This is a genomic window from Nocardioides eburneiflavus, from assembly GCF_004785795.1.
GTDB lineage: Bacteria > Actinomycetota > Actinomycetes > Propionibacteriales > Nocardioidaceae > Nocardioides > Nocardioides eburneiflavus.
Window position 1 is genome coordinate 3,225,613 of the sequence record NZ_SRRO01000001.1, and the last position, 114,437, is coordinate 3,340,049.

Here is a 114,437-nt window from a genome sequence, read left to right on the forward strand (position 1 = left end):
TCTTCCCCAACCTGACCGCGCTGGACAACGTGATGGTCGGGCCGGTCCAGGTCAAGAAGGCCGCCCGAGCCCAGGCGCGTGAACACGCACGCGCGCTACTGGCGAAGGTGGGGCTCAGCCAATGCGAGAAGCAGTACCCGGCACAGCTATCAGGCGGTCAACAGCAACGCGTCGCGATCGCCCGGGCCCTGGCCATGGAACCAAGCATCCTGCTCTTCGACGAGCCGACCAGCGCCCTGGACCCGGAAAAGGTCGGCGAGGTCCTCGACGTCATGCGCGACCTGGCCGGCGCCGGAATGACCATGGTCGTGGTCACCCACGAGATGGGCTTCGCCCGAGAGGTCGCGAACAACCTGCTCTTCATGGACGACGGCATCGTCGTAGAACGCGGAGACGCACGCGCCGTACTGTCCGACCCCCGCGAACGCCGCACCCAAGAGTTCCTCGAACGAGTCCTCTGAAGGCGCGAGACGGGACTCGCGCCCGAGTCTGGGGTACGGACCCACTGACCCTTGGCCGACGGCGCCCATTCGTCTAAGCCGTCCACCTCCAACGCACACCCATGTGGGCGGGGCAGCGTCGCCCCGACCTCCGTCCTGGCCAGCTATGGCCAGCCCCTCCACGGCTGGAAGACGCTCCCGCCAGAGCAGATGCTGAGCTTCGCTCGGGCGAGGCGGCGGACCCCGCTAGCCTGCGAGCATGCTGGATGTTCATCGCCTCGTCCTCTTGCGCGAGGTGCGCCTTCGAGGCAGCATCTCGGCCGCGGCGCGAGCGCTGTCGTACACCCCCTCGGCGGTCTCCCAGCAACTCTCGCTGCTTGAGAAGGAAGCGGGGGTTCCGCTCCTGGAGAAGGTGGGCCGAGGCGTTCGGCTAACGCCTGGCGCTGAGGAACTGGTGCACCACGCCGAACAGATCCTGTCGATTCTCGAACGCGCCGAGGCCGACTTGGCCGCGAGCGATACCCAGGTCCGTGGAACTTTGAACCTGGCGGCGTTCACAACCATCAGCCGCAACACGGTCCCTCGAGTGATCGCTGCATTGGGGAGGCAACATCCCGCCCTGGACGTTCGGTTCCGACAGGTGGAGCCCGAAGAAGGATTGCTATTGCTGTCGTCCCGGCGCGTTGATGTTCTGGTAGTCGACAGTTACCCGGGAACATCGGCACCTGTGCAGGACGAGATACACGTGGACCTGTTGCTGAACGACCCCATCCGCGCGTACCTGCCGACCGGAGCGGATGACGGCACGCTGGAGGGGCTCCGCCGCTTACGGTGGGTCCTTGAGCCCAGCGGCTCGGAGGCCCACGCGTGGGTTCTTGGAGTGTGCCGACAGCACGGCTTCGAGCCGAATGTCGCCTATGAGTCCGCCGACCTGATGTTCCATTTGCGGATGGTAGAGGCGGGTTTGGCGGCGGCGTTCCTGCCCGATCTACTAGTGCGCGGGGAGAAAGCCTCGATGGAGCCGAGTGCTTTGCTCGACACACGCCAGCGCCGCCAGATCTCGTTGATCTGTCGCGCTGGAGCCGAACGACGGCCAGCGGTCGTCGCATGCCGAGACGCGTTCGCTGAACACTTGTAGGGGATATCCCCGGCGCGGGCCCAGAATTTGGGTCGCCGCCAGGTTCCATCGCCTGTGCGCCCTTCGGGCGGTGACGCTGTTGCGCCCTTCGGGCGGTGACGGCAGGGGTCGCGAAGACATTGTGTTAGCAGTTCTAACACGTTGGCTTCATTATCTTGCGCTTTTTTTGTCGCGTTGGGCGTCCTAGCGTCAGGTCCATGACGTGGAAGACGAAGAGCACCTCGGCCGTTGGCAGACCTCCGCTCGCTGCCCGGTCGGCCAACCTGGTTGGTTCGGTCATTGATTCCTCGACGTCGCTTCTGGCGCGTCAGACGCACGACATCGTGCGCTTCGCGATGGGCGCTCCCAGTGACGATCTGATGCCCATCGAGCTACTGGACCGGTATGCCGCACACGCCGTGGCAGGCAAGTACAGCTATGGCGCCTCGGAGGGCGAACCCGATCTGATCGACGAGATCCTCAAGCTCCAGGCGGAGCGCAGTTGGTCCAGCGCTGCTGACCGGATCACGATCACGACAGGGGGCATGCAGGGCCTCGACCTGGCATGCAAGCTGTTCGTCGATCAGGACGACCTCGTGATCGTTGAAGGCCCGACCTATACCAACGCCAACGCCACCGCGTTGTCCTACGGGGCTGACCTGCTCGAGGCAGGGGTCGACGAGGACGGTCTCGTCGTGGAGGCGTTGCCCGAGCTGGTCGCGCGAGCCGGGCGCACGCCGAAGGCGATCTATGTGATCCCCAACTTCCAGAACCCGTCTGGTGTCACGCTGTCGCTGCGCCGACGCGAGCTACTGCTGGAGCTTGCCGAGCAATGGGACGCGGTCATCATCGATGACGATCCCTACGGTCTGCTGCGGTTCGAGAACAGTCCGATCCCAACACTGAATGAGCTCGACCCGGGCAACCCCCGCATCTTCTCGGTGCGCACCTTCTCCAAGATCCTGGCGCCCGGACTCCGGGTGGGCTGGGTAGATGCCGACCCCAGCCTCCAGCCACTGCTCATCAACGCGAAGCAGGCCATGGACACGTGCACGAGTGTCCCGGCACAGCGCACGGTCACCGATTTCCTTGCCGGCGGGCATCTGCAACCACACCTGGACAGAGTTCTGAGCCTCTATCACGAGCGCAAGAACGCTATGCGTGCCGCGCTCCAGTGCCACTTCGGGGACGCCGTTCGAGCGACCGAACCGGATGGCGGATTCTTCCTCTGGGCGACATTCGCTGACCCAGAGGTGGATACCGAGGCCCTGTTCGAGACCGCCCTGGCCAAGGGTGTCGCCTACATTCCAGGACCGGCGTTCTCGACCAACGACCACTTCCACGACGCCCTGCGCCTGTGCTTTGCGACGTCCACGCCGGACCGCATCGACGAGGGCGTCGCGCGACTCAAGAGCGCTGTCGACACGTTCGGGGGCATCTCGTGAGCCGCCGCACCGCCATCGTCACTGGATCGACGTCCGGAATCGGTCACGATGTCGCTCGACGACTCCACGCCGATGGATTCAACGTCGTCATCACCGGCCGTGATCGGCAGCGCGGGGAGAAGGTCCGCGAAGAGCTCGGGCCGAACGCCGCATTCGTTGCCCAGGACCTAACCGCGCCCGGCGCGCCAGCAGAGCTCGCTGCCGCGGCGATCGACCAATACGGACGCCTCGACGTGGTGGTCAACAACGCCGCCCTGGACCACACTGGCGACCTGCTCGACGTGCCCGTGGCCGACGTTCGGCACCTCTTCGAGGTCAACGCGATCGCGGCGATCGCGGTCTTGCAGGAAGGCGCCAAGCGCATGGAGCGCGGCGGGGCCATCATCAACATCACGTCCCGACTGGCCTCGATCGGCGTTCCCACCATGGCGATCTACAGCGCCTCCAAGGGCGCCCTCAAGGCCTTGACCGCCGCCGCCGCAGTCGAGCTCGCGCCCCGCAACATTCGTGTCAACGCAGTCGCGCCCGGCATGACCCGGACGCCCCTCTTCGACACCTGGCTCAACGCGCAGGCCGACCCCGAGCAGACCCAACGTGGCGTCGTCGCGGACATCCCGCTCGGACGACTGGCTGACCCCCGCGACGTCGCAGCCGCCGTCGGGTTCCTCGCCTCCGAGGAGGCGTCGTACATCACCGGAGTCACCATTCCGGTCGACGGCGGCTATACGGCCCGCTAACCACCCCCACCTATGCCCAGAAGAAGAGACGCCACCATGTCCGCGACACGCACCATCCTTGACGGTCCCGCCCTGTGGTCGGCCCAGGCCCACATACCGTCGGTCCTGGGACGCCAGCTCGTGATCGAGCGTGGAGAAGGCTCCTACCTTCACACAACCGACGGGCGACGCCTCTTTGACGGCACCGCAGGCCTGTGGCACGCGAACATCGGGCACGCCCATCCTGCCTTGGCTGAGGCTGCGCACGTCCAGATGTTGAAGCTGGAGACCTACCACATCTTTGCGCGGTTCGTGAACGACCAGGCCCTGGGCCTCGCCGAACGGCTCGCCGGGCTGTCCCCCGTCGACGATCCGAAGGTGATTCTAAACTCCGGTGGGTCCGACGCGATCGATGTGGCGTGCAAGCTCGCCCGACGCCACTGGCAGCGTGAGGGCCTGCCCTCGAAGACCATGATCCTGAGCCGCGAACACGCGTACCACGGGCTCCACGCCTACGGCACCAGCATCGCGGGGCTCGACTTCAATCGGGAGGGATACGGCACGGAGTCGTTGGTGCCCGAGACTGCACGCGTCCCGGTCCACGACGCCGATGCGCTCGCCGGCACCATCGCAAGCATCGGTGCCGAGAATATCGCCGCGTTCGTGACCGAGCCGATCCAGGGCACGGGCGGCGTCAATCCACCAGGGCCCGGCTACCTCGAATCCGTTCAGCAGCTGTGTCGTCAGCACGACATCTTGCTCATCCTCGACGAGGTCATCACCGGTTTCGGACGCACCGGCACCATGTTTGCTGCCGAGCGATTCGGTCTCGAACCTGACCTCGTCACCTTCGCCAAGGGCGTCACCTCTGGGTACGCGCCGCTGGGCGGCGTCCTCGTCGCACCGAAGATCTGGCAGCCGTTCTACATCGACGACGTCGACACGCCGATCTTCCGCCACGGCGCGACGTACTCGGGTCATGCCACCGCCTGCGCGGTTGCCATGGCCAACCTCGACGTGCTGGAACAGGACAACCTGCTCCAGCGCGTCGCGGAGCTCGAGCTGCTCCTTGACGGCCTGCTCAAGCAGCTTCAGGCGCGCCGCCCTAGCGTCCGCGAGGTGCGGGTCGGCGGGTTGCTGGGCGGGGTCACCCTCACCGACGACATCCCCGCCGAGAGTGCCGCCGACGCGCTCATCGAGCTCGGCTTCATCTCGCGGCCGCTGCGCGGCAACACCCTGCAACTGAGCCCGCCCTTTATCACCACGGATGACGAGCTCATCCAGTTCCTCGACGCCATCGACCACGTCCTCTCCGCCAAGGAAGCCGAATGACCTCCGACGTTGCCCCACGCCCCGCCGCCGTACTGGCCGACGGCGCGAAGCCCGAGCGGGTCCGTGCCGCCGACGCCGTGCTGCGGAGCCTGTCCTTGCCGCCCGGCACGGACCGCTTCGACGTGCTCAACCCCGCAGATGATCGGGTCATCGCGACCCTGCCCGAGACTGGCCCGACCGCCGCGCTCGAAGCAGTCGCGCTGGCCGATGAAGCGGGGCGGGACTGGGCAGCCACGACACCTCGCGTACGGGCCGACATCTTGCGACGGTGGTACGACCTGCTCGTCGAGAACGCCGAAGACATCGCGCTGCTGATCACACGGGAGATGGGCAAGCCGCTGGCAGAGGCGCGCGCCGAGGTCGGCTACGGCAGCGACTTCGTGCGCTGGTACGCGGAGGAGGCGGTACGTCCTGGCGGGAACGTCCGAGATGTCCCTGCCGGCGGCGGAACCCTGTTCACCCGCCGTGCGCCGGTGGGACTCTCGGTTCTGATCACGCCGTGGAACTTCCCGCTCGCTATGGCCACCCGCAAAATCGCGCCGGCGTTGGCCGCCGGGTGCCCGGTGCTCATCAAGCCCGCGAGCCTCACGCCATTGACCACTTACCACTGCGTCGCTCTCGCCCACCAGGCAGGTCTGCCCGAGAACCTGATCCAAGTCATCAGCACCACCGACGCGTCGACGTTCAGCGAGACGGTCCTTCGGGATCCGCGAGTGCGCAAGGTGTCCTTCACCGGCTCGACCGGCGTCGGCAAGGTGCTGCTACGTCTGGCAGCCGACAACGTGCTGCGCTCCTCGATGGAGCTCGGCGGTAACGCGCCGCTGATCGTGTTCGACGACGCCGATCTCGAACGAGCCGTGGACGGCGCCTTCACCGCGAAGATGCGCAACGGCGGCCAGTCCTGCATCGCGGCCAACCGGATCTATGTCCAGGACGGCATCGCGGACGCGTTCGTCGAGGGGCTCACCGAGAGGATGTCGGCGGTCATCGCCGGCGACGGACTCGCCGACAACGTCACCGTGGGCCCCCTCATCGACCGCAGGGCCGTGGCACACATGCAGCGCCTCGTCGACGACGCGGTGTCGCGCGGTACGACCGTGCGTGCCGGCGGCCGGATGCTCGAGGGCCCGGGAAACTTCTTCGCCCCCACCGTGATCGACCATGTGCCCACCGGCGCCGACATCGCCACCACCGAGATCTTCGGTCCCATTGCCGCCATCCAGCGCTTCAGCACCGAGGCCGACGTCCTCCGACGCGCAAACGCAACCGAGTTCGGACTCGCCGGCTACGTGTTCACCGAGAACCTCGACCGCGCCCTCAACGTGGCAGACACCCTCGAGACCGGACTGGTCGGCATCAACCAAGGCGTTCCCTCCAACGCAGCCGCGCCCTTCGGCGGGGTCAAGCACTCCGGGCTCGGCCGCGAGGGCAGCGCCGAAGGACTTGAGGAGTACCAGGAGGTCCGCATGTACAACCTCGCCCGCCGCGCCACCGCCTGAGTACTCCAGCCGGACTGCACCCGTCCGAGCCCATCGCCCAACACATCAGCATCGAAGGAGAAAACCATGCGTATCTCGACCGTCAAGGAGATCAAGACGAGGGAGGCTCGCGTCGGCATCGTTCCGGCCGGCGTCGCGGTCCTCGTACAAGACGGCCACGACGTCTTCGTGGAGCGCGACGCCGGTGCGGTCGCTGGCTTCTCGGACGCGGACTATGAGGATGCCGGCGCCAAACTGGTCGATCAGGCCGAGGCCTGGGCGAACGCCGAACTGCTGGTCAAGGTCAAGGAGCCCATCGCCGAGGAGTACCAGTTCCTGCGCGAAGACCTGACGCTGTTCACCTACCTGCACCTCGCCGCAGACCGTCCGCTGACAGAGGCCCTGCTGAACGCAAGGACGCTGGGGATCGCGTACGAGACCGTGCAGGACAGCACCGGTCTGCCGCTGCTCACCCCGATGAGCGAGATTGCCGGCCGGCTCGCCGCACACGCGGCGGCTACCTACCTCACCGCGCCCGAAGGGGGCCCGGGTCGCCTGCTGGGCGGTTCGCCAGGCGTCGCCCCGTGTCGGGTGGTGGTCATCGGCGGCGGCGTCGTTGGCACTCAGGCCGCGCTTCTCGCGCTGGGTATGCAGGCGGAGGTCACCGTGCTCGACACGTCCGGGACCAGGATCCGAGAACTCGACAACCTGCTGAACGGGCGCGCCCGCGTCGTGATGAGCGACCCCGCCACGCTCGCCCACGAGCTCAGCACGGCCGACGTCGTCATCGGCGCCGTTCTGGTCCCCGGCAAGGCGGCACCCCAGGTGGTCTCCCGCGGTGATCTCGCTCTACTGCGTCAGGGTGCCCTGCTCATCGATGTCGCCATCGACCAGGGCGGGGCATTCGAGACATCACGGCCCACCACCTACGCCGACCCGATCTACGAGGTCGACGGTGTCCGGCACTACTGCGTCGCGAACATGCCCGGCGGCGTACCGCAGAGCTCGACTCGCGCGCTCACCAACGCGACGTTCCCACACCTGCGGCGGCTCGCGAGCCTCGGGCCGTATCGGACCATCGTCGAGGACCCGGTACTGGCGTCGGGGGTGAACACCTGCGGCGGGGCGATCATCCACGCTGGAGTTGCAGAAGCCCTGCCTGAACTTCCGCACGCTTCCCTCGGGTCGATGTTGAGCATCTGATCCAGCCCTGTCTGGGGCGTTTTGACCCCTCCGGTGCCGTGGCAGCGGTCTAGCCGATGTCAGGTGCACGACGTCCGAGCGGCGTGCGCTGTGTGCCGGGGACAACCTCTAATGAGAAGAGTAACGAGCATGTTTACGAGTTCGCGAAACGTTTTGACTGTGGCGGTTGTTGCCGCGGTGCTGATGCTGAGTGGGTGTGGGGGTGGTTCGAAGGCTCAGGGCCGCGAGGTCGGGGCCGGCGAGCACACCGATGACATCTCCAGCGGGGTGGAGGTCGATGCCGGCGCTGCGGCGCTGGTGCCTGCGGATGTGAAGGAGGAGGGTGTCCTCCTGGTCGCCATGGATCTGACGAGCCCCCCGTCGGAGTTCTTGGCCTCGGACAACAAGACGCCGATCGGGTTCAACCCGGACATGGCGCGGCTGATCGCGAAGAAGCTCGGCCTGGAGCTGAAGATGGAGAACGTCAAGTTCGACACGATCATCCCGGGCCTTGAGGGCGGTCGGTATGACCTGACGGTGTCCTCGATGGCGGTGACCGAGGACCGGATGAAGGTGCTCGACATGATCGACTACGTGAGCAATGGCTCGTCGATCGCAGTCGGGGATGGCAACCCGGACGGCCTGACTCCCGACACGTTGTGTGGGAGAAGCATCGGCGTGCAGTCGGGTTCGGTGCAGGAGATCGAGCGGCTTCCGTTGCTGTCCGCTGAGACGTGCGACGCGAAGGGGAAGCCGGCGATCAAGGGGGTCTCGTTGCCCAGCGTGCAGGATGCGCTGACCCAGGTCGCCTCGGGGCGGATCGACGGGGTCTTCTACGACACCACGTCCCTGAGCTGGGCGGACAAGCAGCAGCCGGGAACCTTCGAGGTACTCACCCCCCAGGTGAACTCGAACGACAACGCGGTGGCGCTCGGCAAGGGCTCCGCGCTCACGCCGGCTGTCCAGGCGGCGCTTCAGTCGATCATCGACAGCCCGATCTATGCGGATGCCCTCGAGCGTTGGGGATTCGACGGGCTCGGGATCGACGAGGCGACGATGTCCGTCGCCGAGGAGGAGTGATCTCCCGGGGGGACGGCACTCGGGTGGCCGCCTCCGTCCGGGACGCGGCCACCCTTAACGGAAAGGAACCGACCATGTTGGAGACATTGGGGGAGGACAAGCCCCGCCTTCGACTCAGGCGACCGGTGGATTATCTGTCGTGGGTGTTGACGGTCGGCCTCCTCGCGGGGCTGGCGTACACCCTGGTCACGAACGAGAATTATCGATGGCCGGTCGTGCTGGAGTACTTCACGGCCGCGTCGATCATCAGCGGGATCGGGATCACGCTGATCCTGACCATCACCAGCATGGTTCTTGGGATTCTCCTCGGCTTGGTGCTGGCGATCATGCGCGCGTCCTCCCAACCCCCGGTGTCTGCGTTGGCGCGGCTGTACATCACGTTCTTTCGAGGCACCCCGGTGCTGGTCCAGTTGATCTTCTGGTTCAACCTCGCCGCGCTGTATCCCCGCCTCTCGATCGGCGTGCCCGGTACCGACATCTCGATGCCGGTGAACGTCAACCAGCTGCTCAGCCCGATGACGGCGGCGATCATCGGCCTGACCCTGAACCAGGCGGCCTACATGGCCGAGATCATCCGCGGCGGCTTTGCCGCGGTGGGGCGCGGGCAGCTCGAGGCCGCCGAGTCCCTGGGCATGCACGGGTTCACGAAACTCCGGATCGTGGTGATCCCCCAGACGATGCCCTCGATCATCCCGCCTACCGGGAACCAGTTCATCGGCATGCTCAAGGAGACCTCGCTGGTCAGCGTCCTCGGGGTCGCCGACCTGTTGCAGAGTGCGCAGTCGATCTACGCCCGGACCTACGAGACCATCCCGCTGCTCATCGTGGCCAGCCTCTGGTACCTGATCATGACCATGACCCTGAGCGTCCCGCAGTCGATGATCGAGCGGCACTTCTCCCGGTCCACCCGTGTTCCCCGCTCGAGCCGCTCGGCCACTGGCACAGCCGCTCGCCCCGTTCTCGAGGTCGCACCGAAGGAGTCGTTGCTGTGAACGCCGAAGGAACCATCGTCGGTCGCAAGCTCTGCAAGAGCTTCGGCAGCAACCACGTGCTGCGTGGGATCGACTTCGAGGTCGAGGCGGGGGAGATCTCCTGCATCATCGGCCCGAGCGGCTCGGGCAAGTCGACGCTCTTGCGCTGCCTGAACGGGCTGGAGACCCTGGACCGCGGTGTGCTCAAGGTGAACGGGGAGCACTTCGGCTACGTCGAGCACCCGCATGCCTTCCACGCACTGAGCGCACGGCGCCTGGCCCGGCAGCGCACCCGGATCGGCATGGTCTTCCAGCAGTTCAACCTCTTCCCCAACCTGACCGCGCTGGACAACGTGATGGTCGGGCCGGTCCAGGTCAAGAAGGCCGCCCGAGCCCAGGCGCGTGAACACGCACGCGCGCTACTGGCGAAGGTGGGGCTCAGCCAATGCGAGAAGCAGTACCCGGCACAGCTATCAGGCGGTCAACAGCAACGCGTCGCGATCGCCCGGGCCCTGGCCATGGAACCAAGCATCCTGCTCTTCGACGAGCCGACCAGCGCCCTGGACCCGGAAAAGGTCGGCGAGGTCCTCGACGTCATGCGCGACCTGGCCGGCGCCGGAATGACCATGGTCGTGGTCACCCACGAGATGGGCTTCGCCCGAGAGGTCGCGAACAACCTGCTCTTCATGGACGACGGCATCGTCGTAGAACGCGGAGACGCACGCGCCGTACTGTCCGACCCCCGCGAACGCCGCACCCAAGAGTTCCTCGAACGAGTCCTCTGAAGCGTCAGGGTCAGCATCATTCCAAGCGAAGGGACCCATGACAGGCGATTGGAAAGGGGCTTTATGCGGAGTCTCCATGGCTGTCCGCCTCCTGCCACTTCGAGGCCTCGTAGCCGCCGGCAGAATCCCTCCCGCCCCGACCAACGGGCCGATGCAGGGTCGGATTGCTCCCATCAACGCTTCTTCTGCTGGCCCAGGATGTAGCAGGCGAGGACCTGCGGGTAGATGTCGGGCAGGCGTCGATGTCGCCGAGCTCGCACCGGGCCGGTGGGAGAACAGGACCGACTCGAGGAGCCCCACTCGTTATGCCGGTTCGGAATCGTTCTCGAGCTCTCTCGCCTTCGCCTGCAGCCATGCGGTCAGCTGGCGGACGCGGCCGTCCTGCTCGGGTGGTTGCCGGCTGAGGAGGTGGTAGCTGGTGCCGTCGGGGACGAACCCGAAGGGTGCGACGAGCTGCCCTCGCGCGAGGTCGTCGCACACGACGGCGAACGGCGCGATGGCGACTCCGACGCCGGCCGCAGCGGCCTGGACGGTTAGATAGAAGTGCTCCAGCGTCTGCTCGGAGGCCGGCTCTGCCTTCAAGCCGGTGATGCGTCGCCAGTCGTCCCATGCCTCTGGTCGGGTGGCGGTGTGCAGAAGGGCCACCTGCGAGACGCAGCCCGCTGCGGCGAGGGGCGGCGCGAGATCGGGCCGACAGACCGGTCCGATCCGCTCCTCGAACAAGCGAGTCCGGCTCGCCCCCTCGGCGAACAGGAAGTCGTCTCGGCGGATGGCGAGGTCGACGTCGTCCCGTTCGAAGGAGACCGGGCCACCGGCTGCGGACAGGTGGACGGCGGCGTCCGGCACCTCCGCGGCCAGCTCGGGGAGCCGGGGAATGAGCCACCGCATCAGGAGGGTGGGCTCACACGAGAGGGTGAGCGGTCCCGTGGGTGTGCGATGTGAGATCTGCTGGCCTGCCGCATCGATCTGATCGAGCGCGTCCCGGATGACGGCGGCCAGCTGACGAGCCTGGGGGGTCGGGCGCAAGGCGCGCGTCTGTCGCTCGAACAGTGACGTCCCGAGGGATCGTTCGAGGTTCTGGACCTGTCGGCTGACCGCGCCGTGCGTGACGTGCAGCTCTTGGGCCGCCGCGGTCATGCTCGCGTGCCGGACGGTCGCTTCGAAGGGGAGCAGCGCATTCAACGGAGGAAGGGCCGCCCATCTCATGCGTGAACTTTACTCACAGATCATGTGAGAAGGAATCGTTTGTCCTGCTTCTTTCCCATGACCCACTATTGATCTGGTCACAACGACGCACGGCGCACGGGAAGGTGGGGACATGACGTCAAGCAACGACGTGCTGTCGCGCATCGCCATCCTCGCCGATGACCTCACGAGCGCCGGGGACGGTGCCGCGCCGTTCCGCCAGGCAGGCCACGACGCCCGCATCTTCCTCACCCCCACCGCAGAGCCGTCGCGGCACGCCGTCGGCGTGAGCGCGTTCGACCTGGGGAGCCGTGTGCTGGACGAGGACGCCGCCATTGTACGCATCAAGCGGGCCGCCCGCCGGAACGCCAGCGCCGACGTGCTCCTCAAGACCGTGGACTCAACCCTGCGCGGTCACGTCGCGGCAGAGCTCCGGTCTGCATGGGCGGGATCGCGCAAGCGTGCCGCCATCCTCGCCCCCGCCTTCCCCGCTGAGGGCAGAGTGACGGTGGCCGGCGTCCAGTACGTACGGGGGGTACCCGTCCACGAGAGTGACTATGGCCGTGACCCGGCACATCCCGTGCGGTGCTCGGACCTCGCAACATTATTCCCGGACGCCGTTCTCTCGCAGCGGGATGAGGCAGCCGAGCTGCCCGAGCTGGTCGACAACGGCAACCTGATCGTCTACTCCGCCTCCGAAGATGGCGACCTCGACGTCCTGGTGGCCGCGGTACCGCGACTCGACGAGGTCTTGTGGGTGGGCTCCCCAGGGCTGGCGGCCGCCCTTGCCCGAAGGTGTGCACGTGCCTCGGGCAGCGCTGGACGACTGCCCGCTCGGGCCCGACGTCCCCTGATCGTGGTCGGCAGCACCAACCCGGCATCCCGACGGCAGCTGACCGAGCTGCTCGCCCGCGGCGACGTCCAGGGTGTCACCGTCGGCGTCGACCCGACGCCCGCCGTGGAGGCGCTGCGACGCGCGACGGCCCCCATCCTCGCCGTGCAGACACCGGGTGAACGCCACACTCCGCAGACCGCACACGCACTCGCCCGCTCTCAGGCGGCCGTCGTCCAGGCGCTGACCGAGGACCTCACGGTCGACGCTCTCGTGATCACCGGGGGAGAAACCGCCACCACCGTGCTCGAGCCCCTTGGCGCCACCGGCATCGACCTGCTCGACGAGCCCGAACCCGGCGTCGTCCGCGGATCCTTGACCGGCCCACTCCCCATTCCCGTGCTGATCAAGGCCGGCGGCTTCGGCGACGACGCCTTGCTCCTGCGCCTGTGCCACCTCGTCCGACACCAACCCGACCTAGGAGAAGATGCATGACACCGATCGCCATCACCATGGGTGACCCCTGCGGAATCGGCCCCGAGATCACGCTCAAGGCGTGTGCCGATCCCCAACGGACAGTGCCCGTCCTCGTCATCGGCGACGTGGAGGTCCTCGCCCGCGCCAACGAGATCGTTGGCACGAACCTGACCATCCGCCCTGTCGCATCGGTCGACCAGGCGGAGCTCGCACCCGGCACTGTGGACGTCCTTGCCGCGAGCAGCCTTCCGGCTGACCTGTCCTGGGGCGCCCTCGACGCCCGTGCCGGAGCGGCGTCCTTCGAGTACGTGCGCCGCGGCATCGAGCTGGCGATGGCCAACGAGATTCGCGCTCTCGTCACCGCGCCGATCAACAAGGAAGCACTCCGCATGGCCGGAGTCCCCTATCCCGGGCACACCGAGATCCTGGCCGACCTGTCCGGCACAACGCACTACGCGATGATGCTGGCCACCGACGAGCTCCGGACGGTCCTGGTCACCGTGCACGAGTCTCTCCGCACCGCAATCGACGCGATCACCACGGACCGCGTGCTCGACATCATCCGCCTCACCCACAGCACACTGCAGCGCAGCGGCTTGCCCATGCCCCGCATCGCCGTCGCCGGCCTCAACCCCCATGCAGGGGAGAACGGCCTGTTCGGCAGGGAGGACCTGGACATCATCGCCCCGGCCATCGCGGCAGCGCAGAGCGAAGGCATCGAGGCCAGCGGCCCCTGGCCCGCTGACACCATCTTCATGCGAGCCCGCACCGGCTCCTTCGACGTGGTGGTCGCGCAGTACCACGACCAGGGCCTCATCCCCATCAAGTACCTCGGGATCGAGCACGGCGTGAACATCACCATCGGCCTCCCCTTCGTCCGCACCAGCGTCGACCACGGCACCGCCTTCGACATCGCCGGTCTCGGCACGGCCGACCACACCAGCCTGCTCGCCGCCCTGACCCACGCCGACCGGTTGTCCTCAGGGGCACCGGCCCGCCGATGACCGCCGACCCTGATCAGCCCAAGACAGAAAGCCGAAGAACCACCATGGACTTCATCTTCATGCTCACCCGCGACGACCGCACCGTCACCGACTGCCTCGAGGTGCTCGACACCATCGAGGACCTCGGCATCACCCACATCGGGTTCAAGGACATCGGCGTCGACCCCAGCACCCTCGCCAAGCTCCACAGCCGCATCAAGGACATGGGCGCCACCACCTACCTCGAGGTCGTCAGCACCAATCGGGACCAGGCTCTTGCCTCGGTGCGGACGGCCACCGACCTCGGCGTCGACTGGCTGATGGGCGGCACCTGGATCGAGGAGACCCTCGACCTCCTGCGGGGGACGTCGATCGGCTACCTGCCCTTCCCGGGAGAACCAGTGGGGCACCCCACTCGCCTCGCCGGCGACCCCGACCGCATCGCCGATGACTGCCGACGAGCGGAGGCTGCTGGCTGCGCCGGCGTCGACCTGCTGGCATACCGCGCCACCGACGCCGACCCTCTCGACCTGGTCCGCGCCGCCCGCGCCGCCACGACCGGCCGGCTGGTCGTCGCCGGCTCCATCACCGGTATCGACCAGATCCAGGCACTCGCAGCGGCCGGGGTCGACGCCTTCACCATCGGATCCGCCGCCTTCGACGGGTCGCTGCAGCCGCACGCCGGCACCCTCCGGGCCCAGCTGGCCCCGGTGGTCGGCCTGTAGACAGCCAGCTGTTCTCGGCCTCTCCGAAAGGCATTGAGGGAAGCCTTGTCTGTGCATTTCGGACCCCCGTGAGGAAAGGCTCCGCTAAGCCACAGAAGTCACGTTTGGTGGCCTTAGTGGAGCCTTTCCTTCGTTGCGGGGGGTGCCCCGGGAAATTAGAATTCCGGCATGACTCAAACCACACTTTCCCTTTCTGGTCCTGCCGAGGTAGGACATGTCCACGCCGACGTTTCCGGTGGATGGCTGCGCGCATCTGTGTTCGGTGCGATGGACGGTCTGGTGACCAACATCGCGTTGGTTTCAGGCGTAGGTGCCGCCGGTGCCAACCCACGTTTCATCGTGCTCACCGGCATGGCGGGTCTCGTCGCAGGGGCGTTTTCAATGGCAATGGGTGAATACGCATCGGTAAAGACCCAAAATGAACAGGTCGATCGCGAATGGGCGCGCGAGGTCGATGAGATCCGCACTAATCCGGAAATGGAGGAGCTCGAGCTCGCGCACATGTTTGCCGACATGGGAATGGGCGAAAAGACCGCGCTCGCGGCGGCCCGTGAGATCCATGCGGACCCTGAGCGGGCGGCGCTCGTGCACGTCACCCACGAGCTCGGCCTGGACCCGGAGGACAAGCCGTCCCCCAAGGTCGCCGCGATCTCATCCTTCCTCACCTTCTCGCTGGGCGCCCTCGTGCCCCTGATCCCGTTCCTGCTCGGCTTCGCCTCGCTCGCAGCCGGCCTGATCGTGGGTGCGATCGGACTCTTCGTCGCCGGCGCGGTCGCGTCTCTCGCCACCAGCCAGCGCTGGTGGTGGAGCGCCACCCGTCAGCTCATGTTCGGTGTGCTGGCCGCCGGTGCAACGTACCTGGTGGGCCTCGCCATCGGCGTGAACGCGAGCTGACGACCACGGTCAATCACAGGACACGCAGAGGGGCCCCGCGGAGAGCCGCGGGGCCCCTCTCGGCTTGTGGTCGGCTGGGATCAGAGCCGGATCGGCTGGTCGGGTGCACCCAGCCCTGGTGGAGCGCCACCCGTCAACTGCTGTTCGGTGTGCTGGCCGCCGGTGCGACGTACTTGGTCGGGCTCGCCATCGGGGCGAACGTGAGCTGACGGCCCTCGGTCGATCACAGGACACGCAGAGGGGCCCCGCGGAGAGCCGCGGGCCCCTCTCGCCATGTGGTCGGCTGGGATCGGCTAGCCCGGTGGCAGGAAGGGCCGGACCAGCCGTGCGCGCCTGGCCGCCTTCCCGGTGCGTTACTCGCAGGCATCGGAGGCGTCGAGGGTCTTGGTGATGAGCCTGGAGGTGATGAATCGGATGGGCTCGGGTTCCCAGTTGCGGGTGGTGTCTCACCCAGGGAAGCGACGTCAGGTCAGTGCTGTCGTTCAGGATCAGGTCGCGCATGGTGCGGCCGGAGATGTTGGCTGCGGTGACGCCGTGACCTCCGAACGCACTCACGAATCCGAGCCCCGTGTTGCGGTCGAAAGTCGTCCTCATGCACCCAGTCGCGGGGGACGCCAGGGGTTGGTTTGTCGCCAGCCGGGTGTTTCGTCGGCCTCTCCGAAAAGCAGTGAGGGAAGCCTTGTCCCGCATTCTTTCACCCATTGCCATGGAAAACGCCCCCGCGACGAGACCCGCCATGCCGGTGAGCACGATGAAACGTGGGTTGGCAGCGGGTACGCATCGGTAAATACCCAAAATGAACAGGTCGAGAATGGGTGACTCCTTTTAGGAAAGGCTCTGATAGGTCCCCGATGCCAGCCTTGGCGGGGCTAGTGGAGCCTTTCCTTCGTTGCGCTGGACGGTCTGGTGACCAACATCGCGCTGGTTTCAGGCGTCGGTGCCGAAATTCCGGCATGACTCAAACCACACTTTCCCTTTCTGGTAATGCCGAGGTAGGAAATGTCCACGCCGACGTTTCCGGGGGCTGGGCGCGCGAGGTCGAGGAGATCCGCATTAACCCGGAAATGGAGGAGCTCGAGCTCGCGCACATGTTGCCGACATGGGAATGGGCGAAAAGACCGCGCTCGCGGCGGCCCGTGAGATCCATGCGGACCCTGAGCGGGCGGCGCTCGTGCACGTCACCCACGAGCTCGGCCTGGACCCGGAGGACAAGCCGTCCCCCAAGGTCGCCGCGATCTCATCCTTCCTCACCTTCTCGCTGGGCGCCCTCGTGCCCCTGATCCCGTTCCTGCTCGGCTTCGCCTCGCTCGCAGCCGGCCTGATCGTGGGTGCGATCGGACTCTTCGTCGCCGGCGCGGTCGCGTCTCTCGCCACCAGCCAGCGCTGGTGGTGGAGCGCCACGCGTCAGCTGCTGTTCGGTGTGCTGGCCGCCGGTGCAACGTACCTGGGGGGCCTCGCCATCGGCGTGAACGCGAGCTGACGACCACGGTCAACCACAGGACACGCAGAGGGGCCCCGCGGAGAGCCGCGGGGCCCCTCTCGGCTTGTGGGACTGCTAGCCCGGTGGCAGGAACGGCTTCACCAGCCGTGCCCGCTTGGCCGGCTTGCCGGTGCGCTCCTCGTAGGCATCGGAGGCCTCGAGAGTCTTGGTGATGAGCCTGGCGGCGACGAACCGAAGGGGCTCGGGCTCCCAGCTCCGGCTGCGGTAGCCAACCCAGGGAAGCGACGTCAGGTCCGTGCTCTGGCCCAGGATCAGGTCGCGCATCGTGCGGCCGGAGATGTTGGCGGCGACGACACCGTGACCGCCGAACGCACCCACGAATCCCAGCCCTGTCTTGCCGTCGAACGTCGTCCTCATGCACCAGTCGCGTGGCACGGCCAGGGACCCACCCCAGTGATGGGTGATGCGAGCCTGCGACGCGGCAGGAAACGCTTCGCGCAGGGTCTCGCACAGACGCTGGAAGACTCCGGCGTCCTGCTCGTTTTGGGGTGACAGGGGGTCGGTCAGTCGGTACGGCGCTCCGCGGCCGCCCAGGGCGATCCGGCCGTCGATCGTGCGCTGGGAGTAGTAGTAGAGATGCCTCATGTCCGCGACCCCGAGACCGTCTCGCCACCCGAGCTCATCCCAGGTCTCCTGTGAGAGGGGCTCGGTGGCGACCATCAGGGAGTAGAGGGGCAGGAAGCTGCGTCGGTGACCCCGCTCCCGGATCGTGTAGGACTCCGTGGCTCGCACCACGACATCGGCCGTGACCCGTCCGTTGCCGCACTGCACCACCTTCGGGCTCACGCGTTCTGCCCGGGTCTGCTCAAAGATCGTGACACCGAGCCGCTCGCAGGCGTCGGCGAGCCCGCGAGCAAGCCGCGCGGGGTCGACGCGAGCGACATGCGGGGTGAAGCATCCGGCGACAACACCGGCTGCCCCGGGGACGAGCTCGGCACACTCCTCGGCGGTCAGCAGCCTGATGTCCTCGGGACCGAGTCCGAAACCGTGCTTCGCCTCGACCCTGGCACGGACGCGCTGCGCCTGTGGATCGGTGGTCGCCAAGGTCAGCGCACCCCCCTTCTTGTAGCCGCAGTCGATCCGCTCCTCAGAGATCACCCGGCCGATCTCGTCGACCCCGTGGTGGGTCTCGCGCTCGGCTCGCAGGACGGCGTCCCACCCGCTACGTCGTGCGTAGCGCGCCCCGCTGCCCGCAATGCCCGCTGAGACGAAGCCGCCGTTGCGACCGGCCGCGCCGAATCCCGCGATTTCGGCCTCGATCACGGTGACCCGCAGGGAGGGGTCGGCGGCCTTGAGGTAGTAGGCCGTCCAAAGTCCGGCGAAGCCAGCACCGACGATAGCGACATCACAGGTGTGGTCGCCCGACAACTGCTCTCTCGGCGTGAGGTTCGGGACGACCCCCTCGAGCCACAGACTCCGCGACCACGGGGTTTCGGCTGCTGGTGGAAGCGCGTCGGCGAGTCCTACCGCGCTGGTCTTGGAGGGCTCGACGCGCCCCTGTGGCAGGGTGCCGAGCCATTGGGACTGGAACTTCATTTCGTACTCCTCAAATTTGCGTAGTGTGCGGCGGCTAAGCAGCCAGTGCGGAGGCATTGGGACAGCCGGAGGTCATTGGTCCGAGAAATGGCAGGTGGCGTAGTGGTCGTCGCCGGGCCAGGCGACCGGGGGCACGGTGGTGCGGCAGATGTCCTGGGCCAGTGGGCAGCGGGGGTGGAACCGGCAGCCGGATGGTGGGTCGATCGGGCTGGGTGGTTCGCCCTTGAGGCGGGTGATGATCGTGTCGGTGCCTTGCTGTTCCTCGGCCAGGGACGCGGCCAGCAAGACGCGCGTGTAGGGGTGGCGGGGGTTGGTGAACAGCTCCTCGCGGGGTGCTTCCTCGACGATCTGGCCCAGGTACATGACCGCGACCCGGTCGCACAGGTAGCGCACCACCCGGAGGTCGTGCGAGATCAGCACCAGGGTCAGGTCGAGCTGGTCCTTCAGCTCGACCAGCAGGTTGAGGATCTGGGCCCGGATCGAGGCGTCGAGCGCGGAGGTGGGCTCGTCACAGATGAGGAACTTGGGCTTCAGCAGCAGCGCCCGGGCGATGACGAGACGCTGCAGCTGGCCACCGGAGCACTCCCGGGCGTACCGGTCCAGGATGTCGTCTTCCAGGCCGACCCTCGCCAGCATCTCCGCGATCCGCGCGGTCCGTTCCGCCTGGTCCTTCATCCCGTGGTGCCGCAGCGGAGAGTGCAGGCTGGCGCCCAGGCGCATCTTCGGGTCGAACGCCCCGTAGGGGTCCTGGAACACGAACTGCATCGAACGTCGCAGTGCCTTGAGCTCCCGGCCCTTGATGCCGGAGATCTTCTGGCCGTCGAAGGTGATGTGTCCCGAGTCCGCGGTGACGGCTTGCAGGATGGTGCGGGCCAGGGTGGACTTGCCGCAGCCGGACTCCCCGACGAGTCCGAGGACCTCGCCCTTGCCGACCTCCAGGGACACCCCGTCCACGGAGTGCACCGTCTTGCCCCGGCCGGCGGGGAAGTGCTTGACCACCCCGTCCAGGGTCAACAGCGGCTCGTAGGGTCGGGGCCGCTGTCTCGGCTGCGAGACCTCGACGGCCTGGATCGACGCTGGGGTGATCATGATGCCTCCACGGTCTCGGGTGCCGCGTGGCAGCGGCTGTGGTGGTCGTGGTCGCCGCAGCTGTGCAGCGTCGGCTCCGCGCCACTGCACTGCTCGGAGATGCCCAGCTCGACTGCCTTCGAACAGCGGGGCAGGAACCGGCAGCCGTGCCCCATCGCCCGCGCCTGGGCGACGCTGCCCGGGATCGAGAACAGCTGGCCGCGCTCGGCCTGCAGCAGCGAGGCCTTGAGGAGAGCCTCGGTGTAGGGGTGCTGCGGGTTGGTGAAGATGTCCTTGGTCGTCCCGTTCTCCACGATCCGGCCGGCGTACATCACGGCGACGCGGTCCGCCATCGTGGACACGATGCCCAGGTCGTGGGTGATCAGCAGGATCGACAGGCCCAGCTCGTCGCGCTTGTGCTTCAACAGGTCCAGGATCTGGGCCTGCACCGTCACGTCCAGGGCGGTGGTCGGCTCGTCGGCGATCAACAGCTCCGGGTCCGCGGACAACGCGGCCGCGATCATCACCCGCTGCGCCATCCCCCCGGAGAGCTGGTAGGCGAACGACTTGGCCCGCCGGGCCGGCTCGGGGATCCCGACGTCCCGCAGCATCTCGACCACCCGCGTCTTGGCCTCGCGGCGGCTCACCTTGCGGTGTCGGCGCAGTGCCTCGGAGACCTGCCCACCCACGCGTGCGGTGGGGTCCAGCATGACCTTCGGCTGCTGAAACAGCATCGCGACCTTGTTGCCTCGGACCTCGTTGCGTCGCTTCGGCGCCATCGCCAGCACGTCCTCGCCGTCCAGCAGGGCGGTCCCGCCGCTCACCTCTGCCCCCGGTGGCAGCAGGCCCATCATCGTCAATGCGGTCAGGCTCTTGCCCGATCCCGACTCACCGACGAGTGCCACGATCTCCCCGCGCCCGACGGTCAGGTCCATGCCGTCGATGGCAGGACCCCCGCCGACCTCGGGGAAGTCGACGCGGAGATCACGGATCTCCAACAGGGGTTCAGCGGCGCGGGTCGGCATCCCGATGTCGACCGTCTGCACCATCTCACTCATGAAGTCTTCCCTTCAATGGTTCGCTCGATCGGGCTGGTCACGTGGAGCTGGGTGGTCACAGGGCTTCTCCCTCGTCGAGGGCCGACCCGGGGGCGGGCGTGGCCGCGGCGGACGTGCCGGTGGCAGTGGAGCGGGCGCGCCGCGTCTTCCTCTTGTCCAGGCCCTGTCCGATCAGGGTGACGCTCAGGGCCGAGATGAAGATCGCGAGGCCGGGGAGGATCCCGACCCAGGGGGCGCGTTCCATGTAGGGCTGGGCGTCCAGGAGCATGGCGCCCCAGTCGGAGTCGGGTGGCTGCACGCCGAGGCCGAGGTAGGACAGGGCGCCGACGGTGATCAGCTTGTGCCCGAACCGCAGGAAGCTCATCGCTGCGACCGGAGGCAAGGCGTTGAGGATCACGTGGCGGAACAGGATGAACCACTTGGGGGATCCGAGGATCTCTGCGGCCTCGACGTAGTCCTTGGCGTTGATCTCCAGTGCCAGGCCGCGCATCAGTCTGGCGAAGGGGGTCCACCCGGCGATGGTGAGTGCGGCGATCAGGGTGCCGTAGCCGGTCCCGAACAGGGCGATCAGGAACAGCGCGACCACGACGTCGGGGAAACAGACCAGCACGTCGACAGCGCGCATCACCAGCTCGTCCAGCCAGCCACCGCGGCGCGCAGCGAGGGCGCCGAGGATCACGCCGGAGACCGCGCAGATGACGAGCGTGATCGCGGCGATGGTGACCGAGAACCGGCCGCCCCACATCAACCGCGACAGCACGTCGCGGCCGAGGTGGTCGGTTCCCAGCCAGTGCTCGGCTGAGGGGCCGGCCAGCCGGTTGCTGATGTCCTGGATGGCTGGGTCGTGCGGAGCGATCCAGGGCGTGAGCACCAGGACCAGGAGGACCAGTGAGAGCAGTGAGACGCCGAAGGTGAAGGTCCAGTGCCTGCCGCCGAGGCCGCGCACGAGGGACCCGAAGATGTTCGGCCGGGGGGAGGGTGGGCCGACCCGCCGCCATGGCTCGCGGGTGGTGGGCGGGGGTGCTGTGAGACTAGGCATTGGTCACCTTGATCGCTGGGTTGAGGACGCTGTAGAGCAGGTCGGTCACCGTGTTGATCAGCACCGCAAGGGTGAGGATCAGCATCAGCCCGCCCTGGATGACCGGCACGTCGTTGTTGACCACCGCGGTGTAGAGCAGCCGGCCCATGCCGGGGATGTTGAAGATCACCTCGATCACGACGGCTCCGCCCAGCAGCCCGGCGAACCAGAACGAGAACAGCGTCATCACGGGCAGCATGCTGTTGCGCATCCCGTGCCGCAGGAGGGTCGCGGGGAAGGACAGCCCGCGGCTGCGAGCTGCCGTGATGTAGGGCGCGGCCAGCACCTCGCTCATCGCTGCCCGGGTCACCTGGGTGAAGTAGCCCAACGGCCGCAACGACAGCGCGATCGCCGGCATCACGATGAACGCCGGACCGGTCCATCCGCCCGAGGGCAGCCAGCCCAGGTGTCGGGCGAAGACCAGGACGAGCACCGGACCTACCCAGTACTCCGGTGCTGAGACCGCGCTCTGGGAGATGAAGGTGATGACGTTGTCGAGCCGCCCACCCCGCTTCGTGGCTGCGGCGATGCCCAATGGCAGCGCGAACACGAGCGCCAGCAGCAACGCCGCCAGGGCCAGGGTGATGGAGACCGACAGGGCCGGCGCGACCAGCTCACCTACCGGGGTCCGGCTCGTGTAGGAGAACCCGAAGTCGCCGGTCACTGCCTGCTTCAACCAGTCGAGGTACTGCACGAAGATGGGCCGATCCAGGCCGAGCTCCAGAGTCAGTGCCTTCACCTGTGTCGGGTCCAGACCGGGGTCGTTCACCCTGGCCTGCAGGATCTTTCGGGCGGGGTCGCCATCCCCGGCATAGGGGATCAGGAACGCCAGCACCGAGATCACCAGCAAGGTGATCGTCAGGACCAGCAACCTGCGCAGCAAGAACATCAACATCGAGGACACCTCCGGAGTCGCCGTGGTCGGCTGCATGAGCCATTGAGAACGAGGGCCGGCTCGGCGTGACCAGTCGAGCCGGCCCCCTGTGAGCTCGAGTCAGCCGAGCGAGAGCCCTGCAGTGAGCACGTACGCGTCGAGCGGGTGCGGCTGGAAGCCCTTGAGCCCGGCCTGGGTGCCCCAGACAGCCTTCTCGTGCTGGAGCCAGACGCTGGCCGCCTCGTCGTTCAGCTTGGCCGCGACTTCCCGGTAGGCCTCGGCGCGGGCGGCCTCGTCCTCGAGGGCGACAGCGTCCTTGATCATCCGGTCGGTCTCCGGGTCGCAGTACTGAGTCATGTTGTAGCTCCCCTTGCAGGTCCAGTCGGAGAGCAGGTAGCCACCGGGGTCGGCCAAGTCGGTCAGGAAGCCGCGGGACAGCAGCGTGGCGTCGTAGTCACCCTCGAGCCAGCCCGGCTCCAGAGAGGAGGCCTCGCCTGACTTGATCTCGACCTTGATCCCGAGCTCGGCAAGCTGGGCCTGGATGACGGTGGCGGCGTCGGGGAGCTCGGGCCGGTCGACGTACGCCTGGAGCTCGAACGTCAGAGACTCGGGGTCGACGCCCGCCTGGTCGAGCAGTGCGCGCGCCTCGTCCAGGTTGGCTGACGTCGCCTCGGCACCGTCAGGTGCCCAGTCGGTGTCCGGGCCGAAGGGGCCGACGGCAGGCGTGCCGGCGCCCTCGTAGACACCCTCGACGATCGGCTGTGTGTCCACCGCCTTCTGGATCGCCTGCCGCACCAGCGGGTCGTCGAACGGCGGGCGTGAGTTGTTGAGCAGCATCACGGTCGTGCGCGGGAGCCCGATCTGGTGAACCTCGAGGTTGGAGTCACCGTCCAGCGAGCCGAGGTTGGCCACGGGGAGGCTCTTGACGATCTGGACCTCGCCGGACTGGAGCTGGGTGGCCCGGGCGCCACCGTCGACCACGAAACGCACCTCGGCGGTGTCGAGGGCGACGTCGCCGCCCCAGTAGTTCTCGTTGGCCTTGAGTGCCAGCGACTGCTGCGGCACCTCCTCGGTCACCGTGAAGGGGCCGGTGCACGTGCCTTGGATGTCGATCTGGGCGCCCTCGAAGGCCTTCGGAGCCAGGATCCCGGTGTTCACACTGGCGACGCGGAGCGGGACCAGAGCGTCGGGGTTGGGTGTGGTGATCTGCACGGTCGACTCATCGGTCGCCGACACCTTCGCGATGACGTCGGGGTTGAACGAACGCGCGGGCGTCTTCACCTCGAGCAGGTGGTTCAGCGAGCCGGCGACGGCTTCGGCGTCCATCGGCGTGCCGTCCTGGAACGTGACACCCTCGCGGAGGGCGAACTCCCACGTCGTGGGCTCGACCTGGTTCCACTCGGTCGCCAGCATCGGCTCGGGCTCGCCGTCGTACCCGATGTTCACGAGCGTCTCCAAGCAGCCCGCCCGGCGCAGCCGGTGCGCGTCATCGGTCTCCGGCGCCCACGCTGCGGCGGGCGGGAGCTGCTCCGCGTAGACGAGGTGGCCTCCGCCTCCCGCGGCGGCGCCACTGCCGGTGCCGGTGTTCATGCCGCACGCGCTCAGCGACGTTGCGAGGAGGGCGACGCCGGTCGCCCACAAGGTTCGAGTCATTTCCTGGATTCCTTTGCACCAAGCCGGATTTCCGGCGACGAGGCGGGGGGTTGTCACGCGGTGGTCGGGGCCGGACTACGGCCACCAGGCCTTGCCGATCGACCGGCCTTCCGCGTTTGCGTCACGCTAGGGACGGGTCTTCAAGGGCGTCCAGACCTCCCGTGGCATCTCCAGACGATCTGGTTTCAGTGAAGCAGATCACGACCCGATAGCACAGGAATGTCCGGGCCCAAACGGCCAATCGTCTGACTGCGTCAGACTTGGCTAGGAAGGCCGAGCCCACAAGCCTGGTGCCTGATCGGCTCCGAGAGGGCCGGAGCTGCCCGGTGTGGCGCAGCCACTGTGGGACTACGGCGCCGTGTCAGACAGATACCGAGGTACTGGTCGTCTGATTGAGCAAAACGCTGGCGTTCATCACCTTCGTCATCAGATCGTCGCAATCCTGGCATTGATCATGGACGCACCCCGAAAAGTTCTCCTAGCCTCTCCGTGTCCGAGACGCCGGCCGCTGTTCGGGGGTCGTGCCCGCCTCACCATGTCCAAACCCCTTCGAGGAGACCTCACCAAATGGCTGAGATTCACACCCGCAGCAGCTCGGCGACGGAGCGGCTTCAGGCGCTCGGTATGGAGCTCCCCGCCGTGGGTGAGAACACGAAGTACGTGAACCATCGACGTGTCGACTCGAGCATCCACGTCGCGGGTCAGCTGCCCGACAAGGACGGCGAGCTCCTGGCCCAAGGGACGCTGGGTCACGACGTCGACATCGAGACCGCTCGTGAGCTGGCCCGCCACGCCGTCGTCAACTGCCTCGCCGTCGCCGCGGACGCGGTCGGCGGCCTGGACAAGGTGCGGATCGTGCAGATGCTGGTCTTCGTAGCCAGCACACCGGAGTTCGGTCAGCAGTCGACGGTGGCAGACGCGGCCAGCGACCTGCTCATCGACGTGCTCGGGGAGAACGGGCGGCACGCCCGCACGGCCATCGGTGTCGCGAGCCTGCCGCGCACCAGCCCGGTCGAGATCCAGATGGTCTGCAGCGCGGCCTAGGACCGGCCCACCAGCGCTCGTCCCGACTCGCTAGTCGCGAGGGAAACCCTTCCAACTCTTCTGAGGAGTGCACTGTGCACCGGCTTCAACGAGTACTGGACCGCCTGGTCGACCGGGTGGACACACCCTTTCCGATCGTGCTGGCGGACGTCATCCAGCGCAACATCGACCGGATGCAGGCCTTCGCGGCCGAGCGGGGTCTGGACGTGCGTCCGCACGTCAAGACCCACAAGTGCATCGAGATCGGCCGGCGCCAGCTCGAGGCGGGGGCGGTGGGGATCACCGCCGGCAACGTGGGTGAGGCCGAGGTGTTCGCCGGCGCGGGCTTCGACGACATCTTCCTGGCCTACCCGGTGTGGCCCTCGGGCACCAAGGGGGAGCGGATCCGCGAGCTGGCCCGGACCACGAGCCTGCGGGTCGGCGTGGACAACGCCGCGGCGATCGAGGCGCTGGCCGACGCGATGGGCGACGAGCCGGAGCGGCTCCAGGTCGTCATCGAGGTCGACTGCGGTGCCCGCCGCTCCGGAGCCCCGCCGGAGGCCGCCGGCGATCTCGCCCAGGCCGCCCGCAAGCGTGGACTGGTGCCGGCCGGGGTCTTCACCTATCCCGGGCACGGCAGTTCCGGTCCTGGTTCGCGGGAGCCGGCCGCGCAGGACCAGGAGGCCGCGCTCACCACCGCCGTACGCAGCCTGAAGAGCGTGGGGATCACCCCGGAGGTGGTCTCTGCCGGGTCGACCCCGACGGTGGCGTACGCGACGAGCAGCGTGATCACCGAGATCCGGCCCGGCGAGTACGTGTTCTGCGACCTGAACAACACCCGTCTCGGTGCGTGCGAGGAGGACCAGATCGCCCTGTTCGTGGCCGCGACGGTGGTCAGCGACTGGGTGCCGGACCAGGTCATCCTCGACGTCGGGACCAAGGCGATGGGCCGCGAGGGCACCCCGGAGAAGGGCTACGGCGGCGTCGCGGGGAGGAAGGCGGTGCTGGCGAAGCTCAACGAGTACCACGGGTTCCTCGCGGTGCCCGGCGGCGAGGAGCGGCCGAGCGTGGGCACCGTGGTCCCGGTGGTGCCCAACCACGTGTGCCCGGTGGTGGCCAGCTTCGAGGAGCTGCTGGTCACCGACTCCAAGGGCACGACGCTGGAGCGGTGGGAGGTCGCCGCCCGGGGACGCCTCAGCTGACCCTGCGACGACTGCCTGCATCCATTCCCCTTGAACCACCAACCCCAGGAGAAGACTGAATGAGACTCGAGAACCTCACCGCGCTGATCACCGGCGCCAGCAGCGGGATCGGCGAGGCGGTGAGCTCGCACTTCCGCCGCGAGGGCGCGCGGCTGCTGCTGACCGGTCGCCGCGAGCAGCTCGACACCGTCCAGCCCGAGGACGTGTACGTCCCCGGAGACCTCAACGACGAGGCGTTCGTCGCCTCCTTGGCCAAGCAGGCCAAGGAGTCCTTCGGCACCGTCGACGTGGTCGTGCTCAACCACGGACTGCAGGCCGGCGGCCCGCTGACCGAGATGTCCTACGAGGACGCGCGGGACGTGCTGCACAGCAACCTGCTCAGCTCGTTCCTGGTGATGAAGCACTTCGCCCCGCTGATGCCGGAGTCGGGAGGCTCCTTCGTGCTCGTCGGGTCCCGGCTCGGCATCGTCGGCAAGCCGGAGGAGGTGCTGTACTCCGCGGCCAAGGGCGGCCTGATCATGCTCGCCAAGGGCGCCGCGATCGAGTGGGCCCCGCGCAACATCCGGGTCAACGTGGCCGCACCCGGCCTGACCATGACCCCGGTCGTCGAGTCGAACATCCAGCGCCGGCCCGACCCGGAGGCCTACCGCCGACAGCGCGAGTCCCAGATCCCGCTACAGCGCCTCGCCACCCCCGAAGAGATCGCCGACGCCGTCCTCTTCCTCGCCTCCTCGGAGTCCTCCTACATCACCGGAGCCGTCCTCCCCATCGACGGCGGATACACCGCCTTCTAGAACCCGGTAGCAGCACGTGCCATGCGAAGTCAGCAACCAAGAACTCGGCGACCACATCGCCGCAATCGAGCAGGCAGTCGCCGAGGAGGCGCACCAATGAGCACCTTGACCAACAACCACACCCTCATTGCCGCGGATGCGGCCGCCGTCGCACTCGCGGACCGCGTCATTGCGGGCCTTGGCCTGCCGGGCGACGGCATCGAGGTCGAGGACCCCGCCACGAGCGAGCGCATCGCCTTCATCGAAGACATCCACGTCGACGGAGCCCTGCAGGCGGTCGCGACCGCCCATGAGGCAGGTCGTTCCTGGGCTCGCACGACCCCACGCCAGCGTGCTGACGTGCTGCACGCATGGCACGCGCTGCTCGTCGAGCACACCGAGGACCTGGCCCACCTCATCAGCCGCGAGATGGGCAAGCCCCTGGCGGAGGCGCGAGGTGAGGTCAAGTACGGAAGCGACTTCGTGCGCTGGTACGCCGAGGAGGCAGTGCGTCCCGCCGGCAACTTCCGCGAGGCACCCGACGGCGGCGCGAGCATCGTCACCCGCCGCGCCCCAGTCGGACTCGCGGTGCTCATCACGCCGTGGAACTTCCCGCTCGCGATGGCCACTCGCAAGATCGCGCCCGCGCTCGCCGCCGGCTGTCCGTCGGTCATCAAGCCCGCCAACCTGACCCCTCTCACCACGATCTTCGCAGTGGAGCTCGCGCGCCGCGCGGGCGTGCCTGCCGACCTCGTTCAGGTCGTGACCACCTCGAACGCCTCGCAGTTCAGCGAGGCCGTGCTGCGCGACGAGCGCGTGCGGAAGGTGTCGTTCACCGGCTCCACCGAGGTCGGGCGCACGCTGCTGCGGCTTGCTTCTGACACGGTGCTGCGCTCCTCGATGGAGCTCGGCGGCAACGCCCCGCTGATCGTCTTCGACGACGCGGACCTCGACCGGGCGATCGAGGGGACGATGGCGGCGAAGCTACGCAACGGCGGCCAGTCCTGCATCGGGGCCAACCGGATCTACGTCCAGAACGGCATCGCCGCCGCGTTCGCTGAGGGTCTGGCCGAACGCATCGGTGCTGTCGCGGTGGGGGCGGGTCTCGGATCGGGCACGGAGCTGGGTCCGCTCATCGACGACCGCGCCGTTCGGCAGATGCGCGCCTTCACCAACGATGCCGTCGCGCGGGGCGCCGAGCTGCTCACGGGTGGCACCGAGCTGGGGCCCGTGGGTCACTTCTTCGCTCCGACGGTGCTCGACCGGGTGCCACCGGACGCCGAGGTCGCGTGCACCGAGATCTTCGGACCGATCGCGGCCATCCAGCGCTTCGACTCCGAGGCCGAGGTGGTCGCACGCGCGAACGCGACCGAGTTCGGCCTCGCCGGATACGTGTTCAGCGAGAACATCGACCGGGCACTCAACGTCGCCGACCGCCTCGAGACGGGCCTGGTCGGCATCAACCAGGGAGTGCCCTCCAACGCGGCCGCTCCCTTCGGCGGCGTCAAGCAGTCGGGCCTGGGGCGCGAGGGCAGCAGCGAAGGGATGGAGGAGTACCAGTCGGTTCGCTTCTACAACATCGCCCGCCGCGAGACACACTGAGACGTGCGCGCGACCACGATCCACGCCCCGGGCGACATCCGCCTCAGCGACGTACCCGACCCGGCGTTGTCGGCCCCCACGGACGCCATCGTGAAAGTGGTCGCAGGCGCGATCTGTGGCTCGGACCTCTGGCCGTACCGCGGTGCGAAGGCAATCACCTCCGGAGCGACCGTCGGCCACGAGTGCGTCGGCGTGGTCGAGGAGATCGGGGGAGAGGTGCGGGACTTCCGCCCGGGCGACTTCGTCATCGTGCCGTTCGTCCACTGCGACAACACCTGCGCCCACTGCCGTGCCGGTGTCCAGTCCGCCTGCGTCAACGCCGGACACACGCGGAGCGGTCAGGGGGAGTACGCCGTCGTCACGCAGGCAGACGGCAGCCTGGTGAAGACCCGCGGCGTGCCGCACGCCGACCTGGTGCCGTCGCTCCTGACGCTCACGGACGTGATGGCCACGGGCTGGCATGCCGCTGTGTCCGCGGGCGTGCGTCCGGGCAGCACTGCCGTCGTCGTAGGCGACGGCGCAGTGGGGCTCTGCGCGGTGATCGCCGCGGCACGCATGGGCGCGGAGAAGGTCGTGGTGCTGTCACGCCACGAGCCACGCCAGCAGCTGGCCCGCGCGTTCGGCGCCACCCATGTGGTCGCCGACCGCGGCGACGCCGCGATCTCCGCTGTCGAGGAGATCACCGACGGGATCGGGGCAGACGCGGTGCTGGAATGCGTCGGCACCGCCGAAGCGTTGACCACGGCCCGCCGTGCAGCACGTCCGGGGGCCATCGTCGGGTACGTCGGTGCTGGCCACGGGGTCGAGATGCCGGTGCGTCCCATGTTCGAGAAGAACGTGGGGCTCGTCGGCGGGATGGCGCCGGTGCGCCGGTACCTTCCGGACCTCCTCGACCTGGTGCTCGAGGGGGCCATCGACCCGGGGCGGGTGTTCGACCTGACCCTCCCGCTCGACAAGGTGGCGGAGGGATACCGCGCGATGCACGAACGTCGCGCGATCAAGGTGCTGCTGCAACCCTGAGCCGAACGCGGGGCTTCCAGACGGACCGCTGGTCAACATGCACGGTGCGCACTTCTACCGGTGCCGGATGACTAGATGGCCGCCAAGATCGCCTACCGCAAGGGCATTCGGAGCTAGTTCTCCGGTCGGTCGGCCAAACGTCTGAGCGACCCTCGGTGGCGCGATCGTGCACCTCGGAGATCACTAGCTCGGCAACACGAGCGATCGTTCGGGCGTCTGGTTGAGCACCAGCAGCGTGCGGACGCTGCCGATCCCGGGAATCCGCCCCCGCAGCTCTTCGGTGACGAAGCGCTGCAAGTGCTCGACGTCGCGCAGTCTCACGAGCAAGAGGAGGTCGACCTCGCCCGCAAGGTCTGCGGCGTACTCGACCTCGTCCATTGCCTCGAGTATCGGCAGCATCGACGACCACGTCTTCCAGTTGTCCGGGGTGGACCGGATCAGGACCACGGCGCTGACGCCCAGCCCAACACGCTTCGGGTGGACGGTGACCGTCAGGGCAGTGATGATGCCCTCCTCGCGGAGGCGCGCCAGTCGTGCGTAGGCCGTGGCCCGCGAGACGCCGGCCGCATCGCTCAGGGTGCCGATCGGCGCACGGGCGTCCGCCTGCAAGGCACGCAGGAGGGCTAGGTCGATCTCGTCGACCGGACGAGGTGCTGGTTCGGAGTTCTGGTTCGACATCGGCGACCACCTGTGGGGGATTCATTGGGATTTGGTGCCCGAGCGGTCCTGAACATCGGTAAGTGCGACGTTCGAATTGACGAATCGCCCCTTCGCCGCGGCGGAGCCCCGTCGGACGATCTGGTGCTCTGTCAGTCCAATCTCGCTAGATCGTATCGATCAGTCGGCATGAGGCGCCCGCTGGACTCGTACTGGGGCCTGAGCCTAGACCTAGGTCGGCGCTGCTGCCTAGCCTGCGGCGACGTGGATCGCGCTTTTGAGGGAGTCGGCTGTGACTGCACGATCGACCGCCGTTTTGGTTCGAAGCAACGAGCGTGGTCAACGGTCTTGAGCAGGAGACCCCGATGAGCGCGGCCGCAACCGCCCTCGGAGCGCCGCTCTGGGGCACCGGACTGAACAGGTCGCTGTGCGTGCTCCAACAGGCCCAGCCGCGAGCCCTAGACGGTATGACGTGACCCCTTCGGCGTGATGGGGTTGCGGGCCGGGGCCTCACTCACAAGATTCGTGGGTTACCGAGCAGGGGCTGCCTGCTCGGCCTATCCGACAATTGTGGGAGGCCCCGGTGTTTACCGAGCGTACGAGTGTTGGGCTCGACGTGCACGCCCGATCTGTCGCAGCAGCGGCGATCGATGGCGTCACGGGCGAGCTGTTCCAGACGAAGCTGACCCCGTCCTATGAGCATGTCGAGTCGTGGCTGGTCGGCTTGCCGGGATCGGTGGCGGTGGCCTACGAGGCCGGGCCGACCGGTTTCGGGCTGTACCGGCACCTGACCGCTGCCGGTATCCGGTGCGAGGTCCTCGCGCCGTCGAAGCTGCAGAAACCGGCGGGTGATCGGGTCAAGACCGACGCCAAGGACGCCATCCATCTCGCCAAGCTCCTGCGCCTCGACGAGATCACGACGGTGTCGATCCCGACCCCGGACCAGGAAGCCGCTCGCAACCTGGTCCGGGCCCGGGAGGACTGCCGCGCCGATCTGATGCGGGCCCGGCACCGGCTCTCGAAACTGCTGCTGCGCCACGGCATCGTCTACTACGGCGGCCAGGCGTGGACCGGCAAGCACGACATCTGGCTGCGCCACGAGGCGCTTCCCCAGCTGACCGCGCCCGCGACCCGGCTGACCTTCGACAACGACTACGAGGCCGTGCTCGCAGTGAAGGCCCGACGGAACCGGCTCGACGCCGCGATCGAGGAGATGGCCGCCGACTCGGAGTTCACCCCCGTCGTGCGCCGGCTCGGCTGTCTGCGTGGGGTCAGCACCCTGACCGGGTTCGGGCTCGCGGTCGAGATTGGTGACTGGCACCGGTTCACCGGCAACTCCATCGGCACCTTCGTCGGTCTCACCCCCACCGAGCACTCCTCGGGGGAGTCGAAGAACCGCGGGTCGATCACCAAGACCGGCAACGGCCACGCGCGCCGGCTCCTGGTCGAGGCCGCCTGGCACCACCGCGCCCGCTACCTGGTCGGGAAAGCTCTGCGCGACCGCTGGGACCTGGCCCCAGCCCAGGCACGGGTCCGCGGCGATGAGGGCAACCGTCGTCTGCACCAGCGGTGGGTGAAGTTCATCGACCGCCGTAAGACCCACAACGTCGCCAACGTGGCCATCGCTCGCGAGCTGGCCGGCTGGTGCTGGTCCCTGGCCGTCATGGACTAACACCCCACGATCTGCTTCGTCGCCAACCACACCTGGTGGCAGCGCGTGGAGCGACCCGCGATTCACCTATGAGCAGTCCGGCGCACGCCGGGCGACGCTCGCCCCTAGACACGCGAAAACGCTCCAGCCGAAACCCCGTCTTGCGGTACCCAACCCGCGAATATCAGTCTGACCCGCGCGTCGCGAAGACACGCTCGCCAAGGCGAGGACGACGACGAAGCAAGAGGCGCCCGCCCCGCAACCAACGGGGACGGGCGCCTCGCCATGCCCCTTGACAGAAGGCACCTACATATCAGATGAACTGCGGGACATCAGCCGTCATACCCCTTGATCTGTCCGAAGTTTCCGCGTCTCACCACAACTTTGTCCAGCGCCAGTTCGAAACTCTGGACTCCTATTGGGCGTAGGCCTAACTTCGAAGTACCGGCGGGGGGTATGAAGAAGCAGGCGTGGAGAGTTCTCTTCTTCGCCACCCCGGTTCACAGGGACCAAGGAGCTCACATGGCACGAATTCGTTTGGCAGGCGGGATCGCACTGCTAGCAGTGACCGCCTCTGCATGCGGCCTCGGGAATGACGATCGTCCGTCTGGCGCCGGCGATGGGGGCGGCCACCTGGTCTATGCCGAGCATCTTCCGCCGGTGGCGGCGTGGGCTCTGGAGTCCAATGACGCGTTCACGCTAACCCGAGCCGGGTGCCTCGAGCCGCTCGTGCAGTCCGAGCTCGACGGGTCGCTCAGTGAGAAGCTGGCGACGTCGTGGGAGCAGGTTGAGCCCACGGCCTGGGAGTTCCAGCTGCGGGAGGATGTGCAGTTCCAGGACGGCACGCCCATGGACGCCGACGCGGTAGTCGGAGCACTCACCCACGTGCTGGAGGCGAAGACGCCGGCACGCTCCTTCAACGCCGAGGTCATCTCCGGTGTGGAGGCGGTGGACGAGAGCACGATCCGGATCGAGACCAAGCAGCCTGACGTTCTGCTTGCCTATCGGATGGCCAGCCCGAACACCGGCATCCTGGCCCCGAAGGCCTATGAGGGCGAGCAGATCGACATCGAGGGCACCTGCACGGGTCCCTTCGAAGTGGTCGAGGAGAACTCCCAGCAGTCGCTCACCCTGGAGCGCAATGAGACCTACTGGGGCGGAACCCCCGCGCTTGCCACCGCAGAGATCAGGTTCATCGTCGACGGTGAGGTCCGGGCGACGCAGCTGCAAGCCGGCGAGGTCGACATTGCGCCGTACCTGCCGGTGGCCCACCTGACACAGCTCGAGGGCAACGACGACCTTGCAGTGACTACGACGGAGCAGCCCCGGACCACGGCCATGATGCTGAACAACTCCCGGCCACCGTTCGATGACCCCTTGGTGCGTCAGGCGATCCAGAGGGCGATCGACACCCAAGCCATCGCCGACAGCATCTATGAAGGCGTGATGAGTCCAGCGATCGGACCGTTCGCGCCAGACCAGCCTTGGGCACCGCAAGACGTCTCTCCAGTGTCACCGGATCTGGACGAGGCCCGGCGTTTGCTCGATGAGGCGGGGGTCGATCCCAGCGCCCTGTCCTTTCAGCTGATGGCCTACGTCTCGCGCCCGGAGTTCCCCGATGTTGCCGCGGTCATCCAAGATCAGCTCGGACAGCTCGGCATCGAGGTGAAGATCCGGTCCGGTGATGCCGCCACGTTCGAACCCGAATGGCTTGCCGGGGACTACGACGCGGCGCTGCTCTCGCGTGGTTACCTACTCGATGTCGGTGATCCGGCGGGATATCTGGCCGCCGACTACACCTGCGCCGGGAGTTACAACGTCGCGCACTACTGCGACGAAGAGACCGACACTCAGGTCAACCAAGCCCTGCAGAACGAAAACCAGGGCGCGAGGTACGAGACCTACCGCAGCCTCGCTCAGAAGCTGCAGTCCGAGGCGGTCAACGTGTTCCTCGTGCACGAGTCCGGGGTGGTTGGCGCCACGACGAGCGTCGAGAACTTCGAGCAGCATCCCCTGAACTTCTACGTCTTCACCAAGGACCTCGATGTCAGTTGAAGGCGGAACTTGCGCTGAGCAATGACCGACGCGGTCGGGAAGCTAGAAGGATCCCCGGCCACGTCGGACCACCGTGGCGCCTCCTGTTCGTAGGCGGCTAGTACCCGTTCCCGGACCGGACCAAGTAGTCCGCCGAGCCCGAGCCACCCAATCTCGAGGAAGGCTCACATATGAGCACCGGACACAACGACAATCACATCCACGGGCACGGGCATGGACACGGACACGGGTTGAACGCGCTGGACGCCGTCAACGCCGGCGCACGCTACAGGCGGCCCCTGGCCTGGGCGTTCGCGATCACCGTCGCCTTCGTCGGGGTCGAGCTTGCCGTCGGCGTCCTGTCCGGCTCTCTGGCGCTGCTCTCTGACGCCGGGCACATGCTGTCGGACGCCGGAGGGTTGGGCATGTCTTGGGCCGCGATCACCCTGGCCACAGCGGGCACCGCTGCCGCCCACCGCACGTATGGCTGGTACAGGTTGGAGATCTTGGCCGCTCTGGCCAACACACTGCTGTTGTTCGCGGTCGCCGCCTACGTGGTCTACGAAGCGATCAGCCGGCTCGGTGGTGACCACGAGGTCGCCTCTACCCCGATGATCGCGGTCGCCATTCTGGGCCTGGTCATCAATCTGGTCGCGTTCAAGCTGCTGGCGGCCGGTGCCCAGGAAAGCCTCAACCTCCGGGGCGCCTACCTCGAGGTGATCGCAGACGCGGTCGGCTCCGTCGGCGTCCTGGTCGGCGCGGCCATCATGGCCGCCACCTCCTGGTACTGGATCGACTCTCTGATCGCGATCGGCATCGGGATCTTCATCCTGCCCCGTGCCTACAAGCTCGGCCGCGACGCGTTGCGGATCCTGGTCGAGTCCGCGCCCGCCCACGTAGACGTCGACCGCCTCGCCGCCGACCTGCACACCGTCCCCGACGTCGTCGAGGTTCACGATCTGCACGTGTGGACGATCACCTCAGGAATGGACGCTGTCAGCGTCCACCTCCAGGTGGATCCCCGTGCTGATACCCATGCCGTCCTGGACCGGGCCCGCGAGCTCCTGCGCGACCGCCACAAGATCAACCACGCCACGGTGCAGGTCGAACCAACCGACCATGCGGGATGCAACCTCGTCCAGTGGTGATGGGAGTCGCCGGCACGGTCGGCCCGGCGGCGTACGACGGCGGCGTACGACGGCAGCGAGCGACCCAAGCGACTCGCGTCCAGGGCGATTGGACGTCACCTCTCCGGGCAGCCGACCGGTGGCCCAAGCGCCACCGATACCCGCATCAATGCCCTCGACCCCCACCGCGCGGGCGATTCTCGCACTCCGTGCTGGGTCTCGCGCTTGGCGCGGGACGCTGTCCCAACCGCTGGCGCGGGTGTAGTCATGCGTCGCGAGCCTGCCGACCCCAAGTAACCGTGGCGACAGGCCGCGCCGCCCGCGACCGCTGCCTCGATCACGGTGACCCGGAGGGACGGGGCCGCCCTGACAGCTGCTCCCTCGGCGTCAGGCCCTGGACCACCCGTCGCCACAGTCTGCGCGGTCACGGGTTGTCGGCAGCTGGGGAGGGCGGCCGCACCATCTGACCCGATTCTTTGGGGCGCTCACTGCAAGGCACGACTGCACCACCCTGCTGGTGCAGGAAGGACGGCGCCTCCATGGTCAGATGGTCAGGGAGCGCTCACGGTGGAGCGCGAAGCGTCTCGTCTATCCGTTCAGCTGGCCGCTGAGGTGGTTGATGCACACGACCTTTGGCTGGGTCATCTCCTCGAAGGCGAAGCGCACGCCTTCGCGTCCCATGCTGCCGTACTTGAAACCGCCGAAGGGCATCGCGTCGAACCGGTAGTCCGACGAGTCATTGATCATCACGCCACCTGCCTCCAGCAGTCGAGCGGCGGCGAGTGCGCGATCCATACTCGCCGTGAAGATGCCGGCGTGCAGGCTGTAGTCGATGGCATTGGCCTGCTCGACAGCGTCCTCGAACGACTCGACGGGCTGCAGCACGACGACAGGGGCGAACGCCTCCTCCTGCCAGATCGAGCTGTTCGCCGGGACGCCCTCCAGGACGGCCGGGGTGTAGAGGGAGCCGTGGACGTCGTTGCCGCACAGCAGAGTCGCGCCCCGTTCCACGGCCGCATCCACCTTCGCCTTCGTGGCGAGGGCTGCCTCCCTAGTGATCATCGGGCCGACATCGGTGCCCTCTTCGAGGGGGTCGCCGACACGCAGCAGAGCCGTGCGACCGACGAAGGCGTCGCGGAAGCGCTCGTAGACCTGATGGGCGATCAAGATCCGCTGGGTGCCGATGCAGTTCTGGCCCGCAGCCCAGAACGCGCCCGAGACACAGGAGACCACTGCCTCGTCGAGATCGGCGTCGTCCATCACGATGACCGGGGCGTTGCCTCCGAGGTCCATGACGAGCTTCTTCAGGCCGGCGGTGCGAGAGATGGCCTCCCCGGTGGCGAATCCGCCGGTGAAGGACACCATGCGCACGTCAGGAGCGGAGACGATCGAGGCCGCGAGGTCGGCGTCGCCGTTGACGATGGTGACGACGTCCTCGGGGAGGCCGGCCTCGATCAGGGTGTCGACCAGCCGGAGTGCCGACAGCGGCGTCAGGGCGGAGGGTTTGAGGATGACCGCGTTGCCGCCTGCGATGGCCGGTCCGAGCTTGTGTGCGACGAGATTGAGCGGATCGTTGAACGGTGTGATCGCCGCGATGATGCCCAGCGGCTCGCGGGTGAACCAGCCCTGCCGGTTCTCTGAGCCCTCAAACGAGTCGAAGGGGACGACCTCGCCGGCATTGCGTCGGACCTCGGCCGCGGACAGAGAGAGAGTGTTGACAGCGCGGGCCACTTCCTTGCGAGCCTGGGTGATGGTCTTGCCGGCCTCACTCACGATCAGCTGCGCGAAGGACTCCGCGCGCTGCTCGACCAGGCGGGAGGCGAGATCGAGGATGGAGGCCCTGGATGCTCGAGACAGACGGGCCGCCGTACGACGGCCGCCCCTGGCCCGCTGCAGGATGCTGCCGATGGCGTCGACCCCCACGGTGGGTATCGAGGCGATGATCTCGCCGGTGTAGGGGTTGCGTACGGGCGCCGACTCTCTCTCGACCTCGGCGCCGGCTCGCAGGACGGTGTCAGTCACGGAAGGTCTCCTGAAGAACTCGCTGGGCGTTGGCGGCGCCGCCGTGGGTCTGGTGACCGTGGATGGCGATGATGTCTGAGAGCAGGGCATAGGCGGGTCTGTCGACGCCCAATCCCCGCCCAGGGGTGGATGGTGTCGGCGTGGACGCTGGAGCTGCCGTTCCTGGTCAACCACGGCGACGGTGAGGACAGGCACAGGCCACCGCGATGGCTGCACCTGTCAACGCGCTTCGTGTCATCGCGAAACTGCCCGGCGCCTCCGTAGCCGCCGGCTGTGATGAAAGCGGGGTGACGCGTTCGGTGTCGCCCGCGCCGGATGAGACGGAGCTCAGTCGAAGCCGTGGCAGGCAAACTTGCGAATGGTCTCGGTCACTTCCCACCGCCCCGTCCAGTCCTTAGGCTGCACGATCACGTCGCCGCCGGTGATCTCGAAGCGCCTGCCTGTCGCGTGACAGGTGATGTTCGCGCGCCCGCTCAGGATGTAGCACACCTCGGTGTCCTCGCGGGGGGTCACCTCCCAGCCACCGGGCTGGCACTCCCAGACGCTCGTCTTGACGACTGGATCGGTGTCGAACGAAAGCTTGAACGTCTGGGGGTCACCGGAGTCGTAGCCAGGACGGTGTCCGTTGGGCTTCAGTTCCCCGAGGGTCGTGGCTGCGGGCACGTGCACGAACGACAGCATTGGTGTTCTCCTTGGTAGGTCTTGCAATCTGCGGCAGAGGCTATGCGATCGGACGGTAGTTTTGTCTCTGCGCCGGACGCTTATGCGAGTTGCTGACCAAACGCGCGACGATCGGAGTTTTTAGGCGCATGGCTCCATACAGATGACGGGTCACGCTCGGCTGGGGTGTCGCTGACAATGCCGGAACTGACACTGGCCACCGGCCGGCGAGCGCTGTATGGCCATCAGCGTCGTGGTCGCCTCCCGGTCACGTCAGCCGCGAGGAGGCTGTCGGCGCCAGTCGGTGTAGGTCAACACCATCCGGCTGGATCGCCGCCGGCGCCATCGCGGCCTACCCCTGCGAGAAACGCCATCAGGATCAAACTCGACGACCTGAGGCCCCCGGAAGATCCCCGCAGCGCGGGTAAGGATCAGGCCGTTGTTGGTGACCGGCTGTCGTCGTGGCGAACCGGCCCGCCGGCCAGCACCTGTAGGAGAGCTGGTCGCCCGAGCCAGCCCTGACGAGAACCAAGGCTCCTCGACCATCCAGGCCAAGCTTGTCGAGCTCGGGGTCGATGGAGAACCAGCACTCCGCACCAGCACCTCGTCCGATCGACGAGATCGACCTTCCCCTCTGTGTGCCTTGCAGGTGGACGCGTCAGTCGGCGGTCAGGAGCTGCTGAGCGAGCAGGGCGACATGCAGTGAGACTCTGATGTCCGGGTCATCGAGCTTGGCCCCGAGCAGCCGTTCCACCTTGGCGAGTCGGTCGTAGAAGACCGGGCGAGACAAGTGCAGGCTGGCGGCGGCTTGGGATTTGCTGGCGGGATTCTCGACCAGGGCACGGACTGACCCGATGAGATCGGTCCCTGCCTCGGCGTCGTGACGGCGAAGCGCGCCCAACTCCCGATCGACGAACATCACGAGGCGTTCGTCGGTGCCGAGCAGGGTCAGCAGGCCACGCAGATGCACGTCCTCGAGCCGGTGGACGTCAGGACGCGCACCTGCGTGGGCTTCGTCGCGGACCGAGGCGACCACCTGGCTCGCCTCGCGCAGTGTGCGATCGACTTCCGGGATATCGTTCGCCGGCCGTCCGGCTCCGATGGTGACGCGACCCCGGCGGTGAACGCGCGCCGCCAGCTCGTCGACCACCTTGGTGGCGCGAGCTCTTGTCGGCAGCGACAGCAGCGCGCGAACTTCCTGGTCCACCTCGCACACCAGGGCCGCGGTGCGGAGGTCGTGTGCTGCGCGGACGGTAGCGGCGATGACCTCCTCGACCCGACTGGCCAGCGGTGTGCTCGTCTCGCCCGGCATCGGATGGACACGAATGGTGAGTCCGATGAGCTGCCGACCGGTCAGCGGGAGGCCCGCGATTTCGCACCGCCGCTGGACGTCTTTGTCGGTCGGGTCGTTGAGCAGGCCCAGGATCAGCTCGTGGTGCGTACGGCGAATAACGCTGTCGCGGTGCCGGTCGTGGAGGCGGTGCATGGCCAGCGCTGCCGCGGCTCGCTCGGCGACGGCTGCCAGGCGTTGCGAGGGTTCCGAAGGTGCCTGCATGACGAGTCGGCCCCAGTCCCTGCCGCGCTTGCCGAGGCGGGTGACGAGCCATCCCTGGCTGTGGTCCCACGTCGTGCGGCCCGCGTCCTTGACGCGTCGCGAGCGGATGCGCCAGTCGGCCAGGAAGGGATCGATGTCATCGGGGCCGGCGACGTAGTCGACCACGTGGTGGTCCTCGTTCTCGAGCACCACGGCGACGCCGGTGAGCCGCTGGGCGGCTTCGAGGACCTCACGCGGCCCGGCTTCTGCGATGCTGAGCTCGGTGAAGGTGTCGTGCACCCGTTGCGCCTTGCGCAGTTCCTCGAGCTGTTCGTCGACCACGCGCTCACCGACGGCCTGGGCGACGGCGGCGAAGCGCACCACGTGAGGAAGAGTGACCAGCGCAAGCCCGTGCTCGTCGCACGCCTCGACCAGGGCTTCCGGCAGCACAGTCCACCGGCGGCCGAGCTCGATGATGACGCCGGCGGCACCGCTGTCCGCCAGCGACGCGGCGAAGCTCCGCAGGCCCTCGTCGCTGTCGGGGAGGGCGATGCCGGTGCTGAGCACCAGGTCGCCCCCGCGAAGCAGTGGGGCGATGTCGGCCAGCTCGGTGGTGTGCACCCATCGCACCTCGACGCCCAGTCCCGAGTGGCCGGCCACGACCACGGGATCGCCGGCGCGCACGGGAGCCATGGTGAGGACGTCGGCCACGGTGACGACCGCCATGGGTGCCGCCTCCTCGCATATCCTGAGGGCGACGATCTGTCGCCTCATGATGCGGAATCCTACATATTGACCGCCCTTTTCGCGCCTCTTTGCAGGCGACGATGGGAGCCCGACTTTCAAGGAGACACATGAGCACTGCGATCACGCACTGGGCTGACGGATCGGCGTTCCCCGGCGAGTCCGACCTCTGGGCGGACGTCACGAACCCGGCGACCGGCCGGATCACTGGCCGGGTGGCGCTGGCGAGCCGGGCCGACGCGGATCGCGTCATCGCCTCGGCCAGGAAGGCGGCTCCTGCGTGGGGGCGCATGTCGCTGGCGCGGCGCACCCAGGTGCTGTTCGCGTTCCGGGAGCTGTTGAACGCTCGCAAGGACGAGCTCGCGGTCCTGATCACCGCCGAGCACGGCAAGGTGCATTCCGACGCGGTGGGGGAGATCTCGCGCGGCCAGGAGGTCGTCGAGTTCGCGTGCGGGATCGCGCATCTTCTCAAGGGCGGGCACTCCGAGGGGGCATCGACCGGGATCGACGTGCACTCCAAGCGCGATCCGCTGGGTGTGGTGGGCATCATCAGCCCGTTCAACTTCCCGGCGATGGTGCCGATGTGGTTCTTCCCGGTCGCGATCGCGGCCGGCAACGCGGTGGTGCTCAAGCCCAGTGAGAAGGACCCGTCCGCTGCACTGTGGATCGCGAGCCTGTGGAAGGAAGCGGGCCTGCCCGACGGCGTCTTCAACGTCCTGCAGGGTGACAAGGTCGCGGTGGACGCGCTCCTGGAGAGCCCGGACGTCGCCGCCATCAGCTTCGTCGGTTCCACGCCGATCGCCGAGTACGTCTACGAGTCCGCGAGCCGGCACGGCAAGCGCGTCCAGGCCCTCGGTGGCGCGAAGAACCACATGGTGGTCCTGCCCGATGCGGACCTCGACCTGGCCGCCGACGCCGCGGTCAACGCCGGCTACGGCAGCGCCGGCGAGCGGTGCATGGCGATCAGCGTGCTGGTCGCCGTCGAGCCGATCGCCGACGACCTCGTGGCCCGGATCGCCGAGCGGACCGCCACGCTCCGCATCGGTGACGGCAGCAAGGAGCGCGGCGACGCCTCCGACATGGGACCGCTGGTCACGCGCGCGCACCGCGACCGGGTCGCCGGGTTCATCGACTCCGGCGAGGCGGCCGGCGCGAAGCTCGTGGTGGACGGCCGCGACGTCGTCGCGGACGGTGACCAGGAGGGGTTCTGGCTCGGCCCCACGTTGTTCGACCACGTGGCCGCGGACATGGAGATCTACACCGAGGAGATCTTCGGGCCGGTCCTCAGCGTCGTCCGCGTGGCGACGTACGACGAGGCCGTCGCCCTGATCAACGCCAACGAGTACGGCAACGGCACGGCGATCTTCACCAACGACGGCGGCGCCGCCCGCCGCTTCGAGCAGGACGTCGAGGTCGGCATGATCGGCGTCAACGTGCCCGTGCCGGTCCCCGTCGCCTATTACTCCTTCGGCGGCTGGAAGCGCTCACTGTTCGGCGACACGCACGCCCACGGGATCGAGGGCGTCCACTTCTTCACCCGCGGCAAGGTCGTCACCACCCGCTGGATCAACCCGGCTGCTCGTCCCGCGGGCGGCCTGGAGCTCGGGTTCCCGCAGAATGATTGACGCATTGCCGCTCGAGGAGAGCGCGCCCGCGCCCGGGCGGAACGAGACGCTGGCTCGCGCGTACGCCGACCCCGACCGTGCCTACGAGCTGGACCGTCGCCACGTCTTCCACTCGTGGTCGGCCCAGGCGCAATTGGACCCGATGGTCGTGACCCGGGCCGAGGGCTCCCACGTCTGGGACCGTCACGGCAACAAGCTGCTGGACTTCACCTCCCAGCTGGTCTTCACCAACCTGGGGCACCAGCACCCGCGGATCGTCGAGGCGATCCGGCAACAGGCCGCGGACCTGTGCACCGTGGCCCCGGCGTACGTCAACGGGGCACGGTCGGAGGCGGCCCGGCTGATCGCCAAACACACGCCCGGTCACCTCGACCGCGTCTTGTTCACCAACGGCGGAGCCGACGCCAACGAGCACGCCATCCGGATGGCGCGTCTGCACACGGGCAAGCACAAGGTGCTCTCCACCTACCGCTCGTACCACGGTGGCACGCAGCTCGCGGTGAACGTGACGGGCGACCCGCGCCGGTGGGCCAGTGACAACGGGTCCACCGGGACGGTGCATTTCTTCGGGCCGTTCCTCTACCGCAGCGCCTTCCATGCCACGACCGAGGCCGAGGAGTGCGAGCGGGCGCTCGAGCACCTCGAACAGGTCATCGCCCTGGAAGGTGCCTCCACGATCGCGGCGATCATGCTGGAGTCGATCCCCGGCACCGCCGGCATCATGCTCCCGCCCGCTGGCTACCTCGAGGGTGTACGCGAGCTGTGCGACCGCAACGGCATCCTGCTGATCGCCGACGAAGTGATGGCCGGCTTCGGCCGCGCCGGTCGGTGGTTCGCGATCGAGCACGCCGCGGGTGTCGTGCCCGACCTGCTGACCTTCGCCAAGGGCGTCAACTCGGGCTACGTCCCGCTCGGCGGGGTCGCGATCAGCGACGAGGTCTACCGGACCTTCGCCGACAAGGCGTACCCCGGCGGCCTCACCTACTCCGGCCACCCCTTGGCATGCGCGGCCGTAGTTGCCACGATCGAGACCATGGAGGACGAGGGCATCGTCGAACGTGCCGCACGGCTGGGGGAGGACATCTTCGGGCCCGGCCTCCGGGACCTGGCACAGAGACACGAGGGCATCGGCGAAGTGCGCGGCACCGGCGCCTTCTGGGCCATCGAGCTGGTTCGCGATCGAGCGACCAGGGAGCCGCTGGCGCCGTACGGCCAGTCCAGTCCCGAGATGGGCGCGATCCTCGCCGCCTGCACACGACGCGGGCTGCTGCCGTTCGCCAACTTCAACCGCATCCACGTCGTCCCGCCGCTGACGATCTCCGACGACGAGGCCCGCACCGGCCTCGCGATCCTCGGAGACGCGCTCACCGAAGCAAGTCCCGCCGGAGGTCCCAGTGCCTGAACAGACCGTCACCTCGCCGAGCGCTGCTCTGGCGGACTCGGTCCTCATGCCGCTGCTGGTCCCGCGCGCGGCGCTGCAGGAGGCCGAGTCCGCGGCCGCCGTGGCCGCGTCACGGTTCATCATGGGCGATCCGCGGTGCGACTCGACAACGCTGGGCCCACTGGTGTCGGTGCGGCAGCGCGACCGTGTGCGCCAGCACATCGACCGGGCAGTGGCGGACGGCGCGCGCGTGGTGTGCGGAGGCTCCGAGCCCACGGGGCACTCGACGGGATACTTCGTTCGTCCCACTGTGCTGTCGGACGTGACCCCCGACCTGGCAATCGCACGAGAGGAAGTCTTCGGTCCGGTGCTGACAATCATCCCGTATGACTCGATCGACGAGGCCGTGACAATCGCCAACAGCACCGACTGCGGGCTCTCGGCCGCGGTGTGGGGCTCGGACGACACGACCCTGCGCGACGTGGCACGGCGGCTGCGGAGCGGCCAGGTGATCATCAACGGGGGTGCCTGGAACTTCGTAGCTCCCTTCGGGGGCTACAAGAAGTCCGGGCTGGGACGTGAGTCCGGCACCTGGGGCCTCGAGGAGTTCCTCGAAGTCAAGGCGCTGCGCTCTGACCGCGCGTCCAGCGCGCACGGTATGCCACGCACCCAGGGTGTCGGCCACGCGGACGACGAAGTGCGCGGCGGCGATGTGCTGCCCGTCGCGAGGACTCGCCTGAGATTTGAGCCGTGGCGCGCTATTGTCGCGAAAACGTCAGCGAAAGCCATCTCATCGGAGCACAAGGCGCCACGATGATCACGGACCGTGCGGCCGTGTTGTCCGCGTTTGCGCAGGTCAGAGCAGGTGTCGGCAAGTACGGTCACAAAGCTCGCCGGGGGACAGCACGCACGCCGGAGGCCAGGGGGTCGCTGGTTCAAATCTCCTTGGACCTTCCTCCTGACATCACCTGTCCGATCTCTTATCGGCGCCGCGGCGGACCTGTGGATGGCCCTGGAAACCGACTGCACGACCTCGTTGACCCGCGTGGCCAGCACTCTCGGGCAGGTGCACGCACACGACGAGGAGGTGCGCTTCGTGGCGCAGACTTGAGGGTGTCCAAAAACAGGCCAGAAACTATGTCAAGGCCTGTCAACCAGCGTCAGCACGAATGCACTAGACGCCAGCGTTTGCCCAGTTCAGGTGGCATTTGACGGCAGAGAGCGTCAACTGGCGTCAGACGCTCATTGCACTCGCGGCGGCATCGGAGGGTTGTTGGTTCGAGTCCAACCGGGGGAGCCAGAGGAGGGCCTCTGACCCGGGCGCACGCCCTGGTCAGAGGCCCTCAGCAGCGTGGTTCCCGTGCCGTTACCCACCGGACCACCGGCCGTCGCTGACGAGCCACCGGGCGTGCTTCGCGTAACCTCCAGGTTCTCCCCACGTTGGGCTCGGGTGAGCGGGTGACGCAGCCTGGCGCCACCGTGCGAGCGAAATCCAGTGGGGGCACTGCCATGGCGCGAATCCTTGTCGTCGATGACGAGCCGGACATCTGTGACGCGATGGTCGCCGTCCTGGAGCGGGCAGGGCACGACGTGAGTGTCGCGGGAGACGGGGCGACTGCTGCTGACCTGCACCATCAACACGAGTTCGACATGATCGTCTCCGACTTCCTCATGCCCGGACTCGACGGGATAGAGCTCGCCAGGGCCGTACGAGCAGACACGAGACCCGACATTCCGATCCTGCTCGTCACGGCGTCCGCCTCGCACGGTGACATCGCCGAGGCGCGCCAGGCAGGCGTGAGTGCGCACCTGGCGAAGCCATTCAAGCTGACGGACCTGCGCAACCACGTCGCCGCACTGCTGGCCGCGCCGTAGTCACTCGTCTCGGGGTCGGACACCCCCACGAGCGACCTCGTCGAGGAATTCGCGGATCGGCTGGCGCCAGCCGGGTACTGCGTGTCCAGGTCCCTGCGACGTCGCGACTTCACAGGGGCTCAGGTCCGGGTGGTCAAGAAGCGGCCACCCGGGCCGTCCCACCGCCGGGGGCTGCCTCCATGCGATCCGTGCGGGTCGCCCACTGGGAGGGAAGGCTGCCGGATGGATCGTCACGAGTTCGGTCGCCGGCTTGCCGATGCCGCGCACGAGATGTCGGACACGCGCCATCCGACCGATGCCCTCGAGCGCGTCGCGGCGATGGCCGTCGAGCTGATCGGTCCCTGCGACGTGGCCGGGGTCTGCGTGCTGCGGCCGGGTCGCGACGACACGTGCGCCCGCACGCACACATCGCTGCAGCTCATGGACGACCTGCACACGGCCTCGGTGAGGGCCCGGCCATGAGCGGGCGCCGGACCGTGGAGGTGGGCTCCGTCGCCGACCTCGCCCAGGACGCGCCGTGGCCGAGCTGGGGGCGCACGTGGCGGAGCAGACCGGGTCCGGTCCTACCTCGGGTTCCGGCTGTTCCTCGACGCCGACAGCCTCGGCATGCTCAACCTCTACGCCTACGAGCCTGATGCGTTCGACCACGGACCAGCTCGACGGCCTCGTCGTCGCCGCGCATGCGCCGGTGGCCATCAGCGCCGCCGTCGCGCAGCACGTCGTGGACACCGGCACCCTGCGGGGCGCGGACGACCGACCTCCCGCCGGACGCCCGGGTCCGGCCACGGCATCCCGGGTTGCCGGGGCGTAACGCTTTCGCGCCCGATGTGAACTGTGCGTTACGCCGACCGGTTCCGTCCGCGGCCTGCGACAGGCTGGGGCCATGAGCGTGGAGCACACCGAGGCCGTGGACGTGGGGGTCGACTTCGTCGTACGTCCGGACGGGACTGTCGCGGGTGACGACGGGGCATCGGGGGCGCTCGCCGCGGCCCTTCCCTACACCGGTCGCCTGGCACGGCGCATGGGCGAGCTCGTCGGCGCCGGCGACCTGCGTGCGCTGGAGGCGTACGGCGCGCACCGGCTCTCGGTGGGGGTGACCTGGACCCCGGCCGGCGAGGGCACCTACCGGGCGGCGCTCCGTCGCCTCGAGGCCCGCGTCGTGCCGACATACATGGTCGTCGGCGCCGTCGACACCTCCGCCGCCGTGGCGCACTGCGTCGACCGGATCATGACGATCGACGGAGTCCGCTGGACCTCCGTCGTCACCGCGGGCTCGCGCGTCATCGCGGCCGCTGGGGATCGCCGGGAGCTGCACCACCTCGCCGAGGTCGGCAACCGGATGCTCGCGATCCTGCGCTCGCTGGAGGACCAGCACGCCACCGGGTTCATGCGGCTGCACTTCGAGGGGGGTGCGGTCGTCGGCGCGTCGCTCGGGCGCCACGCGATCGTCACGTACGCCGGGGCGACCAACGACGACGAGCTGCTCGCGGTGATCGACGAGGTCCGTGCGATCCTCGCCGACCACGACCTGTCGACCGTGCCGACCGACTTCGACCCCGACGCCGTGGACCTCCACCCCACGGGCGAGGACCCGCAGGGCGACCCGGTGCAGGACATCGAGCCCGCACCGGGGGCGCCGCCTCCGCTGGTGGGAGCCCGCTTCGCGGGCGCAGGCAAGCGCGAGCCGAGGAAGCCCCGCCGCCGGTTCGGGCGCTAGCCAGTGGGGGTGGTGGCGGACGTCCGGCACAGGCTGGGCTGATCGACGTCCGAGCCCCCTCGACGCCTCGGCGACGATCCAGCCCTCGCGACCAGGACGAGGGGGACAGCGATCAGGACGACCCCGGCCACGTGCATCGTCGTCTCCACACCCACGACGGCGATCACGGCACCGCCGGTCAGCATGCCCAGCGACGATCCGCCGCTGCCGGCCACGTGCTGCGCGGCGAATGCAGTGCGGCGCTCCTCGCCGCTCGTGTGCTCTGTGATCAGCGCGTTCAGCGCGGCGAGCCCGAACGGGATCACGAAGCCCCCGACAGCCGAGGCGACGGCGAGGGCGAGCAGGGAGCCGTCGAGCCATGGCAGCGCTGCGAACAGCATGCCCAGCACGATCCACTGGCAGACCATCGTCGGCACCCGCGGCAGCCGCGTCACCACGAGTGGGGTCACCGCCGACCCGGCCAGCGAACCGAGGCCGTACCCGGCCATCCCGGCTGCGACCAACTGTCCCGGCCGACCGGTCTCGGCGCCGAGGATGGCCAGGCCCAGCGCAAACGCGAACCACCAGAACCAGCCCACGGCTGCCATCGCGATCCCGTCGCCGACGACGGGGTGCGCGCGCAGGACCTCCCGCACCCGGAGCGGAGCGCTGCCGTTCGTCTCGCGCCGCACGGCGTGACGGCCGACCCCGGAGACGAGGACCGCAGCGAGGAGCACGGCGATGCTGTCCGCCCACATGAGCGGGATCGCCCCGTGCTGGGTGACCACCCAGGCGGCGACCGGTGGACCCGCGACCATGCTGATCCGGTGGGCGAGGTCCTGCCAGGCCAGGGCGCGTACGGCGACGTCCGGTCCGATCCGGTCGCCGATGTCGGCGAGCAGGGCACGGGTGGCGGGACCGGCCACCGAGGTGGCGGCACCGGAGATCAGTCCGCCGAGGCACAGATGGACGACGGACAGGTTGCCGAGCGTCGCCGGGACGGCCACGGTGACGTAGCCGAGCACCTGGACCATGAGGACCGCCGCCAGGGCCCGCCCGGACGTGAGCCGGTGACGGAGCCGTGCCGACCACCAGGGAGAGGTGAGCAGCGCGATGCCCGAGGACCCGGCCACCAGGCCTGTGGCCCACACCGAGCCCGTCTGCTGGAGGGCGATCAGGGGCAGGGCGACCTCGGTCATCCGCAGGCCGAGCCAGCTGACGGAGGTCGCCAGCAGGATCCGCAGCGCGTCTCTCCGCAGCACGTCTCTCGTCATGCCACGAGGTTCGTCCACGCGAGCCCGCGGCGGTAGCGAGCAGCGACGGAGAGGAGCTCATAGACTGCGCCTATGGGCTCATACCCGGAGGTGGACGATCTCCGCCTGGTCGACGCCGTCGCCAGGCACGGCTCGCTGGGCGCCGCCGCACGGGAGCTGCTGATCACCCAGCCGTCGGCCAGCCAACGCCTGGCCGCCCTCGAGCGACGGTGCGGCGTGCGGTTGTTCGACCGCGACACCACCGGGGCGCGGGTCACGGCGGCCGGCCGGGAGATGGTCGCCGAGGCGGACCACATCCTCGGGCACCTCGGGAGGGTCTTCGAACGCAGCAGGGCGGCGGCGGAGTCGGAGACCCTGACCGTGGGCACCATCCCGAGTCTCGCCATGCTGGTGTTCCCTGCCCTGCACGTCGCCCTGCCCGGCCTGCGCATCAGCCAGCTCGTGGACCACGGGCCCCGACTCGTCGGCTATGTGGCCGAGGGATCGCTCGACGCGGCCTTCGTTGCGATCGCCGGGCAGATCGAGCTGCCGAAGGGCGTGACCGGTCAGGCGGTGGGCGTGGACCCGATCGGCGTCCTGGTGCCGTCGACCTGCGACCTCCGCTCGACCGACCGTCGGCAGCTCGCCGGCAGGACCGTCGTCACCTACACCACCGACTACTCGGGGGAGGACCTCGACGGGCGCGTCGCCGCCCTGGGAGCGACGCCCCACCGGGCCGCCACGGCCGAGACCGCGGTGCGCCTGGGGCGCCTCCTCGGCGCGCCCGTGGTCCTGCCGCGATCACTGTTGCGCACGTACCTGCTCGACAGCGACCGTGAGCTCGCGACCGCCCGGTTCGGAGGACCGCGCCTCTCCTTGGTGACCCGGGTCCCCAGGGCGTCGTACTGGGCCGACGCCGCGCCCCTCGTCGGGAGGGAGCTCGGGCTCCCGAAGGCTCCCTCGCGAGCCTGAGCCGCGGACAAAGACTCAGTTTCAAACTGAGACAAAAGGTGCTACGGTTCGTCGTGGGCCCCGCCCCCCCTGTTCTCCCGCCACGCACCGGAAAGGCACACCTCATGAGCACTCCCACGTTCCGTCCGAAGTACGTCTCGTTCGACTGCTACGGCACCCTGATCAGCTGGCCGATGACCCCGATCACCAAGGAGCTGGTCGGTGACCAGGTCCCGGCCGAGAAGTGGGACCAGTTCGTCGCCGAGTTCCGCGGCTACCGCTACGACGCGGTGCTCGACGCCTACCAGCCCTACGAGGAGGTGCTGCAGAGCTCGTTCGACCGGGTGTGCCGCAAGTGGGGGATCGGGTCCGACCCGAGTGCGGGCAAGCGGTTCGCGGACGGTGTGCGGAGCTGGGGTCCGCACCCGGACGTGGTGGAGCCGCTGAAGAGGATGGCCGAGCACTACAAGCTGGTGATCCTGTCCAACGCCGACGACTCCTTCCTCGCCGAGAGCGTCCCGCGGCTCGAGGCGCCCTTCCACGCGGTCCTGACCGCCGAGGAGGCCGGCTACTACAAGCCGCGCTACGCCGCGTTCGAGTACATGCTCGACCAGCTCGACGCCACGCCGGACGACTTCGTGCACGTCTCCTCGCACACCCGCTACGACCCGATGCCGATGCACGACATGGGCTTCCGCAACCTGGTGCTGCTCGACCGCGGCTACGACCCGGTCCCGCCCGGCTACGACCTGACCGTGGTGAAGTCCCTCGACGAGCTCAACACGATGCTCGGCATCTGAGGCCCCCACGTTCGTCCACCGACCATCATCAAGGACCCGACCATGTCGTCCACCCTCAGCAGAGCGATCAAGAGCTTTCCCAACCGGTTCGACCCCGACGTGCTGAGCACGCTGCCGGCGCACCTCCAGGAGACCATCCGGCGGCGCCACCAGGTGCTCGGCCCCGGCTACATGCTCATGTACCGGGAGCCGGTGGAGTTCGTGTCGGGTCAGGGCGCCCACTTGTTCGATCACGAGGGGAACGACTACCTCGATGTCTACAACAACGTGCCGTGCGTGGGGCATGCGCACCCGCGAGTGGTCGAGGTGGTGTCGCGCCAGCTGGCGGCGGTGAACACCAACACGCGTTACGTCCAGGAGGCGCTGGTCGACTACGCCGAGCGGCTCCTCGCCACGTTCCCGGCCGGTCTGTCGAGACTGAGCCTGGCGTGCAGCGGGTCGGAGGCCAACGACCTGGCCATGCGAGTGGCGAAGTACCACACCGGTGGCGAGGGGATCATCGTGACCCGATGGGCCTATCACGGCATCACCAGTGAGGTCTCGCGGTTCTCCCCGTCGTTGGGGAAGGGGTCGCCGCTGGGGCCGGGCGTGCGGCTCATCGATCCTCCTGACCCGCGGCTGGTGGCACCGGGGTCCACGCTGGCCGAGCACATGCGGGCCCAGGTGCGTGACGCGATCGAGGACCTGGAGCGCCACGGCTTCCGACTCGCGGCGCTGGTCACCGACTCCACCTACAGCAGCGACGGGATCTTCACCGACCCGGTCGGCTACATGCCGGGCGTGGTGGAGGAGGTGCACGCGGCGGGCGGCGTCTACATCGCCGACGAGGTGCAGTCGGGATTCGCCCGGTTGGGGGAGGAGATGTGGGGGTTCGCCCGTCACGGTGTGCTGCCGGACATCGTCACCATGGGCAAGCCGATGGGCAACGGGGTGCCGATCTCCGGCGTGGTGTTCCGCCCGGAGGTCTCGGACGATTTCGGACGGAACGTGCGCTACTTCAACACCTTCGCCGGGAGCTCCATCCCGGTGGCGGCCGGAGCCGCGGTGCTGGATGTCTTCGAGGAGGAGAACGTGCAGCAGCGCGTCCTCGAGAACGGCACGACGCTGCGTGCCGGGATCGAGGAGATCACCCGCGAGTCGCCCTACGTCGCCGAGGTACGCGGGCGTGGCCTGTACGTGGGTGTGGAGATCGTGGCCGACCGCGACACGCTCGCACCCGACCGCGGACTCGCCGAGGACGTGATCAGCGACATGCGGGATCGTCGGGTCCTCATCAGCGGCACGGCCAAGGCAGCGAACGTCCTGAAGATCCGTCCCCCGCTCGCCTTCACCTCCGCCGACGTCACCCGGTTCCTCGAGACCTTCGCCGAGGTCGCGAAGGAGCGTCTGTGAGCACACCGCCCCCGAGCGCGGTCGACCGGCTGTTCGCCGAGAGTGGCATGGGCTCCTCGCACGACCCGATCGAGGTGGGGCTGGTCGGCAGCCTCCTCGCAGAGCACTTCGACCTCGTCGGACGGCTCCACCCGGTGGCGACGGAGAAGGACGACACGTTCAGGCTCGAGGCCGAGTCGTCCGGCTACCTCGTCAAGGTCTCGCCACCCGACGAGGCACCGTCGGTGGTGGGGTTGCAGACGGAGGCGATGCGATTCCTCGAGGCAACGGCGCCGGAGCTGCCCGTGCAGCGGGTGAGGTTGACCGTCGACGGGCGCGACCACGTGGTCCTCGCGTCGAACGACGGCAGGACGCGGATCCTGCGGGTCTTCGACTTCGTCGAGGGATCGGTGTGGGCCCAGGCGCACCCGGACGACGAGCTGCTCGCCGTGGTGGGGGAGATGCTCGGCCGCGTCGACGTGGCGCTCGAGGCGTTCTGCCACCCGGCGGACCGGCGCGGGCTCGTGTGGGACCTCCGGCACTTCCACCACTTGACGGAGCTCGTCGAGCACACGCCGGATGCCGGGCACCGGCGTCTGGCCGAGAGGGTGTTCCAGCTCTTCGACGCCACTGTCGTCCCGAGCCTGGAAGACCTCGAGACGCAGGTGATCCACGGTGACTACAGCCCCTACAACGTGGTCGTCGACGGCCACCGGGAGGGTTACGTCTGCGGTGTCATCGACTTCGGTGACACCGTGCGCAGTGCGGTGATCTTCGACCCTGCGGTGGCGATGGCGAACCTGCTCGGCCGGACGGCCGACGACCCATGGCGCGAGGCCTGTGCCTTCGTCGCCGGCTACCAGCGCACGCGGCCGCTCCGGGACCGCGAGCTGCCGCTGCTGCCAGTGGCCGCTCTGGCCCGACTCACCCTGCGCGGGCTGATCACCCACTGGCGCGCCGAGCGCGTCCCGGAGCGGCGCGACTACCTCCTGGCCCACGCCAAGGACGACTGGACCAACGTCGAACGTTCCTTGGCCGTGCCGATGGAGGACGTCATCGGCAGGCTCCGGGTGGGTCGCACCGCTCCCCCGTCCGGGGCACCAGGATCGATAGGGTCGTGAGGTGAACGGCAACCCCACCTCACGCGACCACAACAAGGCGTCGGTCCTCGACGTGGTGCTGTCACGCGCACCGCTGACGCGCAACGAGCTCATCGCGACCACGGGACTGAGCAAGGCCACGGTGTCCCGAGCCGTGGAGGAGCTCCGTGCGGACGGCTTCGTCGTCGACGGCGCGCTCGACGAGGTCACGGGTCGTGGCCGCAGGTCCACCTACCTCGACGTGCCCAGCAGCACGGGACACGTCGTCGGCATCAGCTTCGGCATCCAGAGCACGGCCGTCCTGGTGGCCGACCTGAGAGGTCGCGAGGTGCACCACGTCCTCGTGCCCACCCCCCACCACCTGGACGTGGCGAAGGCCGCGGAGTGGCTGGTGGGCCTGATGAAGGAGGTGAGCGGGCCGGCGGGGGGGCCGTTGCGCCAGGTCGTCGTCGCCGTGCCCGGCCGGGTCCGGGGAGGCACGGAGATCTTCGGTTCGGCGGAGCCGGCGCAGGTCTTCGGGGGCTCCGGCCTCCAGCGAGCGCTTGCCGACCTGGTGGCCGCGCCCGTGCTGCTGGACAGCGACGCCAACGCGTCCCTGCTCGGGATCCTCACCGAGAACTCCACCCTCGGCAACGCCGTCCTCTTCAGCCTGAGCAGCATCTTGAGCTTCGCCAGCTGTACGGACCACGAGCTGGTCCGGGGACGTACCCCCGCATTCGGAGACATCGGCGTGCTCTCCTCCGGGGTCGGCGACCAGCCCCTCGACGGGCTGATGAGCACGAGCGGCCTCCTCCGGTTCGCTCGAGGGCGAGGACTCGACCTCGAGCGCATCGATGAGCTCTGGCAGCGGCAGCACGACGAGGGGTCCCGCGCCGCGGTCCTGGATGCGTTCACGACGGCACTGGTCACCGCCGTCAGTGCGGTCGTGGTGACGCTCGATCCGGAGTCCGTCTTCCTCGTGGGCCGGTTGACTCCGCTGGTGGACGAGGTCCTGCCCGAGGTACGACGGCGACTCACCATGAGCCTCCCGACGGTGCCAGAGGTCGAGGTGGCGACCCAGGAGCTGGGTCTGTCAGTGGCGCGAGGAGCGGTGTACGCGAGCCTCGGGATCGCTCGGGACCGGCTGCGGGAAGCCGTGCTCGAGGCACGTCGTCAGGGCCAGCAGACCGAGCGGTTCGCGCCGGCCTTCTGACGGTCGTGGTCAGCTCGGCGGCAGGAACGGCTGGACCAGCCGGGCGCGCTTGGCCGGCGTGCCGGTGCGTTCCTCGTAGGCGTCGGAGGCGTCGAGTGTCTTGGCGATGAGCCGGGACGCGATGAACCGGATGGGCTCGGGCTCCCAGTTGCGCGTGTGGTGTCCCACCCACGGCAGGGACGTGAGGTCCGTGCTCTCGCCCATGATCAGGTCGCGCATCGTGCGGCCCATGATGTTGGCGGCAGTGACGCCGTGACCACCGAAGGCACCGACGAACCCGAGCCCGCTGCTGCGGTCGAACGCGAGCCTGGTGCACCAGTCGCGAGGCACGGCCAGGGCACCACCCCAGTGGTGGGTGATGCTGGCCTGTGAGGCAGCGGGGAAGGCTTCGCGAAGGGTCTCGCAGAGCCGTTGGAAGACGCTGGCGTCCCGCTCGTTCTCGGGCGAGAGGGGGTTGGACAAGCGATAGGGCGCGCCTCGGCCGCCCAGCGCGATCCGGCCGTCGATCGTCCGCTGGGAGTAGTAGTAGAGGTGCCGCAGGTCCGAGATCCCCATGCCGTCCCGCCAGCCGAGCTCGTCCCAGGTCTCCTGGGGGAGGGGCTCGGTCGCGATCATGAGCGAGTAGAGCGGCAGGAAGCTGCGCCGCTGGGACCGCTCCTGGATCGTGTAGGCCTCCGTGGCACGGATCACGATGTCGGCCGAGATCCGGCCGCTCCGGCACTGCACCACGCGGGGGCCGAGCTGTTCTGCTGGTGTCTGCTCGTAGATCGTGACACCGAGCCGTTCGCAGGCCTCGGCGAGCCCGCGGGCCAGCCGAGCGGGATCGACGCGAGCGGAGTGCGGCGTGAAGGACCCGGCGAGGACGCCCCCGGCCCCGCGGACGAAGTCGGCGCACTCGTCGGCGGTCAGGAGTCGGTAGTCGTCGGTCCCGAGTCCGAATCGGTGCTTGGCCTCGGTCCGGGCGCGAAGGCGCTGCACCTGCGGCTCGGTCGTCGCGAGGTTCAGTGCGCCCTCCTTCTTGTAGCCGCAGTCGATCCCTTCGGCGGCAATGACGCGGCCGATCTCGTCGACACCGCGCTGGGTCTCCCGCTCGGCTCGCAGGACCTCGTCCCACCCGCTTGCGCGCGCGTAGCGCGCGCCGCTGCCGGCGATTCCGGCCGAAACGAACCCGCCGTTGCGACCGGCGGCGCCGAATCCCGCGATCTCGGCCTCGACCAGGGTGACCCGCAGGGAGGGGTCCGCTGCCTTGAGGTAGTAGGCGGTCCACAGCCCGGCGAAACCGGCACCGACGATCGCGACGTCACACGTGTGGTCGCCCGACAACGGCCGGCGGGGGTTCAGGTCTCCGACCACCCCGTCGAGCCAGAGGCTCCGCGACCACCGGTTCGCGGCCTCCGGGGGAAGAGCGTCGGGGCCTGCGGTCCGGTCCGTCGGGTGCTCATCTCTCAACACGGCTACACCTTTTCTCGTCCCAGGGAGGCGCGTGCCTCCGGTGAATAGGTTCTGACGGAATGTTGTTGACAGTCAACCACAGTACACGTATTGTCGACAATCGACCAGCGCGCACCGCCGCTGCGCGAGCCAAGCTCCCCAGGAGGACCCCGTGGTATTCGAGAAGCCGAAGTTCGTGACGTTCGACATGAACGGCACGCTCATCAAGTTCGCCATCAACGACGCGATGCGAGAGGTCCTCGGCGACCGGCTGCCGGCCGACGTCGCCGACGAGTACCTGCGGATCTGCAAGGCGTACCGGTTCGACGAGTGCATGGGCGACCACAAGCCGTTCCACCAGATCGTCGCGAGCTCCATGGAGCGCGCCTCGCGCTGGGTGGGCCTGGAGTACCGCCCGGAGGACGCGCGGGCGGTCTACGAGATCGTCCCGACCTGGGGCCCCTACCCGGGGGTGACCGAGGCGCTGAACCGGTTGGCGGAGGCGGTGCCGCTGGTGATCATCACCAACAGCGACACCGCGCACGCCGAGCAGCTCTCGAAGAACCTCGATGCACCGTTCGACGTCGTGATCAGCGCCGAGGAGATGGGCACCTACAAGCCACGCATGCGTGCGTTCGAGTACCTGTTCGACAAGCTCGACGTGACGCCAGGCGAGCTGGTGCACGTCTCGGCCAGCCCGATGTACGACCACCGCACGGCGGCGGCCATGGGCATCGAGGACAAGGTGTACGTCGATCGTGGCTTCGAGCACGACGAGCACTGGCTCGGCTACGAGCGCATCACCGACATCGCCGACCTCCCGGTCCTCTTCGGCCTGCCGCGTCCCTGACCGGGCAGCCGCCCACCGCGGTCCGGCGAACCGGGAGGAGCACTGGATGGACGTCACGTTCGCGTGGCAGGAGCAGCGGACGACGACGCCGGAGGGCGTCTACCGCGTGCTGCGTGCCGCCATCCTCGACGGCAGCGTTCCCCCCGGTGGGCAGCTGCGTGAGGCGCACATCGCTGCGGACCTCGGTATCAGCAGGTCCCCCCTGCGCGAGGCGCTGACCAGGCTCGAGGAGGAGGGCATGGTCGTGAAGATCCCCTTCCGCGGGGCGTTCGTGGCCGAGGTGAGTGCCGCCGAGGTCGCAGAGATCGCCTCGGTCCGCCTGCTCGTCGAGCCGTATGCCGCGGAGCTCTCGATGGAGGCGTTGCGCGGTGACGCGCGCCCGACCCTGGTCCGCACCCTCGAGGACCTCGGGCGCGCCACCGAGCAGAACGACATCCCGGCGAGCATCGACGCGCACCTGCGCCTCCACCGGCTCTTCTACGACCTCTCGGGCAACAGCATCCTGCAGGGCCTCTGGGGCGGGTGGGAGACCAAGCTGCGCCTCTACCTGGCGGCCGACCATCGCTCCTACGCCGACGTGCACGAGATCGCCCGCGAGCACGAGGCGATGGTCCGCTGCGTGCTGGAGGGAGACGTGGACGGGTTCCGGCGCGAGGTGGCCCGCCACTTCCCGTCCGCGCTCGCCGGGCGGAGCACGGGTCGGGGACGCGCGAACCCCGCGCCCCACGATGGCGTGTACGGCCAACGATCGACACTTCCGCTGGCCCCGGCGGCGGACAAGGAGACCTGACAGATGAGTGAGAACCACACCCGGACCGGTTCGGCCCTCGAGCGGATCCGCGCCGTCGGCATGGACCTGCCTCCGGTGGGGACGAGCACGAAGTACGTCAACCACCGAGCCGTCGGAGAGAGCATCCACGTCGCGGGGCAGCTGCCCTACAAGGACGGGGAGCTGCTGGGGCAGGGCGTCCTGGGTCGGAACGTCGACGTCGAGACCGGTCGCGAGCTGGCCCGCCACGCGGTGGTCAACTGCCTCGCCGAAGCCGCGGACGCAGTGGGCGGGCTGGACCGCGTCCGGGTCGTGCAGATGCTGGTCTTCGTGGCCAGCACGCCCGAGTTCGGCCAGCAGTCGACGGTGGCCGACGCGGCCAGTGAGCTGCTCGTCGAGGTGCTGGGCGAGGACGGCCGGCACGCGCGCACGGCCATCGGCGTGGCGAGCCTGCCGCGCAACAGCCCGGTCGAGATCCAGATGATCTGCACGACCGCGTAGGACCCACCGAATCCGTCGAACCACCCTTCGACCGAACCCTTCGACACCGAGGAGCGCACCGTGCACCGGTTCCACCACGTACTCGACCGCCTGGCCGGCCGGGTGGACACGCCCTTCCCGATCGTGCTGGCCGACGTGATGCAGGACAACATCGACCGGATGCAGGCCTTCGCCGCGGAACGCGGCCTGGACGTGCGTCCGCACGTGAAGACCCACAAGTGCATCGAGATCGGCCGGCGCCAGCTCGAGGCCGGGGCGGTGGGGATCACCGCCGGCAACGTCGGCGAGGCCGAGGTGTTCGCCGGCGCCGGGTTCGACGACATCTTCCTCGCCTACCCGGTGTGGCCCTCGGGCACCAAGGCCGGGCGGATCCGTGAGCTGGCGGGGACCACGAGCCTGCGGGTCGGCGTCGACAACGCCGCGGCCATCGATGCGCTGGCCGACGCGATGGGCGAGGAGCCCGACCGGCTCCAGGTCGTCATCGAGGTCGACTGCGGTGCCCGCCGCTCCGGCGCTCCGCCAGAGGCCGCCGGGGACCTCGCCCAGGTCGCCCGCAAGCGTGGGCTGGTGCCGGCCGGGGTCTTCACCTATCCCGGGCACGGCAGTGCCGGTCCGGAGTCGCGGGAGCCGGCCGCCCAGGACCAGGAGGCCGCGCTCGCCACTGCCGTACGCAGCATCGAGGCCGTGGGGATCACCCCGCAGGTGGTCTCCGCCGGCTCCACCCCGACCGTGGCGTACGCGACCGACAGCGTGATCACCGAGATCCGTCCGGGGGAGTACGTGTTCTGCGACCTCGACAACACCCGGCTGGGGGCGTGCGCAGAGGACCAGATCGCGCTCTTCGTGGCAGCGACCGTGGTCAGCGACTGGGTGCCGGACCAGGCCATCCTCGACGTCGGCACCAAGGCCATGGGTCGTGAGGGCACCCCGGAGAAGGGCTTCGGTGGCGTCGCCGGGAGCAAGGCGGTGCTGTCGAGGCTCAACGAGTACCACGGGTTCCTCGCCGTGCCAGGGGGGGAGGCGCGACCGAGCGTGGGCACCGTGGTCCCGGTGGTGCCCAACCACGTGTGTCCGGTGGTGGCCAGCTTCGAGGAGCTGCTGGTGACCGACTCCGAGGGCACGACGCTGGAGCGGTGGGAGGTCGCCGCCCGTGGACGCCTGAGCTGAGCGCCCGTACGACCACTGATCACGCATCCACCACGACCCGACGGAGAAACCCACGATGAGACTCGAGAACCACACCGCGCTGGTCACCGGCGCCAGCAGCGGGATCGGCGAGGCGGTGAGCTCGCACTTCCGCCGCGAGGGTGCGCGGCTGCTGCTGACCGGTCGCCGCGAGCGGCTCGGCACCGCGCAGCCCGAGGACGTGTACGTCCCCGGAGACCTCAATGACGAGGCGTTCGTCGCGTCCCTGGCCGAGGAGGCGAAGGAGGCGTTCGGCACCGTCGACGTGGCCGTGCTCAACCACGGACTGCAGGCCGGCGGCCCATTGACGGAGATGTCGTACGAGGACGCCAGGGACGTGCTGCACAGCAACCTGCTCAGCTCGTTCCTGGTGATGAAGCACTTCGCCCCGCTGATGCCGGCGAGCGGGGGGTCGTTCGTGCTCGTCGGGTCCCGGCTCGGCATCGTCGGCAAGCCGGAGGAGGTGCTCTACTCCGCGGCCAAGGGCGGCCTGATCATGCTCGCCAAGGGCGCCGCCATCGAGTGGGCCCCGCGCAACATCCGGGTCAACGTGGCCGCACCCGGCCTGACCGCGACCCCGGTCATCGAAGCCTCTTTCCAGCGCCGGGACGACCCCGAGGCCTACCGCCGCCAGCGCGAGTCCCAGATCCCGCTGCAGCGCCTGGCCACCCCCGAGGAGGTCGCAGACGCCGTGCTGTTCCTGGCCTCCCCGGAGTCCTCCTACATCACCGGGGCGGTCCTCCCCATCGACGGCGGGTACACCGCGTTCTAGGTCCGACCACGGCCGGTTGTCAACAATAGACAGGAGGGCGTATGGTCGCTGCATGCAGCGACCAGCCCTGGCCATGCGGTGAGCCACGTGATGACCGTCGCGGACCGATCGACCCCCGCGTCGGCACCGCGCGTCACCTGGGAGGCAGGCGAGGGCGGTCTCAGATGCTCGGTCGAGTGGCCCGGTGACCGGCCCCCGCTCTCGCGGGTGCTGCCCATCTTCGAGCAGCTCGGGCTCGTCCTGGTCGACCACGTGCCGGGCGAGGCGGGGGACAGCTTCGCGTTCTCGGAGGTCGAGGACCCGAACCTGCCGGAGATGCTGCCACTGCTCGCGGAGGCGTTCGGCGCCGCGTGGGAGGGGCTCGTCGACCGGGACGAGCTCTCCGCCCTGGTCGTGGAGACCCACCTGGCCCCCAGGCAGGTCCAGCTCGTGCGGGCGGCGTCGCAGTACCTTCGCCAGGCGGGCCTCGGGGCGAGCACCTCCTACGTCCGCGGAATCCTGTCGGCCCATCGCGACTTCGTCCGGCACTGGGTCGAGCTGTTCGAGCAGCGGTTCGACCCCGCGGCCGGCACATCGCCGGGGGAGGGGCTGGCCAACAAGCTCGCGACCTACGCCGATGCGGCGACCACCCGCGACGAGTTCCGGGTCCTGGACTGGTACGTCGGCCTGCTCGACGCGGTCACGCGGACCAACTACTTCCGCACGGACGCGTCGGGGAGTCCGTCGGCCACGATCGTGCTCAAGCTCGACCCGTCCCGCCTGCCGTTCCCCACTGACCCGGCTGTTCACGTCGAGACCTTCGTGCACCACCCGGACGTCGAGGGCCTGCACGTCCGCTACGGCGCGGTTGCCCGCGGTGGCCTGCGCTGGTCCGACCGCGTCGAGGACTACCGCGACGAGGTGCTCGCCCTGGCGAAGGCCCAGCAGGTCAAGAACTCCCTGATCGTGCCTGCCGGGGCCAAGGGAGCCTTCGTGGTGAGGAGCCCCCTCGCCGGTCTGGCACCCGACGAGGCGGCGGAGGAGGTCCGCCGCTGCTACCGGTTGTTCGTGCGTGGCCTGCTCGACGTGACCGACGACGTCGGTGACGGGGTCGCGCCGCCAGCGGGCGTGCTGGCCACGGACGCGCCCGACCCCTACCTGGTGGTGGCTGCGGACAAGGGCACCGCCGCCTTCTCGGACCTGGCCAACGAGGAGTCGACCGCGGCGGGCTTCTGGCTCGACGACGCCTTCGCCTCCGGCGGCTCCACGGGCTTCAACCACAAGGACCTCGGCGTCACCGCGCGCGGGGCTTGGGTGGCCGTGCGGCGACACTTCACCGAGCTGGGCGTGGATCCCGAGCGGGACGAGATCACCGTCGCCGGCATCGGCGACATGTCCGGGGACGTCTTCGGCAACGGGATGCTGCTCTCGAGGACCATCCGGCTGGTCGCCGCGTTCGACCATCGCCACATCTTCATCGACCCCTCCCCGGACCCGGAGGTGTCGTACGCCGAGCGAGCCCGGCTCGCCGCGCTGCCGCGCTCCTCGTGGGCCGACTACGACCGGACGCTGGTCTCTCCTGGCGGAGGTGTCTTCCCGCGGTCCGGCCGGGCGGTCACGTTGTCGGCACAGGCGCGCGCGGTGCTCGGCGTCGACGCCGAGGAGCTGTCCGCCGACGAGCTCGTGCAGGCAGTGCTGAGGGCTCCGGTCGACCTGCTCTGGAACGGTGGGATCGGCACCTATGTCCGGGCGTCGCACGAGACCGACGCCGACGCGGCCGACCGCGGCAACGACCGAGTCCGGGTCTCGGCCGACGGGCTCCGGTGCCGGGTGGTGGGGGAGGGGGGCAACCTCGGCCTGACCCAGGCCGCCCGCATCGAGCTCGCTCTCGCCGGGGGACGCGTGAACGCCGACTTCATCGACAACGTGGCCGGGGTCAACACCTCCGACCGCGAGGTCAACCTCAAGGTCCTCCTGCGCCAGGTCGAGCACGACGGTCTGATCGATCGCCCCGAACGCGACCGGATCCTCCTCGACGAGTGCGCCGAGGAGGTCGTGGCCGCCGTGCTGGCCGACAGTGAGCGCCAGACGTTGGCCCTCAGCGTCGCCGAGGCGTACGGCGCCACCGTGCTGGACCGGCACGACCAGGTGATCCGCAACCTGGAGCAGCACGGGCTGGTCCGGGGCCGCGAACAGCTTCCCGACCACGAGGAGATCGAGCGGCGTCGCGCAGCGGGGCGCGGCCTGACCCGACCGGAGATCGCCGTCGTTCTCGGCCACGCGAAGAACCTCGTCCACGAGCTGCTCCTCGACGGGGACGTCCCGGACGACCCGGGCGTGGCGGACGTGCTGACCGGCTACTTCCCCTCGTCGCTGCAGCGGACGTACGCCGACCAGGTGCTCGACCACCGCCTGGGGCGGGAGATCATCGCCACGCGTCTGGCCAACGACCTCATCGACCGCGTCGGCCCGGGATTCATCTACCGGATCGAGGATCGCACCGGCGCCAGCACCGACCACGCGATCCGGGCGGTGCTCGTCGTCAAGCGCCTCCTGGGCCTCGATGAGCTGTGGGACGGCCTCGCGCCGTACCCGGTGGCGCCCACGGTTCCCCTGCGCCAGGCGCTGGAGCGGGCCCTCGAGCACAACGTCGCCTGGTTGGCCCGTCGCACCAGCAGGCTGGGACCGATCGGGGACGAGGTGGCCTCGTACGACCACTCCGTCGCCCGGCTCCGCGAGGCCCTGACCGCCAACCCGACCGTGACCGACGATCCCTCGCTGGCAGGGAGCCTCGCCGCACTGGCGGGGCTCGGCGCCCCGGGGGAGCTGTTGACGGCGTGCCGCGCGGTGGCCCAGATGAACTCCGCGCTCGGCCTCGCGGCCGCGGCGGCCGACAGTGGCCACGACGTCATCGACCTCGGGGCGGTCTACGCCCGTGTCGGCGAGGCGCTGGGCATGTCCTGGCTCTACACGACCGTGACGATCACGTCGGCCGACCAGCACTGGGTCCAGCTGGCCAAGGCGGCGCTGCGCGACGAGCTGTCTGCGCTCACCGTCGCGATCGCCACCGACGTGGTCACCGAGGGCGGACTGGAGCGGTGGACCCGGCTCCATCGCGACGAGCTGACGCGCACCGCGGCCGCCTACGCCGGGCTGGCGGACAGCGCCGAGCCGGACGTGCCGATGCTCACCGTGGGCGTACAGATCCTGCGGGACCTGTGCCACTCCGCGGGACTGGCCGGTGAGCTCCGCAGGCGCCCCGGTCGGCCGGAGTCGACAGGGGTGGGCGGCAGCTGAGGCAAGCCTCACCTTGATTGTCAACAGTCAACAATCCTCCTATCATCGTCCCATGACGAAACCCACCCACACCCCCACTGGACCCGCCGAGGTGGGTCACACGCACGCCGACGTCTCCGGCGGCGCCCTGCGCGCGTCGGTCTTCGGCGCGATGGACGGCCTGGTGACCAACATCGCCCTCGTCGCGGGCGTCGGCGCCGCCGGTGCCCCTCCCCGCTACATCGTCGTGACCGGTCTGGCCGGCCTGGTCGCCGGTGCCTTCTCGATGGCGATGGGGGAGTACACCTCCGTCAAGACCCAGAACGAGCAGGTCGACCGGGAGTGGCACAAGGAAGCCGAGGAGATCCGGGAGAACGCCGTCGCCGAGGAGCGTGAGCTGGCCGCGATGTTCAGGACCATGGGCATGTCCAGGTCCACCGCGAGCGCAGCCGCGAGCGACGTCCACCGCGACCCCGAGCAGGCTGCGCTCGTGCACGTGACGCAGGAGCTCGGCTTGGACCCCCGCGAGAAGCCCTCGCCGTGGGTCGCGGCCGGCTCGTCGTTCGTGACGTTCTCGCTGGGCGCGATCGTGCCGCTGCTGTCCTTCCTGCTCGGCTTCACCTCGCTTGCACTCGGCCTCGCGATCGGCGGCCTCGGGCTGTTCATCGCGGGCGGGCTCGCCTCGCTCGCCACGACCGTCTCCTGGTGGTTCAGCGGCCTGCGCCAGCTCGCGTTCGGGGCCCTGGCGGCCAGCGCGACGTACGGCGTCGGGCTGGCGTTGGGAGTCGGGGTCGTGGGCTGAGACGCCCACGTCTATTGTTGACAATCTGTGGTCTACAGTCGTAATCTGGATCACACCCGAAGAGAGAGGCACGCCTTGATGAGCACGCCCACGTTCCGTCCGAAGTACGTCTCGTTCGACTGCTACGGCACCCTGATCAGCTGGCCGATGACCCCGATCACCAAGGAGCTGGTCGGTGACCAGGTCCCGGCCGAGAAGTGGGACCAGTTCGTCGCAGAGTTCCGCGGCTACCGCTACGACGCGGTGCTCGACGCCTACTACCCCTACGAGGAGGTGCTGCAGAACGCCTTCGACCGGGTGTGCCGCAAGTGGGGGATCCAGTCCGACCCCACAGCGGGCAAGCGCCTCGCGGACGGTGTGCGGGGCTTCGGCCCGCACCCGGACGTGGTGGAGCCGCTGAAGAGGATGGCCGAGCACTACAAGCTGGTCATCCTGTCCAACGCCGACGACTCCTTCCTCGCCGAGAGCGTCCCGCGGCTCGAGGCGCCGTTCCACGCGGTGTACACCGCCGAGCAGGCCGGCTACTACAAGCCGCGCTACGCCGCGTTCGAGTACATGCTCGACCAGCTCGACGCCCAGCCCGAGGACTTCGTGCACGTCTCCTCGCACACTCGCTACGACCCCCTGCCGATGCACGACATGGGCTTCCGCAACCTGGTGCTGCTCGACCGCGGCTACGACCCGGTCCCGCCCGGCTACGACCTCACCGTGGTGAAGTCGCTCGACGAGCTCAACACCCTGCTCGGCATCTGAGCCGAGTCCTCGGCCGCCGCGGCCAGGTGCACCCCGAAGCCCTGGCCGCGGCCGGCTGCTGCGCCCTGACCGGCTCGGTGGCCCTCACGGGCAGGCGAGTGCCGGTCCGGTCGATCGGCGCTGCCCGCAGCCCTGAGCACGCATCCGACCTGAACACCTGAACCCCCTCACCCCCAGACCCCCTCACCACCAGAACCCCAGGAGAGACCGAACATGCGCACCACCATGAGCAAGTGGAAGATCCTCACCGCTGCGAGCCTCGGGACCGTGGTCCTCGCCTCGACCTCTGCCTGCGGTGGTGGCGCGAGCTCCCAGGCGAGTGACGAGGCGTCCGGCGCCAAGGGCAGCTTCGAGGACGTCGCAGCTGAGGTGAAGCCCGACCCGGCCGCGGTCGACCTGCTGCCGGCGGACATCAAGGAGGCCGGCAAGATCACCATGGCGGCGGACCTGCACTACCCGCCGACCTCGTTCCTCGCCGAGGACAACAAGACCCCCATCGGCTACAACGTCGACATCGCCAAGCTCCTCGGGCAGAAGCTGGGCCTCGAGGTCGAGGTCAAGAACGTGACCTGGGACAACGTGATCCCGGGCATCGCGGCGGGTCGTTACGACTTCACTGCGACCAACATGACCCCCACGCCCGAGCGGCTCGAGGTCCTGGACATGATCACCTACTGGGCGGCCGGGTCGTCCCTGATCGTCCAGACGGGCAACCCGGAGGGCCTGAGCCTTGCCGACGACTCGATCTGCGGCAAGAAGATCGCGGTGATGGCCGGGAGCTCGCAGCAGCAGGACTACATCCCGCTGATCGACGAGGACTGCGAGGCCGCCGGGCAGCAGCCGGTCGACAGCGTCGTCCTGGGCAACGTCGAGGGTGCCCTCACCCAGCTCGTCGCCAAGCGGCTGGACGGTGTCTTCTCCGACACCTCGCAGCTCGCCTGGGCCGCCAAGCAGCAGCCCCAGTCCTTCGAGCTGCTCTCGCCCCAGTACCAGAAGGAGGAGGGCGACGACATCGTCGCTCTGGGCCTCGAGAAGGACTCCGAGCTCACGTCGGCCCTGCACGCCGCGATGCAGTCGCTGATGGACTCCGACGCCTACCAGGAGACCCTCGACCGCTGGGGCCTGGGTGCTGGTGCGATCACGACCTCGGAAGCCCTGGGGTGACCCATGACGTACACGACGGATCCGGTCCGCTCGGACCGAGACAAACAGAGCAACGGGGCCCTTGACGCCACTGTCAAGCCCCGGGTGCACCGCCGCGGTGTGCTGGAGTACGTCGCCTGGTTCCTGTGTGCCCTGGTGGCGTTCGGCGTGGTCCGCACGCTGCTGACGAACGAGAACTACCAGTGGGACGTCGTGGCGCAGTACGTCACCGCCGACACGGTCCTGCGCGGCCTGGTCATGACGGTCGTGCTCACGGTCGTCTGCATGACGTTGGGCGCGCTGCTCGGATTGGTCCTGGCCGTCATGCGCGTCTCGCCCCTCCGGCCGGTGCGCATCCTGGCCAGCGGCTACCTCACGTTCTTCCGCGGTACGCCGGTGCTCGTCCAGCTGATCTTCTGGTTCAACATCGCCGCCCTCTACCCGAACCTGGCGATCGGGATCCCGTTCACCGGCATCTCCCAGGACGTCGACGTCAACCGGCTGATCAGTGCAACGACGGCTGCGATCGTGGGCCTGTCCCTCAACCAGGCGGCCTACCAGGCGGAGATCTTCCGCGGCGGGTTCGCCTCGGTGGACAAGGGCCAGATCGAGGCGGCCGACTCGCTCGGGATGAGCCGGATGACCAAGCTGCGCCGGGTCATCGTCCCTCAGTCGATGCCGACCATCGTCCCGGCGACCGGCAACCAGTTCATCGGGATGTTCAAGGAGACGTCCCTCGTCAGCGTGCTCGGCGTCGGTGAGCTCCTGCAGAGCGTGCAGCTCATCTACGCCCGCACCTACCAGACGATCCCGCTCCTGATCGTGGCCTGCCTGTGGTACCTGCTCATGACCCTGCTGCTGAGCTACCCGCAGTCGCGGATCGAGAAGAGGTTCTCCCGGACCCGGGAGAGAGTCAGCAACGGGCCCGCTGCCGGGCCCCTCCAGACCGAGCTGATGGGAGAGGCCCGATGAGCGGCGACGGAACCGTGTACGCGCGCGGCCTGCGCAAGAGCTTCGGCGACAGGGTGGTGCTCGACAGCATCGACCTCGACGTGGCGTGCGGCGAGATCGTGTGCATCATCGGCCCGAGCGGGTCGGGCAAGTCCACCTTGCTGAGGTGCATCGACGGGCTGGAGGAGATCGACCGCGGTGTCCTTCGCGTCAACGGCGAGGACTTCGGGTTCAGGGAGACCGCCACGTCCTACCAGGCGCTGAAGCGCAAGGAGGTCGCTGCGCAACGGACGCGGATCGGCATGGTGTTCCAGTCGTTCAACCTGTTCCCCAACATGACCGCGCAGGAGAACGTGATGTCCGGCCCGGTCCTCGTCAAGGGCGCACCCAAGGCGGAGTCGAGGAAGCGCGCGGACGTGCTCCTCACGAGCGTCGGGCTCCACGGCCACGGCGACCACTACCCGTGGCAGCTCTCCGGCGGCCAGCAGCAGCGGGTCGCCATCGCACGCTCGCTTGCGATGGACCCCAAGGTGATGCTCTTCGACGAGCCCACCAGCGCCCTCGACCCCGAGCGCGTGGGTGAGGTCCTCGCCGTCATGAAGGACCTCGCCGAGCGGGGCATGACCATGCTCATCGCGACCCACGAGATGGGCTTCGCGCGTGAGGTGGGGGACACGGTGATGTTCATGGACGGCGGCTTCGTGGTCGAGAAGGGCGCGCCCGCCGATGTGCTCGGCAATCCCCAGGAGCCGCGCACGCGCAAGTTCCTGGAGACCGTGCTCTAGCCCGCCGCCGTGGACCTCACCCCGCCAGGGCGCGGCGTAGTGAGGTCTTCCACCGCCCGAGCGCGCCTCTGCAGCTGCTGACAATCCGTGTTCCGCCCACCCTCAGATCCGGGAGACCACCGCTCATGAAGTTCACGTCGTACTGGCTCGACACCGCGCCGGCCACCCCCGACCGTTCGCAGACGGAGGTCGGCGGCAAGGTCGACGTCGCCATCGTGGGCGCCGGCCTCACGGGCACCTCTGCCGCGCTTCACCTCGCACGGAAGGGCGCGCGGGTGGCCGTGCTCGAGAAGGAGACCGTGGGCTGGGGTGCCTCGGGCCGCAATGGAGGCATGGCCACGCCCGGGCTCTCGCTCGGGCTGCGCGACGCGATCGCACGCTACGGCTTCCCCATGGCGCGCGACCTCTACAACAGCTACTACGACGCGATCGACAGCATCGAGAAGCTGGTCGCCGAGGAGGGCATCGACTGCGACTTCGCCCGGACCGGCAAGCTGACCCTCGCGGCCAAGCCCGCCCACTACGAGGGGATGAAGCGCACCCACGAGATCCTGACCGAGCGCATGGGCGTCGACACCACGCTCGTGCCGGGCGGCGAGCTCGCCGCGGAGATCCGGTCGCCGCGCTACCACGGTGGCATCCTCGACCCCCTCGGTGCCGGGCTGCACGTGGGCAAGTTCGTCAAGGGACTGGGTGAGAGCGCAGTCCGGGCGGGCGCGGAGATCCACGAGAAGGCCGGCGTGGAGTCGCTCGACCGTCTGGGCGGCACCCGCTACGACCTCGTCACCTCGCGCGGGCGGATCCGCGCCGACAAGGTCCTGGTCGCCACCAGCGGCTACACGACACGGCCGTTCCGCTGGCAGCAGGTCCGCATCGCACCCGTCGGCAGCTTCATCATCGTCACCGAGCCCCTCGGCAAGGAGGCGTGCGACCAGCTGCTGCCGAACCGGCGTGTGGTCGCGGACTCCAAGAACCTCCTCTACTACTTCCGCATCACGCCGGACCACCGCCTGCTGTTCGGTGGCCGAGCGCGCTTCGCCATGGAGGGTCCGCGCTCCGACGCGAAGAGCGGCCGCATCCTGCGCGAGGCGATGGTGGAGGTCTTCCCCCAGCTCGCCGATGCCAAGGTCGACTACTGCTGGGGCGGACTGGTGGACATGAGCATGGACCGCCTCGTCCACGCCGGCGAGCAGGACGGCCTCTTCTACTCCGTCGGCTACTCCGGTCATGGAGTCCAGATGGCCACCCACATGGGCAAGCAGATGGCCGACTACATGGACGGCGTGCTGGAAGCGAACCCGTGGCGCGACATTCCCTTCAAGCGGATCCCCGGCCACGTCGGCCCCCCGTGGTTCCTGCCCTTCGCCGGCGCCTACTACCGGTTCCAGGACGTCATCAGGTAGAAGTCCCACAGGCACAACTGCCCCACCCCGACGGAGGTGTTCGGCCGCGGCCGGGCACCTCCGTCGCGTATGATGTCGACAGTTGGTCTTCCTGCCTTCTCGGGCTAGCGGGGCAGGACCTGAGACGCGGTGGACGAGCCGTGGCGAGCAGTAGGGGAGAGCACGTGGCGGCAAAGGGTACGCCGACCGGAATTCCGCGCGCGACGTTCGCGTCGATGGTCGGGGAGCGGATCCGGTCCAGCATCATCGAGGGTGGCCTGCCACCCGGATCACAGCTGCACGAGGTCGAGCTGGCAGCGAGCTTCGGTGTCAGCCGCGGTCCGGTGCGCGAGGCGCTCCAGCGCCTCATCCAGGAGGGGCTGCTGCGCAGCGAGCCGCACCGCGGCGTCTTCGTGCCGGTCATGAGTGCCGACGACATCGTGGACATCTACCTCGCCCGCGAGGCGTTGGAGGGCGCAGCTGTCCGGCGGATCATCGCGACGGCACGTGCGGCCACTGCGTACAAGGCACTCGACAAGGTCGTCCGCAGCATGGAGGCGGCGGAGAACGCCGAGGACTGGAAGACGGTCGCGAGTCGCGACCTCGACTTCCACACCGTGCTCGTCGCTTCTGCGGAGAGTCCTCGACTCGAGCGGATGTTCACCACCGTGATCTCGGAGACGCGATTGTGCCTCAGCATGCTGACCTCCGAGCTGCAGGGCCGGGACTTCCTCGTGGAGGAGCACCGCGAGATCAGCGAGATGATCCGCGCCGAGGACACCGAAGGAGCCATGGCGGCGCTCACGAAGCACTTCGACGACGCCGTCGTGACGCTGCAGCGTCGCGGTGGTGACGTCGAGGACGGCGAGGCGGGCGAGAAGGCAGGCTGAACACCAGCGGGCCCCGGCCACCAGGGGTGACCGGGGCCCGCTGGTGACCGTCAGCGCAGGCTCCACACCTTGCGGATCGTCTCGTGCACGTCCCACCGGCCGGACCAGCCCTCGGGCTGCACGATCACGTCACCGGCAGAGACCTCGAAGGTCTGGCCCGTGGCACCGTCGGTGACGGTGGCCCGGCCGCTCAGGATGTAGCAGGTCTCGGTGTCCTCGCGAGGCGCCACCGGCCAGCCTCCCGGTGCCGACTCCCACACGCCGGCGCGCACGGCGCCGTCGGTGTCGAAGCGGAGGATGCCGAGCTGCGGATCCCCGGAGTCGGCCCCCGGCCGCTGGCCGGCTGGTTCGAGCTCTCCGGTGATGGTGATGGAGGGGATGTGGACGTAGGTGCTCATGGGTCGGTGCCTCCTCGGCACTCGGGTCGCCCGGACGGCGACTGGATCGTGATGGCCGCGCGGCCGCGGCCGTCGGGACGGCGTCAGCCCGCGGCGAGCAGGTCCAGCACCGCGGCGGTGACCTGCTCGGTCGACGCGGTCCCACCCACGTCGGCGGTGCGGGTGGCGGGCTCGCGCAGCGTCTCCTCGATGGCGCTCATCAGCCTCGCGGCGGCCTCGCTCGAGCCGAGGTGGTCGAGCATCAGCACGACCGACCAGAGCATGCCGACGGGGTTGGCCAAGCCCTTCCCCGCGATGTCGGGGGCTGACCCGTGGACCGGCTCGAACATGGACGGGTTCTGTCCGGTGGGGTCGAGGTTGGCCGAAGGTGCGATGCCGATGCTGCCCGTCACGGCCGCCGCGAGGTCGCTGAGGATGTCACCGAAGAGGTTGCTCGCCACGATCACGTCGAAGGACTCCGGTCGCAGGACCAGCTTGGCGGCCAGGGCGTCCACGTGCTCCTCGGCCAGGTCCACCTCGGGGCGGAGGGCGGCGCGCTCGCGCACCACCTCGTCCCAGAACGGCATGCTGTGCACGAGGCCGTTGGACTTGGTCGCGGACGTCACGTGCCGGCCACGGCCCGAGGCGAGCTCGAAGGCGTAGTCGGCGATGCGGCTGATGCCACGCCGCGTGAACACTGCCTCCTGGATCGCCGTCTCTTCCGCGCTTCCCTGGCCGAACCTGCCACCGACCTGGCTGTACTCGCCCTCGTTGTTCTCGCGGACGATCACCAGGTCGATGGGACGGTTCTCTGCATCGGCGAGGGGGCTGGTGACCCCTGTGAACGATCGGACCGGGCGCAGGTTGACGTACTGGCTGAACGCCCGTCGGATCGGGATGAGCAGGCCCCAGAGGGAGACGTGGTCGGGCACGTCGGCCCATCCGACGGCACCGAGCAGCACGGCGTCGTGGTCACGAAGAGTGTCCAGGCCGTCCGGGGGCATCAGGGCACCGGTCTCGAGGTAGCGCTGGCAGGACCAGTCGAACTCGTCGATCCGGATGCCCAGGTCGTGGCGGGCGTCGAGGGCGTCGAGCACGGCTCGCGCCGACGCCGCGACCTCGACGCCGATGCCGTCGCCGGGGATGAGCGCGATGGCGCGGGTCTTCCTCGTGTCGTCCATGACGCCCTCAGGCCGGCGTGGCGATCGCGACGTACTTGGTCTCCAGGAACTCGTCGATGCCCACCCGGCCACCCTCACGGCCCAGGCCCGAGTGCTTCACGCCGCCGAACGGGGCCGCGGGGTTGGAGACGATGCCCTGGTTGAGCCCGATCATCCCGGTCTCGAGGCGCTCGCACACGCGGAAGGCCCTGTCGAGGTCGCGGGTGAAGACGTAGCAGGCCAGGCCGAACTCGGTGTCGTTGGCGGCAGCGATCGCCTCCTCCTCGGTCTCGAACGTCACGACGGGGGCGACGGGACCGAAGATCTCCTCGTGGCGCAGCCGCGCGTCCTGGGCCACGTGGGTCAGCACGGTGGGCGGGTAGAAGTAGCCCTGGCCCTCGAGGGCCGTGCCGCCGACGACGACCTGGGCGCCACGGCGGACGGCGTCGTCCACGAGCGAGGAGACCTTGTCGCGGGCGTCGGCGTCGATGAGGGGACCGACGACGACCCCGTCCTCGACCCCCCGGCCGATCGGGAGGGCTGCCATCCGCTCGCCGAGCCGGCGGGCGAACTCGTCCGCCACCGCGGAGTGCACGTAGAACCGGTTGGCCGCCGTGCACGCCTCACCGATGTTGCGCATCTTGGCCTGCATCGCACCGTCGATCGCCACGTCGAGGTCCGCGTCCTCGAAGACGAGGAACGGGGCGTTGCCGCCGAGCTCCATCGAGGTCCGCATCACCTGGTCGGCGCACTGCTCGAGGAGCTTGCGTCCCACGGCCGTGGAGCCGGTGAAGGAGAGCTTGCGGGCCCGTCCGTCGCGGATCATCGGCTCCATCACGGGGGCCGGGTTCGCGGTCGTCACCACGTTGAGCACGCCGTCGGGAAGTCCAGCCTCCTGGAGGACCTCGACGAGCGCCAGGATCGAGAGCGGGGTCTGCTCGGCCGGCTTGACGACCATCGTGCAACCCGCCGCGACGGCCGGCCCGATCTTGCGCGTGCCCATTGCCAGGGGGAAGTTCCAGGGGGTGATGAGGATGCACGGGCCCACCGGCTCACGCATCACCAGGAGCCGGCCCTGACCGTTCGGCGCGACCGAGAAGCCGCCGTCGATCCGCACGGCCTCCTCGGAGAACCAGCGGAAGAACTCCGCGGCGTAGGCGACCTCGCCACGGGCCTCGGCCAGCGGCTTGCCCATCTCGAGCGTCATCAGCAGGGCGAGGTCCTCCTGGCGCTCGAGGAGCAGGTCGTAGGCCCGCCGCAGGATGTCGCTGCGCTCGCGGGGCGGCACGGCGGCCCAGGAGCTCTGCGCCTTGGCTGCGGCGTCGAGCGCCTGCATGCCGTCGGCCGGGGAGGCGTCGGCCACCTCGGCCAGGACGCGACCGTTCGAGGGGTCCTCGACCTCGAACGTCGCCCCGGACTCCGCGGGGCGCCACGCGCCACCGATGAACAGCCCGGTCGGCACGGAGCTGACCACCTTCTCTTCCCGTGCGAAATCGTCAAGCATCTTGTGGCCTCCGGCGCGTGAACGGTTGTATGGTGTGTGTCTGTTGTTGACAGTCTACCAAGGAGCGTTCCCGATGGCCAACCTTTCTCCTCTGCTCAAGCAGGCGACGCCCGTGACCGTGGCCCGCGGCGAGGGCGTCTACCTGTACGACGAGGACGACCGGCGCTTCCTCGACTTCACGGCGGGCATCGGCGTGACCAGCACGGGGCACTGCCACCCGCGGGTCGTCGCGGCTGCGCAGGAGCAGGTCGCCACCCTGATCCACGGCCAGTACACGACGGTGATGCACCGGCCGCTGCTGACCCTGACCGAGCGCCTCGGCGAGGTGCTTCCCGAGCAGCTGGACTCGGTGTTCTTCAGCAACTCCGGCAGCGAGGCCGTCGAGGCTGCGCTCCGGCTGGCCCGGCACGCCACGGCGCGGCCCAACATCGTGGTGTTCCACGGCTCCTTCCACGGGCGCACCATCGGCGCTGCCTCGATGACCACCTCGGGCACGAAGTTCCGAGCCGGCTTCTCGCCCATCATGGGCGGCGTCGCCGTCTCACCGTTCCCCACGGCCTATCGCTACGGCTGGGACGAGCAGACGGCGACCGAGTTCGCCCTGCGGGAGCTGGACTACCTCCTGGCCACCGTGACCGCGCCGGCCGAGACGGCCGCGTTCCTGGTCGAACCGGTGCTCGGAGAGGGTGGGTACGTCCCCGCCAACACCGCGTTCATGCAGGGACTCCGGGAGCGTGCGGACCGCCACGGGATCCTCCTCGTGGTCGACGAGGTGCAGACCGGCTGGGGCCGCACCGGCCGGTTCTGGGGTCACGACCACTTCGACGTGCGTCCGGACGTCCTGGTCACCGCCAAGGGCCTGGCGAGCGGCTTCCCGCTCTCGGCCATCGCGGCGCGCGCCGACCTGATGGCCAAGGCCTGGCCGGGCTCGCAGGGCGGGACCTATGGTGGCAACGCGGTGGCGTGTGCGGCGGCCATCGCGACCCTCGACGTGATCCGTGAGGAGCGCCTGGTCGACAACGCCCGAGTCACCGGCGCCGCCCTTGCCGAGGGCCTGGAGAAGGTGGCGGCCAACACGGCGGGCATCGGCGACGTGCGTGGTCTGGGTCTGATGCTCGGCAACGAGTTCGTCACCGCCGACGGCCAGCCCGACGCCGCCACCGCACAGCGAGCGCAGCAGAAGGCGGCCGAGCTCGGCCTGCTGCTCCTGACCTGCGGTCCCTTCGGCAACGTGGTGCGGATGATCCCCGCCCTCGTCGTCACCAAGGAGCAGGTCGACGACGCGCTTGCGATCTGGACCGACGCCGTGGACTTCGCGACCTCGGCCTGAGTCGTCGGCAATGACCTCGTCCGGCCGGGCGGTCAGGCCGCCGGGCCGGTCCGCAGCCAGGCGGCGGACCGGTAGCGCAGGGCGACCGCCACCTGTCTGGCCAGCAGCCATCCGGTGAGGGCCCACCACAGGGCGACGACGCCTGCCTCGGTCAGGAGGACGGCACCGGCCAGCGGCAGGAACGTCACGAGCGCGACCAGCATGGTGCCGGCGAGGTAACGCGTGTCGCCGGCGCCGATGAGGATCCCGTCGAGGACGTAGAGCACGGCGCCGACCGGTTGGCCTGCCGCGATCACGACGGCCAGGGACCACACGAGGTCTCGCACCGCCTCGTCGGTGGTGAAGACCGGGACGTAGACGGGCCGGAGCGCCAGCAGCAGCACGGCCATCACGAGCCCGCTGCCGACGCCCCACAGAAGAGCGCGACGACTCGCCTCCCGCGCCGTCTCCGGTGCTCCGGCCCCGAGCGCGTGGCCGACCATGGCCTGGCTGGCGATGGCGCACGACTCGGGCGCCATCGCCAGGACGTACCACAGGGTGAAGGCGATCTGGTGGCTCGCCAGCGCCGCGTCCCCGTGGGCGGCGGCGACGAAGGTCATGACCAGCAACGAGACCCGGAGGAGCACGGTGCGGGCGAGGAGCGGCGCGTTCGCGCTCGCTGCCGCCCGGATACCCGGACGATCGGGCCGGAGGGATGCCTCGTGCCGGCGCGCGCCGCGGACCACGACGGCGCACAGCCAGGTGGCTGCTCCCATCTGGGCGATCACGGTCCCGAGCGCAGATCCGGCGATGCCGAGGCCGACCGGGTAGACCAGCAGCAGGTTGAGCGGGACGTTGGCCAGTGCCGCGATGCCGGTTGCGAACAGCGGCGTCCGCGTGTCCTTCAGTCCGCGCAGGGCGCCGGTCGTGGCCAGGACGACGAGCATCGCGGGCAGGCCGAGCAGGCTGATCCGCAAGTAGACGATGGCGTGCGGCGCCGCGGTCCCGGACGCGCCGAGCAGGTCGACGAGGACGGGGGCCAGTGGAAGACCGGTGGCCGCCAGTCCGAGGCCGATCGCCACAGCGAGCCAGATCCCGTCGATGCCCAGTGAGTAGGCGCGACGCAGGTCACCGCCGCCGGCCCGGCGGGCCACCGCCGCCGTCGTCCCGTGCGCGAGGAAGATGCACAGGAAGACCGCGTTGAGCATCACCGCAGAGGCGATGCCCAGGCCGGCGAGCTGCGGTGTCCCGAGGTGGCCGACGATGGCGCTGTCGGCGAGGAGGAAGGCCGGCTCGGCGAGGAGGGCGCCGAGCGCGGGGACCGCCAGCCCCAGCAGCTCGCGGTCCGTCCGGCTCAGCATCCGCTCAGACGGGCTGGGAAGCCCTGTGGATCGCGATGATCTTGGGCTCGGTCATCGCCTCGACCGCGAAGGGTACGCCCTCCCTTCCCACGCCGGAGCGCTTGCCGCCCCCGAAGGGCATCGCGTCGATGCGGAAGTCGCCGGTGTCGTTGATCATCACCGCGCCGACGCGCAGGCGTTGCGCGACGCCCAGCGCCGCGTCGAGGTCACGGCCGAAGACGCCGGCCTGCAGTCCGTACTCCAGGCTGTTGATCTCGGTCACCACGGCGTCGACGGAGTCGAACGGCTCGACGGAGACCACTGGCCCGAAGACCTCGTCGGTGAGCACCCGCGCGTCGGCCGGGACCGAGGTGAGCACGGTGGGCCAGTAGTAGGTGCCGTCGCGCTTGCCGCCGGCGAGGACCGCGGCGCCACCCTCGACCGCTTCGTCGACCCAGCTGGCCACACGCTCGGCCGAGACCTCGTCGATGAGCGGGCCGACGTCGGTGCGCTCGTCGGCCTTGCTGCCGACGACGACCTCGGTCGTGTGCTGGACCACCAGCTCGACCAGCTCGTCGGCCACCTCCCGCGCGACGAAGACCCGCTGCACCGAGAGGCAGTTCTGGCCCGCGTTGCCGAACGCGCCGTCGACCACGGCCCGCGCCGCACGGCGCACGTCGGCGTCGGGCAGCACCACCACGGTCCCGTTGCCGCCCAGCTCCATCATCGTCTTCTTGGCGCCCGCGGTTGCGGCGATGGCGTTGCCCGTGGCGTAGCCCCCCGTGAACGAGACGAGGTCGACTCGCGGGTGCGCGACCAGGGCGGCCCCGACGGTGGCACCGCGGCCCGGGAGCACGGCTACCCGGTCCGCCGGCACGCCGGCGTCGAGGAGGAGCTCGATGAGGGCGAGCGCCACCAGGGGGGTCTGCTCGGCAGGCTTGAGGACCACCCCGTTGCCGCCCATCAGTGCCGGCGCCACCTTGTGCGCCACGAGGTTGAGCGGATCGTTGAACGGCGTGATCGCGGCGACGACGCCGACCGGTTCCCGGGTGTACCAACCGAGGCGGCCCTCGCCGCGAGGAGTGTCGCCGAACGGAAGCGTCCGGCCCTCGAGACGGTCAGCCTGCTCCGCGGAGAGACGGACGGTCTCGATGGCGCGCTGCACCTCGCGGCGGGCGTCCCGGATCGGCTTGCACCCCTCGCGGGAGAGCAGGTCGGCGAAGGCGGGGGCTCGCTCGCCGAGCATCGCGGCGGCCCGGTGCAGGGCCTCGCGCCGTTGCCAGGTCGGCCACGGCGGACCCGCCAGGACGGCGTCGGCAACCGCTCGGACCGCCTCGTCGACGTCTGCTGCCGTGCAGTCCCCGGCGCGTCCGACGACGCGGCCGTTCTCGGGGTCGGTCACCTCGAGCACCGCGTCGGGCTGGTGCCAGCGGCCGGCCCAGAAGGCGCCGCAGGCGGCTGGCAACGGGGGGAAGAGCCGATCGGTCATGCGCCAACTGTGACTTGTCATCTGATGATCGTCAACTGCATGTTGTTGACAACACGTCCGGATGGGTGGTGTGCTTGGTGATCTCGGACACACCTGCTGCGGACGGCGCAGCCACAGATACGAGGAGCGTTTCGATGGGTCGACTTCGTTGGGCAGCTGGGCTCAGTGCCATGGCGCTGGTCACAGCCGGTTGCGGGATGGGCGGTGGCGCCGAGAGCGGCGGCGGGACGAGCGGCTCGGGCGGCAGCGGTGGACACCTGGTCTACGCGGAGCAGTTCCCCCCTGCATCGGCCTGGGCGGTGGAGACCAACGACGCGCACTCGCTGACGCGGGCAGGCTGTCTGGAGACGCTGGTCGAGTACACGACCGAGGGTGAGCTGGAGCCGATGCTGGCCACCGAGTGGACCCAGGCCGAGGACGGGGCGTGGGAGTTCACGCTGCGCGACGGCGTGACCTTCCAGGACGGCACGCCGATGGACGCCGAGGCGGTCGTCGGGGCGCTGACCCACGTGCTGGAGGTGCCGACCCCGGCACGCGCGTTCAACTCGGACGTGATCGCGAAGGTCGAGGCCGTGGACGAGGCGACGGTGCGGATCACCACCCCGAAGCCCGATGCGCTCGTCCCGCTGCGGGTGGCCAACGCCAACGCCGGGATCCTGGCTCCCAAGGCCTACGAGGGCAAGCAGATCGACATCGTGGGCACCTGCACCGGTCCGTTCACGGTGACCGACGAGGTGCCCGCGCAGTCCCTGAAGCTGGAGGCAAACGAGGACTACTGGGGCGGTGACGTCACGCTGGACACCGCGGAGGTGCGGTTCATCGTCGACGGTGCGGCGCGGGCCACCCAGCTGCAGAGCGGAGAGGTCCAGATCGCCAAGAGCCTGCCGGTCGCCAACCTGGCCACCATGGAGGGTGACGAGAACCTGGAGATCTCCCAGCTGGACCTGGCGCGCACCACGGTCATGCTGCTGAACACCTCCCGCCCGCCCTTCGACGACCCGCTGGTGCGCCGGGCGATCCAGACGGCGGTGGACACCCAGGCCATCGTCGACGGGGTCTACGAGGGTGCTTCGACGCCGGCCGTCGGTCCGTTCAGTGCCAACACGGCGTGGGCCCCCGAGGGAGCCGCGCCCATCACCCAGGACCTCGACGAGGCGCGGGCGCTGCTCGACCAGGCCGGGGTGGCCCCCGAGGACCTGTCGATCGAGCTGATGGCCTACAACGACCGCCCCGAGTTCGGCGACGTCGCCGCGGTCATCCAGAGCGAGCTGGGTGAGCTCGGGGTGAAGGTCAAGATCCGGGCCGGGGAGTACCCCGCCCTGGAGCCCGACATGCTCTCCGGCGACTACGACGCCTCGCTGCTCTCGCGCGGCTACCTGGTCGACGTGGCCGATCCCGGCGGCTACCTGGCCTCCGACTGGGTGTGCGACGGGGGCTACAACCTCGCCCACTACTGCGACCCCGAGACCGACCGGGCCATCAGCGACGCGACCGCCATCGAGGACACCGACGAGCGCAACGCCGCCTACCGGGACATCGCGGCGAAGCTGCAGGAGGAGGCCGCCAGCGTCTTCCTCGTCCACGAGAAGGCCGTGTGGGGCCTCCAGGTCGGCGTCGAGGGCTTCCAGCCCCACCCCCTCGACCAGTACGTCCTCACCGCCGACCTCGCCCTCGGCTGAGGCCGCCGCGACCGAAGGAGAGAGATCCCATGAAGTTCACGCCGTACTGGCTCGACACCTCGACACCGGGGCCGGACAGGTCCGCCACGGAGGTGAGCGGCCACGTGGACGTGGCCGTGGTCGGGGCCGGCCTGACCGGCCTGTCGGCGGCGCTGCACCTGGCGCGGAAGGGCGCCAACGTGCACGTCCTCGAGCGGGACACCGTGGCCTTCGGTGCCTCGGGACGCAACGGCGGGATGGCGACGACCGGACTGTCGATCGGATTCCGCGACGCCGTCGCACGCTACGGCTTCCCGACAGCCAGCGCCCTCTTCCTCGCCTACAACGACGCGATCGACAGCGTCGAGAAGCTGGTGGGGGAGGAGGGGATCGACTGTGACTTCGCCCGGACGGGGAAGCTCACGCTCGCGGCGAAGCCCGCTCACTTCGACGGGCTCCGCAAGACCCACGACGTGCTGGCGGACCGGCTCGGCTATCAGACCCAGCTGGTCCCCGCGGCCGAGATGCGGTCTGAGCTGGCCAGTGATCGCTACCACGGCGCCATGGTGGACCCCAAGGGTGCTGGCCTCCACGTCGGGAAGTTCACGCGTGGCCTGGGCGAGGCGGCTGCCAGGCAGGGCGCGGTGATCCACGAGAAGGCTGCTGTCGAGGGCGTCCGCCGGCTGGGCGGCACCAAGCACGAGCTGGTGACGTCGCGGGGAACGATCCGGGCCGACCAGGTCCTGGTCGCGACGAGCGGCTACACCGGACGCCCGTTCCGGTGGCAGCAGGTCCGGATCGCCCCCGTGGGCAGCTTCATCATCGTCACGGAGCCCCTGGGCGAGGAGGTCTGCGACGAGCTGATGCCCAAGCGTCGGATGGCGTCCGACACCAAGAACCTCCTCTACTACTTCCGGATCACCCCTGACCACAGGCTGCTGTTCGGGGGTCGGGCCCGGTTCGCGATGTCGAACCCGCAGTCGGACGAGAAGAGCGGCCGGATCCTGCGGGAGGCGATGGTCTCGGTCTTCCCGCAGCTGGCGCAGACGCGGGTGGACTACTGCTGGGGCGGTCTGGTCGACATGAGCATGGACCGGATGGTCCACGCCGGCGAGCACGAGGGTCTCTTCTACTCCTTGGGCTACTCCGGGCACGGCGTGCAGATGGCCACCCACATGGGCAAGCAGATGGCCGAGTACATGAACGGAGTCGAGGACGCCAACCCCTGGCGCGACCTCACCTTCAAGCGGATCCCCGGTCACGTCGGTCCGCCGTGGTTCCTGCCCTTCGCAGGTGCCTTCTACAAGGGCCTCGACGCAGTCAAGTAGGAGCGTGTGCCGTGACTGAACGACCCGACACGAGGAGGAACCCATGGTGACCTTCCTGATCCGCAGGGCGTTGACCTTGGTGGTGACGCTGCTCGTGGTCTCCGTGCTGGCGTTCCTGATCCCCTACGCGGGGGAGGGGGACCCGGCCCGGAAGATCCTCCGGGCCCGGGTGAGCGACCCGGCGCTGGACCCGGGGCAGGTGGAGGCGCTGACGCGCGAGCTGGGCCTGGACCGGCCGCTCTACGTGCAGTACTTCGACTGGTTGCGCGAGGTGCTCAGCGGGGGCTTCGGCTACTCCTTCACCAACCGCACCCCGGTCCAGGAGCTGGTGGTGCCCGCACTGGGGGTCTCGGTCTCCCTGGCCCTGGCGTCGCTGCTGCTGGCCCTGGTCTTCGCCCTCCCGTTGGGGATCTGGGCCGCGACCGCACGCGGCGGCAAGGTCGACAACGCGGTCACGTTCATGTCGCAGAGCGCCGTCTCGGCACCGGAGTACTGGGTCGGTCCGGTGCTGGTGCTGATCTTCGCCCGCACCCTGGGCTGGTTGCCCTCAGGCGGCTGGACCGGCCCGGCGTACATCGTGCTGCCGGCGGTGGCACTGGCCCTGCGCCCGTTGGGCTATTTCACCCAGGTCACCCGGGCGGCGATGTCCGACGTGCTGGCCTCGCCCTACATCACCGCCGCGCGGAGCCGGGGGCTGAGCTATCCGCGGACCCTCGTCCGGCACGGTCTGCGCAACAGCATGCTCCCGGTGATGACGCTGTTCTCGTTCTGGTTCGCCGGGCTGCTGGGCGGCTCCGTGGTGATCGAGGTGATCTTCAACATCCCGGGAATGGGACGGCTCCTCTACACCTCGGTGGTCAACAACGACGTCCCGGTCATCCAGGGCGCCATGCTCTGGATCCTGACGCTGGCCGTGGTGATCAACACCGTCACCGACCTGCTCTACAGCGTCCTCAACCCCGCGATCCGGGTGACCAGCCATGCCTGACACGTTGATCACCCGACCGACGCCGCGACCCAATCAGCGGCCCACGCCCCTCCGGTCCGCAAGGGCCCACCGGCCGAACGTCCTCTCGCTGCTGCTGCGGGGCGCCCAGGGCCGCCACTGGACCTTCCTCGTCGGTGCGGTCCTCCTGACGGTGATCCTCGCGGTCCTGGCGCTCACGCCTTGGATCGCGCCGCACGACCCGGCTGCCCAGGACCTCGGCAACCGGCTCACCGGACCGTCCGCCGAGCACTGGTTCGGCACCGACCACCTCGGTCGCGACGTGCTCTCCCGGCTGATGTGGGGCGGGCGGTTCTCGGTGACCATCGCCGCGATCACCCTGGTGATCTGTGCCGTGACCGGCTCGGTCATCGGTGCCCTCGCCGCCCGCCGCGGAGGATGGCTCGACGAGCTGGTGATGCGCACCGTCGACGTCCTGATCTGCTTTCCCGACGTCGTCGTCGCACTCTTCCTCATCGCGCTCTTCGGCACCGGGTACGGCACCCTCATCGCCGCGCTGACCATCACCGGGTGGACGCCGTTCGCCCGGCTGATGCGCGGCCTGGCACTGGAGATCAACTCCAAGGACTACGTGGAGGCCGCCGAGGTCCTGGGATCCCCCAAGGCCTACATCGTCTTCCGCCACGTGATCCCCAACGCCTCCAGGCCCGTCGTCGCGATGGGATTCCTCCGGTTCGGGCACAAGCTCATCACCGTCGGTGCGCTCTCCTACCTCGGACTCGGCGTGCAGCCACCCGACTCCGACTGGGGCGCCATGCTCCTCGACGCTCAGCCCTACATGGAGCGGGCCGCGAGCCTCGGCGTCCTGCCCGGCGCCGCGATCTTCATCACCGCCCTGAGCGTCACCATGATCGGACAGGGCCTGGAGCTCAAGAAGCGCCGCAAGCGCGCGAGCAAGGGCTCCGCCACCCCCGTGCCGCCCCCCGGCACTGCTGTCGTAGAGGGAGAATCCGTGTGAACGCCAAGACAGCATCGGCCGCCGCCGCGATCCCGCGGGCCACGTTCGCCTCGATCGTGACCGAGCGCTTGCGCGCCGACATCGTCGACGGGACGTTGGAGCCGGGCTCGCAGCTGAGCGAGGTGGAGCTCGCGGCAAGCTTCGGCGTGAGCCGTGGCCCGGTCCGGGAGGCGCTGCAACGGTTGGTGCAGGAAGGACTGCTGCTCAGCGAGCCCCACCGCGGCGTGTTCGTCCCCGTGCTGACCGACGAGGACGTGCACGATGTGTACGTCGCTCGTGAGGCGCTGGAGTCGGCGGCCGTCCGTTCGATCATCGCGAGCGGATCGACGGACGTCGCGTCCACGTCGCTCGACCGCTTCGTCGCGCAGATGGAGCAGGCTGAGGCGGCGGGGGACTGGCAGACGGTCGGCAACGTCGACCTGGAGTTCCACGTGGCCCTGGTGGATGCCACCAGCAGCCCGCGGCTGAAGCGCATGTTCACCACTGTCATCTCCGAGACCCGCCTGTGCCTGGGCGTCCTGACCGCGGCCGAAGCACGCGACGATCTCGTGGAGGAGCACCGGCTCATCTCCGAGGCCATCAGGGAGGGCGACACCGAGAGGGCCCTCGCCGTCCTCAAGAAGCACTTCGACGACGCGGTCGCCACGCTCTCGGCGCGACAAGGGCATGCGCCAGCGAGCGCGAAGAACGGGGAGGAAGTCTCATGACCAAGGTGCTGAAGCAGGAGCGGCCGCCGAGCGAGGCACTCAGCGCAGAGCTTCTCCTGGACATCCGCGGGCTCCGGGTGGACTTCCCGGATGTGCCCGGTGCGCCTGCCATCGACGGCATGGACCTGACGATCAATCGTGGTGAGATCGTGGCCCTGGTGGGCGAGTCCGGGTCGGGCAAGAGCCTGACGGCGTTGACGATGATGGGCCTGCTGCCTCCGGGAGCGGAGGTGATCGGCGGGGAGGCCCGCCTCGACGGTGAGGACGTCCTGTCGATGGGGTCGGCTCGTCGCAACGAGGTCCGGGGCAACAAGGTGGCGATGCTCTTCCAGCAGCCCAAGGTGATGCTCGACCCCACCGCGCGGGTGGGCAGCCAGGTCGCGGAGTCCTTGCGACGGCACCGCAAGGTCGGTCGGCGCGAGGCGAAGGCGCGAGTGGTGGAGATGCTGCGTGACGTCGGCATCCCGGAGCCGGCCCGGCGCGCGGCCTCGTTCGCCTACCAGCTCTCAGGCGGCATGGCCCAGCGGGTGATGATCGCCGCGGCGCTGAGCGCGGACCCGGAGCTGTTGATCGCCGACGAGCCGACCACGGCCCTGGACGTCACCGTGCAGGCCCAGATCCTCGACCTGCTCAAGCACAAGCGCGACGAGCTGGGCCTGTCGATCCTGCTGATCACCCACGACCTCGGGATCGTCTCGACGATGGCCGACCGGGTGGCGGTGATGTACGCCGGCCGGATCGTGGAGAACGGCACGACCGAGGACATCTTCAACGACCCGCAGCACCCCTACACCCAGGCGCTGCTCAAGGCATCGCTGCTGGAGGCCGAGCGCGGGCAGCTGTTCTCGATCCCGGGCAGCGTCGTCCAGGCGCGTGCCCTGGAGCACGGGTGCCGGTTCCTCCCACGGTGTCCGGTGGCCGCCCAGCTCGGCCTCACGGACATGTGCCGTGGCGAGGAGCCGACCCTGCACACGTGCGGGGAGCACGAGCACCACAGTCGATGCTATGCATCCCGAGAGCACGTGGAGGCAGGATGACCACCAGCATCCCCCTGAGCCACCCAGTGGACTACCCCACGGGGCAGGAGCCGGCCGAGCCGCTGCTCTCGCTGCAGGAACTGGTCAAGCACTACCCGGCGGGCAAGGGCAAGCTGGTCCACTCGGTCGACGGGGTGTCCCTCTCGGTCCGCAAGGGCGAGGTGCTGGGCCTGGTCGGTGAGTCCGGCTGCGGCAAGTCCACCCTGGCCCGGACCGTCCTGCGTGCCGTGGACGCCACGGACGGCCACATCGTCTTCGACGGTGAGGACATCACCGGCGTCAAGGGCAAGCGGCTCAAGGAGCTGCGCCGCTCGATGCAGTTCGTCTTCCAGGACCCCTACGGCGCCTTCGACCCGAAGATGACCCTGGGCACGAGCCTGGAGGCGCCGCTGCGCCACCACGGGATGAGGGACCGGGACCAGCGTCGGGAGCGGATGCTCGAGATGCTCGATCGCGTCGGGCTCGAGGAGGCGATCCTCGAGCGCCGTCCGAGCGAGTGCTCCGGCGGCCAGCTGCAGCGCATGGTGATCGCCCGGGCTCTGCTGCTCAAGCCGAGGTTCCTCATCTGCGACGAGCCGACCTCGGCGCTGGACGCCTCGATCCGGGCCCAGATCCTCAACCTGCTGGTCGAGCTGAAGGAACAGCTCGACCTCACGCTGGTGCTGATCTCGCACGACCTGAGGGTGGTGCGCTACCTGTGCGACCGGGTGGCGGTGATGTACCTCGGCAAGATCGTCGAGGTGGCCCCCCGCGACGAGCTGTTCACCAACCCGCGGCACCCCTACACCCGGGTCCTGCTCGCCGCTTCGCTGGCCGAGCAGGCGGGCGCGGAGGGCAACGCGATGGTCTCCCGACTGCGTGGCGAGCCACCGAGTCCGATCGACGTACCCTCCGGGTGCCGGTTCCACCCCCGCTGCCCGATCGCCCAGGACATCTGCAGCAGTGTCGTGCCCGAGGTCGCCCGACCCGGCGACGACCACACCGTGTCCTGCCACTTCTGGGACCGGATCGACGAGCTCTCCATCCCATCACCCACCGACGGAAAGGCAGCTCCGCGATGAGTGACGACCACACCGGCGGGCACGGACACGGACACGGACACAGCCACGGACCGAGCGCCGCCGACGCCCTGAGCGCAGGCGCCCGCTACAAGCGCCCGCTGACGTACGCCTTCGTCCTCACTGCCTCCTTCGTCGCGGTCGAGTTCGCCGCCGCCCTCATCTCCGGCTCGCTCGCCCTGCTCTCCGACGCCGGCCACATGCTCTCGGACGCCGGCGGCCTGGGCATGTCGCTCGCGGCGATCACCCTGGCGACCGGTGGGACCGCCGCGGTGCATCGCACGTTCGGCTGGTACCGACTGGAGATCCTGGCGTCGCTGGCCAACACCCTCCTGCTGTTCGGGGTCGCCGGATACGTCATGTACGAAGCCGTCCACCGGCTGCAGGACCCGCCCGAGGTCTCCACGACGCCGATGATCGTGGTCGCCGTCGTGGGTCTGGTCATCAACCTGATCTGCTTCCGGCTGCTCCAGGCCGGGGCCAAGGAGAGCCTCAACCTGCGCGGCGCCTACCTCGAGGTCGTCGCGGACGCCGTCGGATCCGTCGGGGTGCTCGTCGGTGCCGCCGTCATCGCGGCCACCTCGTGGTACTGGGTCGACTCGGTGATCGCGGTGGGCATCGGCCTGTTCATCCTTCCCCGCGCCTACCACCTCGGCCGCGACTCCCTGCGCATCCTCGTCGAGTCCGCGCCCTCCCATGTCGAGGTGGACCACGTGACACGTGACCTCCAGCAGCTCGACGGCGTCGTGGAGGTCCACGACCTGCACGTGTGGACGATCACCTCCGGGATGGACGCCGTCAGCGTCCACCTGCAGGTCCGACCCGGCTCCGACACCCACGCCGTGCTCGACCAGGCCCGCGACCTCCTGCGCGATCACCACCACATCTCCCATGCCACCGTCCAGGTCGAGCCCACCGACCACACCGGCTGCAAGGAAGTGCTCTGGTGACCCCACCCCGGGCCCGGGTGGAGCAGGACTTCCTGGGGGAGAAGGCGATTCCGCCCGGCGCCTACTGGGGCGTGCACACGGCGCGGGCCCTGGAGAACTTCACCGCCAGTGGCACACCGATCTCGGTCCATCCCACCTTGGTGGCGGGGCTCGGCTCGGTCAAGCTCGCAGCCGTCCGCGCGAACATGGAGCTCGGGCTCCTCGACCCCCTGCGCGCCAACGCGATCGAACGCGCCTGTCAGGACGTCCGGCAGGGTGCGCTCGACGACCAGTTCGTGGTCGACGTGCTCCAGGGAGGTGCCGGCACGTCGACCAACATGAACGCCAACGAGGTGATCGCCAACCGCGCGCTGGAGCTGCTCGGGCTACCAGCCGGCAGCTACGACGAGGTCCACCCGCTCGACCACGTGAACCGCAGCCAGAGCACCAACGACGTCTATCCCACGGCGTTGCGGCTCGGCCTGCTCGGTGCGCTCGACGGCCTGTCGGCGTCCGTGCACCTGCTGGCCGAGGCGTGCGAGGCCAAGTCGCGACAGTTCTGGTCCGTGCCCAAGGTGGGGCGCACCCAGCTGCAGGACGCGGTGCCGATGACCGTGGGCCAGGAGTTCGCCGCGTGGGCGGCGACCCTCGTCGAGGAGCAGGCGCGCATCGTGGACTCGCGGGCGCTGCTGCGCGAGATCAACCTCGGAGCGACCGCGATCGGGACCGGCATCACCGCACCGCCGGAGTACCGCGAGTCCGTGTGCCGCCACCTGTGCGACATCACTGGCCGCCCGATGGTCGGGGCGTCCAACCTCGTCGAGGCCACGTCCGACACCGGTGTCTTCGTCCAGCTCTCCGGCGTGCTCAAGCGTACTGCCGTCAAGGTGTCGAAGATCTGCAACGACCTCCGGCTGCTCTCGTCCGGACCGCAGGCGGGTCTCGGCGAGCTGCGCCTCCCAGCGCGCCAGGCCGGATCCAGCATCATGCCGGGCAAGGTCAACCCGGTGATCCCGGAGATGGTCAACCAGGTCGCGTTCAGCGTGATCGGCAACGATGTCACGGTGACCATGGCCGCCGAGGCCGGGCAGCTGCAGCTCAACGCCTTCGAGCCGGTCATCGGCCACAACCTGCTCCAGGGGATCGCCTGGATGACCACGGCGTTCCGGACGCTGGCGGAGCTCTGCATCGACGGGGTCGAGGTCAATCTCGAGCACCTGCAGGCCTCCACCGCGCGGAGCGTCGGCATCGTGACGGCTCTCACCCCCCATCTGGGCTACGCCGCCGCCGCCGACATCGCGAAGGCCGCGCTGGCCGGTGAGGGACGGGTCCGCGAGCTGGTGATGGCGACCGGCCTGGTCGAGGCCGATCAGCTGGATGTCCTCCTGCACCCCGAGCGCCTCGCCGGTCTCACGCTCAGCACCCCTCCTCCGACCGTCGGCTGACGACGCAGGCCGGAGGTCTCACCATGAGAAGGATCGTGGTCGTCGGCGGATCGCTCGCCGGCCACGGGGCGGCGCGGGTCCTCCGTGCCCAGGGGTACGACGGGGAGCTGGTCGTGGTCGGGGGCGAGCGGCACCGGCCCTACGACCGCTACCCGCTCTCCAAGGCGTACCTCACCAGGTCGGTCGACCGGGCCGGTCTGGCCATCGACGATCCGCCGGCCGATGTGGTCTGGCGTCTCGGCGAACGCGCCGTGCGCCTGGACCTCGCCGGGCGCCAGGTCGTCCTGGACGACCGGACGAGGATCGGCTTCGACGGTCTGGTGGTCGCGTCCGGAGCCCGGCCTCGTGACATCGACCTGGTCGAGGGGGTGCAGGGCGCCTTCGTGATGCGCACCATCGAGGACGCCGAGACGTTCCGGTCCAGCCTCGAGTCGGGAACACGCCGCGTGGTCGTCGTCGGTGGTGGGCTGATCGGGGCCGAGGTCGCCGCGCACGCGGTGCACCAGGGTCACCACACGACCATGGTCGATCCCTCCGACCTCCCGACCGCCCGGGCCGTCGGCCGGCCTGTCGCCGAGCACCTGCAGCGCCTCCACGAAGCCGCCGGAGTGCACCTGCGGAACCGGACGCGCATGAGGACCCTCGACGTGAGGGCCGGCTCGGTCACCGGGGTGGTCCTCGACGACGGGAGCCGGCTGCCGGCCGACGTGGTGATGATGGCGACCGGCACGACGCCGAACGTCGAGTGGCTCCGAGGCAGCGGTCTGCACGCGTCCGGCGGCTTGGCGTGTACGCCCACCCTGCACGCGCGCGGCAGCGATCGCGTCGTCGGGGCGGGGGACGTCGTCCGTGTCCCCCAGCCACTGCTCGACGGGGAGGCGCCGCGGGTCGAGCACTGGGCGAGCACCCTGGCCCACGCGGAGCTTGCCGCAGCGAATCTGCTCGCCGGCCCCGAGAGGGCTCGTCCACTCACCGCCCTGCCCACCTTCGGCACCACGATCCACGGCGCCCGTGTCCGCGCGGTGGGGTTCCCCCAGGCCGCGGACCGCAGCCGGGTGGTGTGGGGGTCGGTTGAGGCCGGGCAGGCGTTGGTCGCGCTGGCCCGGGGGAGACAGGTCGTCGCCGTCGTCTCGCTCGCCGCCCACGACCACCTTCCCTCGCTGGTCGGTCAGCTGTCACCCGGGACGTCGCTCGACGACGTGATCGGCACTGACGTCCCCCTCACGTCCGGTCAGCCTTCGCCCAAGCGGAGCGGGCCAGCAGTCGCAGGCCGTTGAGACCCACGACCATCGTGGAGCCCTCGTGGCCGGCGACGCCCAGCGGCAGGGGCAGGAACCATGCGATGTCCCAGATCACCAGCACGGTGATGACTGTCGCGGCGAAGGCGAGGTTCGCCTTCACCACGCGGTGGGCACGCCAGGACATGCCGATGACCTTGGGCAGCGTGGCGAGCTCGTCCCGGACGATCACCGCGTCAGCGGTCTCGAGCGCCAGATCGGATCCGTGACGGCCCATCGCGACCCCGAGCTCCGCAGCGGCCATGGCGGGGGCGTCGTTGACACCGTCTCCCACGAAGAGCACGCGATGGCCCTGCTCCTGGAGCCGGCGAACCTCCGTCACCTTGCCGTCGGGCAGGAGAGCGGCGCGGACGTCCGAGATGCCGACCTCCTCGGCCAAGCGGCGTGCGGCGCGCTCGTTGTCGCCGGTGAGCAGGACGGGGCTGCGTCCGGTCATGGCAGTCAGCTTGGCGACCGCCTCCCGGGCACCGGGCCGCAGCTGGTCGGCCAGCGCCAGCACTCCGACCGGGAGGGCGTCGACGATGACGACGACGGCCGTCCGACCGGCTTCCTCCAGGTCGCTCACCAGCGCGCGGGCTTGGGCCACGTGCTCGGCAGAGGTGTCGTCGAGCTCGTCCAGCAGAGCGGGGGAGCCGACCCGCACCCTCGCGCCCTCGACCGTGGCGGTGACGCCCCGGCCGGGGGTCGAGGTGAAGTCCTCGCTGTGCGGCACCGGCAGGTCGCGTTCATGTGCAGCGGCGACGAGTGCACGCGCGAGCGGGTGTTCACTGGGCCGTTCGGCAGCAGCTGCGTACGAGGTCACGCGCTCGAGGCTCATGCCCGCTGCCGGGACCGGCTCGATCTCCGAGACGCGAGGTGTGCCCTGCGTGAGCGTGCCGGTCTTGTCGAACGCGACCAGGTCCGTCGTGCCGAACTTCTCCAGCGCGACCGCGGACTTGACGAGGACGCCGTGGCGGCCCGCGTTGGCGATCGTGGACAACAGAGGGGGCATGGTCGCCAGCACCACGGCGCACGGCGAGGCCACGATCATGAACGTCATGGCGCGGAGCAGCGTGGGTTCGAAGGCCGCCCCGAGTGCCAGCGGGATCCCGAACAGCGCGAGCGTGGCGACCACGACGCCGACGGAGTAGCGCTGCTCCACCTTCTCGATGAAGAGCTGGGTGCGCGCCTTGGTCTCCGAGGCCTCCTCCACCAGGGTCACGATGCGAGCGACGACCGAGTCCGCGGCTGCCCGGTTCACGCTCACGCGGAGTGATCCGGTGCCGTTGAGCGTACCGGCGAAGACCTCGTCGCCCACTGTCCTGGCGACGGGCAACGGCTCGCCCGTGATCGACGCCTGGTCGACCTCACTGAGGCCCTCGACCACCTCCCCATCGGCACCGACCCGTTCGCCCGGCCGGACCAGGACGACGTCCCCGACCTCCAGGTCCGCCGTGTCGACGACCTCTTCCTCGCCGGACTCGGTCAACCTGGTCGCTCGTTCCGGGGCCAGGTCGAGGAGTGCCCGCACCGAGTCAGCCGTACGGCGGGTGACGAAGGCCTCCAGGGCTCCCGACGTGGCGAAGATGACGATGAGGAGTGCGCCGTCGAACACCTGGCCGATGGACGCGGCGAGCAACGCCGCGACGATCATCAGGATGTCGACGTCGAGCGTCCTCCCCTTCAGCGCCTGCAGGCCGGACAGGGCCGGCTCCCAGCCGCCCGTCACGTAGCAGGCCAGGTACAGCGTCCACCAGACCGGTGCCGGGGCGCCGAGGAGCTGGCTCACTGCGCCGGCAGCGAACAGGGCTGTGGCCAGTGCGGCCCACCGAACCTCCGACAACGACAGCACCGACCACAGCCGGGACCGTCGGTTGCGGGTCGGGGACGGGCCTGCGGGCGTGACGTCGTCACGCGTCACCGACAAGGTGGAGGTCATGGCATTCCTTCGCGACGGGCTGCGGACGGTGCCGTGACGCTAATACATGAAGATATGTTCATGCAAGCGCAGAAGGGTGTATGCTGCTCGACATGGGTCACGGAGCAGGGGGGCGCGAGCCGAGCTCGTCGCGTCTGGACCTCGCCGCGGCGAAGTCGGTCGCCACCACGCTGCAAGCACTCGCCACTCCCAGCCGACTCATGATCCTCGGTCGCCTGCGCGAGGGCTCTGCCACCGTCGGGGACCTGGCAGAGGCCGTCCAGATGGAGCAGTCGGCGGTCTCCCACCAGCTCCGACTGCTGCGCAACCTGGGTCTCGTCGACGGTGTTCGCCAGGGACGCAGCATCGTGTACTCGCTCTACGACAATCACGTGGCCGAGCTCCTCGACCAGGCCGTCTACCACGCCGAGCACCTCCGCCTGGGGGCCGTCGATCGAGGGACCGAGACCGGTTAGACCCGCCGGAGGGTTCAGGCAGCCGGTCGGATCGCCTCCGCCTCGTGGTCGGTCAGTGGCTGGAACCGGCGTAGTCGGAGGCTGTTGGTCACCACGAAGACCGACGAGAACGCCATCGCTGCGCCCGCGAGCATCGGGTTGAGAAGTCCCGCCGCGGCGAGCGGGAGCGCCGCGACGTTGTAGGCGAACGCCCAGAAGAGGTTGCCCTTGATCGTGGCCAACGTGCGCCGGGAGAGCCGGATGGCGTCTGCCGTCACACGCAGGTCACCCCGGACCAGCGTGAGGTCGCTGGCCTCGATCGCGACGTCCGTGCCGGTGCCCATCGAGAGGCCGAGGTCGGCCTGGGCCAGGGCGGCCGCGTCGTTGACGCCGTCGCCGACCATCGCCACGACCCTGCCCTCGGACTGCAGTCGCTTGACGACGTCGACCTTGTCGGAGGGGAGGACGTCGGCGATGACGGTGTCATCCGTCTCCTCGATGCCCACCTCGCGGGCCACCGTCCGTGCGGTTGCCTCGTTGTCGCCGGTCAGGAGCACGGGCGTGAGACCGAGCGCGCGGAGCTGCGCGATGGCCTCGGCCGAGGTCGGCTTGATCGCGTCGGCGACGACGAGCACGCCGCGGGCCTTGCCGTCCCATCCGACCGCGATGGCGGTGGCGCCCTGTGCCTGCGCCTTCGAGAAGGCCCGTTCCAGGTCCACGGGCAGAGCCTGGGACCACTCCTCGAGCAGTCGCGGCCGGCCGACGAGCACGGCGTGGCTGCGATCGTCCTCGACGACCACGCCCTGCACGCCCAGTCCCTCGACGTTGGCGAAGTCCTCGACCTTGGGCAGCCGGCCGCTCGCGTCCCGGGCGGCGACGGCGACGGCCTTGGCGATGGGGTGCTCCGACGCGTCCTCGAGCGCTCCTGCGAGCCTGAGCACCTCGTCACGGTCCTCGCCGGCGGCGGCGACCACGTCGAGCAGGGTCATCTGTCCCGTGGTCACCGTGCCCGTCTTGTCGAGCACGATGGTGTCGATCCTGCGCGTCGACTCCAGGACCTCGGGACCCTTGATCAGGATGCCGAGCTGGGCGCCGCGGCCCGTCCCGACCATCAGGGCGGTCGGCGTCGCGAGGCCGAGGGCGCAGGGGCAGGCGATGATCAGCACGGCAACGGCCGCGGTGAACGCCGGCGACAGCCCGCCGCCCGTCCCGACCCAGAACCCGAGGGTGGCTGCGGCGAGCACGATGACGATGGGGACGAAGATGCCCGAGACCCGGTCGGCCAGTCGCTGGACCTCGGCCTTGCCGTTCTGGGCGTCCTCGACCAGCCGGGCCATCTGGGCCAGCTGCGTGTCCGTACCGATCCGGGAGGCGCGTACGACGAGGCGACCGCCGGCGTTGACGGTGGCGCCGACCACCGGGTCGCCCGGGGCGACCTCGACCGGGACGGACTCGCCGGTCAGCATCGAGGCGTCGACGGCCGAGGTGCCCTCCTCGATCACGCCGTCGGTCGCGATCTTCTCGCCGGGGCGGACGACGAAGCGCATGCCGACAGCCAGCTGGTCGGTCGGGATGCGCTCCTCGACCTCGCCGTTCGGGCCGTCGCGCAGGACGGCCACGTCCTTGGCGCCGAGCTCGAGCAGGGCGCGGAGGGCGGCGCCGGCGCGACGCTTGGAGCGGGCCTCGAAGTAGCGACCGGCCAGGATGAAGGTGGTCACGCCCGCCGCGGCCTCGAGGTAGATGTTGGCCGATCCGTCGGTGCGGGCCACCGACAGCTCGAACTCGTGGGTCATCCCCGGCAGGCCGGCCGTGCCCCAGAACAGCGCGTAGAGCGACCAGCCGAGCGCGGCGAGCGTGCCGAGGGAGACCAGGGTGTCCATCGTCGACGTGCCGTGCCGCAGGTTGACCCAGGCAGCCCGGTGGAACGGCCAGGCTCCCCAGAGGACGACGGGGGCGGCAAGCGTGAGGCTGAGCCACTGCCAGTTGGTGAACTGCCAGGCCGGGACCATCGCCATGGCGATGACAGGAACCGTCAGCACCGCGGAGAGGACCAGGCGCTGACGTAGTGAGCGGGTCGGGTCGGTGACCTCGTCGTCGCTCCCTGGCTGTGCGTCCGCGGTCGCGGGCCGGGGGAGGGTGGCGCCGTAGCCCGCCTCCTCCACCGTCCGGACCAGGTCTGCCGGGTCGAGATCCTCCGGGAAGGCGACCTTGGCCTTCTCGGTGGCGTAGTTGACGGTGGCCGTGACGCCGTCGAGCTTGTTCAGCTTGCGCTCGATGCGGTTGGCGCACGAGGCGCAGGTCATGCCACTGATCTCGAGCTCGACCTGCGCGGTCGAGGTCGGCAGGCCGGGTGAACCCGTGATCGAGCTCATCTGCTTCTCCTTGTCCCTGGTCTCAGTGTGCGTCGTCGTCGTCGTGCCCGCCACCGGACTCCTGGTCGGAGTCGTCCTCGGTGGGGGTGGTGTCGGCGGACCCCTGCAGCGTGAATGCGGCGGTCCGCACGACGCCCTCGTGCTTGAAGTCGAGGAAGAGGTGGTAGCGGTCCGGGCTCGGGACCTGCGCGTAGAAGACCACCTCGGGCCCGGGCTCGGTCTCTCCGTCGTCGGGGCTCCCCTCGGGGTGCACGTGCAGGTAGGCGAGGTCGCCGGCCCGCAGCGCCACCAGGTGGCCGTACGCCCCGAGGTAGGGCTCGAGGTCGGTGACCGGCTCGCCGTCGCGCGTCACGGTCAAGGTGAGCTCGGCCTCCGCGCCTGCCTCGAGATCGCCCTCGAGGGTGACCGTGTAGTCGTCGACGGTGGCGGTCGTGGAGTCGGTGGTGGGTGCCTCGGCCGGATCGACCCTTCCGGGCACGACGAGGTCGTTGCCCAGCGTGAGCGCCTCGGCGCCGGTGGCCTTGAAGTCGGCGAACAGCCGCCATGCTCCCGGGGTCAGGTCGAGGTCGATGCTCCAGGTGCCGTCCGGGGCCATCTCCGGGTGGACGTGCTGGAACCCCGTGAAGTCGCGTCGGACGGCGATGAGGTGGAGATCCTCCTCGTGCTCCTCGTCGTACTCCGTGACCGGTTCACCGTCGGGGCCCAGGATCGTGAAGGACACCGGGACGCCGCGGCCGGGGGAGGCGGCGGCGCTCTCGAGGCGGAAGGTGAAGCCGTCCTGGGAGACCATCAGGCCCTTGGGGATGTCAGAGGTCCCCGACATGTCCATGTCACCCATGCCCTCGACGTCGTCCGAGCCGTCCTCGCTGGCCTCGTCCATGTCGCCGTGGTCGGCGACGGCGACCTCGACCGGCCCGACCGCGCGCCCGATCCCGACGGCACTGGCGAACACCACGGCCAATGCGACGAGGAATCCGAGGATCTTCACCGTGACGCTCATGCGAGGTGGTACCCCGCTTCCTCCACCGCGGCGCGGACCGCGGCCTCGTCGACCGCCTCGGAGCTGGTGATCGTGAGGCTGCCGGACTCCAGGACGACGTCGACGTCCTCGATGCCCGGGATCTCCTGGACCTCTTCGGTGACCGAGGCGACGCAGTGACCACAGGTCATGCCGGTCACGGTGTAGGTCTGGGTGGTGCTCATGGGGGACTCCTTTTCGGTGGATCAGGAACGGACGAGGCGTGCGATGGCCGCGGACGCCTCGGCGAGCTTCTGCTCCGCCTCGGGTCCACCGGCGACGGCGGCTTCCACCACGCAATGGTGCAGGTGCTCGTCGAGCAGCCCCAGGGCCACGGACTCGAGCGCGGACGTCATGGCCGCGACCTGGGTCAGGATGTCGATGCAGTACTTGTCCTCGTCGACCATCCGCTGGAGGCCGCGGGCCTGTCCCTCGATGCGCCGCAGTCGACGCTGGAAGTCAGCCTTGCGCGGGCTGTAGCCAGGATGCTGGATCGCCTCGGACACTTCTTCCACCTCGTTCGACGAAGCTGTTCACTGTCGAGATACGATACCCCCCTAGTGTATCTGAGTCAACTCCTTCTCTGTCCGTGCAGACCTCTCCAATACCGGTACCGGGTACAGTTCAGTCGACCGGACTGCCGCCGGAGAACCGCGCACACGGAAGATGAGGCACATGACCGAGACGCCGCACCAGCACGGCTACCTCCAGCGCAAGGACGACTACGTCCGGCGACTCCGCCGGATCGAGGGGCAGGCACGAGGGCTGCAGCGCATGGTGGAGGACGAGAAGTACTGCATCGACATCCTGACCCAGATCTCCGCCATCACGAAGGCGCTGGAGTCGGTGGCGCTCGGCCTGCTGGAGGAGCACCTGAGCCATTGCGTGGTCGACGCCGCTGCCGCCGGCGGCGATGAGGGCGCCGCCAAGCTGAAGGAGGCCACCGACGCGATCGCGCGACTGGTCCGCTCCTGATCTGGCCGACCGGGGGTGGATCGGGCCGGTTCGCGGTCCGCGTCAGGCCGCTCCGCCGTCAGCGTCCTCGCACGCGGTGGGCTGGTCCTGGCTGCTCCACTGGGTGCGCTTGTGGCTCGAGTCGCAGAACGGTTGGTTCGCCGAGCGCCCGCACCGGCACAGCAGCACGATGCGCTGCCCGGTGAGGTCGTACTCCTCCCCGTCGGGATCGAGCAGCCTGAACGTGCCCTTCACCTGCAGCGGGCCGTTGCGAACCGCCTTGACGCTCGTCGGGCGTGGCGCTGGCGGTGGGGTGGCGTCGGTCATGGGTGGCACGTCCTCCATGTGTCGTCCGGGTTCGGCATGATGAATGTCGTGGCACACCATACCGGGGGAGGGTATTAAGTCAACAACAGCGTCTCTTGACAGAATACGGTAGGGGGGTAGCCTATGAAGGACTGGCCGCAGTTCCGCGCGGCATGACCTGAGGAGAGAACCCCGCATGAGCACGAGCCCTGCCACCTACACCGTCGTCGGCATGACCTGCAACGGGTGCGTCACCAAGGTGACCAACGCCGTCACCGAGATCGAGGGCGTCGACGACGTCGACGTGGACGTCTCCGACGGCACCCTCGAGGTGTTCGGCGAGGCGGATGACGCTGCCATTCGCGCGGCCGTCGCGAAGGTCGGCTACAAGATCGCCGACTGACGTCTCGTGGTCCTGTCCCGGGCCGCAGCGATCGTGCACAGGGAGGGGCCGCCGCGGGCGGGCCCCTCCCCGTGCACGTCAGGCTGCGTCGTCGGAACGTCCTGAGGCAGCGACCTCCTCGACGACGGCTGCGTGGACGTGGAGCATCCGCGCGAAGAGGCCGTCGCCTCGGGTGAACTTCAACTGCAGCTCGCCGCCAGCGGCGACTGCGTCCTTGGTGCCGTCGAAGAAGGCGGTTCCCTGGTCGGGGGTCTTGTCGGTCTTGTCGTCGGGGTAGAGCGGGTTGATCGTGTTCTCGATCTTGGGCCACAAGGCCCGTGCCGCCTCAGTGGACTCGAACTCCATGATCAGCACCACGGTGTCCGGCAGCAGCTCGCCGGCCACCTCCTCGAGCACGGAGCCGCCGAGGTAGCCGGGGTGTCCGTCGAGGGAGCGGAGCCACTCGACGAGGTACTTCCTGGCCTCGTCTCCGTGGCCGGGCTTGGCGACGTTGATGAAGATGTCGCGACGCTGCATGTGCTTCCTTTCGTTGGGTTGCGGCCGGAGCCGCGGGTTGCGGGGTGGTCTTCAGATCCCCAGGAGTCCGGCCAGGCCAGCGATGTCGCTGACCTCGTGATAGCCGTAGTAGGGCGTGCTCGGCTCGTAGCCTCGGTTGACGTAGACCTTGTTGGTCACCCGCAGGTCGTGCGCGGGCATGAGGTCGTAGCGCAGGCTGGACGAGACGTGCAGGATGTCGCCCGGGCCGCAGCCGAGCTCGTCGAGCATGTACTCGAACGCTTGGAGGCGGGGCTTGTAGGCCCCGGCCTGCTCCGCGGTGAAGACCGAGTGGAAGGGTGCGCCGAGCTTGTCGACGTTGTGCATGATCTGCTCGTCGGCGGCGTTGGACAGGATCACCAGGGGGAATCTGTCGGCCAGTGCCGCCAACGGCTCGGGCACGTCCGGGTGGGGGCCCCAGGACGGCACCGACTCGTAGATCGCCTCCCCGTCGCTGTCCCGGTGCTCGATGCCCCACAACGTGGCGGTCCGGGCGAGGGCGTCGTTGATCACCCGGTGGTACGGCTTGTACGCACCGAGGACCTCGTCGCCGCGGAAGGCCTCGAAGTCATCGAGGAAGTCCTCCATCTTCTCGCCGGGGACCCGGTCGGCGAGCAGCTCCCGGGTGATCGCGGACATGCCGAAGGCGGTCAGGGTGCCGTAGCAGTCGAAGGTGATGAACTTGGGCTGGAGGTCGATCATCTGCAGTGCTCCTAGGTAGGTCTCGCTACTCGGTTGGTGAGGAATGTCTGCGCTGTGCGCCCGATGGGCGCAGCCCGTCATCGGTGCTCCGCGGTCACGAGGACGCGCCGCGTTTGCGGGCGAGGTACTCCTGGCGTGCCTGGGCGCTGGTGTGGTGATGGGTCAGCTCGTGCAGCTCGGGGGGCTCGACCCCGTCCACGACGGGGTTGACGTGGACGACGACGTTCTCGACGTGGGCCACCGAGTGCAGCACCTGGTGCTCGATCTCCTCGGCCAGGGTGTGGCTCTCCAGCACGGTGAGGCGGGAGTCCACGGCGATGTTGGCGTCGACCTCCATCCGGTGGCCGCTCCAGCGGGCGCGGACCCGCCCCACGCTGACGACGCCGGGGGTGGAGGCGATGACGTCGGTGATGCGGTCGATGACACCGTCCTCGACGCCGTCCATGAGCCGACGGATGGTGATCCGCAGCGAGCTGAACAGGATGCCCAGGATCGCTGCGGCGATGAAGAAGCCGATGATGGCGTCGGCCTGGGGGAACCCGAGCCACACGCCGATGACTCCGATGACCACGGCGATCGAGGTGAGGCCGTCGGCGCGGGCGTGCTGTCCCTCGGCGATGAGGGCGGCCGATCCGATCCTCCTGCCTGCGCGGATCCGGTAGATGGCGACGAGCTCGTTGCCGGCGGCGCCGACGAGGCCGGCAGCGAAGACCCACCACAGGTTGGTCAGCTCACGCGGGTTCAGCAGGGCGTCGACCGACTCCCAGATGATCAGCGCCGCCGAGAGGGCGATGATCAGCGAGATGAAGAGGCCGACCAGGTCCTCGGCGCGACGGTAGCCGTAGCTGTACCGCTTGCTGGCGGCGCGCTGGCCGATCCGGAACGCGATGATCAGCGGGATCGTGGTGGCGGCGTGACCCACGTTGTGGAGGGTGTCGGCCAGGAGCGCGATCGACCCTGAGATCGCCACGATGACGATCTGCAGGATCGCGGTCGCGCCCATCCCGGCCAGGCCGATCCAGGCCGCCCGGATGCCCTGGCTGCTGGACTCCTCCGCCGACTGGATCGCCTCGTTCGAGTCGTGCGCGTGCGGCACCAGGGCGTGCTTGATCTTCGCCCAGACGCCCGATCCGTGCTCGTGGTCGTGGCCATGGCCGTGGTCGTGGTCGTGGCCCCCGTGGTCGTGGCCGTGGCCGTGGCCGTGGTCGTGGCCGTGGTCGTGGCCGTGGTCGTGGCCGTGCCTGTGGTCATGGTCGTGGTCGTGGTCCCCGGAGTGAGGTTCGGTCGTGCGGTCGGGGTGCGGGTGCGGGTGCGTCATGGGGTGGTGCCCTTGTCCTTCTCTGCTCCGGACGGTGGCATCGGCGGTGATGCCGCGCCGTGGTTCGTCACGTGAGGTTGGTTGTGATGTATCACAAACCGTATTACGGTCTCCCCCAGATAAGTCAACCCTCAGAAGGACTGCCTTTGAGCCCAGCACCCAGGTCTCCCTCCGACGCGCGTAGCAGCCGCAGCGGGACGGATGAGGCATACGAGTCCCTCAAGCGCCGGATCCTGCTCTGCGAGCTGGCCCCCGGCGAAGAGCTGCGCGAGGCGGCCCTCGCCGAGAGCACCGGCATAGGGCGGACCCCTGTCCGCGAAGCGCTTCGCCGACTGGTGCAGGAGGGGTTCGTGGACGTACGCCCCCGCCAGGGGTACCGAGTCTCACCGATCACCCTCGGCAGCGTGCACGACGTCTTCGAGCTCAGGCTGTTGCTCGAGCCGGCCGCGGTCGAGCTCGCCATCCAGCGTGCTCCCCGAGAAGCGATCACGGCGCTGCACGACCTCGCCCATGCCCAGTACGTGCACGGCGACCAGGAGAGCTACGAACGCTTCATCGTCGACAACCTCGACCTGCACGTTCGGATCGCCGAGATCAGCGGCAACCAACGTCTGGCACACATGCTTCGCAACTTGCTCGAGGAGATGCAACGCCTGTTCTTCCTGAGCCTCGACGCACGCGACAGCAGCATCGAGCAGATGCATGAGCACCACGAGCTCTATGACGCCATGCTCGCCGGCGACGTCGAGAGCGCGCGTCGGATCGTGGTCGAGCAGATCGAGCAGAGCCGCCAGCGGGTGATCGACGCCCTGGTGACCCGTGTGGTCGGAGGGACCGCACCCCCGGGGCTGGCGGGCGTGTCGGCGGACCCACGCCGCCCCGCGACCCGGTCCTGAGGGCGGGCCGCGCCCGCTCAGCCCCAGCCGAGTGGGAAGACCTCGAACGTCGCCGCGTGCGTGACGCCGAGGCCCTGTCCGCCGCCGCGCAGGATGCCGTCGAGGAACTCCTCGGGGTCCCAGCCCTCCCAGCCGAGGCCCTCGATGTAGGCCCGGTGCTCCTTGAGCGAGTCGACGCCCGCGGCGAACGTGTCGGTCACGTCGACGGCGTGGGTCGCCTGCGGTGACCCGCCCGCCCACACGGCGCGTACGCCGCCCCACGGCTCGAGGCCGTCGACCAGCTGCTCGGGGAAGACCCACCGGTTGCCCGCGTCGCGCACGGCGTCGAGCAGCGCCTTGCCGACGGCGATGTGGTCGGCCTGGTTGAGGTTCGTCCCTCCGAATGTCTCGCGGAAGTTGATCGTCATCGCGATGTCGGGGCGCTGCTCGCGCACGACCTGCGCGATCGATCGCCTCAGCTCCACGCCGTACTCCAGGATGCCGTCGGGCAGGCGCAGGAACACCACCTCGTCGACACCGACGGCGGCCGCGGAGGCGACCTCCTCGGCCTCACGCAGCGGACCGCACTCGGCGGGGTGGACCCCGTCGATCCCGGCCTCGCCGCTGGTCACCATGCAGTAGACGACGCGCTTGCCCTGCGCGGTCCACCTGGCCACCGCGGCGGCGGCGCCGTACTCGACGTCGTCGGGGTGGGCGACCACGAAGAGTGCGGTCTCCCAGTCCTCCGGGAGCGGCTCGAAGGACGGGGGACCGGGGCGCTCGTCGTTCATGTCCCGAGCATGGCACCGCAGCGCGCGGTGTGTCTGCTCGTCAGGCCATCACGCCGACGGCCTGGGGCGCGAAGCCGGGGAACACCTGCGCGACGGAGACGCCGAACCGTCTCGTGACGACCTCAGCCAGCACGCTGCGGTAGTCGGTGGTCACCAGCAGGTCGCCGTCCAGCGTGTCGTGCAGACCGGGCCACGAGCCGTAGTAGCGCCCGCCCCTCACCCCGGCACCGGCGACGAACATGACGTTGCCGAAGCCGTGGTCGGTGCCGTAGTCGTCGTTCTCCTTGACGCGGCGGCCGAACTCGCTGAGCGTCACCAGCGTGACCCGGTCGGCGGCGGGTCCGAGGTCGGCGAAGAAGGCGGCGATCGACGAGGCGAGGTCGCCGGCATTGCGCTTCATGTCCCCCCACTCGAGCGTGCCCGCGTCGGTGTGCATGTCCCAGTCGCCCTGGTCGACGGTGATCACCTCGGCCCCCACGCCGGAGCGGACGATGCGCGAGACGTCGGAGAGCGCCTTGCCCAGCCCGGTGCCGGGGTACGCCGGAGTGGGCGTGCCCGCTGAGGTGTCCCGGGCGAGCCCGAAGGTCTCCGCGCCGGAGATCGCGTCGCGCACCGCACGGCTCATGGGGCTGCTGCCGGTCCAGGCGTGCCTGAGGGAGGCGAGCCGTCGCCCGTCCTCCTCCGTGCCGGACACCTTGGCGTTGTCGACACGGTTCACGACGAAGGCGGGGTGGGCGCCGAAGAGCGAGGTCGGGACCTGGTTGCCCATCGCGGTGCCCTGCAGCGGGGAGGTGCCGGGCAGCTCGCCGAGCAGCCGGTTGAGCCAGCCGTTGCGCTCGGACGAGCCGGGCGCGGCGTCCTCGATCGCCTCCATCGCGGCGAAGTGCGAGCGGTTGGGGGTGGCCATCCCGGTGGCGTGGACCGCCGCGAGGGTGCCGGAGTTCCACATCGGCACGAGCGGGGCGAGGGCCGGGTGCAGGCCGAACATCGCGTCCGCGGCGAGCAGCGACGCCGCCGGGATGGCGAGGCGGGGCCGGGCCGCGTAGTAGACGGGGTCCGCGTGGGGGACGACCAGGGACAGGCCGTCGGCGGCACCGCGCAGGGACAGCAGCACCAGCACGGAGCCGCCGGGCGCCGCGAGCGCCGTCGCGGTGCGGCCGGTGACGGCGTACGCCTGTGGACCCGTGCCCGCCAGGGAGGGGCCGAGGGCGACGGCGCCTCCGGCCAGGGCAGTCCCGACGAGCCGGCGCCGGCTCAGCGCCAGGCGTGCCTCGTCGAAGTCGGGGCAACCGCAGGAGCGGGAGGTCCGGCCGGGGGAGGTGGTCTCGTGAGTCGTCATGTCAGCACGCCAGGTGGTCGGGGGAGTCGAGGACGGCAGCCAGGAGGCGTGGGAAGCCCCACTGGTAGAGACCGTGCTCGCGGTCGATCTTCTCCCTGGCCTTGCAGCCGGTGGCCAGGCACGCGGTCTCCAGGAGCCGCCTGGACGCGGGGCGGTGGAGCAGGTCGCGACTCACGTCGTCGACGAGGTCCTTGAACCGGATCGGCTTCTTCGCCGGCACCCACGCCTTCGGCTCGCGGTAGCGCAGGCCGTGCGACGGCCACCAACCGCCCGCCATCGACCAGTGCATGCTCATCGAGCCGAGCGCGCGGGCCGGGGACGCCCAGACGTCGTCGGTCACCGGTGTGCCGTCGGGTCGCGGCCACGCGTGCGGGGACAGCCCGAGACCCGAGGCCTGCCAGATCATCGCGTTGGCGCCCGAGTCGTTGCGGGTGGGGCGACCGACCTCCACGCCGAGCGCCCGGTAGGTCGCGACGACGTCCTCGCTCGGGTCGCGCAGCTTGTCGCCCGCCGATGCCCGGAACTCCTTGCTGGCGACCAGCGCCCGCAGCACCGGGACGATCGCGGTGTCGTTGCGCAGGTAGACCTTCGCGAGCCGCTTCACCAGCGAGCGCGGCGGGTCGTCGCGCACGAACTTCGTCGCCAACCGCTCGCACACGCGGTGCGCGGTGTCGGGGTGGTGGGCGAGGTAGCGCAGGTACTCCTTGGTGACCGCTCGGCCGTCGGCCTTGCGGTTGGTGTGCGAGAAGCCGCGGACCTCGACCTTCCCCGTCCAGTGGTCCTCCTTGACGTAGGACCGGTCCCAGCTCTTCCACAGGTCCACGTGCCAGCCGGTGAGGATCCGCGCCGACGCCTTCACGTCGTCCTCGTCGTACTGGCCTGCGCCGAGGGTGTGCAGCTCGAGGAGCTCGCGGCCGAGGTTCTCGTTGGGTGCACGCTTCGTCGAGGTGGCCGCGGAGAGGAAGATCAGCATCGCGGGGTGGGTGGTCGTCTCGAGGAGCAGCTGGTCGAAGCGACCCAGGGCGTGGCGTCGGATGGTGTCGCCGTAGTCCACGCGCCAGGTGAACTGCGCGTCGCCGCTCACCGGCACGTGCAGCATGCCCTCCCAGAACTCGGTCATCTTCTCCAGCACCGGTCGGCGGGTCCGGATGCGCCGCACCAGCAGCCAGCGCCCGTAGTCCTCCATCACCTGCCAGCCGCCGCGGACCTCCTGCACCTGCCGCTGCCAGAGGTCGGCCGGCTTCCGGTCGAGGTCGGGCCACCACCGGCGCACGGCCTCGGCAGGCGCGTCCGGGAACGAGCCGGGGCGGGTGAGCTGTCTCTCGAACCACGCCGAGGCGCCACCGGCGCGGCGTACGTCCCGCGCGAGCGTCGCGTCCACGCCGTAGCCGAAGCGCGTGACGAGGTGCCGCTGCGAGGGTGACAGCAGGGTTGGTCGATCCTTGGCCACCGAGGTCCTCCCAAACCCGAGCCGTTCCGAGACGCCACACTGTCCCACGCGACACCCCGGACGAGAAGTCGAACAGCGATTTCCATTTGCGCGCGCGGCTGCGGTGCGATCCCATGCATCGGTGGTGATCGAGGAGCTCGACCCGACAGACTCAGCCGGACGGACCACCTGGCACGAGGTGATGGAGCAGGCCGTACGCGCCGACCGCCCCCACGCCCTCACGACCACTCTCGCGGCCTTCGAGGTCACGGCGACGTCCCCGAGCAGCCACCACGCACGATCGTGGCTGCGGGCCGTCGTCGGCGGGGAGGTGGTCGGGGTGGCCGAGCTCGAGCTGCCCCTGACCGAGAACACCGACGTCGCGTGGGCCGAGGTCCACGTGCTGCCCGGCCACCGGCGCCAGGGCGTCGGGCGCCGCCTGTGGGAGGCCCTCGTCGAGCGTGCCCGGGCAGCGGGCCGGACCCGCATCGGGGGAGAGGTGAGCGTCGACGTCGACGTCGCGGGGGCGGCACACGAGTTCGCCCGTGCGACGGGCGCCGTCGAGCGGCACCGCGAGGACCACCTCCTCGCCCGCCTGCCGGTGCCCGGTTCACCGGTCCATCCGGCGTACGAGGTCGTCCTGTGGCGCGGCCGCTGCCCCGAGGAGCACCGCGCCTCCTACCTCGCGATGCGCAACCAGATGAACGCCGACGCCCCGACCGGCGACCTCGACCTCGAGCCCGAGGTCCTCGACGACGCCCGTCTCTCGGCGTCGGAGGAGCGGCTGACCCGGGCGTACGACGTGCGGGTGGCCGCTGCCCGGCGGCGCTCGGACGGCGTCTTCGGCGGCTACTCGCTGCTGTTCGTGCCGCACGGCACCGACTACGGCTGGCAGGACGACACGCTGGTGATGCCCGAGCACCGCGGCCACCGCCTCGGGGCTGCCCTCAAGGCGGCCAACTACGCCGACCTGCCCGCCGAGGTGAGGCACGTGCACACGTGGACCGCGCCCGACAACACCGCCATGCACCGCACCAACACGGCCCTGGGCTTCCGGGTGGTGGAGCACATGTACGAGATGGACGTGGCCATCGCCTAGGGTCTGGCCTCGAGGGGCGGTAGCTCAGTCGGTCAGAGCAGAGGACTCATAATCCTTGGGTCGTGGGTTCGAGCCCCACCCGCCCTACGATCAGCCCTACGAGCAGCACGGGGGCGGGGTCATCCCTCGCCGGCGATGAGGAAGCCGTCCCCCTGCCGGGCGAGCTGCAGCCGCCCCTGCTCCGTCGTGGTCCGGCCCGACGTGGTGACGAACTCGATCGTGTACGTCGCCGTCAGGGACCGCGGGTCGGCGCGGATGTCGCGTGGCGTGGCCGACTCGATCGTGCTCCAGAACCCTTGGTAGCCCTCGAAGCCGCCGCTCGCCGCCTGGAACTCCGGGGTGAGCATCGAGAAGGTGGTCTCGGGGTCCGAGGTGACCTGGGCGAAGTAGTCATCGACGAAGGTGCGCATCGCAGCAGGGGTCGCGCCCGGCCCGTCGGACGGGTCGGGATCGGTGGCCGGCTCCTCGCTGGGCTCCTCGGTGGGCTCCTCGCTGGGCTCCTCGCTGGGCTCCTGCGAGTCCGACCTCGTCGGCTCCGCCGTGCCGCCCGACGGGCCCGGGGACTCGTCGTCGGGCCGCAGCAGCCACGCCCCCAGTCCCAGCAGGAGCACGAGTGCCAGCACCGCCGCGACGGCGCCCACCGGCAGCCGACGGGAGCCGCTGGGGGCGAGCGGAGGAGACGGTGCCTCCTCCGCCGGCGCCCCACGGGGGACCACGGGGGCCGCGGTCGTGCGCGTGGCCGGTCCGGGTTCGTCTGCCGTCGAGGCCGCCCCTGTGTCCGCCGCCAGCACGGCCGTCGGGGCGGCGTCGTGGTTGGAGGAGTCGTACGTCGCGGGCGCGGTGCTCGGCTCGCCCCGGGCGATGCGCCGGAGGTCGTCGCGCACCCGAGCGACGGGCCAGCGCCGCGCGGGGTCCTTGACCATCATGACCGCGAGCAGCCCGGACACGGGGTCGTCGGCGGGCAGCCGCGGCGGGTCGCCGTTGACGATCCGGTAGAGACCGCCGAGCACGTTCTGCCCGACGTCGTAGGGCGCCCGGCCGGCGGCCGCGTGGAAGAGGGTGGCGCCGAGGGACCAGACGTCGCTGGCCTCCGTTGCGGGCTCGCCCGACGCGACCTCCGGTGCGAGGTAGGCGGGAGAGCCCGTCACCATGCCCGTCTGCGTGAGGGCGGTGTCGCCGGAGGTCCGGGCGATGCCGAAGTCACCGAGCTTCGCGTGGTCGTCCGCGGTGATGATGATGTTGCTGGGCTTCACGTCGCGGTGGACGATGCCCGCCCGCCCGGCCTGGACGAGTGCGTCGGCCGCCTGGGCGAGGATCGCCGCCGCGCGCTGCGCCGGCAGGGGACCTTCGGCGGCAACCAGCTCCGCGAGCGTCCGGCCGTCGACGTGCTCCATCACGAGCCAGTAGCAGTCGTCGTCCTTGACGAGGTCGAAGATCGACACGACGTGCGAGTGGCTGATCCCGGCTGCGAGCCGCGCCTCTCGCTCCGCGCGGAGGACGTCGTCGTCGGTGGTCCCCGGCAGCAGGCCGATGCGCTTGACCGCGACGCGGCGGTCGAGCAGCTCGTCGTGCGCGAGGTGCACCACGCCTGCACCGCCGCGGCCGATCTCCCTCTCCAGGCGGTACCTGCCTGCAATCACGTGGGCCCCTTCCGTGGCTGACCTTCAAGGCTAGTCATCACACGTCACACGTCCTCACCCGATGGGACCAGTCGTCCGCACCGCCGCTGGACCCCGCCTGCGGGTACTAGCACCATCGGACATCTCGTCGGCGAGCCTGCCGAGGACGAGGCTGGTCCCACCCACAGAGGAGGACCCCATGCCCAGCACGAACACCATCCCCGGAGCACTCGCCCTCACCGCAGCCCTCGTCGTCGCGCTCGCGGCTCCCGCGGCCTCGGCCGGCGGGGACGACGACCGCGTGATCCGCACCGGCAGCTGCAGCGGCAGCGCCGACTGGAAGCTCAAGGTCAAGACCGACGACGGCCGGCTCGAGGTCGAGGGCGAGATCGACAGCAACGTCTCGGGCCAGCGTTGGCGCTGGACGCTGCGCCACAACGGCTCCGTCAGCGAGCGCGGCGTCGGGACCACGACCGGTCGCAGCGGCTCATTCGAGGTGGAGCGCAAGGTCGTCGACCTCGCCGGGACCGACGCGATCGTCTTCCGCGCCGCGCGCGACGGCCAGGTGTGCCGGGGTGTGGTCAACTACTGACCTCACCGGAGGTACGCCCATGCGCTGGCTGACGAATCCCGTGGCGCAGTTCCTCGCCGCGGGATTCGTCACGCTCGTCGTCGTGGTCGTCGCCACGAGCGCGCTCAGCCGCTCGGCCGCCGACGAGGAGGCGATCGCCGATGCCCGGTCGCTGACGTGGGTGCTCGCCCGGTCGGTCGCGCAACCGGAGATCCCCCGGGGCCTGGTCGACGGCGACGCGGCAGCCATCGACCGCCTGGACCGCACGGCCCTCGACCGGCTGCTCGTCGGCGACGTCCTGCGGGTCAAGCTGTGGGACGCCGACGGCACGGTGCTCTACAGCGACCGCACCGAGCTGATCGGTGCGGTCTACCCGTTGGGCGACGACGAGGTCGAGGTGCTCACCAACGGCGGAACCGAGGCCGAGCTCTCCGACCTCGGCCGTCCGGAGAACAGGTTCGAGCGTGCGCTCGGCGGCGACCTGCTCGAGGTCTACACCCGCATCGAGTCCCCCGAGGGACAGCCCCTGCTCTTCGAGGCCTACCTCGGCGTCGACGACATCCGGGAGAGCCGCGCGCAGATCCTCGACCGTTTCCTCCCGATCACCCTCGGTGCTCTCCTCGCTCTCGTCGCGCTCGGAACGCCGCTGGTCCTCCTCCTCTCGCGCCGCCTGTCGCGGGCGGCCCGGGAGCGCGAGCGGCTGCTCGAGGCAGCCGTGCAGGCCTCGGACGCCGAACGCCTGCGCATCGCGCGCGACCTGCACGACGGTGTCGTCCAGGACCTGGCAGGGTCGTCCATGGCGCTGTCCACCGTGGCCTCGAGGACCGATGGTGCCGCCCGTGACGAGCTCGAGGCCGTCGGCCGGTCGCTGCGGGTCAGCATGAGGTCGCTTCGGTCGCTGCTGGTCGAGATCTACCCTCCCGACCTGCACACCGGCGGCCTCGCGGCGGCGGTCGACGACCTGGTCGCGCCGCTGGTCGCGAGCGGGGTGGAGGTCGACGTCGACGTGACCGGCACCGAGGACGCGCCGCCACGCGCCGTCGAACTGCTCTGGCGGGTGGCGCAGGAGGCCGTGCGCAACGTGGCACGGCACTCCCGTGCCGACCGGATGTCCCTCACGGTGCGCCGCGAGGGCGACCGGATCGTGCTCGAGGTCGTCGACGACGGCGTGGGGTACGCCCGGGACGCCGTCGTCGCCGAGGACCACTTCGGGCTGCGCACGGCCCAGAGCCTCGTGCGCGAGCACGACGGCACGCTCGAGGTGGAGTCGGCCCCCGGGGACGGCACCGTGGTCCGGATGGAGGTCCCGGTCGGATGATCCGCGTCGTGGTGGCCGACGACCACGCCGTCGTACGCCGTGGCCTGACCGGCCTGATCGAGTCCACCGACGACCTCGAGGTCGTCGGTGTCGCCCGCGACGGAAGGGAGGCCGTCGCGCTCGTGCGGGAGATGCGGCCCGACGTCGCCGTCATGGACCTGCAGATGCCGGTGATGGACGGCGTGGAGGCCACTCGAGCGATCGTCGGGGAGGCGTCGGGCACCGGGGTGCTGGTCCTGACGTCCTTCTCCGACCACGCGCGGATCGACGCGGCGATCGGGGCCGGAGCGGTGGGCTACCTGCTCAAGGACGCCGAGCCGGAGTCCCTCCTCGACGGCATCCGCGCGGTCGCCCGCGGCGAGTCGCCCCTCGACCCGCGCGCGGCGAGGCGCTTGGTGTCGCGCACCGCCCACGGCCGGGGCGGGACGGTTCCGTCCGCCGCGGATGGTGCAGGGCTCTCACCTCGTGAGGCCGAGGTCCTCCGCCTCGTCGTCGAGGGCCTGCTCAACAAGCAGATCGCGGCCCGGCTCGGCATCACCGAGCGGACGGTGAAGGCCCACCTGACGTCGGCCTACCAGCGCATCGGGGTCGCCGACCGCACTCAGGCGGCGTTGTGGGCACAGCGGCACGACCTCGGCGGCGCCGGTGGCAGCGAAGGAGCTCGGGACTAGCTGCCCTCGCCAGCGATCAGCAGCTGGTCGTCGAATCGCTCGAGCTGGAGCCGCACACGCTGGGTGTCGCGCTCGCCGGACTTCATCACGTAGTCGACGGTGTAGCCCACCGTCAGGTCCGACGGGTTGCTCTCGATCTCCTCGAGCGTCGCGGAACGCACCCGTCCCCACCACCCCATGTATCCCTCGAAGCCACCGCTGGCCTCGCGGAACTCCGGCGTCAGCTGCTGGAAGGCAGCCTCCGGATCCGACGTCACCGTCTCGAGGTAGGAGGTGATGAACGCGTCCATCTGCTCGCGGGTGTCCTCCGCGGACAACGGGGGAGTGCTGCTGCCGGTTGCCTGCGAGGTGCGGGGCGTGCTGGGCCCGTCCTCGGTCACCGCCTCCGGTGTGTCACGACCTGCGAGGACGTACGCCGCCACCACGGCTGCGACCGCGAGCACCCCCGCCGCGGCGATGAGGCCCCACCGTCGGGCGCCGGGGTGCCCGGGGCGCGGGGGCGGGTGGACGGGCGCGGGCTGCTGGACCGTGGGCAGCACGCCGGTGTCCTGGCGGGGCGCGCTGGTGGCGGTCGCCGGAGCGGCAGCACGGATGGTCGAGAGCTGTCCTCGCGCGATGCGGCCCAGCTCGTCCCGTACGCGCGGCATCGACCAGCGCGCCTCGATGTCGCGGTTCATCATGACCGTCAGCAGGCCGGCCATCGGGTGGTCCCCGGGCAGGCGCGGCGGGTCCTCGTGCACGATCTTGTAGAGGGCGCCGATCAGGTTGTCGCCCACCTCGTACGGCGGCCTGCCGGTGACCGCGTGGTAGAGCGTGGCGCCCAGCGACCAGACGTCGCTCGCCGGGGTGGCCGACGATCCGGACGCCACCTCGGGGGCGAGGTAGGCCGGCGATCCGGTGACCAGCCCGGTCTGGGTGAGGGAGGGGTCGTCGGTGGCGCGGGCGATGCCGAAGTCGTTGAGCTTGGCGTCGCCGCCGGCGATCAGGATGTTGCTGGGCTTGACGTCGCGGTGGACGATCCCGAGGCCGTGCGCCTCGACGAGCGCGTCCGCCGTCTGTCCCAGCAGCCTCGCTGCCTCGGTCGTCTCCAGCGGTCCGGACGAGCGCACCCGCTCGCTGAGCGTCTCGCCGTCGACGAACTCCATCACCAGCCAGCGGACGTCGTCGGCGTCGACCAGGTCGAAGACCGAGACGACGTTCGGGTGGTTGAGCGCCGCGGCGAGCCGCGCCTCGCGCTCGGCACGCTCGAGCTCGGCGTTGTCCGAGCCCGGGATCAGCCCGATGCGCTTGATCGCGACCTGCCGGCCGAGCACCTCGTCGAGCGCCAGGTGCACCGTGCCGGAGCCGCCCCGACCGATCTCCCGCTCGAGCGTGTACCTGCCTGCGATCACGTGGCGTGCCTCCTGACTCCTCGCCCTAGGCTAGTGCCCGTCCACCAACCCGAGACCACCCGAAGGAATCCACGTGACGACCGCGAATGTCCTCGACGAGCTGGAGTGGCGCGGCCTCGTCGCCCACTCCACCGACCGCGACGCGCTCCGCGCGGCGCTGGGCGAGGGGAGCGTCAAGTTCTACGTGGGCTTCGACCCGACGGCGCCCAGCCTGCACATGGGCAACCTGGTCCAGCTGGTCACCGCGCGCCGCCTGCAGGACGCCGGACACACGCCCTACATCCTGGTCGGCGGCGCCACGGGGATGATCGGCGACCCGCGCGACTCGGGCGAGCGGACCCTCAACTCCCTCGACACGGTCAAGGAGTGGACCGAGCGCGTGCGCCAGCAGGTGTCGCGGTTCGTGTCCTTCGACGGGTCCAACGCGGCGACCACGGTCAACAACTACGACTGGACCGCGTCGCTGTCGACCATCGACTTCCTCCGCGACATCGGCAAGCACTTCCCGGTCAACCGGATGCTCGCCCGCGACACGGTCAAGCGTCGCCTGGAGTCGGGCATCAGCTACACCGAGTTCTCCTACGTCCTGCTCCAGTCCATGGACTACCTCAACCTGTTCCGCGAGCACGGCGTGCAGCTCCAGTTCGGCGGCTCCGACCAGTGGGGCAACATCACCGGTGGTGCGGAGCTCGTCCGCCGAGTGACGGGGGAGAACGCCCATGGCTTCGCCACGCCCCTGATCACCAAGACCGACGGCACCAAGTACGGGAAGACGGAGGGCGGCGCGCTCTGGCTGGACCCGGAGATGCTCTCGCCCTACGCCTTCCACCAGTTCTGGCTCAACGTCGAGGACGAGAAGGTCGGCGAGCTCCTGCGGATCTTCACCTTCCTCGACCGCGAGGAGGTCGAGGACCTCGAGAAGCAGACAGCGGAGAAGCCCTTCGTGCGCGCCGGGCAGAAGCGCCTCGCCGACGAGGTCACCGCGCTCGTGCACGGTGCCGAGGAGGTGGAGCACGCGAAGGCGGCCGCCGCGGCACTGTTCGGCGGGGGAGACCTCGGTGCCATCAAGCCGGAGACCCTCGCCTCGGCGCTGCGAGAGGCAGGCGGTACGACCCTCCCGCCCGGCGAGCTGCCCGGGATCCTGGACCTGCTGGTGTCCGCGGGCCTCGCCAAGAGCAAGGGCGAGGCGCGCCGGACCGTGGCCGAGGGGGGCGCGTACCTCAACAACGTGCGCGTCGAGGACGTCGAGCTGCAGCCGACCGCAGCCGACCTCGTGGCCGGCTCCTGGCTGGTGCTGCGACGCGGGAAGAAGAACTTTGCCGGCGTCGAAGTCGGCTGACCCAGTCGCCCCACCAGCCCCAACAGGCCTCTGACCTGCGGAAACGTCGATGTGCCCGCGGTCACATCGTTTCGATTTGCGCGATCTAGGCCAGACGCATAATGTTCTGTCTGTCGCCAGGGAGCGGCGGGGAGCAAGGCCGGTCAGGCCGGGCTCCCGGCCCCGGGCAGGACAACCCGAAGCGGTCATCGGTCACGGTGACACCACCGGGACAGAGCGGAACGGCCGAGGATTTGCAACGCCTCGGATTCGCTCGCTAGGTTTGACCAGTTGCCTCACGCAACCGAGATCCTCACCGGATCGCGATGTGGGTGCGTCTGATTCTTGAGAACTCAACAGTGTGTTTGATTAGTCGACGAATTAGTTTGTTATGCCCCGTTGGCACTGGCTTTGGTTGGTGTCGCGGTTTCTTTGACAATGATTCTGGCTGATGCCCTGGGCTCTTTTGGGTTTGGGGTGTCTTTCGCTAGTTTTGTTCAGTCGGGGGATGTGGCTCTTATTGATAGTCGCTGCCTGGCCTGTGGGTTGGGTGGTGGTGTTTTTCGATGGAGAGTTTGATCCTGGCTCAGGACGAACGCTGGCGGCGTGCTTAACACATGCAAGTCGAGCGGAAAGGCCACTTCGGTGGTACTCGAGCGGCGAACGGGTGAGTAACACGTGAGTAATCTGCCCTTGGCTTTGGGATAGCCACCGGAAACGGTGATTAATACCGGATACGACCACTTCTCGCATGGGATGGTGGTGGAAAGTTTTTCGGCCAGGGATGTGCTCGCGGCCTATCAGCTTGATGGTGAGGTAATGGCTCACCATGGCTTCGACGGGTAGCCGGCCTGAGAGGGTGACCGGTCACACTGGGACTGAGACACGGCCCAGACTCCTACGGGAGGCAGCAGTGGGGAATATTGGACAATGGGCGGAAGCCTGATCCAGCAACGCCGCGTGAGGGATGACGGCCTTCGGGTTGTAAACCTCTTTCACCCATGACGAAGCGCAAGTGACGGTAGTGGGAGAAGAAGCACCGGCCAACTACGTGCCAGCAGCCGCGGTAATACGTAGGGTGCGAGCGTTGTCCGGAATTATTGGGCGTAAAGGGCTCGTAGGCGGTTTGTCGCGTCGGGAGTGAAAACGCCGTGCTTAACACGGCGCTTGCTTTCGATACGGGCAGACTAGAGGTATTCAGGGGAGAACGGAATTCCTGGTGTAGCGGTGAAATGCGCAGATATCAGGAGGAACACCGGTGGCGAAGGCGGTTCTCTGGGAATGACCTGACGCTGAGGAGCGAAAGTGTGGGGAGCGAACAGGATTAGATACCCTGGTAGTCCACACCGTAAACGTTGGGCGCTAGGTGTGGGGTCCATTCCACGGATTCCGTGCCGCAGCTAACGCATTAAGCGCCCCGCCTGGGGAGTACGGCCGCAAGGCTAAAACTCAAAGGAATTGACGGGGGCCCGCACAAGCGGCGGAGCATGCGGATTAATTCGATGCAACGCGAAGAACCTTACCTGGGTTTGACATACACCCTGCCGCTCCAGAGATGGGGCTTCTTTTGGGGGTGTACAGGTGGTGCATGGCTGTCGTCAGCTCGTGTCGTGAGATGTTGGGTTAAGTCCCGCAACGAGCGCAACCCTCGTTCTATGTTGCCAGCACGTAATGGTGGGGACTCATAGGAGACTGCCGGGGTCAACTCGGAGGAAGGTGGGGATGACGTCAAGTCATCATGCCCCTTATGTCCAGGGCTTCACGCATGCTACAATGGCCGGTACAAAGGGCTGCGATCCCGTAAGGGGGAGCGAATCCCAAAAAGCCGGTCTCAGTTCGGATTGGGGTCTGCAACTCGACCCCATGAAGTCGGAGTCGCTAGTAATCGCAGATCAGCAACGCTGCGGTGAATACGTTCCCGGGCCTTGTACACACCGCCCGTCACGTCACGAAAGTCGGCAACACCCGAAGCCGGTGGCCCAACCCTTGTGGAGGGAGCCGTCGAAGGTGGGGCTGGCGATTGGGACGAAGTCGTAACAAGGTAGCCGTACCGGAAGGTGCGGCTGGATCACCTCCTTTCTAAGGAGCACGCGCCCCGATGCCAGGCGGATGTTCTGGCACGCATGGTGGTGTTCACTAGTGGAATCGTCGATGGCTGGTCGGGGTCCCTTCGGGGGTCTTGGCTGGTTGCTCATGGCCCTGCGTTGGTGGGGGATGGGGTCAGGCACACTGTTGGGTCCTGAAGGATCAGCCGGATGGTTGGTTGTTCTGGTCCTCCCTTTGCTCGTGGGTGCCCTGTGTGGGTGGTCGGGGGTGTTGGTGGGGTTGTTGTTTGAGATCTGCATAGTGGACGCGAGCATCTTTGTAGCCGCCCGCCCTTTCGGGCCCTTTCGGGTTGTACCGGTTGGGTTGTGGTTGGTTGCAAGTAGTTCAATGAGCTCAAGTTTTTGAGTTCTGGCGTGGCCTGTTTTTCCTGACGGGTCGCGTCGAAGGCTGGCCTGCCTCTTTGATTGGGGGGTGGGCTGGTGTTGTCTCTTTGTGTGTGTTGTCTTGACGTTGTTGAGACAAGCTATGAAGGGCACATGGTGGATGCCTTGGCATCAAGAGCCGATGAAGGACGTTGGAGCCTGCGATAAGCCCTGGGGAGTTGGCAACCAAGCTGTGATCCGGGGGTGTCCGAATGGGGAAACCCAGCACGAGTCATGTCGTGTTACCTGCACCTGAACACATAGGGTGTGTGGAGGGAACGTCGGGAAGTGAAACATCTCAGTACCGACAGGAAGAGAAAACAACAGTGATTCCGAGAGTAGTGGCGAGCGAAATCGGATGAGGCTAAACCATGGCTGTGTGATACCCGGCAGGGGTTGCAGTCATGGGGTCGTGGGACCGCTCATGGTGTGCTGCCGTGCACCGAGGAAGTAAGAAACCTGTGTGGAAGTCGAAGTCGGTTGGAAAGCCGTACCGTAGAGGGTGATAGGCCCGTAGACGTAAAGCGCAGGCTTCCGAGCGTGTTCCCAAGTAACACGGAACCCCTGAAATTCCGTGTGAATCTGGCGGGACCACCCGTTAAGCCTAAATACTCCTTGATGACCGATAGCGGACAAGTACCGTGAGGGAAAGGTGAAAAGTACCCCTGGCGGGGAGTGAAATAGTACCTGAAACCGTGTGCCTACAATCCGTCGGAGCTTCCCACTTGTGGGGGGTGACGGCGTGCCTTTTGAAGAATGAGCCTGCGAGTTTGCGGTGTGTTGCGAGGTTAACCCGTGTGGGGAAGCCGTAGCGAAAGCGAGTCCGAACAGGGCGATTCAGTAGCGCGCTCAAGACCCGAAGCGAAGTGATCTATCCATGGGCAGGTTGAAGCGTCGGTAAGACGACGTGGAGGACCGAACCCACTTAGGTTGAAAACTGAGGGGATGACCTGTGGATAGGGGTGAAAGGCCAATCAAACTTCGTGATAGCTGGTTCTCCCCGAAATGCATTTAGGTGCAGCGTTGCGTGTTTCTTGCCGGAGGTAGAGCACTGGATAGCCGATGGGCCCTACAAGGTTACTGACGTTAGCCAAACTCCGAATGCCGGTAAGTGAGAGCGCAGCAGTGAGACTGCGGGGGATAAGCTCCGTAGTCGAGAGGGAAACAGCCCAGACCATCAGCTAAGGCCCCTAAGCGGTGACTAAGTGGAAAAGGATGTGGAGTCGCATTGACAACCAGGAGGTTGGCTTGGAAGCAGCCACCCTTGAAAGAGTGCGTAATAGCTCACTGGTCAAGTGATTCCGCGCCGACAATGTAGCGGGGCTCAAGTCATCCGCCGAAGCTATGGCATTCAGCGAATACATCAGCATCGACTCGATCGGTGTTCAGTGCGCTGGATGGGTAGGGGAGCGTCGTGTGGGCAGTGAAGCGTCGGAGTGATCCAGGCGTGGAGGCCACACGAGTGAGAATGCAGGCATGAGTAGCGAATCACGGGTGAGAAACCCGTGCGCCGAATGATCAAGGGTTCCAGGGTCAAGCTAATCTGCCCTGGGTAAGTCGGGACCTAAGGCGAGGCCGACAGGCGTAGTCGATGGACAACGGGTTGATATTCCCGTACCGGCGAAGTTGCGCCCATGACGAACCTGGTGATGCTAACCACCCGAAGCTCATCGGACCGGACCCTTCGGGGCGAGGCTGGTGGGTGGAGCGTGGGACCCGAGCTGGTAGTAGTCAAGCGATGGGGTGACGCAGGAAGGTAGCCCAACCACAGCGATGGTTGTCTGTGGGCAAGCGTGTAGGGCGTGGTGTAGGCA

The 114,437-nt window shown here is 69.0% G+C and carries 100 protein-coding genes, 1 tRNA gene, 2 rRNA genes and 1 pseudogene (2 of these 104 only partly in view); 71 read left to right on the plus strand and 33 right to left on the minus strand.

All coding sequences use genetic code 11. The features are described from left to right. The 10 genes from EXE59_RS15195 to EXE59_RS15240 form a co-directional block, all read left to right on the plus strand. Positions 1-461, plus strand: the 3' portion of a protein-coding gene (locus EXE59_RS15195; RefSeq protein WP_135839659.1) for an amino acid ABC transporter ATP-binding protein. It extends 307 nt beyond the left edge of the window; only the last 461 of its 768 coding nucleotides appear in the window; its start codon lies off the left edge, out of view; it ends in the stop codon at positions 459-461. 238 nt (positions 462-699) lie between these two features. Next, entirely contained in the window at positions 700-1,578 is an 879-nt protein-coding gene (locus tag EXE59_RS15200) for a LysR family transcriptional regulator (RefSeq protein WP_135839660.1), read from the plus strand. Positions 1,579-1,775: 197 nt separating this feature from the next. Beyond that, on the plus strand, positions 1,776-3,002 hold the full coding sequence (locus tag EXE59_RS15205; protein WP_135839661.1) for an aminotransferase-like domain-containing protein: 1,227 nt from the start codon (positions 1,776-1,778) through the stop codon (positions 3,000-3,002). Beyond that, positions 2,999-3,739, plus strand: coding sequence for an SDR family NAD(P)-dependent oxidoreductase (locus EXE59_RS15210; RefSeq protein ID WP_135839662.1), 741 nt, complete (start codon positions 2,999-3,001; stop codon positions 3,737-3,739). Before EXE59_RS15205 ends, EXE59_RS15210 begins: the two co-directional genes overlap by 4 nt. A 36-nt stretch (positions 3,740-3,775) precedes the next feature. Next, a complete protein-coding gene (locus tag EXE59_RS15215; protein WP_135839663.1) occupies positions 3,776-5,050 on the plus strand; it encodes an aminotransferase family protein in 1,275 nt (424 codons plus the stop codon). After that, positions 5,047-6,549, plus strand: a complete 1,503-nt coding sequence (locus tag EXE59_RS15220; protein ID WP_135839664.1) for an NAD-dependent succinate-semialdehyde dehydrogenase — start codon at positions 5,047-5,049, stop codon at positions 6,547-6,549. Before EXE59_RS15215 ends, EXE59_RS15220 begins: the two co-directional genes overlap by 4 nt. 66 nt (positions 6,550-6,615) lie before the next feature. Continuing rightward, on the plus strand, positions 6,616-7,731 hold the full coding sequence (ald, locus tag EXE59_RS15225; protein ID WP_135839665.1) for an alanine dehydrogenase: 1,116 nt from the start codon (positions 6,616-6,618) through the stop codon (positions 7,729-7,731). Between the two features lie 159 nt (positions 7,732-7,890). Next, positions 7,891-8,790, plus strand: coding sequence for an ABC transporter substrate-binding protein (locus tag EXE59_RS15230; protein WP_210429018.1), 900 nt, complete (start codon positions 7,891-7,893; stop codon positions 8,788-8,790). A gap of 23 nt (positions 8,791-8,813) precedes the next feature. After that, a complete protein-coding gene (locus EXE59_RS15235; protein ID WP_246056815.1) occupies positions 8,814-9,782 on the plus strand; it encodes an amino acid ABC transporter permease in 969 nt (322 codons plus the stop codon). After that, complete coding sequence (locus EXE59_RS15240; RefSeq protein ID WP_135839659.1) at positions 9,779-10,546, plus strand: amino acid ABC transporter ATP-binding protein; 768 nt, start codon at positions 9,779-9,781, stop codon at positions 10,544-10,546. The genes EXE59_RS15235 and EXE59_RS15240 overlap by 4 nt, the downstream gene beginning before the upstream one ends. 303 nt (positions 10,547-10,849) lie before the next feature. Here EXE59_RS15240 and EXE59_RS24535 read toward each other — a convergent pair whose 3' ends face one another. After that, a complete protein-coding gene (locus EXE59_RS24535; RefSeq protein ID WP_135839666.1) occupies positions 10,850-11,752 on the minus strand; it encodes a LysR substrate-binding domain-containing protein in 903 nt (300 codons plus the stop codon). Positions 11,753-11,864: 112 nt separating this feature from the next. On the opposite strand from EXE59_RS24535, the gene EXE59_RS15250 reads away from it, so the two are divergent. The 4 genes from EXE59_RS15250 to EXE59_RS15265 all read left to right on the plus strand — a co-directional run bounded on the left by EXE59_RS15250 (position 11,865) and on the right by EXE59_RS15265 (position 15,642). Beyond that, complete coding sequence (locus EXE59_RS15250; protein ID WP_135839667.1) at positions 11,865-13,058, plus strand: four-carbon acid sugar kinase family protein; 1,194 nt, start codon at positions 11,865-11,867, stop codon at positions 13,056-13,058. Next, positions 13,055-14,044, plus strand: coding sequence for a 4-hydroxythreonine-4-phosphate dehydrogenase PdxA (pdxA, locus tag EXE59_RS15255; RefSeq protein WP_210429019.1), 990 nt, complete (start codon positions 13,055-13,057; stop codon positions 14,042-14,044). The genes EXE59_RS15250 and pdxA overlap by 4 nt, the downstream gene beginning before the upstream one ends. Before the next feature lie 44 nt (positions 14,045-14,088). Further along, on the plus strand, positions 14,089-14,748 hold the full coding sequence (locus EXE59_RS15260) for a HisA/HisF-related TIM barrel protein (protein ID WP_135839668.1): 660 nt from the start codon (positions 14,089-14,091) through the stop codon (positions 14,746-14,748). Positions 14,749-14,916: 168 nt separating this feature from the next. Next, positions 14,917-15,642 (plus strand): VIT1/CCC1 transporter family protein, encoded by a 726-nt coding sequence (locus tag EXE59_RS15265; RefSeq protein WP_135839669.1) that lies wholly within the window; start codon positions 14,917-14,919, stop codon positions 15,640-15,642. Positions 15,643-15,651: 9 nt separating this feature from the next. Here the strand turns inward: EXE59_RS15265 and EXE59_RS25125 are convergent, their stop codons facing one another. After that, positions 15,652-16,437 carry a hypothetical protein gene (locus tag EXE59_RS25125; protein ID WP_425464518.1) on the minus strand — a complete coding sequence of 262 codons (786 nt, stop codon included), beginning with the start codon at positions 16,435-16,437 and terminating at the stop codon, positions 15,652-15,654. Between the two features lie 301 nt (positions 16,438-16,738). On the opposite strand from EXE59_RS25125, the pseudogene EXE59_RS15275 reads away from it, so the two are divergent. Next, positions 16,739-17,122, plus strand: a pseudogene (locus EXE59_RS15275) (VIT1/CCC1 transporter family protein); the annotation flags it as partial. A gap of 75 nt (positions 17,123-17,197) precedes the next feature. Here EXE59_RS15275 and EXE59_RS15280 read toward each other — a convergent pair. The 6 genes from EXE59_RS15280 to EXE59_RS15305 all read right to left on the minus strand — a co-directional run bounded on the left by EXE59_RS15280 (position 17,198) and on the right by EXE59_RS15305 (position 24,410). Then, a complete protein-coding gene (locus EXE59_RS15280; protein WP_135839672.1) occupies positions 17,198-18,736 on the minus strand; it encodes an NAD(P)/FAD-dependent oxidoreductase in 1,539 nt (512 codons plus the stop codon). A gap of 15 nt (positions 18,737-18,751) precedes the next feature. Next, on the minus strand, positions 18,752-19,768 hold the full coding sequence (locus EXE59_RS15285) for an ABC transporter ATP-binding protein (RefSeq protein ID WP_135839673.1): 1,017 nt from the start codon (positions 19,766-19,768) through the stop codon (positions 18,752-18,754). Beyond that, positions 19,765-20,805 carry an ABC transporter ATP-binding protein gene (locus EXE59_RS15290; RefSeq protein WP_168218542.1) on the minus strand — a complete coding sequence of 347 codons (1,041 nt, stop codon included), beginning with the start codon at positions 20,803-20,805 and terminating at the stop codon, positions 19,765-19,767. Before EXE59_RS15290 ends, EXE59_RS15285 begins: the two co-directional genes overlap by 4 nt. Before the next feature lie 55 nt (positions 20,806-20,860). After that, on the minus strand, positions 20,861-21,751 hold the full coding sequence (locus tag EXE59_RS15295) for an ABC transporter permease (RefSeq protein WP_246056820.1): 891 nt from the start codon (positions 21,749-21,751) through the stop codon (positions 20,861-20,863). Positions 21,752-21,836: 85 nt separating this feature from the next. Next, the gene (locus EXE59_RS15300) at positions 21,837-22,778 is read right to left on the minus strand and encodes an ABC transporter permease (protein WP_135839675.1); all 942 of its coding nucleotides are present in this window, start codon (positions 22,776-22,778) and stop codon (positions 21,837-21,839) included. Between the two features lie 99 nt (positions 22,779-22,877). Continuing rightward, positions 22,878-24,410, minus strand: coding sequence for an ABC transporter substrate-binding protein (locus EXE59_RS15305; protein WP_135839676.1), 1,533 nt, complete (start codon positions 24,408-24,410; stop codon positions 22,878-22,880). A 567-nt stretch (positions 24,411-24,977) separates the two neighbouring features. On the opposite strand from EXE59_RS15305, the gene EXE59_RS15310 reads away from it, so the two are divergent. From EXE59_RS15310 to EXE59_RS15330, 5 genes are all read left to right on the plus strand, one after another. Further along, positions 24,978-25,454, plus strand: coding sequence for a RidA family protein (locus EXE59_RS15310; RefSeq protein ID WP_135839677.1), 477 nt, complete (start codon positions 24,978-24,980; stop codon positions 25,452-25,454). A 137-nt stretch (positions 25,455-25,591) separates the two neighbouring features. Beyond that, positions 25,592-26,635: an alanine racemase gene (locus tag EXE59_RS15315; protein ID WP_210429020.1), complete on the plus strand. Its 1,044-nt coding sequence runs from the start codon at positions 25,592-25,594 to the stop codon at positions 26,633-26,635. Between the two features lie 59 nt (positions 26,636-26,694). Then, entirely contained in the window at positions 26,695-27,429 is a 735-nt protein-coding gene (locus EXE59_RS15320; protein WP_135839679.1) for an SDR family NAD(P)-dependent oxidoreductase, read from the plus strand. A gap of 96 nt (positions 27,430-27,525) precedes the next feature. Continuing rightward, the gene (locus tag EXE59_RS15325; protein ID WP_135839680.1) at positions 27,526-29,010 is read left to right on the plus strand and encodes an NAD-dependent succinate-semialdehyde dehydrogenase; all 1,485 of its coding nucleotides are present in this window, start codon (positions 27,526-27,528) and stop codon (positions 29,008-29,010) included. Positions 29,011-29,013: 3 nt separating this feature from the next. Beyond that, a complete protein-coding gene (locus EXE59_RS15330) occupies positions 29,014-30,030 on the plus strand; it encodes a zinc-dependent alcohol dehydrogenase family protein (RefSeq protein WP_135839681.1) in 1,017 nt (338 codons plus the stop codon). 183 nt (positions 30,031-30,213) lie between these two features. On the opposite strand, the gene EXE59_RS15335 is transcribed toward EXE59_RS15330, so the two are convergent. Then, positions 30,214-30,708 (minus strand): Lrp/AsnC family transcriptional regulator, encoded by a 495-nt coding sequence (locus EXE59_RS15335; protein ID WP_135839682.1) that lies wholly within the window; start codon positions 30,706-30,708, stop codon positions 30,214-30,216. A 562-nt stretch (positions 30,709-31,270) separates the two neighbouring features. Here EXE59_RS15335 and EXE59_RS15340 point away from each other — a divergent pair. From EXE59_RS15340 to EXE59_RS15350, 3 genes are all read left to right on the plus strand, one after another. Then, entirely contained in the window at positions 31,271-32,359 is a 1,089-nt protein-coding gene (locus EXE59_RS15340) for an IS110 family RNA-guided transposase (protein WP_135837073.1), read from the plus strand. Between the two features lie 501 nt (positions 32,360-32,860). After that, complete coding sequence (locus EXE59_RS15345; RefSeq protein ID WP_168218544.1) at positions 32,861-34,393, plus strand: ABC transporter substrate-binding protein; 1,533 nt, start codon at positions 32,861-32,863, stop codon at positions 34,391-34,393. A gap of 170 nt (positions 34,394-34,563) precedes the next feature. Continuing rightward, on the plus strand, positions 34,564-35,520 hold the full coding sequence (locus EXE59_RS15350; RefSeq protein WP_135839684.1) for a cation diffusion facilitator family transporter: 957 nt from the start codon (positions 34,564-34,566) through the stop codon (positions 35,518-35,520). Positions 35,521-36,087: 567 nt separating this feature from the next. Here EXE59_RS15350 and EXE59_RS15355 read toward each other — a convergent pair. From EXE59_RS15355 to EXE59_RS15365, 3 genes are all read right to left on the minus strand, one after another. Beyond that, positions 36,088-37,611: an aldehyde dehydrogenase family protein gene (locus tag EXE59_RS15355; RefSeq protein WP_135841326.1), complete on the minus strand. Its 1,524-nt coding sequence runs from the start codon at positions 37,609-37,611 to the stop codon at positions 36,088-36,090. A 237-nt stretch (positions 37,612-37,848) separates the two neighbouring features. Beyond that, positions 37,849-38,202, minus strand: a complete 354-nt coding sequence (locus EXE59_RS15360) for a cupin domain-containing protein (RefSeq protein WP_135839685.1) — start codon at positions 38,200-38,202, stop codon at positions 37,849-37,851. A gap of 637 nt (positions 38,203-38,839) precedes the next feature. After that, on the minus strand, positions 38,840-40,489 hold the full coding sequence (locus EXE59_RS15365) for a PucR family transcriptional regulator (RefSeq protein ID WP_246056823.1): 1,650 nt from the start codon (positions 40,487-40,489) through the stop codon (positions 38,840-38,842). A gap of 80 nt (positions 40,490-40,569) precedes the next feature. On the opposite strand from EXE59_RS15365, the gene EXE59_RS15370 reads away from it, so the two are divergent. The 7 genes from EXE59_RS15370 (at position 40,570) to EXE59_RS15395 (ending at position 47,057) form a co-directional block, all read left to right on the plus strand. Then, entirely contained in the window at positions 40,570-42,084 is a 1,515-nt protein-coding gene (locus EXE59_RS15370; RefSeq protein WP_135839686.1) for a CoA-acylating methylmalonate-semialdehyde dehydrogenase, read from the plus strand. Next, the gene (locus EXE59_RS15375; RefSeq protein WP_135839687.1) at positions 42,077-43,486 is read left to right on the plus strand and encodes an aspartate aminotransferase family protein; all 1,410 of its coding nucleotides are present in this window, start codon (positions 42,077-42,079) and stop codon (positions 43,484-43,486) included. Before EXE59_RS15370 ends, EXE59_RS15375 begins: the two co-directional genes overlap by 8 nt. Continuing rightward, a complete protein-coding gene (locus EXE59_RS15380) occupies positions 43,479-44,282 on the plus strand; it encodes an aldehyde dehydrogenase family protein (RefSeq protein WP_210429022.1) in 804 nt (267 codons plus the stop codon). The genes EXE59_RS15375 and EXE59_RS15380 overlap by 8 nt, the downstream gene beginning before the upstream one ends. 641 nt (positions 44,283-44,923) lie before the next feature. Continuing rightward, positions 44,924-45,340 (plus strand): response regulator, encoded by a 417-nt coding sequence (locus EXE59_RS15385; RefSeq protein WP_135839688.1) that lies wholly within the window; start codon positions 44,924-44,926, stop codon positions 45,338-45,340. 222 nt (positions 45,341-45,562) lie between these two features. Beyond that, positions 45,563-45,802 (plus strand): hypothetical protein, encoded by a 240-nt coding sequence (locus EXE59_RS15390; RefSeq protein ID WP_135839689.1) that lies wholly within the window; start codon positions 45,563-45,565, stop codon positions 45,800-45,802. 172 nt (positions 45,803-45,974) lie between these two features. Further along, a complete protein-coding gene (locus EXE59_RS23825; protein ID WP_168218545.1) occupies positions 45,975-46,151 on the plus strand; it encodes a hypothetical protein in 177 nt (58 codons plus the stop codon). A gap of 72 nt (positions 46,152-46,223) precedes the next feature. Next, the gene (locus tag EXE59_RS15395; RefSeq protein WP_135839690.1) at positions 46,224-47,057 is read left to right on the plus strand and encodes a hypothetical protein; all 834 of its coding nucleotides are present in this window, start codon (positions 46,224-46,226) and stop codon (positions 47,055-47,057) included. Here EXE59_RS15395 and EXE59_RS15400 read toward each other — a convergent pair. Next, complete coding sequence (locus EXE59_RS15400; RefSeq protein ID WP_210429023.1) at positions 47,054-48,310, minus strand: MFS transporter; 1,257 nt, start codon at positions 48,308-48,310, stop codon at positions 47,054-47,056. The two genes, EXE59_RS15395 and EXE59_RS15400, sit on opposite strands and share 4 nt — an antisense overlap. 72 nt (positions 48,311-48,382) lie before the next feature. On the opposite strand from EXE59_RS15400, the gene EXE59_RS15405 reads away from it, so the two are divergent. The 5 genes from EXE59_RS15405 to EXE59_RS15425 all read left to right on the plus strand — a co-directional run bounded on the left by EXE59_RS15405 (position 48,383) and on the right by EXE59_RS15425 (position 53,703). Next, positions 48,383-49,261, plus strand: a complete 879-nt coding sequence (locus tag EXE59_RS15405) for a LysR family transcriptional regulator (protein ID WP_135839691.1) — start codon at positions 48,383-48,385, stop codon at positions 49,259-49,261. 104 nt (positions 49,262-49,365) lie between these two features. Continuing rightward, positions 49,366-50,040, plus strand: a complete 675-nt coding sequence (locus EXE59_RS15410) for a haloacid dehalogenase type II (protein WP_135839692.1) — start codon at positions 49,366-49,368, stop codon at positions 50,038-50,040. Positions 50,041-50,082: 42 nt separating this feature from the next. After that, positions 50,083-51,432, plus strand: a complete 1,350-nt coding sequence (locus EXE59_RS15415) for an aspartate aminotransferase family protein (protein WP_135839693.1) — start codon at positions 50,083-50,085, stop codon at positions 51,430-51,432. Then, entirely contained in the window at positions 51,429-52,532 is a 1,104-nt protein-coding gene (locus tag EXE59_RS15420) for a phosphotransferase (RefSeq protein WP_210429024.1), read from the plus strand. The genes EXE59_RS15415 and EXE59_RS15420 overlap by 4 nt, the downstream gene beginning before the upstream one ends. Before the next feature lies 1 nt (position 52,533). Beyond that, positions 52,534-53,703, plus strand: coding sequence for an ROK family transcriptional regulator (locus EXE59_RS15425; RefSeq protein WP_135839694.1), 1,170 nt, complete (start codon positions 52,534-52,536; stop codon positions 53,701-53,703). 9 nt (positions 53,704-53,712) lie between these two features. Here EXE59_RS15425 and EXE59_RS15430 read toward each other — a convergent pair whose 3' ends face one another. Further along, complete coding sequence (locus EXE59_RS15430) at positions 53,713-55,056, minus strand: NAD(P)/FAD-dependent oxidoreductase (protein WP_168218546.1); 1,344 nt, start codon at positions 55,054-55,056, stop codon at positions 53,713-53,715. Positions 55,057-55,306: 250 nt separating this feature from the next. Between EXE59_RS15430 and EXE59_RS15435 the strand changes: the two genes are divergently transcribed. The 13 genes from EXE59_RS15435 (at position 55,307) to EXE59_RS15495 (ending at position 69,172) form a co-directional block, all read left to right on the plus strand. After that, positions 55,307-55,984: a haloacid dehalogenase type II gene (locus tag EXE59_RS15435; protein WP_135839696.1), complete on the plus strand. Its 678-nt coding sequence runs from the start codon at positions 55,307-55,309 to the stop codon at positions 55,982-55,984. A gap of 46 nt (positions 55,985-56,030) precedes the next feature. Next, positions 56,031-56,774: a GntR family transcriptional regulator gene (locus EXE59_RS15440; protein ID WP_135839697.1), complete on the plus strand. Its 744-nt coding sequence runs from the start codon at positions 56,031-56,033 to the stop codon at positions 56,772-56,774. A 3-nt stretch (positions 56,775-56,777) separates the two neighbouring features. Beyond that, positions 56,778-57,254, plus strand: a complete 477-nt coding sequence (locus tag EXE59_RS15445) for a RidA family protein (protein WP_135839698.1) — start codon at positions 56,778-56,780, stop codon at positions 57,252-57,254. Between the two features lie 60 nt (positions 57,255-57,314). Beyond that, entirely contained in the window at positions 57,315-58,421 is a 1,107-nt protein-coding gene (locus EXE59_RS15450; RefSeq protein WP_210429025.1) for an alanine racemase, read from the plus strand. Between the two features lie 55 nt (positions 58,422-58,476). Continuing rightward, a complete protein-coding gene (locus EXE59_RS15455; protein ID WP_135839699.1) occupies positions 58,477-59,211 on the plus strand; it encodes an SDR family NAD(P)-dependent oxidoreductase in 735 nt (244 codons plus the stop codon). 207 nt (positions 59,212-59,418) lie between these two features. Beyond that, positions 59,419-62,487: an NAD-glutamate dehydrogenase domain-containing protein gene (locus EXE59_RS15460; protein ID WP_342777207.1), complete on the plus strand. Its 3,069-nt coding sequence runs from the start codon at positions 59,419-59,421 to the stop codon at positions 62,485-62,487. A gap of 52 nt (positions 62,488-62,539) precedes the next feature. Beyond that, the gene (locus EXE59_RS15465) at positions 62,540-63,268 is read left to right on the plus strand and encodes a VIT1/CCC1 transporter family protein (RefSeq protein WP_135839701.1); all 729 of its coding nucleotides are present in this window, start codon (positions 62,540-62,542) and stop codon (positions 63,266-63,268) included. 78 nt (positions 63,269-63,346) lie between these two features. Further along, on the plus strand, positions 63,347-64,021 hold the full coding sequence (locus EXE59_RS15470) for a haloacid dehalogenase type II (protein ID WP_135839702.1): 675 nt from the start codon (positions 63,347-63,349) through the stop codon (positions 64,019-64,021). Between the two features lie 213 nt (positions 64,022-64,234). Then, complete coding sequence (locus EXE59_RS15475; protein WP_210429026.1) at positions 64,235-65,185, plus strand: ABC transporter substrate-binding protein; 951 nt, start codon at positions 64,235-64,237, stop codon at positions 65,183-65,185. An 84-nt stretch (positions 65,186-65,269) separates the two neighbouring features. Next, positions 65,270-66,136 carry an amino acid ABC transporter permease gene (locus tag EXE59_RS15480; protein WP_210429027.1) on the plus strand — a complete coding sequence of 289 codons (867 nt, stop codon included), beginning with the start codon at positions 65,270-65,272 and terminating at the stop codon, positions 66,134-66,136. Further along, positions 66,133-66,900 carry an amino acid ABC transporter ATP-binding protein gene (locus EXE59_RS15485; RefSeq protein ID WP_135839704.1) on the plus strand — a complete coding sequence of 256 codons (768 nt, stop codon included), beginning with the start codon at positions 66,133-66,135 and terminating at the stop codon, positions 66,898-66,900. The genes EXE59_RS15480 and EXE59_RS15485 overlap by 4 nt, the downstream gene beginning before the upstream one ends. Positions 66,901-67,025: 125 nt before the next feature. Beyond that, on the plus strand, positions 67,026-68,303 hold the full coding sequence (locus tag EXE59_RS15490; RefSeq protein ID WP_135839705.1) for an NAD(P)/FAD-dependent oxidoreductase: 1,278 nt from the start codon (positions 67,026-67,028) through the stop codon (positions 68,301-68,303). Positions 68,304-68,467: 164 nt separating this feature from the next. Further along, positions 68,468-69,172, plus strand: a complete 705-nt coding sequence (locus EXE59_RS15495) for a GntR family transcriptional regulator (RefSeq protein WP_210429028.1) — start codon at positions 68,468-68,470, stop codon at positions 69,170-69,172. A gap of 50 nt (positions 69,173-69,222) precedes the next feature. On the opposite strand, the gene EXE59_RS15500 is transcribed toward EXE59_RS15495, so the two are convergent. The 3 genes from EXE59_RS15500 to EXE59_RS15510 all read right to left on the minus strand — a co-directional run bounded on the left by EXE59_RS15500 (position 69,223) and on the right by EXE59_RS15510 (position 72,213). Then, positions 69,223-69,570 (minus strand): cupin domain-containing protein, encoded by a 348-nt coding sequence (locus tag EXE59_RS15500; RefSeq protein WP_135839706.1) that lies wholly within the window; start codon positions 69,568-69,570, stop codon positions 69,223-69,225. Between the two features lie 83 nt (positions 69,571-69,653). Beyond that, a complete protein-coding gene (locus EXE59_RS15505; RefSeq protein WP_135839707.1) occupies positions 69,654-70,730 on the minus strand; it encodes a tartrate dehydrogenase in 1,077 nt (358 codons plus the stop codon). A 7-nt stretch (positions 70,731-70,737) separates the two neighbouring features. After that, complete coding sequence (locus tag EXE59_RS15510; protein WP_135839708.1) at positions 70,738-72,213, minus strand: NAD-dependent succinate-semialdehyde dehydrogenase; 1,476 nt, start codon at positions 72,211-72,213, stop codon at positions 70,738-70,740. Positions 72,214-72,286: 73 nt separating this feature from the next. On the opposite strand from EXE59_RS15510, the gene EXE59_RS15515 reads away from it, so the two are divergent. Further along, positions 72,287-73,543, plus strand: coding sequence for an aspartate aminotransferase family protein (locus EXE59_RS15515; protein WP_135839709.1), 1,257 nt, complete (start codon positions 72,287-72,289; stop codon positions 73,541-73,543). A 32-nt stretch (positions 73,544-73,575) separates the two neighbouring features. On the opposite strand, the gene EXE59_RS15520 is transcribed toward EXE59_RS15515, so the two are convergent. Together EXE59_RS15520 and EXE59_RS15525 are read right to left on the minus strand one after the other, a co-directional pair. Then, complete coding sequence (locus EXE59_RS15520; RefSeq protein WP_135839710.1) at positions 73,576-74,883, minus strand: MATE family efflux transporter; 1,308 nt, start codon at positions 74,881-74,883, stop codon at positions 73,576-73,578. 4 nt (positions 74,884-74,887) lie between these two features. Then, positions 74,888-76,351 (minus strand): aldehyde dehydrogenase family protein, encoded by a 1,464-nt coding sequence (locus EXE59_RS15525; RefSeq protein ID WP_135839711.1) that lies wholly within the window; start codon positions 76,349-76,351, stop codon positions 74,888-74,890. Between the two features lie 170 nt (positions 76,352-76,521). Between EXE59_RS15525 and EXE59_RS15530 the strand changes: the two genes are divergently transcribed. Genes EXE59_RS15530 through EXE59_RS15575 form a run of 10 tightly spaced genes read left to right on the plus strand, consistent with a single transcriptional unit; the run spans position 76,522 to position 87,754 of the window. Further along, positions 76,522-78,030, plus strand: a complete 1,509-nt coding sequence (locus tag EXE59_RS15530) for an ABC transporter substrate-binding protein (RefSeq protein WP_210429030.1) — start codon at positions 76,522-76,524, stop codon at positions 78,028-78,030. Positions 78,031-78,059: 29 nt separating this feature from the next. Next, positions 78,060-79,337 carry an NAD(P)/FAD-dependent oxidoreductase gene (locus tag EXE59_RS15535; protein WP_135839712.1) on the plus strand — a complete coding sequence of 426 codons (1,278 nt, stop codon included), beginning with the start codon at positions 78,060-78,062 and terminating at the stop codon, positions 79,335-79,337. Between the two features lie 43 nt (positions 79,338-79,380). Continuing rightward, positions 79,381-80,325 carry an ABC transporter permease gene (locus EXE59_RS15540; protein WP_135839713.1) on the plus strand — a complete coding sequence of 315 codons (945 nt, stop codon included), beginning with the start codon at positions 79,381-79,383 and terminating at the stop codon, positions 80,323-80,325. Further along, positions 80,318-81,301 (plus strand): ABC transporter permease, encoded by a 984-nt coding sequence (locus tag EXE59_RS15545; RefSeq protein WP_135839714.1) that lies wholly within the window; start codon positions 80,318-80,320, stop codon positions 81,299-81,301. Before EXE59_RS15540 ends, EXE59_RS15545 begins: the two co-directional genes overlap by 8 nt. Beyond that, entirely contained in the window at positions 81,298-82,008 is a 711-nt protein-coding gene (locus EXE59_RS15550; RefSeq protein ID WP_135839715.1) for a GntR family transcriptional regulator, read from the plus strand. The genes EXE59_RS15545 and EXE59_RS15550 overlap by 4 nt, the downstream gene beginning before the upstream one ends. Continuing rightward, the gene (locus EXE59_RS15555; protein ID WP_135839716.1) at positions 82,005-83,045 is read left to right on the plus strand and encodes an ABC transporter ATP-binding protein; all 1,041 of its coding nucleotides are present in this window, start codon (positions 82,005-82,007) and stop codon (positions 83,043-83,045) included. Before EXE59_RS15550 ends, EXE59_RS15555 begins: the two co-directional genes overlap by 4 nt. After that, positions 83,042-84,106 carry an ABC transporter ATP-binding protein gene (locus tag EXE59_RS15560; RefSeq protein ID WP_135839717.1) on the plus strand — a complete coding sequence of 355 codons (1,065 nt, stop codon included), beginning with the start codon at positions 83,042-83,044 and terminating at the stop codon, positions 84,104-84,106. Before EXE59_RS15555 ends, EXE59_RS15560 begins: the two co-directional genes overlap by 4 nt. Then, positions 84,103-85,053, plus strand: coding sequence for a cation diffusion facilitator family transporter (locus EXE59_RS15565; protein WP_135839718.1), 951 nt, complete (start codon positions 84,103-84,105; stop codon positions 85,051-85,053). Before EXE59_RS15560 ends, EXE59_RS15565 begins: the two co-directional genes overlap by 4 nt. Then, positions 85,050-86,477, plus strand: a complete 1,428-nt coding sequence (locus EXE59_RS15570; protein WP_210429031.1) for an aspartate ammonia-lyase — start codon at positions 85,050-85,052, stop codon at positions 86,475-86,477. Before EXE59_RS15565 ends, EXE59_RS15570 begins: the two co-directional genes overlap by 4 nt. 23 nt (positions 86,478-86,500) lie before the next feature. Beyond that, the gene (locus EXE59_RS15575) at positions 86,501-87,754 is read left to right on the plus strand and encodes an NAD(P)/FAD-dependent oxidoreductase (RefSeq protein WP_135839719.1); all 1,254 of its coding nucleotides are present in this window, start codon (positions 86,501-86,503) and stop codon (positions 87,752-87,754) included. Here EXE59_RS15575 and EXE59_RS15580 read toward each other — a convergent pair. Then, positions 87,699-89,693 (minus strand): heavy metal translocating P-type ATPase, encoded by a 1,995-nt coding sequence (locus EXE59_RS15580; RefSeq protein ID WP_135839720.1) that lies wholly within the window; start codon positions 89,691-89,693, stop codon positions 87,699-87,701. The genes EXE59_RS15575 and EXE59_RS15580 overlap by 56 nt on opposite strands. A gap of 92 nt (positions 89,694-89,785) precedes the next feature. On the opposite strand from EXE59_RS15580, the gene EXE59_RS15585 reads away from it, so the two are divergent. Further along, entirely contained in the window at positions 89,786-90,148 is a 363-nt protein-coding gene (locus EXE59_RS15585; RefSeq protein WP_135839721.1) for an ArsR/SmtB family transcription factor, read from the plus strand. A gap of 14 nt (positions 90,149-90,162) precedes the next feature. Here EXE59_RS15585 and EXE59_RS15590 read toward each other — a convergent pair whose 3' ends face one another. Genes EXE59_RS15590 through EXE59_RS15605 form a run of 4 tightly spaced genes read right to left on the minus strand, consistent with a single transcriptional unit; the run spans position 90,163 to position 94,023 of the window. Further along, positions 90,163-92,499 (minus strand): heavy metal translocating P-type ATPase, encoded by a 2,337-nt coding sequence (locus EXE59_RS15590; protein WP_135839722.1) that lies wholly within the window; start codon positions 92,497-92,499, stop codon positions 90,163-90,165. A gap of 22 nt (positions 92,500-92,521) precedes the next feature. Next, on the minus strand, positions 92,522-93,499 hold the full coding sequence (locus EXE59_RS15595) for a hypothetical protein (protein WP_135839723.1): 978 nt from the start codon (positions 93,497-93,499) through the stop codon (positions 92,522-92,524). Then, positions 93,496-93,702: a heavy-metal-associated domain-containing protein gene (locus EXE59_RS15600; RefSeq protein WP_135839724.1), complete on the minus strand. Its 207-nt coding sequence runs from the start codon at positions 93,700-93,702 to the stop codon at positions 93,496-93,498. The genes EXE59_RS15595 and EXE59_RS15600 overlap by 4 nt, the downstream gene beginning before the upstream one ends. A gap of 21 nt (positions 93,703-93,723) precedes the next feature. Continuing rightward, positions 93,724-94,023, minus strand: coding sequence for a metal-sensitive transcriptional regulator (locus EXE59_RS15605; protein ID WP_135839725.1), 300 nt, complete (start codon positions 94,021-94,023; stop codon positions 93,724-93,726). Positions 94,024-94,192: 169 nt separating this feature from the next. Between EXE59_RS15605 and EXE59_RS15610 the strand changes: the two genes are divergently transcribed. Further along, a complete protein-coding gene (locus tag EXE59_RS15610) occupies positions 94,193-94,492 on the plus strand; it encodes a metal-sensitive transcriptional regulator (RefSeq protein ID WP_135839726.1) in 300 nt (99 codons plus the stop codon). Between the two features lie 42 nt (positions 94,493-94,534). On the opposite strand, the gene EXE59_RS15615 is transcribed toward EXE59_RS15610, so the two are convergent. After that, positions 94,535-94,798: a CDGSH iron-sulfur domain-containing protein gene (locus EXE59_RS15615; RefSeq protein WP_135839727.1), complete on the minus strand. Its 264-nt coding sequence runs from the start codon at positions 94,796-94,798 to the stop codon at positions 94,535-94,537. Between the two features lie 175 nt (positions 94,799-94,973). Here EXE59_RS15615 and EXE59_RS15620 point away from each other — a divergent pair, with 175 nt between their 5' ends. Beyond that, on the plus strand, positions 94,974-95,180 hold the full coding sequence (locus tag EXE59_RS15620) for a heavy-metal-associated domain-containing protein (protein WP_135839728.1): 207 nt from the start codon (positions 94,974-94,976) through the stop codon (positions 95,178-95,180). 78 nt (positions 95,181-95,258) lie between these two features. Here the strand turns inward: EXE59_RS15620 and EXE59_RS15625 are convergent, their stop codons facing one another. The 3 genes from EXE59_RS15625 to EXE59_RS15635 form a co-directional block, all read right to left on the minus strand. After that, positions 95,259-95,696: a hypothetical protein gene (locus EXE59_RS15625; RefSeq protein ID WP_135839729.1), complete on the minus strand. Its 438-nt coding sequence runs from the start codon at positions 95,694-95,696 to the stop codon at positions 95,259-95,261. Between the two features lie 51 nt (positions 95,697-95,747). Then, a complete protein-coding gene (locus tag EXE59_RS15630) occupies positions 95,748-96,416 on the minus strand; it encodes a haloacid dehalogenase type II (protein ID WP_135839730.1) in 669 nt (222 codons plus the stop codon). Positions 96,417-96,510: 94 nt separating this feature from the next. After that, a complete protein-coding gene (locus tag EXE59_RS15635) occupies positions 96,511-97,734 on the minus strand; it encodes a cation diffusion facilitator family transporter (RefSeq protein WP_135839731.1) in 1,224 nt (407 codons plus the stop codon). Between the two features lie 146 nt (positions 97,735-97,880). Between EXE59_RS15635 and EXE59_RS15640 the strand changes: the two genes are divergently transcribed. Continuing rightward, on the plus strand, positions 97,881-98,630 hold the full coding sequence (locus EXE59_RS15640; RefSeq protein ID WP_210429032.1) for a GntR family transcriptional regulator: 750 nt from the start codon (positions 97,881-97,883) through the stop codon (positions 98,628-98,630). A gap of 17 nt (positions 98,631-98,647) precedes the next feature. Here the strand turns inward: EXE59_RS15640 and EXE59_RS15645 are convergent, their stop codons facing one another. Genes EXE59_RS15645 through EXE59_RS15655 form a run of 3 tightly spaced genes read right to left on the minus strand, consistent with a single transcriptional unit; the run spans position 98,648 to position 102,189 of the window. Continuing rightward, positions 98,648-99,400 (minus strand): PIG-L deacetylase family protein, encoded by a 753-nt coding sequence (locus EXE59_RS15645; RefSeq protein ID WP_135839732.1) that lies wholly within the window; start codon positions 99,398-99,400, stop codon positions 98,648-98,650. A 40-nt stretch (positions 99,401-99,440) separates the two neighbouring features. Beyond that, on the minus strand, positions 99,441-100,739 hold the full coding sequence (locus EXE59_RS15650) for a DUF1501 domain-containing protein (RefSeq protein ID WP_135839733.1): 1,299 nt from the start codon (positions 100,737-100,739) through the stop codon (positions 99,441-99,443). A 1-nt stretch (position 100,740) separates the two neighbouring features. After that, positions 100,741-102,189 (minus strand): DUF1800 domain-containing protein, encoded by a 1,449-nt coding sequence (locus tag EXE59_RS15655; protein ID WP_168218547.1) that lies wholly within the window; start codon positions 102,187-102,189, stop codon positions 100,741-100,743. Positions 102,190-102,310: 121 nt separating this feature from the next. Here EXE59_RS15655 and EXE59_RS15660 point away from each other — a divergent pair, with 121 nt between their 5' ends. Next, positions 102,311-103,267, plus strand: a complete 957-nt coding sequence (locus EXE59_RS15660; protein WP_168218548.1) for a GNAT family N-acetyltransferase — start codon at positions 102,311-102,313, stop codon at positions 103,265-103,267. 13 nt (positions 103,268-103,280) lie between these two features. Then, positions 103,281-103,354 (plus strand) — tRNA-Ile (locus EXE59_RS15665). A 32-nt stretch (positions 103,355-103,386) separates the two neighbouring features. On the opposite strand, the gene EXE59_RS15670 is transcribed toward EXE59_RS15665, so the two are convergent. Next, positions 103,387-104,907: a serine/threonine-protein kinase gene (locus EXE59_RS15670; RefSeq protein ID WP_135839736.1), complete on the minus strand. Its 1,521-nt coding sequence runs from the start codon at positions 104,905-104,907 to the stop codon at positions 103,387-103,389. A 178-nt stretch (positions 104,908-105,085) separates the two neighbouring features. Between EXE59_RS15670 and EXE59_RS15675 the strand changes: the two genes are divergently transcribed. From EXE59_RS15675 to EXE59_RS15685, 3 genes are read left to right on the plus strand one after another with little or no spacing between them, the layout of a single operon-like run. Further along, a complete protein-coding gene (locus EXE59_RS15675) occupies positions 105,086-105,478 on the plus strand; it encodes a hypothetical protein (RefSeq protein ID WP_135839737.1) in 393 nt (130 codons plus the stop codon). 19 nt (positions 105,479-105,497) lie between these two features. Next, positions 105,498-106,775 carry a sensor histidine kinase gene (locus EXE59_RS15680; protein ID WP_135839738.1) on the plus strand — a complete coding sequence of 426 codons (1,278 nt, stop codon included), beginning with the start codon at positions 105,498-105,500 and terminating at the stop codon, positions 106,773-106,775. Next, positions 106,772-107,446, plus strand: coding sequence for a response regulator (locus EXE59_RS15685; protein WP_135839739.1), 675 nt, complete (start codon positions 106,772-106,774; stop codon positions 107,444-107,446). Before EXE59_RS15680 ends, EXE59_RS15685 begins: the two co-directional genes overlap by 4 nt. Here the strand turns inward: EXE59_RS15685 and EXE59_RS15690 are convergent. Beyond that, entirely contained in the window at positions 107,443-108,837 is a 1,395-nt protein-coding gene (locus EXE59_RS15690) for a serine/threonine-protein kinase (protein ID WP_135839740.1), read from the minus strand. The two genes, EXE59_RS15685 and EXE59_RS15690, sit on opposite strands and share 4 nt — an antisense overlap. Positions 108,838-108,910: 73 nt before the next feature. Here EXE59_RS15690 and tyrS point away from each other — a divergent pair, with 73 nt between their 5' ends. The 3 genes from tyrS to EXE59_RS15705 form a co-directional block, all read left to right on the plus strand. After that, complete coding sequence (gene tyrS, locus EXE59_RS15695) at positions 108,911-110,176, plus strand: tyrosine--tRNA ligase (protein WP_135839741.1); 1,266 nt, start codon at positions 108,911-108,913, stop codon at positions 110,174-110,176. A 542-nt stretch (positions 110,177-110,718) separates the two neighbouring features. Beyond that, positions 110,719-112,234: ribosomal RNA gene (locus EXE59_RS15700) — 16S ribosomal RNA — on the plus strand. A gap of 483 nt (positions 112,235-112,717) precedes the next feature. After that, positions 112,718-114,437, plus strand: a 23S ribosomal RNA gene (locus tag EXE59_RS15705); it runs 1,408 nt beyond the window's last position. The 16S and 23S rRNA genes sit together here, the layout of an rRNA operon.

What these genes read in the sequence shown, in the direction of transcription:
- EXE59_RS15200 (WP_135839660.1), top strand. Translation starts at nt 700, where the DNA reads ATGCTGGATGTTCATCGCCTCGTCCTCTTGCGCGAGGTGCGCCTTCGA.
- EXE59_RS15205 (WP_135839661.1), top strand. Translation starts at nt 1,776, where the DNA reads ATGACGTGGAAGACGAAGAGCACCTCGGCCGTTGGCAGACCTCCGCTC.
- EXE59_RS15215 (WP_135839663.1), top strand. Translation starts at nt 3,776, where the DNA reads ATGTCCGCGACACGCACCATCCTTGACGGTCCCGCCCTGTGGTCGGCC.
- EXE59_RS15220 (WP_135839664.1), top strand. Translation starts at nt 5,047, where the DNA reads ATGACCTCCGACGTTGCCCCACGCCCCGCCGCCGTACTGGCCGACGGC.
- ald (WP_135839665.1), top strand. Translation starts at nt 6,616, where the DNA reads ATGCGTATCTCGACCGTCAAGGAGATCAAGACGAGGGAGGCTCGCGTC.
- EXE59_RS24535 (WP_135839666.1), bottom strand. Translation starts at nt 11,752, where the DNA reads ATGAGATGGGCGGCCCTTCCTCCGTTGAATGCGCTGCTCCCCTTCGAA.
- EXE59_RS15250 (WP_135839667.1), top strand. Translation starts at nt 11,865, where the DNA reads ATGACGTCAAGCAACGACGTGCTGTCGCGCATCGCCATCCTCGCCGAT.
- pdxA (WP_210429019.1), top strand. Translation starts at nt 13,055, where the DNA reads ATGACACCGATCGCCATCACCATGGGTGACCCCTGCGGAATCGGCCCC.
- EXE59_RS15260 (WP_135839668.1), top strand. Translation starts at nt 14,089, where the DNA reads ATGGACTTCATCTTCATGCTCACCCGCGACGACCGCACCGTCACCGAC.
- EXE59_RS15265 (WP_135839669.1), top strand. Translation starts at nt 14,917, where the DNA reads ATGACTCAAACCACACTTTCCCTTTCTGGTCCTGCCGAGGTAGGACAT.
- EXE59_RS15280 (WP_135839672.1), bottom strand. Translation starts at nt 18,736, where the DNA reads ATGCCTCCGCACTGGCTGCTTAGCCGCCGCACACTACGCAAATTTGAG.
- EXE59_RS15285 (WP_135839673.1), bottom strand. Translation starts at nt 19,768, where the DNA reads ATGATCACCCCAGCGTCGATCCAGGCCGTCGAGGTCTCGCAGCCGAGA.
- EXE59_RS15290 (WP_168218542.1), bottom strand. Translation starts at nt 20,805, where the DNA reads ATGAGTGAGATGGTGCAGACGGTCGACATCGGGATGCCGACCCGCGCC.
- EXE59_RS15300 (WP_135839675.1), bottom strand. Translation starts at nt 22,778, where the DNA reads ATGTTGATGTTCTTGCTGCGCAGGTTGCTGGTCCTGACGATCACCTTG.
- EXE59_RS15305 (WP_135839676.1), bottom strand. Translation starts at nt 24,410, where the DNA reads ATGACTCGAACCTTGTGGGCGACCGGCGTCGCCCTCCTCGCAACGTCG.
- EXE59_RS15310 (WP_135839677.1), top strand. Translation starts at nt 24,978, where the DNA reads ATGGCTGAGATTCACACCCGCAGCAGCTCGGCGACGGAGCGGCTTCAG.
- EXE59_RS15320 (WP_135839679.1), top strand. Translation starts at nt 26,695, where the DNA reads ATGAGACTCGAGAACCTCACCGCGCTGATCACCGGCGCCAGCAGCGGG.
- EXE59_RS15325 (WP_135839680.1), top strand. Translation starts at nt 27,526, where the DNA reads ATGAGCACCTTGACCAACAACCACACCCTCATTGCCGCGGATGCGGCC.
- EXE59_RS15335 (WP_135839682.1), bottom strand. Translation starts at nt 30,708, where the DNA reads ATGTCGAACCAGAACTCCGAACCAGCACCTCGTCCGGTCGACGAGATC.
- EXE59_RS15345 (WP_168218544.1), top strand. Translation starts at nt 32,861, where the DNA reads ATGGCACGAATTCGTTTGGCAGGCGGGATCGCACTGCTAGCAGTGACC.
- EXE59_RS15350 (WP_135839684.1), top strand. Translation starts at nt 34,564, where the DNA reads ATGAGCACCGGACACAACGACAATCACATCCACGGGCACGGGCATGGA.
- EXE59_RS15355 (WP_135841326.1), bottom strand. Translation starts at nt 37,611, where the DNA reads ATGCCCTGCTCTCAGACATCATCGCCATCCACGGTCACCAGACCCACG.
- EXE59_RS15360 (WP_135839685.1), bottom strand. Translation starts at nt 38,202, where the DNA reads ATGCTGTCGTTCGTGCACGTGCCCGCAGCCACGACCCTCGGGGAACTG.
- EXE59_RS15365 (WP_246056823.1), bottom strand. Translation starts at nt 40,489, where the DNA reads ATGAGGCGACAGATCGTCGCCCTCAGGATATGCGAGGAGGCGGCACCC.
- EXE59_RS15370 (WP_135839686.1), top strand. Translation starts at nt 40,570, where the DNA reads ATGAGCACTGCGATCACGCACTGGGCTGACGGATCGGCGTTCCCCGGC.
- EXE59_RS15375 (WP_135839687.1), top strand. Translation starts at nt 42,077, where the DNA reads ATGATTGACGCATTGCCGCTCGAGGAGAGCGCGCCCGCGCCCGGGCGG.
- EXE59_RS15390 (WP_135839689.1), top strand. Translation starts at nt 45,563, where the DNA reads ATGGATCGTCACGAGTTCGGTCGCCGGCTTGCCGATGCCGCGCACGAG.
- EXE59_RS23825 (WP_168218545.1), top strand. Translation starts at nt 45,975, where the DNA reads ATGCGTTCGACCACGGACCAGCTCGACGGCCTCGTCGTCGCCGCGCAT.
- EXE59_RS15395 (WP_135839690.1), top strand. Translation starts at nt 46,224, where the DNA reads ATGAGCGTGGAGCACACCGAGGCCGTGGACGTGGGGGTCGACTTCGTC.
- EXE59_RS15400 (WP_210429023.1), bottom strand. Translation starts at nt 48,310, where the DNA reads ATGACGAGAGACGTGCTGCGGAGAGACGCGCTGCGGATCCTGCTGGCG.
- EXE59_RS15405 (WP_135839691.1), top strand. Translation starts at nt 48,383, where the DNA reads ATGGGCTCATACCCGGAGGTGGACGATCTCCGCCTGGTCGACGCCGTC.
- EXE59_RS15410 (WP_135839692.1), top strand. Translation starts at nt 49,366, where the DNA reads ATGAGCACTCCCACGTTCCGTCCGAAGTACGTCTCGTTCGACTGCTAC.
- EXE59_RS15415 (WP_135839693.1), top strand. Translation starts at nt 50,083, where the DNA reads ATGTCGTCCACCCTCAGCAGAGCGATCAAGAGCTTTCCCAACCGGTTC.
- EXE59_RS15440 (WP_135839697.1), top strand. Translation starts at nt 56,031, where the DNA reads ATGGACGTCACGTTCGCGTGGCAGGAGCAGCGGACGACGACGCCGGAG.
- EXE59_RS15445 (WP_135839698.1), top strand. Translation starts at nt 56,778, where the DNA reads ATGAGTGAGAACCACACCCGGACCGGTTCGGCCCTCGAGCGGATCCGC.
- EXE59_RS15455 (WP_135839699.1), top strand. Translation starts at nt 58,477, where the DNA reads ATGAGACTCGAGAACCACACCGCGCTGGTCACCGGCGCCAGCAGCGGG.
- EXE59_RS15465 (WP_135839701.1), top strand. Translation starts at nt 62,540, where the DNA reads ATGACGAAACCCACCCACACCCCCACTGGACCCGCCGAGGTGGGTCAC.
- EXE59_RS15470 (WP_135839702.1), top strand. Translation starts at nt 63,347, where the DNA reads ATGAGCACGCCCACGTTCCGTCCGAAGTACGTCTCGTTCGACTGCTAC.
- EXE59_RS15475 (WP_210429026.1), top strand. Translation starts at nt 64,235, where the DNA reads ATGCGCACCACCATGAGCAAGTGGAAGATCCTCACCGCTGCGAGCCTC.
- EXE59_RS15485 (WP_135839704.1), top strand. Translation starts at nt 66,133, where the DNA reads ATGAGCGGCGACGGAACCGTGTACGCGCGCGGCCTGCGCAAGAGCTTC.
- EXE59_RS15490 (WP_135839705.1), top strand. Translation starts at nt 67,026, where the DNA reads ATGAAGTTCACGTCGTACTGGCTCGACACCGCGCCGGCCACCCCCGAC.
- EXE59_RS15500 (WP_135839706.1), bottom strand. Translation starts at nt 69,570, where the DNA reads ATGAGCACCTACGTCCACATCCCCTCCATCACCATCACCGGAGAGCTC.
- EXE59_RS15505 (WP_135839707.1), bottom strand. Translation starts at nt 70,730, where the DNA reads ATGGACGACACGAGGAAGACCCGCGCCATCGCGCTCATCCCCGGCGAC.
- EXE59_RS15510 (WP_135839708.1), bottom strand. Translation starts at nt 72,213, where the DNA reads ATGCTTGACGATTTCGCACGGGAAGAGAAGGTGGTCAGCTCCGTGCCG.
- EXE59_RS15515 (WP_135839709.1), top strand. Translation starts at nt 72,287, where the DNA reads ATGGCCAACCTTTCTCCTCTGCTCAAGCAGGCGACGCCCGTGACCGTG.
- EXE59_RS15520 (WP_135839710.1), bottom strand. Translation starts at nt 74,883, where the DNA reads ATGCTGAGCCGGACGGACCGCGAGCTGCTGGGGCTGGCGGTCCCCGCG.
- EXE59_RS15525 (WP_135839711.1), bottom strand. Translation starts at nt 76,351, where the DNA reads ATGACCGATCGGCTCTTCCCCCCGTTGCCAGCCGCCTGCGGCGCCTTC.
- EXE59_RS15530 (WP_210429030.1), top strand. Translation starts at nt 76,522, where the DNA reads ATGGCGCTGGTCACAGCCGGTTGCGGGATGGGCGGTGGCGCCGAGAGC.
- EXE59_RS15535 (WP_135839712.1), top strand. Translation starts at nt 78,060, where the DNA reads ATGAAGTTCACGCCGTACTGGCTCGACACCTCGACACCGGGGCCGGAC.
- EXE59_RS15540 (WP_135839713.1), top strand. Translation starts at nt 79,381, where the DNA reads ATGGTGACCTTCCTGATCCGCAGGGCGTTGACCTTGGTGGTGACGCTG.
- EXE59_RS15545 (WP_135839714.1), top strand. Translation starts at nt 80,318, where the DNA reads ATGCCTGACACGTTGATCACCCGACCGACGCCGCGACCCAATCAGCGG.
- EXE59_RS15555 (WP_135839716.1), top strand. Translation starts at nt 82,005, where the DNA reads ATGACCAAGGTGCTGAAGCAGGAGCGGCCGCCGAGCGAGGCACTCAGC.
- EXE59_RS15560 (WP_135839717.1), top strand. Translation starts at nt 83,042, where the DNA reads ATGACCACCAGCATCCCCCTGAGCCACCCAGTGGACTACCCCACGGGG.
- EXE59_RS15565 (WP_135839718.1), top strand. Translation starts at nt 84,103, where the DNA reads ATGAGTGACGACCACACCGGCGGGCACGGACACGGACACGGACACAGC.
- EXE59_RS15575 (WP_135839719.1), top strand. Translation starts at nt 86,501, where the DNA reads ATGAGAAGGATCGTGGTCGTCGGCGGATCGCTCGCCGGCCACGGGGCG.
- EXE59_RS15580 (WP_135839720.1), bottom strand. Translation starts at nt 89,693, where the DNA reads ATGACCTCCACCTTGTCGGTGACGCGTGACGACGTCACGCCCGCAGGC.
- EXE59_RS15585 (WP_135839721.1), top strand. Translation starts at nt 89,786, where the DNA reads ATGGGTCACGGAGCAGGGGGGCGCGAGCCGAGCTCGTCGCGTCTGGAC.
- EXE59_RS15590 (WP_135839722.1), bottom strand. Translation starts at nt 92,499, where the DNA reads ATGAGCTCGATCACGGGTTCACCCGGCCTGCCGACCTCGACCGCGCAG.
- EXE59_RS15595 (WP_135839723.1), bottom strand. Translation starts at nt 93,499, where the DNA reads ATGAGCGTCACGGTGAAGATCCTCGGATTCCTCGTCGCATTGGCCGTG.
- EXE59_RS15600 (WP_135839724.1), bottom strand. Translation starts at nt 93,702, where the DNA reads ATGAGCACCACCCAGACCTACACCGTGACCGGCATGACCTGTGGTCAC.
- EXE59_RS15610 (WP_135839726.1), top strand. Translation starts at nt 94,193, where the DNA reads ATGACCGAGACGCCGCACCAGCACGGCTACCTCCAGCGCAAGGACGAC.
- EXE59_RS15615 (WP_135839727.1), bottom strand. Translation starts at nt 94,798, where the DNA reads ATGACCGACGCCACCCCACCGCCAGCGCCACGCCCGACGAGCGTCAAG.
- EXE59_RS15620 (WP_135839728.1), top strand. Translation starts at nt 94,974, where the DNA reads ATGAGCACGAGCCCTGCCACCTACACCGTCGTCGGCATGACCTGCAAC.
- EXE59_RS15625 (WP_135839729.1), bottom strand. Translation starts at nt 95,696, where the DNA reads ATGCAGCGTCGCGACATCTTCATCAACGTCGCCAAGCCCGGCCACGGA.
- EXE59_RS15630 (WP_135839730.1), bottom strand. Translation starts at nt 96,416, where the DNA reads ATGATCGACCTCCAGCCCAAGTTCATCACCTTCGACTGCTACGGCACC.
- EXE59_RS15635 (WP_135839731.1), bottom strand. Translation starts at nt 97,734, where the DNA reads ATGACGCACCCGCACCCGCACCCCGACCGCACGACCGAACCTCACTCC.
- EXE59_RS15645 (WP_135839732.1), bottom strand. Translation starts at nt 99,400, where the DNA reads ATGAACGACGAGCGCCCCGGTCCCCCGTCCTTCGAGCCGCTCCCGGAG.
- EXE59_RS15650 (WP_135839733.1), bottom strand. Translation starts at nt 100,739, where the DNA reads ATGACGACTCACGAGACCACCTCCCCCGGCCGGACCTCCCGCTCCTGC.
- EXE59_RS15675 (WP_135839737.1), top strand. Translation starts at nt 105,086, where the DNA reads ATGCCCAGCACGAACACCATCCCCGGAGCACTCGCCCTCACCGCAGCC.
- EXE59_RS15680 (WP_135839738.1), top strand. Translation starts at nt 105,498, where the DNA reads ATGCGCTGGCTGACGAATCCCGTGGCGCAGTTCCTCGCCGCGGGATTC.
- EXE59_RS15685 (WP_135839739.1), top strand. Translation starts at nt 106,772, where the DNA reads ATGATCCGCGTCGTGGTGGCCGACGACCACGCCGTCGTACGCCGTGGC.